Raw genomic sequence first — 115,343 nt, 5'->3', positions numbered from 1 at the left:
GGATATCAAGGTGGCGGACCTTGTCCACAGGCTTAAGGACAAGAGGATCACACTTGAGATCACTGATGGTGCAAAGCATTATCTTGGAGATGCGGGATACAGCGAGTCGTTCGGAGCACGACCGCTAAAACGTGTAATTCAGAACGAGGTAGAGACACCGGTTGCAAAACTGATCGTTGAAGGCAAAGCTCCCGAAGGATGCACAATAATTGTGGATGCGAATGAACGCGGCATAACTGTTGAAGTAGCCATTCAGGATGAAGAATAAGACATTAAAGGGGGTTTCCAGCCCCCATTTCTATTTTAGATTCCCACTTAAACCCCATTAGTCCTCGTAATACTTCCTTGGGATCCTCATTATAGGAGATTCAAGATAGAGTAATAGAAGCAGGAACATTGCTGTTGAGAATATTGAAAGATATGCAGGCAATACAATGTAAGATGCTATGGGCAAAATGAATACGATCGCTACAAAAGCCATTGCTTTTGCACCCCTTAACTTAGGATAAGGATACTCACTTACCATAAGGAAAGAGAGCAACAGCACAATTGCGATAACTCCGTAGAACTGGACATACCTGTCTGCCATGAGCATATAAGAGGCGATCACTACAGCAGATGCGGTTATAGGCAGACCTTCAAAATCAGGTATGCTTTTCTGTTTTGTGTTGAACCTTGCAAGGCGGATTATTCCACAGAACAGATAGAAACATGCCCCAATGGCCATTATGTAAGGATGAGAATAACCATAGATGAAATATAAGGCAGCTGCAGGCGCAACACCAAAGGAAATGGCATCTGCGAGGGAATCCAGATACTCACCGATAGCACTGTTAGGCATCCTGCGTGCCAGGAAACCATCCATGCCATCAGCAATAGCTGCAAAAAAGATGAATATAAAAGCAAGATCCGCATACCCGGAGCATGCACTGAATATAGCCATCATGCCAAAAAGGGCATTTCCAAGTGTTACAAGATCCGGGACCCGGAGGGCTTTGAACATCATTGTTTATTCCTCTTGAATCCCTTTTCTTTTGCGATCATGGTTTCCCCTGCATACACACGATCACCGACCTTGCACGATATCTCAAAATCAGAAGGAATGATCACATCGACCCGGGAACCGAAGCGTATCATCCCGATCTTTTGTCCGCTGGCTACGTTGTCGCCCACCTGCAAATATGACACTATCCTGCGTACAAGGACACCGGCGATCTGAGTTACTTCTACATCCCCGTGGCTGCTTTCAATAACTGTGATCGTACGCTCGTTACGTTCGGAATCCTTATTGAAAGCTGGCATGTGCCCGCCTTTTTTATGAGTTATGCTACGGATAGTTCCGGAGATCGGAGCACGGTTGACATGAACATTGTGAACGTTCATGAAAACGCAGACCTTGCCATTGGCCACGTCTATTACCTTACCATCAGCGGCAGAGAACAGGCAATGGTCACATATCTTTGTCTTCCTTTCGGGATCCCTGAAGAACCATATTATAAAGACAAAGAGAGCAAGACCAAAATATGATAGGTAACGAAGTAATGCAAGGTCTGTCAGAGAGGATGCTATTGTGCTTGCCAGAGCAAAAAAGCCCACAACAGCGATCCACGAGGTAGAATCTTTAGCTAACATTTCTGAAGTCCTTAGCCTTTCCTTACAATTTTCAGGATATGCTTAGTTGTCATTTGCCACAACCCATCGATCATGTCAAGAAGTTCAGGCAATATTCGCATCACAACGTAAGCGATCACAAAGAGTGCAATGGCTGAACCGATCTTTGCGATCACGTGATGAGCGATCTCAAAACTTTCAGGTCCGAACCACTGGTCCCCATAAGCTGCTATTACAAAGACATTCCTGACGATGTTAAGCATAAATATTACAGGCACAGAGACCATGAATGCCGACATTATTCTCTTGAAAGACCCATTGATGGAGATGATAAGTCCCGTGAACAGGGCAATACTTTCGATGGCAGTACAGGCAAGTATGATCTGCACAGTATAACCATTGTAGGTTATCTTATGCCATGTTGACTCTACATTATAACCCAGGAAGCCAAGCAAACCGGCTGTAGCATTGGTCACATTAGATATGATCCACTGGTTCAGGGAAGGAATGTTCGCGAAAGGGAAGTAGAACAATGAGCCTATTGCCGTTGCGCTCGTAACCATCAGAATGACATTGAGATCCTGACTCCGACCGGATGCCGAAGGTTCCCTGTACTCACGTATCATATTATGTGCCATAAAAAGGCAGAAAGCAGCAATTGCCAGGGTCAGTACTACATTGAAATAGTCACTGATCTCAATATAATGAAGCGGCTGGTATGCCCAATGAAGAGAAAAGAATATCCACCCTACCCCACCTACGAGGAACTTTATTCCTCTTGTTACAGGTATGATCGAGGATAATACCATCAGGGCAACTGCGATCCATAGTACGTTTTCTATCATTATCAAACACCTTTATCACAGGTATCATATATAGTATCTTGCTAATTGTATTAAGGTTTTGTTCAAATGACAGTTCCCACCACCCCCCTGCTCACAGTTGATGCCGTAATCATCTTAAATGGTAAGATTATACTGATAAAAAGAAAGAATCCCCCTTTCAAAAACGGATTTGCACTACCGGGTGGTTTCGTGGAGATAGGCGAGACTACCGAAGCTGCGGCAATTCGGGAAGCGTATGAAGAGACCGGACTATCTATCAATCTTGTTAAATTGATAGGAGTGTATTCAGAGCCTTCGCGTGATCCGAGAGGACATACCGTATCTGTATGTTACCTTGCTATAGGTCACGGCGAACCAAAGGCCGCCACTGACGCAGCTGAAGTAGCCCTATTCGACCTGAAGGAGCTACCAGATATAGCTTTCGACCACCGAAAAATGATTGAAGACGCAGGAGATGATATTAATGGAATTCTGTCCAAAATGTAAGAGCATGATGTTCCCCATCGAAGGCTCATTAAAATGCAAAAAATGTGGGTACACAAAAGATAAGGAAACAAACCCTGAACTTGTATCAAGATCGAACCGTGAAGAAAGAGAGGTCACTGTACTTGAAGGCGACATTGACGAAGGACTCCCCACAACTACAGCAAGGTGCCCTGAATGTGAGAACAACGTAGCATACTGGTGGTTAAGACAGCTCAGATCTGCTGATGAATCCGAGACCAGGTTCTTCAAGTGTACCAAATGCAGCTTCACATGGCGTGAATATGACTGAGGATATGTGTGCAAAGAACAGTGAAAGCATATATACTGTAAATGATATAAAGAAGTTGAAATCGAAACTATTTGGCGGAGAAACAACATGTTCAAGGCGACAATTGATGCATATCTTCTAAAAGATTCAATCGAAACACTATCTGTACTCGTGGATGAAGCAAGATTCAGGATCTCACCGGAAGGAATCGCGGTCCGGGCAGTAGATCCTGCAAACGTTGCAATGGTCAGTTTTGACCTGGCAACTGATGCTTTTGATGATTTTAGTGCAGATGACTGCGAATTGGGATTAGACCTGTCAAGAGTAAGTGACATACTTGCAGTTGCAGACAGGGACGACAAGGTCCAGATGGAACTTGATGAAGATACAAAGAAACTGAAGATACAGATCGGTGGTTTCTCATACACACTCTCACTACTTGACCCGTCAACCATCCGTGCAGAACCAAGGATCCCACAGCTCGAGCTCCCGGCCGAGATCGTTCTCAACGGAAAGGACCTCCAGAAGGCTGTCAAAGCTGCAGAGAAGATTAGTGACCACATGTTACTTGGTGTTGAAGGAGAAAATTTCTTCATGGAAGCTGAAGGCGATACTGACCGTGTAAAACTCACAATGTCACGCGACCAGCTGATCGATATCAAAGCAAATGATACACGTTCACTGTTCTCACTGGACTACCTGTCAGACATAATCAAACCCGCCTCTAAATCCAATGAAGTAACACTACACCTTGGAAAGGACTTCCCGATAAAGATCAACTTCTCCATTGCTAACGGAGCTGGTACTATCGGATATCTCCTGGCACCAAGGATCGAATCTGACTAAAATGGACAGCAGAGATCTCGCCTTATATCCTTTTGTATCCGAGGCATCCGAATATGTCGGTGGCCTCGGTTTTTCACCAGAGAAACTCCTATCCTCCCGCGCACTTGACTCTGCCCGCATGAGAGGAAAGGAGCGTGTAATACAATCATTATCAGGAGAGATCGAAAAACCATCACCTTCGGCTTCGGAAGAGGGAAAGATCCTCACCGAACTTTTGTCATACCCTTTTGCAAGGATACTGGTATCCTGTATCGATGACCAATTCCTGATAAGAAAATATGCACTTGCAGAAGCAAAAGCTGCATACAGGCTTCTTAAGACGCAGCAACCGGAATTCCTACAGGAACTTGGCCTTGATTTCCAGATCAATGCCGAAACCTACGAAAATATGGAATCCCACGATATCCTTTTTGATCTTCATTTTACTGATTACATCAAACTTGCAACTACCTTAAAGGACCTGAACTGGAAACTTGTCAACAGGAAAATGAAAGCAGGACATGTCAGGATCAGCAAGGAAGAGTTTGCACGCCTGCTGCAGGAAGCTATACGCTCACGCATACAGAATGCGCTTCCACTTTCAGTCCCTGAAGAGATCAGCCAGGCATGCACATCATACCTTGCAGAGATCAGCGAGATCCTTGAGGAGAAAAAATCCGATTTCGGCATTGGAGAGTTCCAGAAAGTGGAAAGTGAACTGTTCCCACCATGCGTCGTACAGGCCATAGCAAATGTCAGGGCAGGCGTGAACCTTGCCCATTCGATGAGATTTGCAATGACATCGTTCCTATTGAACATTGGAATGACCGTGGACGAGGTCGTCGCTATGTTCAATGTATCTCCGGACTTTGACGAGGAGAAAACAAGATACCAGATCCAGCATATTGCCGGCTCATCAGGAACATCTTATAAGCCACCATCATGCAATACGATGCGCACATACGGCAACTGCTACAATCCTGATGAGATCTGTAAAAACACAAAGCACCCTTTAGGCTATTACAGCAGAAGGATGTGGATCAAGAACAAAATGGAAAAAGAGAACGAAAAGAAGGCTTGAAGCCATTCTTTTGAACTTTTATAAGGTTCTACCGAGAACCATTTCCTACCATAGTAGCATTATATTCTGTTTTTCTTACGCCTTATTTTCGACTATATTTGCGGCACTGTTCCACAAAACTGTCCACAGGGAAAGAACCTGGATGTGCATGCATATAGCTTGCCAGTGAATTGTGCTCTGTGATACCATCCTTGCCGTTCATGATACCTTTTCCACGAGACATCTCGTAAACAAGTCTTGAATCACTGTCACATTCTGTGAGCGAGTAGTGGAACTCATGTCCCCTGACAGGTCCTTTTATGAACTTGCCCTTTGCAACACCTTCGGTGTATCCCAGTGCCTGAAGTCTCTTTGTAAGGATAGTCTCTGCAGGGAAAAGGTCTGCCATTTTGTAAACAACATCCTCGATCTCATAGGAACTGCAAAGGTATTGTAACCCTCCGCATTCACCATAGATCGGCATGCCATCTGCTGAGAAGTCTTTGAGCTTTTTGGTCGTCCTTGACTTTTCAAGCTCGGCAATGTTAAGTTCAGGATATCCGCCACCAAAGTACATACCATCCACTTCAGGGATATCACCATCAAGAGGACTGAAGAACTCGATCCTGGCACCACATTTACGGAACATATCGAACATTTCTTCATAATAGAAACAGAATGCATCATCACGGGCAACACCAATTGTGACCTCCGACATATTGCCAACACACCGGTCATCTTCGACCTCAGGTTTCTTTGGCTCGGAAGCAAGGGAGAGGATCTCATCGATGTCAACATTTTCTTCAATGAACTCTGCAAGCTTGCCAATATCATAATCCTGTTCTGAGGCCATGTGCAGGCCAAGATGCCTTGAAGGTACCTTTATGTCGTTGTTCCTTGGAACAGTTCCCACAACAGGAATGTCGGGAAGAACATCTTTGATCATCTGGGCATGCCGGGGGCTGCCCACCCTGTTCAGGATGACACCGGCAATGTTCACATCCTTGTCGAACTCGGTGAAGCCTTTAACGATGGCAGCTGCACTTCTGGACATGCCGTGCACGTTCACTACCAGAATAACAGGGATACAAAGAGACTTGGCAACATGGGCTGAACTGGCGATCTCCGTTGAGTTCATGCCATCGTAAAGACCCATTACGCCTTCGATGACAGAGATATCAGCATCCTTGTAGCTGTTAGCAACAGTCCTGCGAACACCATCAACGCCCATCATGAACGTATCAAGATTTCTTGAGGACCTGCCACAGATAGCAGTATGATGAGTAGGATCTATGTAATCAGGACCAACCTTGTAAGGCTGTACTTTCATATTCCTTTTCGTAAGGGCGGCCATAACACCCATTGCCACGGTGGTCTTGCCTACGCCGCTATGTGTTCCTGCAATTAGGACCGATCGTTTCATGCCACTAATTGAGTTGGTTTTATATATATCCATTACTATTCCTGTTCATAACTTAAGCCATTCTAGTGTATACGAGCATGAAAACTTCAAATGATCTTCTTACAGACAAGTTCGGCCGAACGGTCAAAAGTCTTCGGATATCACTTACCAACCGCTGCAACCTTGACTGCATCTATTGCCACAGTGAAGGAGATGAAGGCAGCAGAAATGAGATGACGGTTGAAATGATCTCCGACATAGTGACCACATCAGCAAAGTTCGGCGTCAATAAGGTCAAGTTCTCAGGCGGTGAACCTCTTGTCAGGAAAGATTTCGAGGAGATACTCAGGGCATTGCCGGAGCTTAAAGATGTCTCAGTGACAACTAACGGCGTTCTCCTGAAAGAACGGGCATACAGTCTTAAAGAAGCAGGTCTGGACCGCGCCAATGTCAGTCTTGACACCCTTGACCCGGAAAAATATGCCTACATCACACATGGAAAACCGGAAAACCTGAATGATGTCCTCGAAGGGATAAATGCAGCAATCGATGCTGGCCTGACCCCTGTGAAGATCAACATGGTCCTCCTCAAAGGCATAAATGAGGATGAGATAGATGATATGCTGGAGTTCGTTCGAAGTCACAAGGGAGACCTTGTGTTGCAAATTATACAGGTCATGGACTTCAGGGAAGGTGCTCAATACAACCTCGATGCTGAGGAGATCGAAAATGATCTTGAAAGGCGTGCCGATACGATCAGGATGCGCAAAATGCATCACCGTAAAAGCTATATTATCGACGGGGCAGAAGTTGAGTTCGTACGACCTATTGACAATGCGGAATTCTGTGCTAATTGCAACAGGCTCAGGATAACTGCGGATGGTAAGTTAAAACCCTGCCTTCTTGTCAATGATAATCTTATAGACTTCTCAAATGCTGATCCTGAAGACCTTCCTGAACTCCTGAGATCATCCATAGAACGTAGAATACCTTTCTACAGGGACTCGAAAGAAAGAAGGATCATTGACAAAAAAACAATCATTGGAGATCAATAAAATGGAAGTAGAGCTTACAGTTGACGGTAATGATATCGAGATCAACCATTTCGTACAGAAGATACTTGGAGCAATGGCAAGTTCTTCTGTGGAGACACTTCACGGTGTCGACCCGGACTGGAAGGACATCACCATCAAACTGAAAAAATAAATCTGGTAATTATCATCCGGCCAGAGGTATCACACAATCAGACCAGATGTTCTATATCTGAGAACTTTATCGGAGATGTCGCATCCAGCGAGATAGGTGTCACAGATATATGACCATTCTCAATGGCATTGACATCCGTACCATCTTCTGCTTCATGGATAAGGTCACCTGTGATCCAGTAATATGAAGTTCCCCGAGGATCATGACGCTCTTCCACATCAGTCTTGAAGAACTTGCGTGCAAGGCTTGTTATTTCCACCTCACAATTTTCTTCCGCAAAATGCGGGATGTTAATGTTCAAAAGGTCCACATTTTCAGGAAGACCATTCTTCAACACTTTTTTTGCCACCCGATTCACAAACTTCACACCTACATCAAAGTCATGCTGGAAATCCCTGAGATCATCGAACTTAAGACCTTCTTCCTTTACCTGTATGGAAGCTGCAATAGCAGGAACACCATAACTTGCACCTTCGAGTGCAGCACCGATGGTACCGGATGTTGTGATAGTATCAGTACTTATGTTCTCCCCGATATTGAAGCCTGAAAGGATAAGATCAGGCAATTCCTTCATGATAGTAAAAATTCCAAGTATTACGGAATCAGTAGGAGTCCCACCCACTGCATTTACTTCTATGCCGTCTATAACTGTACGATTAATGCGCAATGGCTCAAATATGGATATAGAGCGTCCCACACCACTTTGCTGCATAGCAGGTGCTGAAACAGTGACATTACCCAGATCGGATACACTCCTGTAGGCCGCCCTGATGCCGGCAGCGTAGACACCGTCATCATTGGTGAGCAGTATTCGTGTTGACATTGGTGCTTTCTTTGCTCTCTGTACTATTATAGTTAATGGGACAAAAAGAGAAAAAGGAGTTGTGGAATGTGAAATTAAAAACAGATCTAGACCAATGCCAATAGAAAGGTCTTATTCAAATAGAGGAATTAAAGTGGTAACTGTTCAGACCCTACTTCTGGCCTTACCTTGTTATAGGCAGCATTAAAGCCGTTACCAATGGACCCTGCAAACTGTCCGCCATTGACCTCAAGTTCCATATCAGGGATGGGTTCAACCGTCTCAGGATCATCAAGTATCGGGTCACAAAGGTATATCTGCAGATCCCCTGACCCATCCATAAAAACAGATGGTCGAACACCTGTATTATTGTACTCTTCTACTGCGCCCCTGAAGACCAATGACATATATTTGACTGCCTGCATTGTAATCATCTTTTCCTAACGTAACAATACATAGTTTTTATGGACATGCATATATCCAGTGTGTTCATGATTTTTGCATAAATGAAGGATATGTGGACATGCCAAAAAATGATGAAATAACATTTACTTCAAATAACAGCACCAATCGACACAATAAATCATTATGCAACAGGAAGTGACACATGTTTGCACTCAAAATGAGAAATTTATTTAAACTATTGAACGATACGTGGTAGAACACATTATACGTACTACATACATTGCATACAGCATGATTACAAAATAACACTTACAGTTGGAATCATTATGCTTGAAGATGAATATCAAATCGATTTTTTCTCTGATAACGGATTTATCAGAAAACAGTGTCCTAAATGTGGAAAATACTTCTGGACACGAGACCAGGATAGGTCGACATGTGGAGATGCACCATGCGACCCCTATTCATTCATAGGCAATCCCGTATTCAAGAAAAAAATGGAACTTGCAGACATGCGGGAATTCTACCTTAAATTTTTCGAGGAACAGGGCCATACCCGCATCGACAGATACCCGGTCATTGCCAGATGGAGAGACGACATTTACCTGACCATTGCATCAATTGCTGATTTCCAGCCATTTGTAACATCCGGACAGGTACCACCACCGGCAAACCCACTTACCATTTCCCAGCCATGCATCAGACTTTCTGATCTTGATGCTGTGGGAAGGAGTGGCAGGCACCTTACAACCTTTGAGATGATGGCACACCATGCCTTCAACAACCAGAAGAAGGAGATCTACTGGAAGGACCACACACTTGAACTGTGTGACGGACTTCTCAACTCTCTTGGTGCGGACCCGATGGCTGTTACATACAAGGAAGAGCCATGGGCAGGCGGAGGAAATGCCGGACCATGCGTGGAAACACTTATCGGTGGACTTGAGGTCGCAACACTTGTGTTCATGGACCTGAAGCAGGACAAGAAGGGAGACATAAACATCAAGGGAGACCAGTATTCCAAGATGGACAATTACATCGTGGATACCGGATACGGACTTGAGAGGTTCGTGTGGGCATCAAAGGGTTCACCTACAATATATGATGCAGTCTTCCCCAGCATTGTGAACGAACTCATGGGACTTGCAGGTATAGAGCATGAACTTGAGAACGAGGAGTATACTAATATCCTTTCACAGAATGCACGCCTGGCAGGACTTATGGACGTCAGCGAGAAAGCAAACCTGTTCGAATTGAGGAAGCAGGTCGCTTCCAGCATTGGGACTACCGTAGAAAAGCTCAGCTCGATAATGGAACCTGTGGAAAGCGTCTATGCTATCACAGATCACACAAGATGCCTGACATTTATGCTCGGTGACGGTGGCATACCATCAAATGTCAAGGCAGGATACCTTGCAAGGCTTGTTATACGCAGGACGCTCAGGATGATGAAAGACCTTGGAATCAAGACACCCATATCTGAGATCGTGCAGATGCACATCGAAAACCTGCCAGAGTATCCTGAGTTCCAGGAGAACTTTGATGTCATGGAGGACATCCTTGTCCATGAGGAACGCAAGTTTGCGGACACCCTTCAACGCGGCAGGAGAATGATGGAGAAATCCGCCAAGCACTACAAGAAGAGTGGAGAGAAGATCCCTCTTGAAACCATCATAGACATGTATGACAGTCAGGGCATCCCACCAGAGATCTCAAAGTCTGTTGCATCAGAGGTCGGCGTGGAAGTAGATCTTCCTGACAATTTCTATTCACTGGTAGCCGATAAGCACAGCAAGTCCGAAGAGAAGGAAGAAAAGGTAATTCCTTTTGCAGACAGGATCGCAAAGTTGCCAAAGACAAAGCGCCTGTTCTATGACGAGCCCAACAGGATGGAATTCGAAGGTGTTGTCCTTGACATATTTGAAAAACATATCGTACTTGACAATACGCTTCTTTACCCCGAGGGCGGCGGACAGCCAGCTGATCACGGCACATTGACCGTTGAGGATGTTGTACTTAATGTGGTGGACACCCAGATCTACAACGGCGTAGTGGTCCATACAATTGATCATATCGAGGACGAACTGCACATCAGAAAAGGTGACCTTGTGGTCGGCAGGGTTGATGAAGAGCGCCGTATGGCACATGCAAGACATCACACTGCAACCCACATCATCAATGATGCTGCAAGGGATGTCCTTGGAAGCCATATCTGGCAGGCAGGTGCCCAGAAGTTCAGAGACAGGGCGCGCCTTGACCTTTCACACTACAAGCGCATCACACAGGAAGAACTTGACCAGATAGAGCTGATCGCAAACCGTACGGTCATGGAGAACAAGCGGGTGCTGAGTGACTGGATGGACAGGACGGAGGCCGAACAGAAATATGGGTTCCGCCTTTACCAGGGTGGCGTACCTCCAGGAAAGATGATCCGTGTCATGCAGGTGGGTAATGACATTGAGGCATGTGCAGGCACTCACTGCACGAACACAGGCCTTGTGGGTCCGATCAAGATACTAAAGACCGAACGCATACAGGATGGTGTTGAGCGTCTGGAATATGCTGCCGGAGAAGCTGCTGTCAAAGCAATGCAGGATCTTGAGTCACTTGTGCGCGATTCATCAGAAACACTGCGCGTATCAGCAGAACAGTTGCCATCTACTATCGAGAGGTTCTTTGATGAATGGAAGGACCTTAAGAAAGAGAACACAAAGCTCAAAGACGAGCTTGCTCATGTGAGGGTAAGCCAGCTGATAACAGACGCTGAGACCATCAACGGCATCAGGGTGATCGCAAAGGCGGTTCCGCATGCAGACAGTGATGAACTCACAAAAACAGCCGGTGAACTGACACATGAGAGCGATGTTGTTGCTGTACTGATAAGTGAGCTGGATGGTGTTAAGATCGTAGCAGCTGCCGGAGATGAAGCTGTTAAGAACGGCGTCAACGTGGGCTCAATAGTCAAAGAGATGTCCGCAATTGTCGGCGGCGGTGGCGGAGGACGCCCTAACATGGCACGTGGTGGAGGAACTGACCCATCAAACATGACCGGCGCACTTGATCGCGGCATTGAGCTGTTAAAAGAACAACTCGAATGATCGGAAATTGAACTTAAACAAGGAGCTCTTTTGCGGCACTGCCAAAAGGAGCACCTTTTAATAATGTTCAGGTGCTGATCGAAGATTGCTATTGTAGCAGACATCATACTATTCTTTACTTTTTTGCTATATTTATTGTATTTGTTGCCCTTCAACTCGATAATATATCATGTGACCGGAAAATACATGCATAAACACATCAAAAAATACCAATTGATTTGAAAAGATTAATATTAGAAAAAAAACAATAGAATGTACTGAAATTGTGAGGGTAAGATGTCTGCAGAAGAAACTGATGAGATCATGGGCACGCTTTGTAAGGAACTAGCCACAAAGAATGCATTATTGTTAGCGCCGATCAATGTGTTCAGTGAGAGGATGATCTATTATTATACATATTCTGCAATGAAGTGTGATCCTTCCCGCAACGTTGTATGGCTTTGCCTGAAGACATCCAGGAAACATGTTCTTGAAAAATTTGAAGAATACGGCCTTGAAGTCGAAAATCTTATGGAAAGAATATGGTTCATTGACACAGAGGGACCTGGCAAGAACGACCCTAATACCCTTTATTGCAATTCTGTAACAGATTACATTAAGATCGGTTCACATACATCAAAATTATTTGGCCAAAACCCCGGATCGATCCTCGTCCTTGATGACCTTACAGTACTTTCCAAAGACAACCTGCAGATAGTAGAGAATTTTATTAAATTCCTTGAAAGAAACGTTCGTGAAAATCAGGGAAGCATAATCTCCATGCTGGGCAAAGGTGCCCTTCCGGCTGAGACCGAAGGCCTGATGCGCTCGTTCTTTGAGGTCATAATCGATATTACGGAACAGGGGAAGTTACATACCGACATCGGAATGAATATTCTTGATGCCCACTACACCATCGTTGATGGAAAGATAGACCTGACTTACAGTCAAAAAAAGATGCAAAAGGAAAGACTGAAGATCCTGGTCGTGGACGATGAACCGGACATTCCTGAACTGATCAGACTTTCACTTGCCACAGAACCCTACGATTTCCTGATAGCATACAGCGGAGAAGAAGCTGTAAAGAAAGCCATCGAAGAAGTTCCCGACCTGATACTACTGGACATCATGATGCCGGACATGGATGGATATGAGGTCGTAGAGAAGCTCAAGCAGAACAGCGATGCACAGGATATTGCAGTCATAATGGTCTCTGCAAAGACAGAGGTCGAGGACAAGCTCAAAGGTATGCAGCTTGGAATCGATGATTACATCTCAAAACCATTTGATAAAAGGGAGATCAATGCCCGTATCAAGATGGTCATGAAAAGATTTGGATGGGAACCCAAGGAAGCGGATTCCAATTAAAAACCTCTTTTTTTAACTTTTTTATACTAACTCAAAAACAGAGCGATAACATAGTTCCAACCAGATATTTTAAATAATCTAAAACCTCTCAATCTAACAAAATACACTATAACTGTTTAACTATCATCGGAGTGTTTTAATGGAGATTCCTAAAGAATACGATTCTAATGAAATAGAAGTAAAATGGCAGGACACATGGGATATGTCTATGTATCATTTTGACTGGAAGGATGAAAGCCGTCCACAGTACATAATCGATACACCACCTCCATATCCTACAGGAAATTTCCACATCGGGAATTCACTCAACTGGTGTTACATCGATTTCGTTGCACGATATAAGAGAATGCAGGGATTCAATGTAATGTTCCCACAGGGTTGGGACTGCCACGGCCTTCCTACCGAAGTAAAGGTAGAGGAGATCCACGGCATTACCAAGAACCAGATACCACGTACTGAGTTCAGAAAACTGTGCGAGGAAATGACCGTCGGCAACATTGAGAAGATGCGCGCCACAATGCTCCGTCTCGGGTTCTCCACGGACTGGAGTAATGAGTTCATCACAATGGACCCTGACTACTATGTCAAGACCCAGAGATCCTTTGTCAAGATGAAGGAAATGGGACGCTTATACCAGTCAGAGCATCCTGTGAACTGGTGTCCAAGATGTGAAACAGCTATTGCTTTTGCTGAAGTAGAATACGATGCAAGGGACACAAAACTGAACTTCCTGCACTTCGACAAACTGGAGATCGCAACCACAAGGCCTGAACTGCTTGCAGCATGTGTGGCAGTTGCCATCAATCCTGATGATGAAAGATATAATGAGAATATCGGACAGACCGTCAAGGTACCATTGTTCGGCCACGAGGTAAAGGTCATAGGGGACAAGGATGTGGACCCGGCATTCGGTACGGGGGTTGTCATGATCTGTACCTTTGGTGACAAGCAGGATGTAAGATGGTGGGCAGAGCATGATCTGCCACTAAGGAAAGCTATTGACAAGAACGGGCTCATCACAGAGATCGCAGGCAAGTATGCAGGCATGACTATCCCTGAATGCAAGGCAGCCATTATTGAGGATCTTAAAAAGGAAGGATACCTCTATGACCAGAAAACGCTCGACCAGAATGTCGGCATGTGCTGGAGGTGCAAAACCCCTATTGAGATCCTGTCTGAACGCCAGTGGTTCGTGAAGATCGACAATGAGGACATACTCAAAACTGCCGATGAGATCGAGTGGCTGCCTGAGTACATGAAGGTCAGGCTCCAGAACTGGACAGGAACAATGGAATGGGACTGGTGTATCTCACGCCAGAGGATATTTGCAACACCAATACCTGTCTGGTACTGTAAGAACTGTGGAGAGGTAATGGTAGCAGAAGAAGAATGGCTACCAATGGACCCTACACAGGAACAGCCACCTGTAGCATGCAAGTGTGGTTCCACTGACTTCGAAGCAGAAGAAGATGTGCTTGACACCTGGATGGACTCTTCCCTCACAGCCCTGCACGTTGCCGGTTGGTTAAGCGATAAGGAGATGAGAAACCCAACACAGCTGCGTCCACAGGGACACGACATCATACGCACATGGGCATTCTACAGCATACTGCGTTCAAAGGCACTCACCGGCAAGAGACCATGGGATTCCATACTCGTTAACGGAATGGTGCTCGGAGAGGATGGCCACAAGATGAGCAAGTCACTTGGAAACATCATCTCACCGGAAGAAGTAATCGCAAAATACAGTGCTGATTCATTCAGGCAGTGGGCTGCCGTAGGTGGCTCCACCGGATCAGATGTAATGTTCAGATGGAAGGACGTCGTATCAGCATCACGATTCTTTACAAAGATGTGGAGTATCTACCGGTTCTCCATGTCACACCTTGAGGATGATCTTTCAGACATTGTGAAAAACAAGCCAGAAGAGCTTGCGATCATTGACAGATGGTTGCTGAGCAATCTTAACAGGCTCATTATGTCAGTAACTGAAAGCCTTGATGCATACCAGTTCGATGAAGCATACAAGTCCATCAGGGGATTTGCATGGGAGACCCTCGCAGACAACTATATCGAGCTTGTCAAATCCAGACTATACGGAGATGACGAAGATGCCCGCAGGACAGCTCAGTACACGCTTTATCTGGCAATGGATGCACTCTCACGCATGCTTGCACCTTTCGCACCATTCTTTGCTGAAGAGATGTACTCAAGGATTGGAGAAGGCAGCGTACATGCGCAGGAGTGGCCGGAAGCTGACAAGTCGCTAATAAGTGAATCCGTAGAGAAGGACGGAGAGCTCATCAAGGAAATTGCAAGCAATGTCAGAAGATACAAATCCGAGTCAGGCATGGCACTAAATGCCCCTCTTGAGAAAATTGAGGTATACGGTACACTCGGAGACGCTTCCGATCTTATCGGTGTGACGAACTCAACCGTAGAGATCATCGAAGGCGAGCCTGACTTTGAGCATGTTCCAGTGAACATCAAGCCGAACATGGGCATCATTGGTCCAAAGTTCAGGAAGCAGGCAGGTGCCATCATCAAGACGCTTACATCAATGGACCCTGTGGAAGTTGCCAATATCGCTTCAAAGGGCAACATCAACATAACAGTTGATGGAGAGGACATTGAGCTTGCGCCTGAAAGTGTTGTCATTGAGAAAGAGGTCATCTCTGCCGGCAGGGCTGTGGATGTCCTTGATGTCAATGGTACTGTCGTAGTGATAGTCCGCTGACCAAAACAGTTATTTTTACCCCCGCTCTAGTTTTATATAACTAAAAGCGGGGGTTTTTTATGGTTAATAAAGAGTACAACAGGATACTGGTAGCTACCGACGGTTCAGAGAATGCAGAAAAGGCTGCAAGGTCAGGGGTGAAGATAGCAGCTTTGAGCGGTGCTAAAGTACTGGCACTTTATGTTGTTGAGATGGAGACCGTAGGTGTTACTCCTGAAGCCGTCCACAGGGACTACGTCGCATCAATGAAAATGGCGGTCACCGAACACATGACCCAGGAACAATGGCATGAATTTGCCCGGGTAGCAGATGAGATGTGGAAAACTGAAAGACACAAGCATCTGGAAGAGAAAGGTAATGCTGTTACTTCCTATGTGGAAGACCTTTGCAAAGAGCTTGGTGCCGAGGTCGAAACACGTGTAGAGGAAGGTCACCCTGCAAACGTTATTCTTGATATTGCAGAGAAAGAGAATGTGGACCTCCTGGTAATCGGCACACTTGGAAAGACCGCGGATGGCAGATTCAGGCTTGGCAGTGTTGCGGAAAAAGTGATAAGGAACTCACCGACAGAACTTCTGGTCGTCAGGTAAAAGATCAAGATGATCTTGGAAATAAATAGTATCTTAAAATGATCTTAATATAAGATGAAATTAAGAACAAAAATATTAAAAAAAAGAAGGAGACCTTAAGCCTCCAGAACTGCAAGACGGTCTGCGACCTCCAGGGCGATACTTGCAACTTCTATTGCATCTCTTCCCAGAACACGGACCATTGGTTCCTTACCCATGCCTCCGGCATCAGAGATAATGGCGGGAACCCTGCCATAAGAATCAATTGCATAGGTCACACCCCAGTCCATAGTGTGGGTGTGTTCCGGCTCTTCTGCACGGCTAAAAGATGACATTGTAAGTCCCATATCCTCACAGACAGCCAGCACGTTCCCTGAATAGCTTATGTTGACCGATGCACGAATTTCCGGATCGAACTCCATTGCCGCAAGAACGATCCTTGCAACGTGGCTGCTTGCACCAAAGCTGACACATCCTACTACCTTTGGCCTGCCCTGAAGCCTTACGATCCTGCCATTGACAGCAGCGACATCAGATACTTTCCTTGCGTGCGGCAGGGCCATTGCTATATTACAGCCGACCTCTGCGACAAGCCTGGAGAAATTGGGGCTGTCCTCAAGCATCTTAACGGCCTTTTCAGTGTTAGCAAGCACTTCATCCTTTGTTGCCATCATCTGGAGATAGCCCATCTGGTTCACAGGAGATACGCCCTTTCCAATATTTCTGCTCAGAAGGATGCCATATTCAACGAATTCCTTTGCAGCTGCGGCAGCATCTACAATGGGGTATCCTCTTGCAAGGTAGGACGTAAGTGCAGAAGAGTATGTGCAACCCGAGCCATGAGTACCACCTTCAATGAACCTTCCGGGCACCTCTGCGAAGAGATCACTTTCAGATTCATAGACCAGGTCCACAGCATCAGAATGACCTCCTGTGATCACTACGTTCTTTACCCCAAGTGCAGCAATGGCCTTTGCGGCTTCCTTAGCATCCTCACGCGAATTTATTGGGATGCCGGAAAGGACCTGTGCCTCACCTATGTTGGGGGTTGTGGCATAGCTAAGAGGCAGTAGCTCTTCTTTCAGGACGGAAACGGCATCTTCCTTCAGAAGATCTCCGCCGGCCTCTGCGGCCATCACAGGGTCCACGATGATATGAAGACCATATTCTTTCACACTTTTTGCCACTGCCCTGACAATATCAGCAGATGAAAGCATGCCCGACTTTGCCCACCTGACGTCCATATCAGTACAGACAGCTTCGATCTGGTCAGATACAACTGAAGGTGGCAGATCGTATGCAGCCTTCACACCTGTGGTGTTCTGTGACGTTACTGAGGTTATGGCACATGTCCCGTGCACATATAGTGACCCAAAGGTCTTGATGTCAGCCTCGATACCTGCCCCACCGCCTGAATCTGAGCCGGCGATGGTCAATACTACGGGAGTTATATCCATCTCATCCATGTTCCTGCCTTCTATTATCATGAAGTTTAAGATTGAACTTGTTAAATAAAAACCAAGTGGTTACATCGCAAGGATATGACGAGATTATTAAAGAGACACACTGACATAGGCCAATCTTCGACAGGTTTATATAGAGTATTTGCAACAATGGAGATTCTAATCAAGAACTAAATCAAGAACTAAAACCTTATTAAGTTCGAAAGTAACATAGCTTATCAAAATCATAATGCATTAGGGGCGATTAATAATGGGAAACAGACCTCTGGATATATTGAACGATGCTTTGAACACATCCGTCATTGTCAGGTTAAAGGGCACAAGAGAATTTAGAGGTGTACTTCAGGGATATGATGTACACATGAACCTTGTACTTGAAGAGGCAGAAGAATTAAGCGACGGCGAAGTCGTCCGCAAGATCGGTGGCGTTGTTATCAGAGGAGATAACGTTGTCTACGTGTCTCCGTAACCTATAAGAATAATAGGTGCATCAGGGATAAACCCACCAATATAATTACAGCTAACAGCAGTTGAGATATACTGGAACATATTACATTATAGATTTACAAAAGGTGATTAAGAGATGTCAAAAGGTACTCCATCAATGGGTAAGAGGCAAAAACGCACACACGCTAAATGCAGACGCTGTGGAAGCGTTTCACTCAACATCCATACAAAACAGTGCACATCATGCGGTTTCGGAAAAACATCACGCATGAGAAGCTACCAGTGGCAGAGAAAGTGCAAATACTAAAAAATACTTTTTCTCAATCGGAGTATAAATGAAAGAAGAATGCGGCGTTGTCGGCGTGTTGATGCATAATGCAGATGCACAGGCAAAACCAGCTTCACTTCAGATATACTATGCCCTCTATGCCTTGCAGCATAGGGGACAGGAATCTACCGGAATTACGGTCAAATGTGGAGAGACCGTCAAGTCCATCAAAGGCATGGGGCTTGTTCCGGAAGTTTATTCCAAAGAGGATCTTCTGAAGCTCAAAGGTAACATTGGTCTCGGACATGTCCGATACTCCACTACCGGCGATTCAAAGATCGAGAACTGCCAGCCACTAATGGTCAATTACAAGAGTGGTACCGTTGCAATTGCACACAACGGCAATCTTGTGAACGGTCAGGAACTTCGGGATGAACTGGAATCCGAAGGGCGCATTTTTATTACTAATTCTGATACAGAGGTCATCGCACATCTTCTTGTCAAGGAGATGCTAAAGCGTGATCACCTGGAATCCATCAAAGCAGTGATGTCAAGACTTAAGGGATCATATTCCCTTGCCCTGATGATCGATGATCGGCTTTTTGCTGCCCGCGACCCACTGGGATTCAAACCATTATGCATAGGAGAGATCAGCGGCGGATATGTTGTCGCATCAGAGAGTGTGGCTATTGACACGCTCAACGGTGAACTTACAAGGGATGTAAGACCCGGTGAAGTTGTAGAGATCACAGAAAATGGCTTTGAAAGCCACCAGATGTTCAACGAGAAGAACGCTGCACATTGTGTTTTTGAATATATTTATTTTGCAAGGCCTGATTCCATTATTGACGGACAGCTTGTTTACAAGGTTCGTGAAAAGATCGGAAGGGAACTTTCACACGAGCATCCGGTAGAAGCCGACATAGTGTCCCCGGTACCTGACTCAGGGATCACATCAGCTATAGGATATGCTGAAGAGTCCGGGATCAAATACCAGGAAGGGCTGATGAAGAACCGTTATATCGGACGCACATTTATCTTGCCCGGACAGGCAATGCGGGAAACAGCAGTACGTCTTAAGATGAACACCATCTCTGAGAACCTCAAGGATAAAAAGGTCGTTCTCATCGATGACAGCATCGTGCGTGGAACCACCTCCCGACGTATCATTGACATGGTACGCAAAGCAGGAGCTAAAGAGATTCACGCAAGGATCGGAAGTCCAGCGATCATTGCACCATGTTACCTTGGAATTGATATGGCCTCAAGGGATGAGCTTATAGCTGCCAAGAAACCCGTGGAAATGGTCAGGGATGCGATAACTGCAGACTCACTTGGATATCTTAGCATCGACGGCCTCGTCAGGTCTATCGGCATTGACAGAAATGAACTTTGTCTCGGATGCCTCACTGAACTTTACCCTGTAGAGATCCCTGGTGAAAAGTGCCACCGCAAGCAACTCAAACTCGATGAGTTCAAGGACAAGGATTAATCCGAATCCTCTCTTTTTTGTAAATATACATTTGTATAGAGTTCCATTCTTATCCAGAGGAACCCCATAACGACACCAAGAACAGCACCAGCTATCACATCTGATGGATAGTGGACCCCTGCAAAAACACGACTAAATGCCATTAATATAGCACCAGCCCACAAAAGAAATTTGATTTTTCCTGCTATCGGGTGCAGGAACATTGCTGTTGCAAATGCCATGCCAGAGTGAATACTTGGCATTGAATATCCTGATGTTTCTAGAACAAAGCGTACGTCCTCAGGCCTTGGGACCATTAGCCAGGATTTCAGAACGGTGGCCGCGATCCACACAGATAGTAGCATCAGACCAAAATACACTGCGGCTCTTTTTGAGCCAGAGAGGTAAAGATACGACCCTATTAATATCCACAAAGGACCCTCACCCACAACAGAAAGGAACACCATAAAAGGATCCAGTACAGGATAGGAGTTCAGCATCTGAACTATCTGGACCTCCATGGATGAGAACGACATAAATAATTGTAGGAACTGTATAGGATAAACATTTTTGCAATCGAGGTTCCCCAACATGTCCAATGATAAAAAATGGCATTTCTGGATCGACAGAGGCGGTACTTTCACCGATGTTGTCGCCATGAGACCGGATGGAAGCATTGTTACACAGAAATTGCTCTCAGAAGACCCTGAGCACTATGAGGATGCAGCCATACAGGGCATACGTCGATTGCTTGGGCTTTCAAAAGATGATGAACTCCCCAGACAGAAAATAGACTGCATTAAGATGGGAACCACCGTGGGAACGAATGCACTTCTGGAAAGGAAAGGGGAGGCATCTGCACTTGTTATAACCAAAGGCTTCAAGGATGCACTGCGGATCGGTTACCAGAACCGCCCGGATATTTTCGCACTTGAAATAGAACTGCCTGAAGTACTCTATGAAGAGGTACTCGAAGTGGAACAGAGACACAGTGCCAGAGGTGAAGAACTAATAGTGCCTGATGAAGAAAAGATCCGGAAAGACCTTGAAGTCGTCTATGCTAGCGGGATACGGTCACTTGCAGTTGTACTTATGCACTCATACCGCTACCCTGAGCATGAACTGGCCATTGAGAGAATAGCACAGGGCATTGGTTTTAACAACATATCACTTTCCCACAGGGTCAGTCCACTTATAAAGATCGTTGGTCGTGGGGAGACCACAATGGTCGATACTTATCTCTCCCCTGTCCTGCAGCGATATGTGAACAGGATACTGTCTGTCCTGCATGCGGATGGGAATAATACAAAGTTGCTGTTCATGCAATCCAATGGCGGATTGACCGATGCAATGTCCTTCAGGGGGAAGGACAGCATACTTTCGGGCCCCGCGGGAGGAATCGTCGGAGCTGCCAGAGTATCAGGAATGGCAGGATTCGAGAAGATCATCAGTTTTGATATGGGCGGAACATCCACCGACGTGGCACATTACAACGGGGAATATGAGCGCTCTTTTGAGAACGAGGTCGCAGGGATACACCTCTATTCACCAATGATGAACATCCATACCGTTGCAGCCGGAGGAGGTTCTATATTGCATTTTGATGATGGAAGATATCAGGTCGGTCCTGATTCTGCAGGCTCTGATCCCGGACCTTCCTGTTACAGACATGGAGGTCCGCTGACAGTTACAGATTGTAACGTGATGCTGTCAAGGATAATACCCGGGTTCTTCCCTAATGTTTTCGGGGAATCCGGAACATTGCCAATGGACTCTGATGTAGTAAGCTCTCGTTTTATCAAAATTGCAGGGAAAATATCTGCAGACACAGGAGAGAACACCACGCCTGGACAGGTTGCCGAAGGGTTCCTTACCGTTGCCGTAGAGAACATGGCAAATGCGATCAAGAAGATCTCAACGCAAAGAGGATACGACCTGAAAGATTACACATTGTGCTGTTTCGGAGGTGCAGGTGCCCAGCATGCATGCCTTGTTGCAGATTCTCTTGGGATGACAAGTGTGTTCATACACCCATATGCCGGCGTGCTATCAGCGTACGGAATGGGGCTTGCAGACCAGAGGATGATCCTTGAGAAATCTGTGGAAGAAGAACTTACCGATAAAGCGATCAATGATATTCATAAATTGTTCGAAGAACTGGAAAATCATGGATCTGCTGCCATGAAAAAGCAGGGAGTTACGGAAGAGAATATTGTGGTCGAACGTAAGGTACATGTGAGATATAGTGGCACCGACACATCCCTTGAGGTCTTCTTTGGGAAGTTCGAAGCGATCCTGGAAAGTTTCCTTGAAGCTCACAAAGAGCAATTTGGTTTTGTGATGGAAGAACGCAACCTTGTAATTTCCAGCATTTCACTGGAGATCATAGGACTAAATGAGATCCCGGAAGAGAGCATCAATAACGAGGTCGCGGAAGGCGAGTGCATGCATGAGACAAACGTTGAGATGTACACATGCGGAGAATACCACCACACACCAGTATTCATAAGAAAATGCCTGAAACCCGGTCATGTGGTGAAAGGACCTGCACTTATCATTGAAGATACGACCACGATCGTTGTGGAACCATCATGGGAAGCGGAGATCACGGCCCTGGACCATATTGTACTAACTCGCACGGAAGCACCGGCAGAACATGTTGCAATCGGTACTGATGCTGACCCGGTGATGCTCGAAGTGTTCAATAACCGTTTCATGTCCATTGCCGAGCAGATGGGATACCGTTTGCAGAACACCGCACATTCAGTCAACATAAAGGAACGCCTGGACTTTTCCTGTGCTATCTTCGACAACAACGGGAACCTCATAGCCAACGCACCCCACATCCCGGTCCATCTGGGATCCATGGAGGGATCGGTCAAGGCCATCATTCGATCAACGAACGGAAAAATGAGATCAGGGGATGCCTACATGCTCAATTCCCCATATTCAGGAGGTACTCACCTTCCGGACATCACGGTGATATCACCTGTTTTTTGCAGCACCGAAGAAGCAAAGTTCTATGTGGCATCCCGTGGTCACCATGCAGACATAGGAGGTGTAACGCCCGGCTCCATGCCACCAAAGAGCAGGAAGATATCCGAAGAGGGCATCCTGATAGAGAATTTCAAAATGAGGGATGGAGGCATATTTCAGGAAGCAGAGATCCTGAAGCTTCTGAGATCGAACGATCACCCGTCACGCAATCCCCAACAGAACATAGCAGACCTAAAAGCACAGATGGCTGCTAATGAGAAAGGGATACAACAACTTGAGAAGATGGTGGAGAAATATTCACTTGAAACCGTCAGTTCATACATGCAGCATATTCAGGACAACGCAGAGGAAGCAGTCCGAAGAGTTATCGAAGTACTTCATGATGGAAGTTTTACCTACATACTTGATGATGAAAGCCAGATATGTGTAAATATTACCATCGATCATGAGAAACGCTCTGCCTGCATCGATCTTACCGGCACCTCACCACAACAGGATAGCAACTTCAACGCACCTGCCTCAATTTGCAGGGCTGCCGTACTCTATGTTTTCCGCACCCTGGTAAAAGAGAACATCCCGCTGAATGCAGGATGCATGAAACCGCTTGAGATCATCATACCACAAGGGTGCCTTTTGAATCCATCCTGTCCTGCTGCAGTGGTGGCAGGGAATGTTGAGACCTCTCAGTACATCGTTGACTCTCTTTATGCTGCTTTAGGAGTAATGGCCGCATCGCAGGGAACAATGAACAATTTCACCTTCGGGAATCACGAATACCAGTATTATGAGACCATCTGCGGGGGTTCCGGTGCAGGAAATGACTTTAACGGGACCGATGCTGTGCAGACGCATATGACCAACTCCCGGATAACCGATCCGGAGGTACTTGAACTGCGCTTCCCGGTGCTGCTCGAGGAGTTCTCTATCCGAAAAGGAAGCGGAGGTCGGGGAAGACACGCCGGCGGGAACGGCGTTGTCCGCAAGGTTCGATTCCTTGAAAAGATGAAAGCAGCAATCCTTTCTTCACACAGGAAGTACCCTCCTTTCGGCATGAACGGTGGTGAGGGTGGGAAATGTGGCAGTAATATGGTCATAAGAAAGAGGGGGGAATGCGAGGAGATCGAAGGAACTGCTGAGATCGATATGGATGAAGGGGATCTATTAGTGATAGAAACACCTGGAGGCGGGGGTTTCGGAAAAGGTGAATGAAAGTTGAGTAAAAGCAAAAGGTCATTCAACGAAAAAGTTCCCTGAAATAACGCTCCCTCGCATTGAGGAAATCCTTTGTGATGTTGTAATGGTCCGTATCCTCATACTCAACTTCAGTTATGTGATCGCCATCAAAGTCAAGTATCCGGCAGTCCGGATATCCCATGAGTATGGGAGAATGTGTGGCAATTATGAACTGTGCCCTTCCACTTGATTCCATGTCATGGATTATCTTCAGCAGGGACAACTGCCTCAACGGAGAGAGGGCAGCTTCAGGCTCGTCAAGAAGATACAGGCCGTTCCTGAACCGGTTGTTGAAAAGGGAGAGGAACGACTCTCCGTGGGACTGCTCATGAAGGGACTTGCCACCATAGGCATCGTAGGCCCTGCCATCAACTTTTTGGAGTTCATCGATATGGGATGCAAAATCGTAGAAGGTTTCCGACCTCAGGAAAAAACCCTCTGAGACCTTTGGCATCCATGAGAAACGGAGATGTTCACCGAAAACAGAAGTAGACCTGTGGACCTCATACAGGTTATTGCGGCTCCCCCCGGCGGTATTGAAACCTGCCTGATGGGCTATGGCTTCCAGCATTGTGGATTTGCCGGAACCGTTCTCGCCGACAAAGAAGGTTACGTTGCCCGTCAGTTCGAGTTCTCGAAAGTTCCTGATAACAGGAATTGTGAAAGGGTAAGTGCTTTTATCAACGTCTTCTGAGTCCCTTAGTGAAATTGTCCTTAAGAACATTGGTCATTATTCCTTTTTTATTACTTAATACCAGCATCTACCACATAAGCTAAAAATAGTTATTAGAAGAAATCTGCCAGCGTTTTCTGCCCCTTGCTTTCCTGAAGGTTACCCACGCGCACACCTATGCGCCTGAGATTAAGCGTACTATTATCCAGCAGCTCGGTCATTATCTGGTAAGATGTCTCCCTGAGCATTGACTTATCTGAAACAGGGAGATTCAATGTGCGGCTCTTGGTAACTGTTTTAAAATTGGAATAAATGACAGTTACTGTAACAGACCTGAAAGATACACTTCGTGCCTGAACTTTTCCGAACACATCATCCACAAGCTCATCCAGCAGGGAAAGCACAAGGTCACTCTTGCGAGTATCGTGGGTCAGTGAAGCCATCCTGCCAATCTGGTCAGAAGCAGTCTTCTCTTTCACAGGACTGTCATCGATACCCGATGCAGCCATTTTGAGCCAGGTTCCCCGGGTCTTTCCGAAAGCGCCAATTAGCTCCTGCACATCCCATCCTGCAAGATCCTTCACCGTCTCAATGCCCATTTCAGCCAGTTTTCCTTCTGTGACATTTCCTATGCCCCAGAGCTTTGACACAGGCATTTCCATAAGGAAGCTCTCAACATCCTCAGGTCGAATGAGAGTAACACCATCCGGTTTCTGCCGGGAGGACGCCATCTTGGCAATGATCTTGTTAGGTCCGATACCTACCGAACAGGTAAGACCCTCCAGCTTTTTTACATCCTCTTTGATCTGTTTTGCGATCTCCTCTGCTGCATCGAAGTCACCGTCGGATCTGTGCGTGATCTCAATAAATGCCTCATCGATACCGATCTTTTCAAAAAGTTCACCATCACCATCACCATATGACCTGAGAATTTCCATTATACGGTCCGATACTTCAGTGTAGAACTCTTTCCTGACAGGCAAATAGACAGCATCAGGGTTTATGGATTTTGCAAGCCTGCATGGCATGGCAGAATGAATGCCATCTTCCCTCGCAATGTAGTTACAGGTGCTGACAGCCCCTCCCTCTTCACCCCTGTTGGAATACATGCAGACAACAACAGCTTTGCCCTTGATAGAAGGGTCCTCACGCTCTTCGATAGCAGCGTAGAAGTAATCCATATCAACATGGAGGATAACTCGTGACATTGTAAAGAGTTATTATGTATTAAGTTGGTTTTAAGGATTTGGCAAGTGAAGTGAAAGTGAGGTCAAGAGAAAGACCTGCATTCCACTAAGATACCCTGATTTTCCAAAATGAAAATATTCATAGGAAATTCTCAGGAATTATTGTTTATTACAACACTTGCATCCTTATCGAACGGATTTGTCCTCATCGCAAGTGAGAACAGGAACGGATAGTTGGCTTTCTGATACTGCATATACACCAGCCATTCGCGTGCCAGTAAACTGTAAACCCTTTTAATGTCACCTGAAAGATGAATCTTATCAGACTCCGGAAGAGCTGAAAGGTCTTCCCTGTAATCCAATTCCTCCGTCATATGGAATACAGCCCTGAGAAGCTCAGTGAATGGCTCATGCTCGAACATTATAGGGTTCTGTAACAGAGATGCCATGTACGCTCTTTTGCTGACCAGTGACGAAGAGAATGAGACCAGATCGATCTTTCTTGTATCGACCTTGTAATCATAGTTCTTAAGGAATAACTCAAGATTTGAGAAGTCGCTTTCAGACCATATATCCTTTATGACAAATTTCTCCCTTACCCTGTCAAGGTCCGGATCAGCATCAGAGATCACTGTAAGAAGGTTGGTACCAACCTCACTGAAAAAACTCCCGATTATCATGTTCAGTTTTTCCATCTGGTGCTTTTTCTCGATACGCTCAAGGAAGTGGTGGATGATCAAAGAGGCAAGCAGGACTTCCAGTGGCACAAAAGCAATTCTTCCCACAAGATAGATGGAAATGTGGTGCATATCATGGAATATGAGGTAATGTATCAGGTGGAGGATAGCCGATGCCAAAACAAGTCCAAATCCAAACATTAAATATTTTGAACGGATATTCATATTAATTGCTCCCGGAAATATTGCTCATTCGATACTTGACGGACACAATTCTGCAACCATGCATATACTGCACCTAGGTTTCTTCGCATCACAAACCCGACGTCCATGAAGGATAAGGGTCATTGAAAGGTCATCCCATTCCGCCTGTTCCGTAAGCTTCATCAGGTCCTTTTCGATCTTCTTCGGGTCTGTGTTCTCAGTAAGCCCTAACTTACCGGAAACCCTTTTCACATGAGTGTCCACGGCAATGCCTTCAACTTTCCCAAACCCTCTTGCAAGCACGATATTAGCAGTCTTCCTTGCAACCCCGGGAAGCGAGGTCAGATCCTCCATGGTATCCGGGACATTCCCACCAAAATCAGAGATTATCAACTGTGATGTCCTTTTGATGTTCTTTGATTTTGCACGATAGAATCCGGTAGAATATATCTCCTTTTCAAGATCATTGATATCAGCAGCAGCAAGTGATCCGACATCAGGATACTTGCTAAAAAGCTCAGATGTCACTTTGTTCACCTGTGTATCCGTACACTGTGCTGAAAGGATGGTCGCGATCAGAAGTTCGAACTCATTAGTGTAATCCAGCTCAGGTTGTGGATCAGGATATTCATTTTTCAGTATAGACCATATCTGGTTGAAATTTTCGGTATTGTCCATTGTGATCCTCACAGTTATTTTGTTAGCACAATACAAAACGTTTTCCTGAAATGGAGGGTAATTGGATCAACAATTGAGTTAGCCATTGAATTAAAGAGAGTATCCTGCAAAAGCCCCACAGGTAGTACCATTGAAATAAATATACTTTAAGAGCTTATAGAGAAGAATATGGATTTTCTTAACCTGTTCAATGCCGAAACTGATATTCTCAGTATTCTCAGGAACATCGATAGTTTTGTATGGGGGCCACCATTACTTCTCTTTCTTGTAGGAACAGGAGTCTACCTCACACTCAGCCTTGGTTTCATACAGGTTTTCAGACTCCCCCTGGCATTACGATATGTGATCAGGTCGGACCCTTCTGACAATAAAAATGCTGGAGACATCTCCAGCTTCGCAGCCCTGACAACAGCACTTGCAGCCACAATTGGCACCGGTAATATCGTAGGGGTTGCTACTGCTATCAAAGCCGGAGGACCAGGGGCTCTTTTCTGGATGTGGCTGGCAGCGTTCTTCGGAATGGCAACAAAATATGCCGAATGCATGCTTGCAGTGAAGTACAGAACCATCGATGAGAACGGGCATATGGCAGGCGGACCCATGCATTACATCACCAGAGGCCTGGCAGACAAGTCCTATAGCAAGCCACTTGCAACCTTCTTTGCCTTTAGTGGAGTCGGCGTCGCGTTCTTCGGGATCGGCATCTTCCCCCAGGTCAATGCCATCGCTGATTCAGCAGCTATAACATTCAATGTCCCTCCGTTCTATACAGCAGCAGCAATTACCATCTTGGTGGCCATGGTAACCATAGGCGGTATCAGAAGTATAGCGAAGGTAGCAGAAGTGGTGGTTCCTTTCATGGCTATAGCCTATGTACTTGGATGCCTACTCATAATAACCATAAATATCAGCTCACTGCCTTCAGCAATTTCAATTATCATAAGTTCCGCCTTTACCCCAACAGCCGCAGCAGGAGGTTTCCTTGGATCCACCATGATCCTCGCGATCCAGATGGGAATTGCAAGAGGAGTGTTCTCCAATGAATCAGGACTTGGAAGTGCACCAATCGCAGCAGCTGCAGCCAGGATAAAGGAGCCTGCAAAACAGGGACTCATTTCTATGACCGGGACATTCTTCGACACGATAATCCTCTGTACGATGACTGGGATCGTCCTTGTAATGACAGGATCATGGACCAGTGAATACGAAGGAGCTTACATGACAAGCTATGCATTTTCAACCGGCCTTGAAAGCATCGGGATCTATATTGTCGGAATAGGACTGATGTTCTTTGCATTTACGACCATACTTGGATGGAACTACTACGGTGAAAGATGTGTACATTTCCTTGTGGGTGTCCGGGGTATCATGCCTTACAGGGTGATCTACATAGCACTTGTAGGAGGCGGAGTTTACCTGACGCTGGACACCATCTGGATCCTTGCAGACATCGTCAACGGCCTTATGGTGATCCCGAACCTGATAGCTATTCTGGCATTACGCAAGATAATCATCCGGGAGACAAGGAAGTACTTTGATGGTCTTGAAGAGGAAAGCGATAGCTACTGAGATTAATAGCTGGAACGAAGATGATAAGGACAGAAAGAACCGGAAATAACAATTATACAAAATCAGGATCGGTAAAAAAAGAAAAAAAGAAATGAGATTCGGGTTTACTGTAACCCGAATTTCTCAATGTTCTTGTCAGCGAGCGCCTGGATCTGTTTTATGAAATCGTCTCCGCCTTCCTTTATGAAAAGGTGCTTGAAACGGCGCTGCATCTTGAGATAATCTTCGACTGGTTTTGGGTTCTTGATCTTCTTGACCTTGGTGACCTCACCATCTTCCATTTCATAGAGTGGCCAGAGGCATGTCTCTACTGCCATCTTTGCGACCTCTACGGTCTTGGAAGTATCAAATCCCCATCCTGTTGTACATGGTGAATGTGCGTGCACGTAGGTAGGACCTTCAACATCAATTGCTGCCTTTACCTTCCTGATCATATCCTTTGGATATCCGATGGAAGTTGTTGCAACATATGGTGAACCGTGTGCAGCTATGATAGCAGGCATGTTCTTCTTTGGACGGAGGTTACCGAAAGATACCTCACCTGATGGACTGGTTGTGGTAGATGCAGCAAATGGTGTTGCACCACTTCTCTGTACACCGGTGTTCATGTATGCTTCGTTGTCGATACAGACGAATGTGAAATCATGTCCACGCTCGAATGCACCGGATACGGAGCGCATACCGATATCAAGGGTTGCACCGTCACCGCCCATTGCAATGATCTTTGTATTGCCCATCTCGCCCTTTGCCTTAAGAGCAGCTTCGATTCCTGATGCTACTGCTGCATTGTTCTCGAAAAGGGAGTGGATAAATGGGACATCCCATGATGATTCAGGGTATGGGGTTGTCATAACTTCAAGGCATCCGGTAGGACTTACAACAATACAGTCCTCGCCAGCTGCCATGAGTGTGAACTTTGCAGCCATTGCGTCACAGCAACCTGCGCATCCCCTGTGTCCTGGTGCTAACAGTGATTTCATAACAACTCCTCCTTCAGGTCAGTGAACTGGCTTTCGACAGTGATACCTGAATCCATTACTTTCTTTGCCTCATCAATGATGTTATCTATAGTTCCCGTAGGAATATCTCGTCCACCATGACCGATCATGAAGCCGATCACAGGAACATTGATCTTAGTATTGTACAGACTTGACTTGGTCTCTGTCAACAGTGCACCTTCGTTAAGACCGATAGAGATGTTCTTATCGAGTGCAACAACTACCTTTGCATCCTTAACGACATTCTTGATAGCTTCAACAGGGAACGGACGGAAGGACCTGACCTTTAACAGACCTACCTTGACGCCTTTTGCCCTGAGCTTGTCAATGGAATCCTTGATGGTACCTACAATTGAACCCATTGCCATGAGGATGATATCTGCATCTTCTGTCTCATATGTGTCAATAAGACCACCATAATGCCTGCCAAAGAGGTCATAGAACTCATCTGCAGCATCTTCGATCGTCTTCAGTGCCTTGTCCATTGCCTGCTGCTGCAGGTACCTGAACTCGGTGTAAGAGTTTGGATCTGCGAATGCACCAAAGGTCTTTGGGTTTTTCGGGTCGAGCTTGAACTCAGGCTCGAATGGTGGCAGGTATTCTGCTACCATGTCATCATCAAGAAGTACGACCGGTTCATAAACGTGTGACAGGATGAAACCATCCATACAGGTCATTACCGGAAGCAGGATATCCGGATCCTCAGCGATCTTGAATGCCTGTGCGGTCATATCGGAAATTTCCTGCGTGTCCTCTGCATAGAGCTGGATCCAGCCGGTGTCTCTCTGGGAGATGGAATCCTGCTGGTCGTTCCAGATGTTGATCGGTGCACTTACTGCTCTGTTCGCAACGGTCATTACAACAGGTAATCTCATACCTGAAACGTTGAACAGTACCTCGTGCATAAGCTCAAGACCCTGGGAAGTTGTTGCAGAGTAGCTCCTTGCTCCTGCTGCGGATGAACCTACCAGTGCGGAAAGGGCAGAGAACTCGGATTCTACGTTGATATACTCACAATTTGGTATCGCACCGTCAGCCATCAACTGTGAAAGATCTTCCACAATATGGGTCTGCGGAGTGATAGGATATGCTGAGATAACATTTGGTCTGCAGGATTTCACAGCGCTTGCAACTGCATATGATCCCTCAACGACAACCATGTCCTTCTTGTCTTTCTCAAAATCACGCTTCATTATTTTTCCTCCAGAACCATTTCAATAGCGTCCTTTGGACATTCGTTAGCACAAATACCGCATCCTTTGCAGAAGTCATAGTTGAACTCAAAGAAACCATCGTCCCTTGGATCAACGGACATATCCGGACATAAGAGCTCACACAGCTTGCATTTGACGCATTTGTCATAATCGTAAACAGGTTTGAATGTTCTCCATCCTCCGGTCTTGTTAACAAGAGTGGAACCTGGAGCACAGACTCCTCCTGGTGGGATTGTCATAATTTAAGCCTCCATCATCATATCGTAGGCTTTCTGGATAGCCTCTGCGTTCTTCTCGCCGACCTTGCCGGGGAAGCGCTCCATGACAGCTTCCTTGATGGATGCCGGGTCGATAAGACCTGATGCACCTGCGAAAGCACCTAAGAGAACAGTGTTCACAATAGGCCTTCCAATAATATCAAGGGCGATCTTGGTAGCGTTGACCGTCATGATCTTAGCATTGGTGTCAAGGTCGAAGTGTTCCGGATCAAAATCACTGTTAATAAGAATGATTCCGTCGTCCTTTGCACCGCTTGCGATACTGACTACCTCAAGAAGCGTTGGGTCCTGGACGATAACATAGTCCGGCTCATAGACCTGAGCTCTGAGTCTGATAGGATCATCACTGATCCTTGTAAATGCCTGAACAGGTGCACCACGGCGTTCCACACCAAAAGCCGGGAATGCCTGGCTGAACTTACCATCAGCAAAAGCTGCAACAGCCAGCAGCTCGGCAGCAGTGACAGAACCCTGTCCGCCTCGACCGTGTATTCTTATTTCTTTCATGTGTATTCTCCGTAAGACAATAAGTGTATAATTATTCAATAATGAACAACTACCACATTCGTTTTTGGACAAGGTCCAATAGTATTTGGAATGTAGCGCCAAAAGGCATGAACCTTTAGGCCGCAGTTGTTTTTCACACACATTGACTGCCAAAAATATATATCGCAGTCTAAATGCAATGTTTAATTGTGTACAATCCTAATTACTATTTAGTCTTTCGGTAAATCAATGAAAAATATCAACAAGAAAATAGAAGAATAGGCTTAAAAAACGATATCAAAAGGCACATATTATATTTAATGCACATATGTACAAAATGTTATTTAGAATTATTCCCGCACATATTGCGAATGCATTCCACAAGAGAAACGTGAGAATCGGCATTACCCATCTCCATGCGCATACGCCTGCTATCTTTTAAGCCCCTGGTAAACCACTGCGAATGTGCCTTCATGTTCACATGTGACATCAGGTCGAACTTTTCAAGCAGTTCAATGTATTCAAGCAGATCATCCCTGCGCTGTCCACAGCAAGTTCCAATGAACTCATCATCCTCAAGGTAGCGGGATATTCGATAGAAAACATGAGGGTCACCCATAGCTGCCCTCCCGATCATCAGCCCGTCACAGCCAGTATATTCCAGAATACGTTTTGCAGACTCTCCATCCTTTACATCCCCATTGGCGATAACCGGAATAGATAATTCCTCTTTGATACGCTTTGCATAGCTATGATCTGCAAACCCCTGATACCCCTGTTCCCTTGTACGTCCATGAACAGTGATCGCACAAACACCAGCTTCTTCCAGCCGGTTGGCAATATCAAGAGTAGCATCCATGCTTTCGAGAATACGTATCTTTGCAGTTACCGGTGTGTTCACGTTCTCACAAAGATCCCCGAAGATCTCACTCACAATGTCAGGTGAGCGAAGTAATGCAGAACCACATCCGGCACTTGTAATAGCGGGAGACGGACATCCCAGGTTCACATCAATTACCATTGGCTCGAACATTCCCTCAATAACAAGTGCTGCAGATGTTATCGTTTCCGGACAGTGACCAAACAGCTGCACTCCAAATGGTCGCTCTTCTTCACAGGTCATCCCCCGAAGGAAAGTTTTCTCATTACCGTGTACAACAGCATCCGAGCTTATCATCTCAGTAAATGTAAGGGATGCGCCATATCTCTTGCACATAAGCCTGAAGGCCAGATTCGTTACATCCGCCATAGGTGCAAGCAAAAGGTTACCAGTAAGATCCACGCCGCCCAGTCTCATATTAAGCTCAACCCACACAAAGACATACTGATATATAAAATCAAAACCTTGATAATCCCGTTCACCATACTTATAATATACACTGATCGGTGTAATGAACATTATAATTTCAATTATTATTACTTAAACCACAACAGGGTCATAAAATATGAAGATCATAGCTTTTGTAGGAATGCCGGCAGCAGGCAAATCCGTAGCATCAGATGTTGTAAAGGAAGAGAATATCGATGTTGTAAACATGGGAGATGTTATACGCGACGAGGTCAAAGCAAGGGGACTCGAACCCACAGATGCCAACACCGGCGGCGTGGCAAACGACCTGCGAGATAAGGAAGGAATGGATGCTGTTGCAAAGCGTTGTGTTCCAAAGATAGAGGCTTTAGAAAAAGACCTTGTCGTTGTGGACGGAGTACGCGGAATAGCAGAGGTCACATTTTTCAAGGAACATTTCGGAGAAGATTTTACACTGGTCTTCATCGATGCACCTCTGGAGATACGTTTTGAAAGAGTAACGAACCGTGGCAGAAGCGATGATATGACCGATATCAAGGCACTGAAGGTAAGAGATGAACGAGAACTTGGATGGGGACTTGCAGAAGCCATCAAAGTGGCAGACATAACTGTCGATAACACCGACAGCATCGATGCATTCAGGAATACGATCAACGGAATACTGGAGAACGCATGATCGAAGTAAAAGTCAGCACTGCCGTCAATCCCACAGAAGATAAGGAACGAGTGGAGATGGCGGTCATGAACATGTTCCCACTAATAGATATAGGAACGGTAACTACCGACGAAGGTGATTTCCTCGAAGGTACCGGCGATATCGAGAGCCTCAGGAACATCCATGACCTGTTCAGGAGAGAACTGATCATTGATACTGCCCGCACCAGACTGGAAGCAGGCAGTTACAGGAACCCGACAAGAACCAGGTTCCTTATTAACAAACAGGTAGCAACGATCGGAAAACTGAACTTTCCTGCTATCGAAGAACCTCTTGGTTCCATACACGTTGATATAACAACGGATACCGCAGAAGATATGGAGATCCTCATCGAGTGGTTAACACCACCAACAGAGGAAGGAATTCCACTCTTTGAACCTGAAATGCCAAAGCTCTAAAACATCCGGAAGTGAGACAGCATGGACGTCAGCAGATCAAGTTTCTCATCAAATGCGGTCCTTGAGGAACCCTTTCCATGGGTCTATGAACTTGAGGACATCGGATTCACAGGTTGGGAGATGGTACAGGAAGGTACCCAGAGTCTCAGCGAAGAAAATCTGCCAAAGATAAGGGAAGTACTTGATACCACCAATCTTGTGCTTACTATGCACATGCCATTCTCTGACATGAACTTGGCAGGCCTCAACCCCGGCATACACGGAGAAGTGGTCAGGCAAATGAAGAACTGCCTCTCACTGGCATCCGGACTTGTGGAAGTTGCAGTCGTACACCCCGGATACCTTTCACCATACGGAAAGAAGTTACCTGAACGTGCATGGGATACGAACGTCCGTTCCATCCAGGAACTATGTGATACTGCTGAAGAATATGGCATCTCCATTGCTGTGGAGAACATGCCCGATTTCCCGATGATATTTGGCAGGGAACCTGATGAAATATTAAGGATGCTGGATGATGTTGACCGCGACAACGTCGGTATGACGCTGGATATAGGACACGCGAACACAACCGGATTCGTAGAAAGTTTCCTTGAAAAATGCAGTGACAGAATAATACATGTACATCTGCATGACAACATGGGAAAAAGGGACGAACATCTCCCGGCAGGAAGGGGTACCGTCAACTGGAAAGCTGTGAAAAAAGGATTGTCAAATTACAAAGGCAGGCTCGTCACAGAGATGAGCAATCCGGAAGAAGGAAGAGAAAGCCTTGAGTTCCTTAAAGGGCTTTGATCCGGAACCTAGCTTTTATTTATTTAGTTAGTTAGTTACTATTTTTGACCCTCAATTATTTCGACCTGAACAAACCCATATGAAAATACATCAGGGTCTATCCTGTTCGAGCCTTCCATGACGCCTGTCTATATCGTCCATCATATCAAGCATTTTGCGAATGGCCGTTCTGATAGCATCAGACTGGCTGACGAACTTCTTATCGTTCCCCACATGTTTGTTAAGATCGTCAAGTAATTCCTGTGGAATATCAACACTTACTTTTGGCATTGTTCTCACCTTAAGATGATAGATAATATGCAACATTTTACAATAGTATCAGTATGAACGATACATAACCCATACAGGTACATAAAAGTTATAGATTCACAGAAATTAAAGATACAGAAAAGATCACATGAATTGAAAGCGGGCCGGAAGGGATTTGAACCCTCGGCCGATGGATTAAGAGTCCATCGCTCTGCCTGACTAAGCTACCGGCCCAACGCATGTGTGAGTAGTTCCTCCCATACGTAGTACCCATATATATACGTATCGGAAGAGAGAGAACCAGTCCTCAAATCCCTTTTTCAGACATGCTTTACAACACACTTTGAAAGCCCTATGACCTCTACAACATCGCTGTTATCAGGACTTTGAATTATCATTTGTCCCTTCTTGAGATATGGGATACGCTTTTCATATTCCTTTTTGACCTTCATTGCACTTATTGCGGCATCATTGGAAAGATTAAGGATCACACGGCTGTTGACCTGCTTGAACACAGTTTCATCTATATCCTGAGGATCCTGCGTGATAAGGAACAGGCCCAGGCCTTCCTTACGCCCCTGACGGGCTGCATCTGCAAACTTGGAGATTATGCGCTTAGAGTGTTCTCCGGCACCCTTTGAAAGATACCTGTGTGCTTCATCCAGCACAAGGATGATAGGTGTTTCCTTGACAAGTGCATCGCCTGAAGTGTTCAATTTGTTGTCCACAACAACGGTCATCAGAGTCAGTGTGATAAGATCACGTATTCTGGTATTTGAGATGTACTCAGTAGGGAACACACAGATCTGCCCTGCTTTGAAGATATCAGCAAGCATTTCGGTAATGGGAATTGCAGGCTGGTCGAAGACCCTTCTGAAAGCCTGATTCCTTACTTTCCTTACGATCCCATCATAGGATGCTTCGTGGACCTTGCCATTATCAACATAGGTCCCTCTCACGCCTGCATCATCGATGTGCTCGATAAAGCCGTTATACGTATGTGTGCCGGGTCTTTTGAAGTAGTCCTCAAGCAGAAGTTCAAGAGCAATACCCTGAAGTTCAGTAAGTCCTGCTGCAGCGATCAACCAGAAATTGCTCCTGACCATCTCGAAAGGTATTGTGAATTCAGCCTGCTCGGCACGTGATCTGCCATTGTAGTTTTGCCCATCTACCTTTGCCACAAAGGTCTTTGTGGAAGGAACACCGCCAAACCTCACGTTCTCTGAGTTCATATTATGTTCATCAGAAGAGACAAGCTCAGGATTATCCTCCAGAAGCTGGGAATACTCGTCCTGAGGGTCCATTATCACAAGACACGGGTTCTTGTTCTTTTTTACACCATCACCATTGTCGCGCACCTGATACCTGTTGTCCTCGCTCATGAACTGGCGCAGGATGTTCTTTGTGAGGAAGGTCTTACCGGTACCGGTACTTCCACAGACCAGCATGTGCCTGAATATCAACGGATCGCCCATAGAGTAATCGTTCCTCAGATAGTAAGGCACGGTCGGTGGTGATGCATGTGTCCTCACCAGTTCGCCACCTACGCTCAGATGACCGAGGAAGATACCTTCACGAGGAATGTTCAGGCCGGTCTGGATCTTCAGTTTCTCAGTTACCGGTAATATCGGAGTGTTAGGTCGAGGAATCCGGTCAGCCATGCGACGCATAAGGGATGATACGTCCCCGGGCACATGCTCGTATAAAATGCATATAGGATCAAGGTAGGCAAGGAACTTGTAATCCAGCTCTGCGGTGGTGTTGCTCCTGAGCATCCTGCGTGAATGTATTTCGGTAGCATCATCCACTTCGAACTGCTGCTGGTACTGGAGTTTCCAGATACGTGCAAAGAGGTGTTCGTTCTCATAAGGTACTATAACATATGTGCCCAGCCGCACCTGTGACCTGTGATCCGTAGTTATGTAGCCTGCGATCCTTGAGCCGGATTCGGTGACCTCAAGGGGATCAAAGCCGGTTGTAATGATACCAAAGGCATTCTCTGCACCTTCGGCATTCAGGCCAACAGGATCTCCAACATCGTACTCCTCGAATTCAGAACCTTTTGCATTAGGCCTGCTTTCCGAAATTCCCTTCGTATCATTTGTATCGTCACTGAAATCGCTGTCTGAAGCATAAGCCAATAAGTCTGTATCATTGATCATCTATTGATTCACCCCATCTCACATCATTGTAAATAGTATCGATCTTCTGCCCTTTGAACATGCCTTTGATCAGCTTTTTTTCCGGGATCCTTATCTTCGCAAGGGAATCTGCTTTTGAAAGTGTTATAGGGATGCCGTTCACAGCAATATCATGCAGAACTTTCCTTGTGATAAGGTCCCGCATTTGCTCATCCTTTGTTATCCCGTAAGGGGATTCGATCTTGAAAAGAACATCAATGGAAGGAACAAAGATCATAAAAAATGTGATAGCATAGTCCTCTTTGGGAAACTCATGATTTAGATCCGGATCCAGCACAAGGGAAGTGCTATCCATGATATTCTCATAGAACTGATTGGGCTGCAGGAACCAGTTGGTGTAGGTTATCCACCTGCTACCTTTTCCTTCGTCCTTTCCCGGTGAGAGCACGTTCTTGAAGAACTGCGAATCCCTCAGCCAGGGAAGATCACCCATAGAATATTTTTTCCGGAGAGTTATCATTGTCTGCATGTCCTCCGGATTCTTCACAAAGCCAATTAGAGGTCTTCTGTTAGCAATGTGATGGTCCATTATGTCCACATAATTCTGCAGGATCCGTTTTGCATTGTCATCATCCCTTATCTGCACTTCATCGGATTCCACTACCATCCAGTACATCAACTGTTTCGGATAAATAGGGCCATCCATTATGAAAAATCCATCTTTATCGAACTTTTCCATGAGCCAGAGAATATGTTCTGATTCTGACAGGTACAATGCAATATTGTGCACCATCCGATCAACCCTTTTCTTAAGAAGTCCGGGCCTTATCTTTACGATGGATGCACGACCCTCATTTTCATCAAAGTAATCCCAGCCCCCTGTTGTATCGATGAACATGCCCGTCCCGGGAGAGTACGTTGACATTACCATGGTCCACTTTGAATGAAGATCGATATCCGTAGGTGTTGAAGCAATACTGCAATGGCAAAGGTCCACATACAGACCGCTGTTGAAAGATATCGGATTGGTACTTCCACTATCACAGGAATATGTCTTCTCAAAAGGGTCTTTTGCAAGAGACATGCAGTCGATGTCCACTTTTGCACGGAATAGTTTTCCGAGTGCCTTGAGAACGACCTTACCGTCATATTCCAGCTCACTGAGAAGTTCAAAAAGTTCAGGTGCCTTTTCCGGATCATCGTCCTCCGATAAACTATCTATGCGGGATACCATACTGGAAATGGCTTTAATGTGAACCGGCTCAAGGGTCATGTGAAACAAATGTACAGGAACATAGATATATTTGTTTATTTTTTATATCCAATTGCTTAATTTGCGAACCTGAAATAATCATTCTTCACACATCATAAGTTCCCATAAGTTCCGTAAACTTTAACTATAAACATTACATCTAAAGGGAACCTATAACATTGTATTTATCAGGTCACAAATATCCACATTTGTGCCAATTACAAATATAATAGATATCAGAGGCCATCAGGGCCTTAAAATTAATATTAACATAAAATCATAACGAGGATTGATAATGGGTAAAACAGGCAGCATTGAATGGGTAAAGGTCAAAGGAAGAAAGGGAAGGGTCATCAAAGTGCAGAAAGCTTTTGGAGCTAAGGCACACCCAGGACCTGCACAGAGATTCACCTCAGGCGGCGCAAAGAGGCGTTTCCTTAAGAGATCACCAAAGGCTATTGTCAACTAAGTATCTCTTTTTCAGGGCTGTAAGAGCAGTCCTTTATTAACAATGGTCTCTTTGAAAGGGACCGACTATCTTTTTTTGGATCGAATGAAGCATCATCACGTTAACCGGATAGCTGATGCTTTTTGTAGATGGAAAGAATTAGGTCACAAGCTTAATTAGAATCGCCTGGAAATTAGGTCAGGAAAAATCAGTTATCAGTAACTTATATATAGAACTACAAACATGTAAAAACGACCTGAGACACAGGTAGTTACATTGATCTATGTTTAATATAGGAGGTTAAAATATATGGCAGGACAGATGTCAGGACAGCCTATCTTCATTTTAAGAGAAGGTAGCCAGAGAACTAGAGGCAGGGATGCCCAGAGCAACAACATCATGGCAGCAAAGGCAGTTGCTGAAGCAGTAAGAACAACACTTGGTCCAAAAGGTATGGACAAGATGCTTGTAGACTCCCTTGGAGATGTAGTTATCACCAACGATGGTGCAACCATCCTCAAAGAGATGGACATTGAGCACCCAGCTGCAAAAATGATCGTCGAGGTCGCAAAGACACAGGACGATGAAGTTGGAGATGGTACAACATCTGCAGCTGTCGTTGCAGGCGAACTCCTCAAGAAAGCAGAAGAAATGATCGAGCAGGATGTCCACCCAACAATCATCGCAGCAGGTTACAGGATGGCCTCCACAAAAGCAGGAGAGATCCTCAAAACACTTTCAAAGCATGTCACATGCGACAACAAGGAAATGCTTACCAAGATCTCTGACACAGCAATGACCGGTAAAGGCGCAGAAGCATCAAAGGAAGTACTTTCCAAGATCGCTGTAGACGCAATCACAAGCATCGTCGACCAGGACGGCGGAAACAAGGTCGAGATCGAGAACGTAAAGATCGAGAAGAAGGTCGGCGGACGTATCGACGACTCCGAGCTCATTGAAGGTATGATCCTTGATAAGGAAAGGGTACACGCTAACATGCCAAAGAAGGTAGAAGGCGCAAAGATCGCACTCCTCAACACTGCTATCGAACTTAAGGAAACAGAAGTCGATGCAGAGATCTCCATCACATCCCCTGACCAGCTCCAGTCATTCCTTGACCAGGAAGAGGCAATGCTCAGAAACCTTGTGACCAGCATTACCGACAGTGGCGCAAACGTCGTATTCTGCCAGAAAGGTATCGATGACATGGCACAGCACTTCCTTGCAAAGGCAGGTCTCTTTGCAGTCAGGCGTGTCAAGAAGAGCGACATGGAAAAACTTGTCCGCTCCACAGGTGCAAAGCTTGTTACCAACATTGAAGAGATGAACGCAGACGATCTTGGACAGGCAGAACTTGTCGAAGAGAGAAAGATCGGTGGCGACAACATGGTATTCATTACCGGCTGTGTCAATCCAAAATCAGTTTCAATCCTTCTCCGTGGCGGTACAGAGCACGTTATCGACAACATCGAGAGAGCACTCGAAGATGCACTCCGTGTAGTCGCTGTAGCTATCGAAGATGAAGAGCTCGTCGCTGGTGGCGGAGCACCTGAAGTAGAGGTTGCACTCAGACTCAACGAGTATGCAGCAACACTCAGCGGAAGGGAACAGCTTGCAGTCAAAGCATTCGCAGAAGCACTCGAGATCATCCCAAGGACACTTGCAGAGAACGCAGGTCTTGACCCAATAGACATGCTTGTTGAACTGCGCTCACACCACGAGAAAGGCATAAAGACCGCTGGTCTTAACGTCTACACCGGCACTGTCATCGACATGTGGGAGAACGGCGTTGTTGAGCCACTCAGGGTAAAGACCCAGGCAATCAACTCAGCAGCTGAAGCATCAGTCATGATCCTCAGGATCGACGACATCATTGCATCAACCAGAGCACCACCAATGCCAGAAGGTGGCATGGGCGGAATGGGCGGCGGAATGCCTCCAATGATGTAAATTCAAAAAATAACAAACATAAGGGCGCATTATGCGCCCGACAATTCTTTTTAATAATTATAATTGATCACTTACTTTCTAACTGACTTTTTCACATACTATTTCTCTCAACATAAGTTCTTACATACTTTTGGATAGCAGAAGCTATACAGACCTGATTGTCACCAAATATATCAAAAAATTACTGACCGAGATCCAGCTCAATCCCGATAGGACAGTGGTCAGAACCCATAACATCCGGCAATATGTAAGCTGAAGTTATCCGATCTTTCAAGCTTTCGCTTGCAAAGAAGTAATCTATTCGCCAGCCAACATTACGGTCCCTTGCACGCGTCTTCTGGTCCCACCAGCTATATTGTCCTGTATCCTGATTGAACAGCCTGAAAGTATCAAGATAACCGTGGTCAAGGAAAGTATCTATCCATTCCCTCTCCTGAGGAAGGAAACCTGATGACTTCTCATTCTGTTTGGGTCGTGCAAGATCGATCTCTTTGTGAGCGGTGTTCACATCACCACAGACAACAACATTCCTGCCTTCATCCTTGAATCCGTCTGCACGTTCCATAAATGCATCATAGAAGTCCATCTTGTACTGGAGCCTTTCATCAGAAGCTTTCCCGTTAGGGAAATATATGTTGAAAAGAACGAAATCCTCAAATTCTGCGATCAAAGTCCTGCCTTCCGCATCAAAGCGCTTCTCTCCGAGACCATATTCAACATTTACCGGAGGAAGTTTCGTATAGACCGCAACACCGCTGTAACCTTTGCGTTCTGCTGAAAAGAAATGGGGCATGTAACTATCGATATGTCGCAGATTTGTGGGAAGCTGTCTTTCCTGTGCTTTTGTTTCCTGAAGACAGAGGATATCAGGCTGGGCTTCAGCCACCCATTCCAGAAAACCTTTCTTCACCATGGACCTTAAACCATTCACATTCCATGACATAATATTGATAGAAGTCATTTAATAGTCCTCACTTTCAGGCGGTACCCGGGAAGGTTTTGCCAGCATTACCTCAGTGGATTTGATGATGGCAAACAATTCGTCCCCTTCCTTTACATCGAGCCTGTCCACTGCTTCTGATGTTACGATGGACGTCAGGATCGCAGGATCCACTTCGATCTTTACCTTGGACACAATGTCACCTTTCTCAACTTCCACCACCCGTCCGATCAATTTGTTCCGGGCAGACAGTTTGAAGGCAATGTTCTCCCAGGAGGTGTCATCACCAACCGTTTCATCAATGTAGGTGCGACTTGCCTCGTATTCATCGATCAGTTGTTTACCATACTCGGTCAGGAAAGTACCCTGATCCTTTCCACCCCTGACAGTGTACACGATCTCCTGGTTTCCCCGCTCATTCATTTTCTTCAGGATAAGCCAGGCATGTTTGTAAGACATTCCGAGTTTTTTGCATGCTTTACTTAAAGAACGCTCTTCATCAATGGCTTTGAGCAAATTGACCTTACCAGCACCGATTATATGTTTTCCGTCCTCTGTCAGCCATACTTTGGTCCTTGTCTCCAACTTCCTACCCCCTTCATTCAAGGCATTTGAGAATATCTTCCGGCTGGTATCTTGGTTTCACGATACGAGTACGACCACGAGTTCCTTTGCCGGAAAAATCAGTGCTAACATAGCGTGCATCATTGAGTTTTTTGAGCATATCATAGAAACGAGTGTATCCAAGACCTGTCTGTTCATGGAAAAGCTTGTAGAGATCCCCAGTCTGACACTCCCTTTGCTTAGCGATAAGCTCCAAAAGTGTTCGCTCATCGGGTGTGAGGGACATAATACTCCTTCCAAGATGCAGTAAACGGGAGCTTTCATATGCACTTTCCACATCTTCAACAGATATTGTCTTACTGGCTCGTCTTTCGGCATTCAGGCCCGAGCGTTTCAGAAGATCGATACCCACTCGGAGGTCACCAGTCATATCAACATATTCCACAATAGCATCCTTTACTTCATCGGATACGACATTCGGAAAGAATGCAAGATCGATCCTTCTGCCAAGGATATCCTGGAGTTCATCATACGCATACCTTGGGAAAGCGACCTCTTCCGGCAGGAACACCGAGTTCACCTTCGGGTCGAACTGGTAAAGCTTTCCGGTATCACTCACAATAGCGATCACACCCACCTTTGCTCCCGGGAACTGTTCATGGGCCCTGAGCATGGAATACATGACATCGTCAGCATTTCCTTCATGGTAAAGATAATTGATATCATCAAGGCAGACAACCAGTGTCTTCTCATTTTCCACAAGGAAGTTCATTACCTTTTCAAAGAGTTTCCTGAATGCAACTCCTGATGCAGGAGGAGATACTTTGAAAAGTGCCTTGTAGATCCTTGCAATGACAGCGAACTTCGTGGAGTCCATCTGGCAGTTCACCTTTACGAAAACAACATTTTCCGAGTGTTTTTTCATCTCCCCGAAAACCTTCATGACCGTAGTTGTCTTTCCGGTACCGGGCGGACCACTGATGAGGCTGTTGAGAGGACGCATTCCCCGAAGAGCAGGGCGTAAACTGTACATAAGGGATTGCATCTGTGTTTCACGGTGCGAGAAATGATCAGGAAGATGATCCAGTTCAAGAACACTACCATCCCTGAACAGGGTCTCGTCCCACATCAGCATATCCTTATTCATATACAGCATCTCCTCAATAAATTCTAATACAATAATTGTGAAAATACATAATAGCCTTTTGCTTATGGGACCTACATTGTTATCTTTTTAGAAAAAAGTGGAGCCGGATATGTAATTAAAAAAGCGATTTTGAACACATGAGAATAAATATAAAAGCATTGTGGGAATTGCTTATATATAAGCTAACATATGAGGAGATACGATGTTATGACATGCAGAGGAAGACCAAAAAGCCCCAGAAGGGTGAAATGCAACCCGGAAGAATTCTATTTTAAGCCACGGGGAGTTGCGCTTTCGGAGCTTGAGGTAGTCTCCGTTGCAGTGGAAGAACTGGAAGCATTAAGACTTGTGGATTACGAAGGGCTCCAGCAGCAGGAAGCAGCCACGCAAATGGGGATCTCAAGGCGTGCATTCTGGGAAGATCTTAAGAGTGCAAGAAAGAAGATAGCCTTTGCATTGACCACAGGCAAAGCAATAGAGATCAAGGGCGGAAACTATGTCAGCATCAAAGACCAGAACGAAGAGAACTGACCTCTGGTAACTCAAAAATAATCACAGGAGATCTAAAATGGCATCCAATATCCAATCACCGGAAAGTCTGCTTAACGCAAAGCCAGAAGAACCAAAGCTCGTAACCAATCTTAGAGGTATAAAAAAGAAGATCATGGTCATGAGCGGAAAAGGTGGCGTGGGAAAAAGCACAGTCTCCGCCAACCTTGCTGCCACACTTGCAGACCGTGGATACAAAATAGGTCTTCTTGACAGCGATATACACGGCCCCACAATCCCAACTATGTTCGGAGTGGAAGGTCAGAGACCAATTGTAGGAGAAAAGGGTATTGTTCCTGTAAAGGTCAACGATAACCTGAAAGTGATGTCCGTAGGACTTCTCCTTGATAGCGATGATTCCCCGGTGATCTGGCGTGGTCCTGCAAAGATGGGAGCTATCAAGCAATTCCTGGAAGAAGTTGACTGGGGTGTGCTGGACTATCTGATCATCGACCTGCCACCTGGAACAGGAGATGAACCACTGAGCATTGCACAACTCATTGGAAACCTTGATGGTACTGTTGTGGTCACAACACCACAGGACGTTGCACTTACAAGTGTCAGGAAGTCACTCAACTTCGCAAAGATGATAGAAGTTCCTGTCATTGGAATGGTGGAGAACATGAGCGGCATTGTCTGCCCACACTGTGATGAGATGATTCACGTGTTCGGATCAGGCGGAGTATCAAAAGCAGCAGAGGACTTTGGAGTGAAAGTGCTTGGCACATTGCCCATAGAAACAGACGTTGCAGCTACAAGTGACAATGGAAAGGTACACGAGGACATCAAAGGCAATTCCGAGTGGTACAAGACCTTCAATAAGATCGTTGATGCTGTCGAAGAATTCGTAAAATAATAACCCGAGAGAAGGTATTTATGAGGGGGGTCCTTTGCCGTCCCGAACATGCCTTTATACACTTTTTTTACATAGTATAGTACCTTATCACATCTGATTCGACCTTATCATCAGATCCGATTCTACCTTTGTATTTTAACCTACTTTTCTTCAACCCTTCTGAATAGATATTTAAATCTTGACATTCAAACATTTAGTCATGAGTGGGAGTACAGGTAAAGATGAAATCGATCGTCTTGATTTTAAGGATACTGATGACCTGATAGATGATGTCCTGTATGACAAGAACTGGCTGATCAGGGAGAACGCAAACACTCGACTTAGCCCTTCTGTCATTGACATGCATATTTCATCCCAGCTCAAGAAAAGATACGCACTTGAAAAACTGTACTCGAAAGATGTTGCCAATGCACACATAAAAGGCACCATACACATACACGACCTGAGCGATCCTTTCAAGCCATACTGCAATGGAATAGATGGCAGGATATTCCTCATGGATGGACTGAAATTTACGGATTCCAGAAGTGCTCCTGCAAAACAGTTCAATGCTGCCATATTCCATGCGATGTCCTTTATGCTTCATTCCCAGCAGTTCTTTGCAGGAGCACAGGCAATCGATATGTTCAACTGGCTACTTGCACCGCACCTTCACTATTCGGACATAGATGAAGAGCAACTTCTCCAGATAGTACAGGGATTCATGTTCCAGATGAACCAGTCCAACCGCATAGGTGCACAAAGTGCATTCACCAACATCGGACTCCGTATCAATTGCCCTTCCTCCCTTGCAAATGAACCTGCGGTCTATGGAGGAAAGTTCATTGGCAGGAAATACTCACAATTTGAAAAAGAAGCACGTGCTATCTACGGTGCTTTTATGGAGATAGCAGCAAAGGGTGATGCTGACGGACTTCCATTCACATTCCCACTTATCACTACTGCCATAACAAAGGACATTGATATTGAAGATCCTTTATGGAAAAAAACGATGTATGCCACTTCTTCCACCGGGGCCCCATACTTCCTGAACCTGACCACAGATTATCTTGAAGAAAACACCGTGCAGGCAATGTGTTGCCGTCTTCTTGCAAGGCATTCCGGAGGCGTGTGGACAGCTGGAGGGATGGGAAGCGGTTCCAACAAGATAGTAACTGTGAACCTGCCCGGAGTTGCACTTGATTCAGACAGGACGGAAAGAACAGATGGGATCGAAAGGATAGAAAATATCGATCGGTTCTTTGAACGGCTGGATGAAGTACTGGAAATAACAAGGAAAGCCCTGCTCGAAGGTCAGGAGATCGTCAGGAGATCATTGTATGAATGGAAGATACTGCCCTGGCTTTTGCAGAGAACTGAAAATGACCTGCCGTATTTTGATCTTGATTCGCGACACCTGACCTTTGGAGTAGTCGGACTTAATGAATGCCTGCTGAACCTTACAGGAGAAGGTCTGATAGAGCAGCATGAGCTGGGAATGAAGATAATACGCCATATGCTTGCAAAGATAGAGACATATTCAAGAGAAGACGGAATTGAATATACGTTCGAACAGGCCCCTGCAGAGAGCACAGCGCACAGGCTTGCCATGCTTGACAGGTCTTCATTTGGTGAAAAAGCACACGTGCAGGGGACCAGTCACGATGCATATTACACTAATTCCACACATGTACCTTACAGCTCAAAGATATCCCTTGCAGACAAGATAAAGATTGAATCAGAATTCCATCCATATTTTACTGGAGGGACCATCAGTCACATATGGATGGGAGAAAGCTTCCCGGACCCGGAAGGCATGAGCGAACTGATACAGAAGCTCACCGAAACGGACCTTGCATACTTCTGCTTCTCGCCTGACTTCTCCGTATGTGAGAACAGGCATGTTTCACGTGGAATGAACCTTGAATGCCCCATTTGCAATAAACCTGCGATCGATCATGTATCAAGGGTCACAGGTTATTTTGGACACGTGAAACAATGGAATCCGGGAAAACAGAAAGAGTACGAAGAAAGACATCGATACAACCTTCAGAGTGAAAACACTAAATAACGATGTCGGTATCATCTATCTCATGGAAGATGCGATCGAAAGAGCATTTACATGGATAAACCAGCAGAATGCATCGACTGCAAAGGAACTGGCACGCCTTATAACTGCATGTGAACTCTGGAATGTTGAAAATGACCATTCTTCCCGACTGATACAGCTCAGGAATGAGGACAACTGGAACGATTCAGTCAGGGAAACAGCAAGAGCCTATTCCGCACTTGCATCATCGGACATTGATCTTGAAGATAGCTCACGGTGGCTGGCCGCCAGGCAGGAAAGCAACGGCTCATGGGAAAACGATGTTTATGACACCACTTATGCATTGATAGCTCTGGCAGACATGGGCATTCATGACCCTAAAGGCTGCAGTTGGCTCGTTGAGAACTATGGTGAGAAATGGGAACACGTAGGGACGACCTCACTTATCATTACTGCCCTGATCAAGCAGGGCCATCTCATTGAAGAAGATCCTTTTGCCGACCTCATCAAAGAACGTTCCGGATGGATATTATCAGAGAGGAACGAAGACGGTGGCTGGAGATTCATTTCCACAAGCAATCTCGTCATTCAGGCACTTTCTATTGCAGGATCCAAGGAAGAACTGGATGTGTCAGAAAAGTGGCTACGTTCCAGACAAAATCTCAATGGATCATGGGGTAAAGGTGAAGGAGACGTTACAGCAACTGCACTTTCACTTATCACACTGGGAATTTTGAAGACCAATAGAATATATTAACAAAAAGACAGATTAATAAAGCAGCTGATATTACATATGTTGCAGGACAGGACCGATACGCCTTTAAGATCATGGATGTGGAACATAAAATGGATAAATTTCTCAAATACCACGCAGATACAAATACTTACATTATTCGCAGGAAAGCATTTTTCGAAGATAGTGTCAGGCTCGATGGAAATGTGATCATCGGTTCAGGCGCGAACTTCTGGAAAGATCTTGAGGCAAGTGGTTCACTTGAACTTGGCAAGGCATCCCTTGTTAAAGGAAATGTCAAAGCATCTGATGCACTGATAAGCACACGCTGCGAGATAGGAGGAAATATTGATGTTACCTACAACCTCACAATGCTCGATAATGTAAAGGTAGCAGGTCATGCAATATGTGGTAATGAGATGTCCATCCGACCGGGGTGTGAGATCACTTTTGCAAAAGCAGATACTGCCCTTGAACTTATCGGAAAAGTAAACATAAAAGAGATAGAGTCGGCAACAAAGCTTATTGTTCGTTCCGACATGTAAGATAATAAGGTCTTATCAGCAAGACCTTATATTCGTAATGTGTATTTTCAGCATTAATCACGTCTTTCTTCTGCCAGCATCCGGAGAAGGCTATGGCGCAATTCGTTTGCTTCAGAACTTGTCCTGTCACGAGGTCGTGGAAGCTCCACATTTATGACCTTTTTGATCTTACCCGGCCTTGCGGTCATAACAACGATCTTGTCTGCAAGGAAGACGGCCTCATCCACACTGTGAGTAACAAACACAATGGTGATCTGATTTTTGGCCCATACATCGAGAAGTTCGTTCTGCAGGGTATTCCTGGTCTGTGCATCCAGTGCACCGAACGGCTCGTCCATGAGAAGTACCTTGGGCTCATTTGCAAGAGCACGTGCAATTGCAACTCTCTGACGCATTCCACCCGAGAGTTCATACGGATAACTGTTCCTAAACTGCTCAAGACCAACAAGTTTCAGGTATTTCTCCGCCCTCTCAAGAGATTCACCTTTGCTCATCCCCTGCATCTGGGGACCGAATGTGATGTTCTGGATAACAGTGTTCCATGGGAACAATGAATACTCCTGAAATACCATGCCCCTCTTGGAATCGGGGACTGTGATCCTTTCACCATCAAGGGTTATCTCACCGGAATCCGGCATTTCAAGTCCTGCAATAGACCTCAGAAGTGTTGTCTTTCCACAACCAGAGGGACCGATGAAACAAATGAATTCCTTGTCCTTGATCTCAAGATTAATATTATCCAGTGCAAGAGTGGATTCGCCATTTTCCTTTTCAAATGCCAGTGAAACATCCGATACTTTAACCTCACCCATTATACCACGACCCCTTCGCGCCATTTAAGCAGACGGCCATCCACATACCACCTGAATATCCTGTCGATCAGAAGACCAAGGAAACCGAGGATCAGCATGTAAACGAGTACAAAGTCCATCTGGTGCAGATAATAGTGCCACCAGATCTTGTAACCGAGACCACTGCTGCTAACTCCGAACATTTCCGCAGCTACAAGACACATCCATCCAACTCCCATTGCTATGCGAATACCGGCTGCAATTGAAGGCAATGCTGATGGGAAAGCGACATGTCGGATAAGAGATCCGCTTTTCATACAGCCAAGGACTTTTGCAGCTTCTACATAGACCTTTGGAACGCTTTTGAAACCATCAAATGTATTGATGATTATCGGGAAAACAGCACCTACAAATACCACAAATCCTGCAGAGGCATGTGTAAGCCCGAACCATATGATAGCAAACGGTATCCATGCAAGAGGTGGAATAGGCCTTATTATTTCAATGATGGGATCTAAAGCACGATTCGCGGTCTGAAACCAGCCCATTGATATGCCAATTGGAATTCCTATCACTAAACCTGAAATGATACCGATCCCGAAATGCAACAGGCTTATAGAAAGATCAGTAAATAGTGCCCCATTCTCAATGATCTTAAAAAAAGCGAACAGAACATCAGTAAAGCTTGGCAGCTTGAATTTATCAGCAACTATGTAATCCGCTACTAATTGCCAGACAATGATAGCAGTAGTAAGGGAAATTATTTCAATACCCCTACCTGAAATTCCTTTTGTGCTGTCTTTGCTCATGTTGCCTCCGGACAATTGAGGGAATTATCCCTCAGGTCCGGCAATATATATTCTGTTCATTAATGTATGTTTCTATTTATTCTTCAGACACAGCTTCATAGAAGCTCACATCAAACATGTCTTCTGCTGTAAGCTCCGTATTAATGAATCCAAGCTCGTACTGTATATTTGCATATTCTACTGTTGAATTCACAAGCGGACGTGGATCAGCAGACCATACACCATCCCATCCCTCAAGAGACTCAAGGACGATTGCCGAATCAGCAGTAAGCTTGACACCATATGTTTCAGCAGCCTCTTCGATGTTTGCAGAATCATAGTCAACAGCCTTTATGTGTGTTCTTACGATCTGTTCGACCATTTCCGGGTTGTTCCTGATAAGGTCACCACTTACCACCAATACACAGCATGGGTGATCTGCCATGATCGCACCTGATGCAAGGACAGTACGCCCATTTCCTTCTGCTTCAATGAAAGTTGGAGAAGGATGTGGAAGGAATACACCATCGACCTGACCTGCTGCAATAGCTGCTTTGGCATCCCCAGGACCCATGGCTTTTATATCCAGATCGTTTTCAGGATCAATACCATTCTCAATAAGCCAGTTCCTGAAAAGTGTGTCCTGAATGGTTCCCGGAGGGAATGTTGCGATCTTCAGTCCTTTGAGGTCTTCAGGACTTTCATAAGGCACTTCAGGTCTCAACACAAGATCGGATCCCTGTGTGTTTACAGCTGCAATGATCTTAGCATCGAGGCCTGCAGCCAGTGCAGAGATAACAGGAGCAGCACCTACGTAAGCTACGTCAAGGTCACCTGAAAGCATTGCCTGCATCTCAGGAGCACCGGTTGGGAACTCGAATTCGTTCACGGTCTCAATTCCGAATGGTGCAAGGTCTTCAGCCCACCAGCCCTTCTCCATAGCTGTCATGTAAGAGATCTGGTGTGTGCTTGGCTGATAGCCGATGTTGATCTCTGTGATCGCGGCATCTTCTTCAGGTGCAGAAGTACATCCTGAGAGGAATACTGCTGCAACCAGTATAATAGAAATGAATGCAATTGTTGTGATTTTCACATAAAAACCTCCTGACGAATTATAATATTAATCTTATTAACATTGTATTTCGTCTAAATGTTCTATTTATATCTTACCACATATGCCCTCATTATGTCCTAAAAGTATTAATACGAAGCGAAATATATCCTTTATGGAAATAGGAGTGTAGTGGAGGAGTTAATATTAGCGTTGCGAATAAGGTTATTGATGCTGCTTTTGAATCGGACGAGGCATTTCAGAACACACTTTTGAAAGTCATAAAAGAAGATCTTGAGCTCACAGCAATAGAGTTCTCAGAATATGCAAATATTCCCCCAAGCACTCTATATAAGCTGATGTCAGGGAACAGGGAACCGAACATGAGGACACTTCGCCAGATAGTGAAGACCATCCGGACGATCGAGGGTTCCGAAAAAGGTGATTTCATTGCAGTCATAGCTGCACGCCCTGTTCTGGACAACATAAATGAAACAAAGAGAAAGATCTCAGGCACCCTTTGCACGATCAGGGAGTACTCCGCCACATCGATGGAAGAGGCCATCATCGCTGCCGTGCGTGCCGAGAGGGAAGGTGCCAAAGCGCTTGTGTGTGCACCAATTGTCAGCTCCACCGTAGAAAAGATAATTCGCATACCTGTTGCAACCATTATGCCAAAGAACAGTCTTGTAGAGGCTATTGAAACAGTAGCACGTAAGATCGAATGATCGGTCTTTCACTATTTATATTTTAATTACAGATTCTCGAGAATTTTACCATGCGACCAACCATAGGTTTGTAAATATAGAATAAATACAGCACATGCATAGTGAAACGATAGTAAAAGAAAAAAGAAGCTGCCAGCCGACATACTGCTGGCAGCTTACCGGACCAGCCGGTCCAGATTCAATTATTCCTTACCTCTTGAAAGCATATTGGATATCTTCTCAGAAAGTGCAGCCATTGCCTCACTTGCCTTTGGGCCTGCAGTCTCAACTGTCCAGCCACCGGCTGTGAAAAGGTATGCTGCGCCACCAAGAACTGCTACCGCCAAACCTCCAAGCAGGTAAACTATTGTACTCACACCTTCAACTACTTCGAGGGTTGCAGTCATTCCTCCAACTTTGACAAGATAGCTACCCGGCTCTCCTGAAGTGTATTCGAAAGTTACCTCTGTGGTTTCGTTGATACCAAGTGATATTTCCTGGAAATCTGACACATTGTCGTTAACCATCAGTTCAAGTGAGTAAGTGCCTTCAGCATTACCATTGTTCACAGCATTCAATGTGATCTCAACATCCTTGCCGGACCTGACCTCGATCGGATCAAGTACAAGATCACTGAACTCGAACTTTGCCTGCATTTCCTTGACCTCGATGTTCAGTTCAGCATTCAGGAAACCATCCTTTTCAGCGATCAGCTTGTGCATTCCGGTCTCTGTAAGGACATCTGTCACAATACCATCACTGCCGGTTTGCCCGATGGTCTTACCATCAAGGGAAAGTCTCACATCATCCATTGGATCGCCACCGATTGCTTTCACAATGGTGAATGTCACAAGGTTGCCCTCATGAATGACCTCAGGAGAAACTTCGATGCTCATCTTTCTGCTCAAGTCATCAGGAGAAATAACCTCGAGTTCAGCAGTTCCGGTAGCATAACCATCTTTCTCAGCAGTTATATCGTAGGTGCCATCAGAGGAGAACTTGTATTCTACTACACCTTCATTATCTGTGGTACCAAGGATGAGACTGCCTGCTTTGACTGTTGCGTCGTTGATCAGGGAACCACGTGATGTTACGGTTACAACTACCTCATCGCCTTCTACGACTATTTTAGGATCAAGTTCAACATCAAGAGCTTCGTCCGGTTCAACGGTTACTTCGACGAAAGGATAGTAACGAAGAGTACTGGAGTCTGCAACCTTGAACTGAATATCACCCATAATTTCGATCTCATCACCATCAGAAAGTGTGATTTCATCTTCGTTTTCCATTTCGATGATATCATCCTCAATCTTAGAAACTTCCATTTCACCAAAGTCATCACCCTCTTCGATCTCAAGATAATCTTCGGAGATCTGGAAGATACCTTCGACAAAGACAGCTGTTGACTCACGGCCACTGAAGATCTCATCGAAATTGATGACAAGTATAGGCACATCTTCGGCATCTCCCAGATCCTTGTCATAAATGTAAGGAGTTCCGGAAGATAGAATCGTGGAGTCTACACGGTCACCATCCTTATTGAGTTCTACAAAGACCTTTTCGCCGTTTATATCGACCTCAAGAATGTCCAGTGAATAACCCTCATCAAGAATTAAAGATGATCCACCATACACGGATTTTTTATCATCGTCATCGATCAGGACCTTGGAAAGCATACCTTCTTCCATCAGGCTAACTTCATCAAAGCCAGATTCAAAGGCATCATCAGGATAACCGGCAAAGTATTTCTCTGCCATGAAACCAATTACCTCATATTCACCCCATGAACCATATTCAAATGAAACATTGTCCGGTCTTGTTGTATAGGTCAGGTTGCCTTCCTCAATATCGTTTCCGTTAAGACCAAGCACTTCAAGTGATTCGGTGCCTATACCTTCATCGATATTGTAGTAGAAACCTTCAAAGTTCATAGGAGTCCATTTGAAAACGTCTTCCTCTACAACAGTACCCCTGAGTTCATAGGTTCCAGGTTCAGACATGTCCACAAATGGTGCAAATCTCAAAGTACCACTATCTGCAACAATGAACTTCAATTTACCCATAATGTCAACAGTGTCACCTTTACCAAGGGAAATGTCCCTATCATTCTCCATTGTAATAGAATTAGGTCCAATGTCATCTATTGTCATATCTCCAAAATCATCGCCTTCATCGACCTCCAGATATTCATCGGAGATCTGGAAGATACCTTCAACAAAAACAGCATTGGTTTCAATACCACTGAAGATCTCCTTGAAATAAACAGCAATTATAGGGACATCATCAACATCACCAAGATCTTTCTCATAGAGGTATGTGGAACCTGAAGAAAGGATACCCTCATCGATCTCATCGCCATCCTTTGATAACTTGACGTATACCCTATCACCGTTTATGTCGACTTCTACAATATTCAGTACATATCCATCTTCAAGTACAAGCCCTGCACCTGTAAAGACTGATTTCTTGTCATCATCATCGATCAGGACCTTTGAAAGCATTCCCTCAGACATCAGGTTAACTTCATCAAACCCAACTCCAAAGGCTTCGTCAGGATAACCGGCGAAATACTTCTCTGCCATAAAACCGATGACCTCATATTTATTCCATCTGTTACTCTCAAATTCTGTTTCGAAAGCACTTGTTTCATATGTGAGATCGCCATCGTCAATCTTTCTGCCAATGTCCTTCATGGTCATTGATTCAGAACCATCACCAGTATCAAGATCGTAATAGAAACCGGAATAGCTCAGATAATTCCATGTATACTCATCATCAGACTGGATATCTTCTTCCCATATACGGTCGCCTAAGAAATATGTTAATGAGACTGTCGTTGCAGTATCGCTTACATTAGTACCCTCATTGTCACTGGTATCAACTGTTTTTACTGTGATTTCATACTCAGTATTGGGACTTAGATCTGTAGCAGTATATGAGCTTGTGTCTTTATCCAATAGTTCGACATATGCATCATCCAGATAGATAAGCGTATGATTAAAGTCTGAATCTGAAGGATTATCCCAGGTCCATTTGATCGATGTTGACCCGATGTCAGAAGCCTCTAAAGAAGTTACACTGCCGGGATCTGTAGTATCTGTATCAGTTGTTACAATATCAGTAATCAAAGTACTGTTCTCATTACCAGATGTATCTACCGTACGGGTTCCAATTTCATAGGGGGTGTCGGGATCAAGACCTGAAGCCAGATAAGAAGTGCCACTTACATCTTCCTTAAAAGTACCATTAATATATACTTTCACATAGTCAAAATCACTATCCGAAGGGTTGGTCCACTCCCATTGGATGGAATGCTCATCAACTGAAGTATCACTAAGACCAGTAACGCTTGCAGGTGGAGTTGTATCAGGCGGACTATTTGTAGAAACAGTCAGATTCTCCCAAGTGGAGACATTTCCTAAACCATCGGAGACTCGGGTGCTGATATTATAAGAAGTACTTGGAGTTAAACCAGTGTCATTGTAAGAGTCAGCAGTTGTATTTAACTCAAAGGTGTCATTGATATAAATCTCAACATGATCAAAATCAGCTGATGGATTAGTCCAGCTCCATAAAATCCAATCTTCTCCAGCCGTTCCATCAAGGTCTGTCACACTATCAGGCGTAGCAGCCATCGCCACCCCACAGCTCATCCCAACAATGAGCAAACTCATTAGTAATAATTTTAAACCTTTATTCATAGTTAGTTCTCCGAATATTATATGATTATATGTTATCAAATCTTCCTAAATGCACATAACCTTTTCGATATATCGAAACTTCTGCATCCCCTCTGTTTATCATAGTTATTAAAGTATCATCAGTAACTTCGCCTACAACATTTAAATAACAAACGGATTTCGCGTCTTCCAGCATCGAAGGTGATACCGTGAAAAGCAACTCGAAATCTCCGCCGGTGTAAAGAGCAAGTTCAAGGGCATCATCTTCGCCGACAAGAGAACGGACCTCATCAGATATCGGCAACTGATCCTCATATATCCTGAAGCCGGTGCCATTGGCATCCATTAGATCATAAAGGGACATTGCAAGTCCATCGCTAGTATCCATCATAGAAGTTACCGCACCGGTCTTTGCAAGCTTTTGCCCCTCATCCGTCCGGGGAATCGGCTCAAGTAATGTATTCAGCAGATAATCGCTGACGTCCAGATCGTGCTGGATCGCCAGTAGTGCAGCACCTGCAGAACCGGCATTGCCTGTCACACAGACAAGATCACCCGGCTTTGCCCCGGTCCTTCTTAAAAGATGCTCCTTTTTCACAATCCCAAGAGCAGTTCCTGTTATGGTCAGCTCATCGTGAAGATCGATGTCACCACCGATGACCGAGGTGTCACAGAACTTTGCACAGGCATCCATGCCACGGGAAATATCCTCGGCATCTCCCAACTGCATATCTTCCGTGACCCCCAGAGCGGAAAGAAAACCCACCGGTTTTGCTCCCATGGATGCCACATCGCTCAGGTTTACAGCAGCAGACATCCAACCGATCTGCCAGGGGGTCATAACAGCAGGAAAATCGGTTTTCCGGTGCAGCATGTCCGTGGTAATGACCATGCAATCCTCATCAGACACATCCAGAACAGCACAGTCATCCTTGCCTGCACCCGCCATTATGGATTCATCTTCCTGATGCCTGAAAATACCACATAGTCTGGAAACAAGTTCGCGTTCAGCTATGCCGGAAATAAGATCAGACCTATCCATGGAATACCTTATAGTTTTAATATTTATTAGCAGTGTGGTTAAAAAGAAGGGTTATCTCCATACCCTTCTCTTAACGAATATAACCACACTTCCAACAACTGTCAGGAATATCACTATTGGAAGGGCAACTCCGATGAATACGATAATTCCATTGACGCTGGCTATGAAACCACGCACTGAATCAGACAAAGCGTCTCGAAGTCCCCATGAATGGGTTATGTTGCGGGGTTCAGAGACACTGACTGTGATAGTGGAAAAGTCGATCCTGTCATTAAGGTAATTGAGCCTTCCTGTGAGGCTTTCGACCTCACCGCGAACACGACTAAGTTCCTTTTCAACTTCAAGGACATCTTCCACAGTGGTTGCCATTTCCAGGATCTCCTGAAGACGCTGTTCCTGCTTTTCCAGGTTCGAAAGGCGTGCCTCCACATCGATATATTCCTCGGTCACATCGACACCGCTGGTGCTCTTAGAGGTCACTTTCCCGAGAGCTTCGATCCTGTCAATTACGGTATCATGTTCAGCAGCCGGAACACGTATGGAGATGTATCCGGACATGCTCTCACTGTCACCATAGTAAGTATCATACACAGAGGATGAAGAAACATAACCATCGTATTCAGATGCTATAGCACCAATTGAATCAACGGCTTCCGGAGCATTCTTTACCTCAAGGGAAACATCAGAAGTGGTTATCACCTTGCGTGTTATACTGCTTCCTGTGGCTTCGCCACTATCAGCCACATTGGAAGGGGCATCATACAGAAAATCCCGGTCTTCATCAAAGGCCATATCGGCCATCTTGTTCCCAAAAGAAAAGCTTTCTTCCTGCGGCGCATAGGACTGACCATTTTCCGTTGACAGGCATCCTGCTGCAATAACACAAGTAAGCAGAAAAATAAATAGTAATGGATATGTTCGCTTCATGTTGATACGCCCCTTATAAGTATAAGAAGAGTTACACCGCGAACATATAAAGTTTTTACTTAAACTTCAAATTGATTCGAAGTTAACCTGCTCGTTGCCACCTTCTTTTGTCCTGATCCATACATCCTCAACAAATTCATGAGCACGTTTAGCAAGTTCAAGCATCTCATCACGAGAGAAAGGCGAAATATCTCGCAGGTCTTCCCTCATGGAATGAGCAGGCTGACCCTGCTGGATAACATAAGGAGCATTTGAGACAGAAATATACGGGACAATAGACCTTGCGATCGCTGCAATGTCATCAGGATCCCCTACAAAACCACGTATTGCAGTGGTACGCAGCTCATATTCCACTTCCCTGTCCGTAACAATAGATATTGTCCGTTTTACATTCTCCACGACACCTTCAGGTTCAGGAACAATTGGATCATCACCATATCCGATGGCCTTGCCATACATCACAGGATCGTCCAGAGAAGCCTTGACGTCAATGAAGAACTTGTCCACAAGACCGCCATCGATCAGCTCTTCCACTACTTCCGGATAGTAGCCGTTCGTATGGATCCCCACAAGTAAGCCCTTTTTCTTCGCATAAGCAGCGAGGTGCATTACAGCTTTTCTCTGCACCAGCGGCTCACCGCCTGAGAACACAACACTGCTCACAAAAAGCGAGGAAGAATCGATCTTTTTCTCAAGTTCCTTTGCATCCAGCATATCAGAACCTGTAAGGATCTCATAGTTCTGGCAATAGGGACACCTGTAAGGACAGTTACGTAAAAAAAGAACGACTGACGCTTTACCGTGCCAGTCAACAGTAGAAATGGGGATGATCTCCCCAAAATTCACCTTCATCAGATACCAGACATCCGGATATCAAATCATATCAGCTGAAGCGTAACGCTTACGGTCTTCCAGTTCCTGCTTCTTTGCAGCATTCCAGCCACCGACAGCCTGAATGTATCCGGTAACCCTTGAAAGCTGTTCAACGTGATCGGAACCACAGTTCTCACAGACATCTTTGAGACCAGCCATCGTATGATAATCATCCATACAGACGGTCATGTCCTTTGTGAATGCAAAATACCCTACCTGAGTGTTCCTTGCAATATTCATCGCAAACTCCTTCAGGCCCTTTGCATCAGGTGAACCCTCACCCATCCAGATGTGCATGATATCTCCGCCGTCAACGATCGGGAAGAACACATGTTCGATGTTGATCCTTTCTATCAGGGATATATCTGCCCCAGGTGGTACGTGAGTACCATTGGTATAATAGACAGGCAGGTCGTGAGTTTTCTTTATACCCTCTACTGCTGCATTTACATCACCTTTTGCAACGGAAAGTACCTTTTCACTGTATTCCTCATGCAGCATATCAGAGACTGCGAACCTCTGGCCGGTCGTCTCTGCAGGAGTCCTTGCAAGAGCGATCTCCATACCATATTTCTCGGAAAGTTCCCTTCCATACATCTCCATCTCGGTCATTGCACGAATAGCAACCTTGAAAGCTGCCTTTGATTGATGCATCTGGGAACCTGTGTGATACTGGACCATCTCATTAAGACCTACAACACCAATGGTGAACACAAGGGAATCGATATCCACAGCAATTGCGCCTTTCTTACCGTTTATCGGATCCTTTGGCTGTTGCGTTGCAAATGGCATTCTTCCATTATCGATGATAGGTGTCACCCATTTGACCTTGGTCTGGAACACTTCCATTGCCTCATCCATAAGGTGCTTCAGGTGAGCGAACAGCTTCTGGTCATCACCGTCTGCCTCATATGCAGCTCTTGGGCAGTTCAATGAAACTACCTGCCAGGAACCCATTGAGAAATGTTTTCCTTCCTTGAAGTACATCTTATCCTCGAACTCAGCATCATCTTCCGGAGTCGCTGAGAACTGGTATGCACAGCACTGGTAACAGGATATGCCCTCTCCGGCTCCCCTGTATTCAGGAAGCTGGTTGTCAAAGTATGGTGTTCCGTATTTTGCGGTCAGTTCAAAGGTCATGGTGTAAAGTTCATCATAGGTTGGAAGGTCCGGATTTGCACGGTTGAACATCTCATCCTCTTCCATGAAATCAGGCTCGATGGATATCTCCGGCTTAGGGAAGTTGAACGGCTTGCCCCAGTAGTCGCCTTCCAGCATGACGTTCATAAGTGCCTTGAATCCCAGCCTCACCTCACGCTCATAGTCACCATAGACACGCCTGTCGGTATCATTGCTACCATTCCAGACACGTCCCTTGTAAACCACAGGTTTGTCCTTCCACATCTTCGGGACACCGGGGGACAACTGCACTGAAGAGAACACGAGCTGACCGCCACGTGCCACCATCATCTGTGTCATCTCATAGACGAACATCTGCATGAGCTGCTCGATCTCTTTGTATGACTTGCCTTCGAAATATGGAGCACAGAAGGTAAGGAAATTGTAGAATCCCTGTCCGCCTGCAAAGTTGGTCTGGGCACTTCCAAGAGCCTTGACCGCATGTAGCATAGCAACTTCTGCTTTCATGGAAGGTCCTGCAACGCTTGCCTTTGCACCTGATCCATCGGGCATCAATCCATAGTAGAAGAAATACCTGAGATCCCAGTCCTGACAGAAAGCACGAGTACCAAAGTACTCAAGGTCGTGGATATGCAGGTCACCATTCAAGTGAAGATCTGCTATCTTTGGTGGAAGCAACAGCAGGTACTGTTCCTTTGATATCTTATCAGCTTTCTTCTTGTGGGAAGTTTCAGCGTTTTCCTGCAGGTTGGCATTCTCATTGGCCTCAAAACCTGAACCCTGGTCGATCTCACATGCATCGAAAACAGGAGAACCTACCCTTGTTGAAACATTACGCCATTCAAGGTGTCCGCGCTCCAGAAGGATCATATTGACAAGTTCCCTGATAAGCGGACCTGAGAGGAATTTGATGTTCATGCTGCGGATACGACTCTCTGTCTCCCTGGCAATATCATGAGCTTCCTCTTTTGTGATGGAATCGATCCCATGGTACCACTCGCTCAGTGCAGTTTCCTTCAGTAACTGGTTCACTACAATAGTGCGGTCCCAGTTCACCATATGACCATCGGTTGTTCGAACCTTTGGCATTGTTGAGATCAGCTGACCGTCAAGTGTCTGCTGCATGGACTGCGGCTCAGTGGGAGGCATCATCCCAGCTTCCTGCTTATCTGCACCATGTGTCTTTTCCTTTGTACCCACTTCTATTTCCCCTTCGGGATCATCGATAAGCTTTGTATTAGATAGCAAATGATCACTTCCCTCATAATATATCTTTTAGTGAATCGAGATTCACGCCTTCGCTGTTAAAGAGCTCTTCATATGTTAGAAAATCATCATCTATCTGTAGTACCGGAGCTGTGACAGTGAATACTCCGTTGACCCGCAACTCTGTCAATGATTCAGGAGTTGACATGTCCGCCTCAGTGAAAGCCACGTCGTTCGCTTTTAATACCTTCTTCAGCTGCACACATTTCGGGCATGTTTCCGTTGTATAGATAATAACACCAGGCATATTTCTTCCATCCATTTGATCTTTAAACATAAGCAAGAGACCCATCACACAAACCCCCCACAGCAACTGAAAGACAATAATCGCATTCAGTAACCCCGGCACAATGCGAGAAAGACCTCTACATGAGTAAACCAATAGTATGGAGTTCTCAGTTAATAATGCTTTTCACACCTACAACTGAATACAATGTAGCATATAAGGTAACAGATATGGTAACAAATGCACAAATCCATCATCATTATAATGAGATAAATAATACCATGATTGTTACCAATATGATTACCAATGAGACAAGTTCAACCAGAAAGATCCCCTTTGCCAAAAGATGTATATCATAAATTCCATAATACCAGATACATCCCACAAGCAGAGGTGTAAAAAATAAACAAACAGCTAGCATCAGGCTGCCAGCCCATAGATGAACTTCTGGGAGGCGGATTCGAAGCAGGAGTGGTTACCCAGATATTCGGAGAAGCGGGTAGTGGAAAAACTAACATATGCCTCCAGCTTGCTGTTGAATGTGTTAAGAACGGTAAGAAGGCTATCTTCATTGACACCGAAGGGATCTCTGCCGACAGGTTCAGGCAAATAGCCGGAGAGAATGCCAAAGAGATCGCACAGGACATAATCATCTTCGAACCCCATTCTTTTGAAGAGCAATATTCTGCAGTAAGGGAAACTGAAAAGATAAGCACCGAGAATGTCGGTCTTATAATAGTGGATTCTGCCACCGCATACTACCGGTTCGAACTGGACGATGAAGATTCAAGCATAAGGACAAGAAGGGAGCTCTCGAACCAGATCGGATTCCTTCACAGCCTTGCGCGCAAAAGGGGTCTTGTAGTCCTAATAACCAACCAGGTATACTCAGATATCAATACCAATACGCTCAAACCCATAGGCGGCAGTGGTCTTGAACACATTTCCAAGACGATCGTCCAGCTTGAAAAAACTGGCACCGGCACACGCCGCGCCAAGCTCTGGAAACATCGATCACGCCCCGAAGGATCCACCTGCGAATTCACAATAACCGCAGATGGTGTCAGGTAAATTCTTTTTTAAAATCCCTACCGCAGTTACATCCGGGCAATGGTAATGTAACCGGTATGTCCGACCCTTGAAGTAGAAGGACGTGTGCCGCGGTCTGAAAAGGACATGGCACGCTCAATACATTCAATTGTCCTTACCTCAAAGAAATCAGCTTCATCTATCGCTTTTCTTATCTGCGCGGTCTGCTCAAGGAATGGGGAATAAGTAACAAGGAAACCACCCGGAGCCAGTATCGAAGGAACGTGAGGTACAACGCTTGCCGAATCAATGGTATCAAGGACCACTGCATTGAACTTCTCGTCAAGGCCTCCCACCTCATCAACAATATTACCACAGCGAACTTCCACATTGTCCAGTCCTGCACGACGGATATTCTCACGGGCCACATCAACGAAATCCTCCCGTATCTCAAAGCTCAGGACCCTCTTTGCAATAGAACCCAGATACATGGCAAGGATACCTGACCCGGTCCCTGCATCAAGCACAACATCGTTCTTGTTGATGCCGGTGTAGCCCAGTATCATACCGATATCCTTGGGCATTATAGGTGCGCCGGTGCGCTTTGCATGCCTGAAGAAATCCGGCATCCTTGGCAACTGAATAACGAACTCCTGACCCATATGGGATACCACGGTGTCTCCGGCCTCTTTTTCCAGAAGCTCTGACATCTCGATCATACCAAAGTCCGTGTGGAACCTGTCATCAGATACTGATGTAATGAATTCCCTGGTCTTTCCTCTGTGGCTGGTCTTTAACAGCACTACTTCACCTAACTTCATCTATTTGCACCTGATGTCCTTTTTTTCCTGTCCCTTTGGTACCTTGCCAGAGGAATTGTTACAATATCACGAGGTATTGAATGTTTGTTCATTGTAAGATGCTCGGTTATCATCCCGAACTCACGGCCATAGGAATCCACAATTGAAGCAGCATACTGAATACCTGCATCTGTGAACGCATACTCATAACGCTGCCTGAAACGTCCGTCTTTCTCAAAATAGCGCAGATCTTCGTCCACGATACCCATGGCGACCAGCAGCTGAATGTCCTCATAGACCTTGTTGCTGTAAGGGAAACCGTATCTTGTGTGGAAATCATAGTCGAACAGGTATTTTAACCTGCTGTCCTCCCTGAAAAGCGCCACATTCCGATATAGCCAGGTAATGTTCCTGATACGCGGAAGTGAGATGAAACCATCCTTTTCAACCTCGAAAAGCTTGTGTGTAGCATAAAGAAGAAGAATAAGACCTTCAACTGGAAGGTACTGGTCACCCCTTATAAAATTCAGCAGCCTCGGGGAAAGATCATCAACAAGATCACGCATCTTCTGGTGTGCAGAAGCCAGTTCAGAATTTATTGCTGCATCCGGATGAGTGAAAGCCGTAAGGGATATTTGCCGGGATATAGCACGCACCAGACCATTGGCAAGAGCAGATTCATCATAGAAGAAATTCTCATGACCACCTGCGATCACCATGGCACTCTTTGGAATACCTGTTGCAATGCTCAGGTCCACAAGCACATCACCCAGTTCCTTCTCAAGCCCCTTCTCCAGCATCTTTGTTGCCACACCGTGATGTGCGATAGTTGAAAGTGCCATCCTTGTCTCGGGGGAGAGCGTCTTCTGATTGAACCTTGCCACAGGAACATATATCCTGCCATCACGAATATCACCCAACAGCTTCCTTGCGGCCTCATCGCCATTCATGCTGATGAGGTTGAGCAGGTCAGCATCATTATAACTTGTAAAGAAGTCTGCCACCATTTCAGACACTGCTTCGTCACCCATTTGACCCCTCAGTTTTAATAAAGTGCTTTCCAGTGCATTCAGGAGCATAACCCTCACAGACTGGGTAAGGGGATGGTGTACGATAGCAGTGTAGTGATGGGAGCGGGCAATAAGCATGGATTCTGCTGCTGCAAGTGTCAGTTCCTCACCGAAACTTCCGGCCTCAGGGTCACCAAGGACCACATTATCACCCCTGATGCAAAGACATTGTATGATCTGGTCGAGATCAATGAGCCCCAGAGATACACCTGTGTGATATGAATCCCTGAGCAAAAAGTCGATCCGGTCTGCATCGATATCACCGGACATCAATTGTGAAAGGTACGGTTTTTCAATGGAAATATCACCAGTGGCGATCTTTGATATCTCGGAAAAAAAGTCATACGGGTCCTGACCAAGCTCATCACTTACCCATCGGGAAATAACAGACATTCCAGGCAGAACCTCTGAAACAATGTGTTTTGTGAAAGCCTCATGTGTAAGTAAGCCTTTACCGTTCACTTTCGGCCTTATCTCAGGGTCTCTTTTGAGAATACTTTCCACCGCATGAGAAAAGGCAGAATGCCCAACATCATGGAGAAGACCTGCAATCCTTAGTTTCAGTACAGACTCATCCTCAAGTTCAAGATAATTACCTAAAAGAGATGCTGTGTGCATAGTACCAACGCTGTGTTCAAAGCGTGTATGATTTGCACCGGGAAATACGACATCTACAAGACCTAGTTGCTGTATGCCGCGAAGCCTCTGGAACTGTGGGGTATCTATTAGAAGCTGTTCAAGTTCGGATAGTATAATAGTTCCGTGAACAGGGTCATGGACCACCCTGGGTTTTGTCATCAGACAATAATATGGAAAGACAATATATAAAAAGAATGACAGGATGATGACACAAAATATGACCACATTAATTGGCAGGTTACCGGAAGAACAGATTGAATACTTTTTTATCCGGAAGTGCCATTAGAGTTCATGAAGTGGTCCACATGAGAACAATAGACTGGAATGATGAAACCAAAAATATCACACTGGTAGACCAGACGTACCTGCCAAAAGAGCTCAAGATCATTGAATGCGATAACCTTGCCTCAATTTGTGAAGCTATCAGGTCACTAAGGGTAAGGGGTGCTCCTGCCCTCGCAGCAGCCGGCGGGTTTGGAATGGCACTTGCGGTAACTCTCAGCAGTGCAACATCCATGGAAATGTTGCTCAAGGACCTGAAGGTCGCCGGTGACACCCTCAAGGCAACACGACCTACCGCTGTGAACCTTGGATGGGCTGTGAACAGGGTACTGAAAGCAACAGAAGATGCCTATGACCTTGACAGCATCCAGGACATTGTGATATCCGAGGCGATCAGAATTGCAGATGAGGATGTGAAGGTCAACAAGGCGATCGGCAAGCACGGCCACAAGCTGCTTGAAGATGGTGACAGAGTGATGACACACTGCAATGCCGGCAGGATGGCATGTGTGGACTGGGGCACAGCACTTGGGGTGATCCGATCTGCAGTTGAAAAGGGAAAGGAGATAGAGGTCATTGCCTGCGAGACACGGCCTTTGAACCAGGGAAGCCGTATCACCACATGGGAACTTATGCAGGACAACATCCCGGTCACACTTATCACAGACTCCATGTCCGGTCATGTGATGAAGAACGGCATGGTTGACAAGATCATCGTGGGTGCCGACAGGATCACACAGGACGTTGTTTTCAACAAGATAGGGACTTACACACATTCAGTGCTTGCAAGGGAGCATGAGATCCCATTCTTTGTTGCCGCACCAGTCTCCACATTCGACCCGAACGGATGGGAAGAGACAGTCAAGATCGAAGAGAGGGATGCTGATGAACTTCGCTATATTGGCAGTGAACAGATAGCACCTGCGAACGTCAGGGTATACAATCCTGCATTTGATGCAACCCCAATGGAGAACATCACCGCGATAGTTACTGAAAAAGGGATATTTCAGCCACCATTCCTGCTGGATGAAGTAATAATGTAAGCTAAATAACAGCCACAAAGTTTAAAAATTTAAAAAACATTCGGAGAGATTATGGCTAAACAAAAATCTAGCGGAAATGGACTTATGTCATCCGCAGGTCTCATGAGATATTATGATGCAGATAAAAGAGCAATTCACCTGCAACCAAAGTCAGTTATGATCTTTGGAGCAGTCTGTGGAATTGTTATTCTTGCATTAAGTGCAGGTTTTGGCCTCTGGCCATAACCTAATTAATACTTTTTTAGTTTGAGTTTTTTCATTTCGGACCAGGACTGCCCCTATGACAGCTTTCTTGCCCTTGGTCTTAGCATTCACAGTTCACTTAGTTTAAGTTCACTTAGTTTAGATCTAATTAATTTGAGAATTAATAAAATAAATGTCGGATAAAGATGATCCGACTTCAGCCGCCACGTGCTTCTTTAATTGCTTTTGCGATCTTTCTCGCAACCATGGTCTTTGGTTCTTCATTATCAACCAGGATACGCCCGCTTCCTTCCCACCATGAACGAGGATATTTTTTATCAGCTTCTACCTCAGGGTTCAGGTTCAACTTCTCAGCAGCTTTAGAGAGTTCCCTGAGATCGGGTTTCTCCACAGAGCTTTTCCTGGAGATGATCCTGCCACCCTTTCTGGACCTGGACCTGTCCAGGTTTGCCGGCCAGATAACCAGTTTCCCTTTGTCACGCATCATCATGTGGCATAGATTAGAACTCATATAATTTAAACTTGGTCAAATGTCACACCTCAAAAATATAAAATAGTGTCAGAACCCATATGCAAGCAATTGTAAAAAGGAGATATCAAATGGCATTTTTCGGTACAAACGGAGTAAGGGGCATTGCCAATGAATACATCACACCACAGCTTGCAATAGATGTTGCAAAAAGCCTTGGGACCTATATGGGCTCAAAGGGAATTATCGCTGTCGGACGTGACACAAGAATATCCGGAGAGATGCTTAAGTCTGCAGCTATCGCAGGAGCACTTTCCACAGGAGTGACAGTCATCGACATAGGCACCGCACCAATACCTGCAATACAGTACTATGTAAGGGACCATGCTGATGCAGGTATCGGAGTTACCGCATCCCACAATCCCAGAGAATACAATGGGATAAAGCTGGTTGCAGGAGATGGAAGCGAATTCTCACGCGAAGGGGAGAAAGTTGTCGAAAATATATACATGTCAAAGGAGTTCTCCACCGCAAACTGGGACAGGACAGGCAACTTTCACATAGACAACAATGCCAACGAATACTACATGAACGGCATAATAAATTCAGTGAATGCTGAAAATATAAGGGAAAAGAAGTTCAAGATCGTTGTGGATACCGGCTGCGGCGCAGGATCCCTCACACTACCATTCCTGCTCAGGAGACTTGGATGTGAGGTCATCACGCTTAATGCGCAGATCGATGGGACGTTCCCATGGCGCAACCCTGAACCTACACCCGATGTCCTGACAGAGCTTGCAGACATTGTGAAGAGCAGAGGTGCAGACATGGGTGTCGCACAGGATGGGGATGCTGACAGAGCAGTTTTCTTCGATGAGAACGGGGATTTCATTGATGAGGAGATCCTCCTTTCCATGATGGCAAAATATATCCTGGAAAATAACAAAGGCCCTATCGTTACACCTGTAAGCTCATCCCAGCGTATGCTTGACGTTGCTGAAGAAGCAGAGGTCGAGCTTCACTGGACAGCCGTCGGTTCCATCAATGTGGCAAGAAAGATGATGGAAACCGGTGCGGTCTTTGGAGGAGAAGGTAATGGCGGACTTATCTTCCCGGAGCACCAGTATTGCCGTGACGGCGCCATGGCGGCTGCAAAGCTACTTGAGATAATGGCATCCGGAAAAACGTTATCATCCCTTGTGAAAAGCGTTCCTGAATACTTCAATTCCAAGACAAAGATCCGCTGCAGTGAACTTCAGGCAGCCATGGAGAGCATAAAGGAACACGTCATAGGTGGAAAATACGAAGTTGATACAACCGATGGTGTAAAGGTCTGGCACGAGGACGGCTGGTTGCTTATCAGGCCATCCGGAACCGAACCGATCATTCGCATATTTGCGGAAGCAAAATCAAAGGAAAGAGCTGAAGAGCTCATGAACGAAGGTGTGGAACTGGTAGAAAAATGTAAGGCCTGATGATCAGGCCTTTCCCCTTGACTCGCCACAAACAATGCCTGTGGCGATCATGTGAGCAATACGCAGTGGTTCGGGAATGTTACCCCTAGTAGAAGACAGCCGGACTACCTCACATGCCAGGCAGGGTTCAATGCCTGCACACTGAATGAAGACAGGATTTGAGGTTTCCTTTGATATTGTCCTGATGACCCGACCTGCGCGCATCATCATCTGTAACCGCTTATCGGCATCCGGCAGATGATGCAGTGCCCTTTTTATTTTTTCAAGATCCGGGACCTCACGCATAAGAACAATAACAGGAATACCAGTTTTCTCGTTCAACTTTACAATGTCCACCGGATTAAAACCGCCGTAGGTTACACCGTCCAGCATAATGATCCTTATCTGATCATAGTGCTTGCTGGAAGTGACCATTTCCACTATCCTGTCGGTAGCATCCAGACCATCCCGGGTGACCTCGGAACGCATCACTCCGTCCAGCCATTGCCCGCCCCGGAAAAAAGCCCCGACTATCAGTATGTTGTCACGTATCAGCGCAGAATCATCGATGCCGAGTATCCTTATCTCCGGTTTGATATGAAAAGCCAAGCTCACACGACCGATCTGAAAGTGTTATGAGAACATCTGCAATGACTGGTCAGTTATGACATCAGGTGATGACATGACCTTTTCCACAGCTTCAACCAGGTTAGACATACTGATACTGTCATTGTTCTGGCGAACCGCGAACATGCCACCCTCCATGACAATAGCACCTATATCCGCACCACTTGCACCTTCGGTAAGTTTGGCCAGTTTCGCATGATCAACATTTCCATCGATCGAAAGCCGGTCAGTATGAATGCGGAATATCGCCTCACGCCCTACCTGATCAGGAAGAGGAATTTCGATCACACGATCGAACCTTCCCGGGCGGACTATTGCCGGATCAAGCACATCCGGACGATTGGTTGCAGCTATAATACGAACATCTCCCCTGTTATCAAAGCCATCCATCTCAGCAAGCAGTTGCATAAGAGTTCGCTGCACCTCGCGGTCCGCACCATTGGTATCATTCAAACGTGTAGCAGCAATGGCATCCAGTTCATCGATAAATATGATCGCAGGTGCTTTCTTTCTTGCCATCTCGAAGATGTCACGTACAAGTTTTGCACCATCACCGATGTATTTCTGTACAAGTTCAGAACCGACCACCCTTATGAAAGTAGCATGCGTCCTGTGCGCCACCGCTTTGGCAAGCAGCGTTTTCCCGGTTCCGGGAGGACCATAAAGCATTACCCCTTTAGGCGGGGAGATGCCTATGCGCACAAAGGATTCCGGCCTTGTGAGAGGAAGCTCCACCGATTCACTGATCTCCCTTATCTGGTCATCAAGTCCACCTATCTGAGAATAATCTACTTCCTGAGAGTCGATCACTTCCATAGCAGATACAACAGGTTCATCGGATTCGGGAATAACCTCAACAACAGCTAATGTCTGCTGGTTCAAAGCTACCCTGATACCAGGAACCAGAACGTCCTTATCAAGTTCCAGAGAAGCCTTTACAAGAAATTGCGGACCGGTACTGCTTCTGATCAGAACCTTTTCATCATCAAAAACATCAACCACATTTGCAACTACCAGAGGCACGGATTTCAACTGATCCAGCTCCGTCTGGAGTCGGTGAGATTCACGTTCATACTTGAGCTTTTGGGATTCCATAAAGCGCTTTTCAGACTCCATCTGCCCACATTGGTCTTTAAGAAGCGTGTTGCGAGACTCCAGCTGTTTCATTCGGTCCAGCAGATATTTAGAAAAGTCCTCGTCGCTTCCGGAAACGAAATCTCCGGCATTATTACCAATACTATGAAAGCCGTAGTTATCGTTTCTTGGTTCATCATCTATTGTTTCACTCATAGTCCCGAATAATATTTAAGTAGAGACGATATATAGCCCTTTCGTAAAGAGCAATGCAAAGAGCCTTTAAGAGATGATACCAGATGCAATGCGAAATATGTGGCACAGAGATCAAAGGACAGGCAGTAGAAGTTACAATTGATGGAAGCCAGCTTAAAGTGTGCAGCAAATGCTCACAGTATGGAACTGCAGTAAAAGCCCGCTCACCCGTATCCAGGAAGATATCACCAGTATCTCCCCAAATAAGAAGAGATGTCCCAAAAAAGACCGGACAAAGACGCGATCCTTTTGCAGAACTTAACGATGAACTTGTTGATGAATATGACAAGATCATACGCGATGCCCGTGAAAAACGAGGATGGAGCCAGGAAGTGCTTGCCACAAAAGTAAAGGAAAAGGCATCACTTATCAAGAAGATAGAACGAGCAGAGATCATACCTGAAGATTCTGTCAGGAAGAAGATCGAAAAAACACTCAATCTCCACCTTACAGAACGCCTTGGCGAAGGGGAATGGAATGCTGATCGCCTTAACAAAGGTACGACACTTGGCGATATTGTGACCATCAAGAAAAAATAAGAAAGCATATCAGGGTCATTTATTAAATGACCTTTTTTTATATAAACGGACTAAGCATCAAATATTTCTAATCAGGAAAAGGAAAAAATATGCACCTTACAGACAAGAAGATCGGATTCATAGGCACAGGAAAAATGGGAGAATCCCTAATAAGAGGTATCCTTGGAGCACACAGTGATATCAGCATCTATGCAAGTGATGTCTACGAACCTGCCTTGAAAAAACTTAACAATGAACTTGGCATCAGCGTCTCCACAGATAACGCCCACACCATCGCGAACTCCGATATTGTTGTTCTTGCAATTAAACCACAGATACTTAAAGACATACTTGCACGGATAAAAGATGACATCACATCAGACAAACTCGTAATATCAATTGCTGCAGGTGTCCCTCTTGCTGCTATTGAAGATGAGTTGAACAGTGATGCAAGGGTCATACGAGTAATGCCAAATATCGCTGCAACAGTTGCTGAAGCTGCATCTGCCATATGCACCGGAAGCAATGCAACCAGAGAAGATGCAGAGATCGCACTCGAGGTATTCAGATCCCTTGGAAGTGCTATCGAAGTCCCGGAAAAGCTCATGGACGCCGTCACAGGACTTTCAGGCAGTGGGCCTGCATACATATTCCCTGTTATCGAAGCAATGGCAGACGGTGCAGTCTATGAAGGGCTTGACCGTGCAAGCGCTATAACACTTGCCGCACAGACAGTTCTTGGTGCTGCAAAGATGGTCCTTGAGACAGGAATGCACCCAGGAGAGCTTAAAGATATGGTAACATCCCCTGCAGGAACCACGATCCGAGGAATACACACCCTCGAAGAGAGTGGGATCAGGGCTGCTTTCATGAATGCAGTAATTGAATCCTCCACAAGATCAAAGGAGCTAGGCAAGTAAAGATTACTTTTCTTTGAAGTTATAAAATAATAAAATAGAGAACAATATCCAAAGATTGATATATCTTTATGACTCTATATATTTTATTAAACTTCAATAAAGTTTATGTGGGGACAAAAAATGAAATCTTTTGCGGTGATTCGGGCAGAGGACCCGAACAAAATTAAAATAGCTTTGCACGATCTTGAACACTATGGGAGTATGAAGTTTGGATCAAATCCAAAAAGGATCGAACCATCATATGCAGATCAGCTTCTAGTAAGCGTTTCAGGGGTACCACTAAAAGCAAAATGCAATTCTGCTGCTTTAGTGGAACTTGATACCAATGCAGGTGCTGCGATCAGCAAATTAAGGAAGATACATCCTCCGGCACATGTTGTTATCGTTAGTCCAAGACATGATGCTTTTGAGGAACTCGCAGATAATTCCGAGCTTTACCCTGAATTTGACAGGGCATTCGAAATATAATAGCGGTCATCACCGCCGCATTGTTTCTTTTTTTAGATTTGTTTTCACATAATTAGTATTGGCAATTTCCAGTACGCTTTTGAAACTGTAAAATACAGAAGTAGCTAAAGCACTGTACTGAGAAATTTACAATAAATAGTCAAGAGTTAAAATGTTAGCATGAAGAGGGTACTGATCTATATGAACAAAGATCAAGATAAATTGTGAGACGATCATAGGATAGATTTTAGGATAACTTATGATAATTTATAAGGATTTTATAAATAGATCATAAGACGAATTGAAAGATAACAATTCTAAGAATAGTAAAAGGAATGGGGCCGGGACCGAGAGTCGAACTCGGATCGTAGCCTCCACAGGGCTACAGGATAACCGCTACCCTACCCCGGCATGGTAATAGGGTGCTTCACAGCGAAGCACCTTATACTAGTACTTTTGTTAGATAAGCTTTTTCCTCAAAATGAAGGTCGAGGTCTTATTTGAGCCTTTCAATAATAAGCTCAGCTACTTGTTTACCGGAAAGAAGCATACCACCGAACACCGGACCCATGCGTGGTGCACCAGCTACAGCATTAGCTGCCATTCCGTCAACATAAAGGTTTGGATATACCTCCTTTGTTGTCTCCAGAAGCATGCGCTCCCCAACATCTGCCCACATTGGCTTCTCACCGACGACACCAAGATCCCCCAGCTTTGCACCAGGAACCTTGCGCTGTACAGTGTTACAAACAGCTGCCTCATGACCGGTACCATCGACCACGACCCTGGCACGTATTGCCAGAGGGTCAACGTGAAGTCTTCCGATCTCCACAGCAGTCCAGTTGATAACAAGGCCACATACCTCGTCATTGTCCCGGATCATGACATCCTCAACATTAACAAGGTTGAAGATCTCAGCACCTGCAGTCGTTGCACCGCTTATGAGCTTGCCAACAGACTCAACTGAATTGGAAATGTAATAACCTTCCTCGTATTCATGATAAGAAATACCGAAATCGTCCAGAATATGGCATGCATCCTCCTGAACAACGATACGTGGGAACATCATTCCCCCAGCCCACATGCCGCCACCAACGGATAATTTCTTCTCATAGATCACCGTTTTTAGGCCTGCTTCTGCAAGATATTTTGCAGCTACAAGATTTGCAGGACCTCCACCTACAAGTGCAACATCAACTTCTGTATAATCAAGGAATACTTTAGAGAACTCGTCTATAATCGCTCTTGAAATTGTGACCTCATCAAGTTTCATATTACTGCCTCATGATAATTAAAATCCAAATGGTCATTGGATACATATATCTTAAAGTTGTTGGAACCCTTAGTAACGCTATACAAAAGGGACAAAAATTAACGAAACATCAATATTTAAAAAGAGTAGATGAACAGGATCATGGCTTTTTCAAAGTAACCCAGAACATGCTTCCTTTTTCGTTCGGATTATCAGCAACACCCACATTACCACCATGTAGCTCAACTATCCTCCTCACAATAGCAAGACCTAGTCCGGTGCCTTTGATATTGCCTTTATCCAGTCTCTTAAAACGTTCAAAGACCAGTTTCTTATCCTCATCGGGGATACCAAAACCCTGGTCTATAACCTTGACCTTCCACCCCATACCAACATCTTCAATTTCCACAGTAATACAGGTATCCTGAGGGCTGTATTTTATTGCATTTGAAAGAAGATTCACAAATACCTGCTCGATCATCGGATTGACAAGTGCAGGATATGACCCTTCAAAGAACATCTTCAACTCGATCCTGTTCTCATTCAGTTGCGGTTCAAGGGATTGTATAACATTGCCCAAGATCTCACCAAGGTTCATGACCTTGAGCCTTACTTCAGAAACAGAATCGACTTTTGCAAAAGTAGCGGCACTCTCGATCATTGTGATCAGTTTATTGTTCGTACGCTTTATCGATTGAAGCATACGCAGATCCCCGTCTTCAAGCCTACCCCTCTTAAGGAGGAGATCGGTAAAGCCTTTTACAGCACCGGCAGGATTCATCATATCGTGCCTGATGATGTCTATAAAGAGGTCCTTCAATTCGTTGGAATGCTCCAATTCCTTCGCATACTCTTTCAATGCAGCTTCTGCTTTTGTGCTTTCTGTGATATCTTCACCGGAACTTAAGATACCTGAAACATTACCAGTTTCATCCGTAAGAATTGAATTATGCCAGCGTATTAACCGTTCTTCACCTTCAGCAGTGATTATGGAATTCTCAGCGTATTCAAATTCACTTACTTCACCATTAAGCAAGCTGGAAAAGATCTTTTTGGAGTATTCGACATTCTCAGGTAGCATGAATGAATCGAACCAATTCTTCCCGAGGATCTCATCTTCATTTCTCCCAAGGATCTCGCAACCTTTCCTGTTAACCAGAGATATATTCTGGTCTTTATCCAATGCCAGAAGAATAACACCTGCAACATCAAGATAGTTCTGTGCCTGGTCACGCTGAGCTATGAGACTGGTATGCAATTGTCTGATCTTTAGGAGGGATCTTACCCTTGTTTCAAGCTCAAGCCTATCAACTGGTTTTGAAAGAAAATCGTCCGCACCTGACTCAATACTTTTAATCTTATCATCTTTACCTGAAAGAGCAGTTACCATAATAACAGGCAGGAACTGATAAAGAGGATCCTCCTTCAGGATCCTGCAAACCTCAAAACCGCTTAGCTCCGGCATCATAACATCGAGAAGGATAAGATCAATACCTCCAGCCCTCACCTTTTCAAGACATTCTGCTCCACTATAAGCAGGTATCACATGATAATCACCGGAGAGATAGACATCCATTAGCTCCACATTCAAGGGCTCATCATCGACGACCAGTATTTTTGGAACAGAACTGTCATTCATTGTTACACCAAACACAAGGCAATTAAGCAGACCCTTTCAGGTATGCAGCTATCTGGTCCCTGAATTCAGGAACATTAATGGGTTTAGAAATGTACCCCGTACATCCGGCATTCAGGAACTTGCTTCCATCCCCAGTCATTGAATGGGCTGTAAGGGCTACCACAGGTATGCCCGCAGTTTCCAAATCATTCTTAAGATGCTCAAGTACCTCAAGCCCATCCATGCGAGGAAGCTGCATATCCAGCAAAATAAGGTTATAATTGCCCTCTTTAACTTCATTAAGAGCTTGCGCACCATCTTCTGCCTGCCCAACCTTATAGCCCCATGACTCCAGCAGAATCACAGTTAGTTCCATATTCATGGGATTATCTTCCACAACCAAAATTTGCTCCATAATTATCACTTTTGAACGATCATTATTAAAATTTGACAGATCTTATTTTAAGTCAATCAGGCGGACCTATGTACCATCATACTAAGGAATGCACACTGACAAGCCAGAGATAGTGCACACATTCTGGTACAAGACAAAACATATTTACAGAACTATCATTTTTTTATATAATATATCACAAGTCAATATATAATAATTATCCCGTTAAGGTCATATACAGAAATGTAATTAGTTCACTCATTCTAAGATTAGTATTATATCTATTATTAGAGCTCCAGATAATATATCGAGGAGGAGCTGTCAGGAAATAGATTAAATCCGATCTTTTACTAATACTCCATTGTAAGACGAAAAAGAGTTGATAAAATAGTCAGATCTGCCCAGAAGACAACACAAAAAAGGAATCGGGAAGAGACCATCGAACCATCTGATTCTACTGCAGACATAGTAATACTGAAGCCTCGGGGTTACCCGCTTAGCAGTATGCTCGATGAATATCCCGAAATAGAGGATCCTGAAGTTTTCGAACATTACGCAAGAAAACAGTGGAATGGATTTGTGGCACGTAAAGGAGAATACCTTTTTGATCACAGAATGTACCCTGACTTTGCTTACAAGATACTCGATGTGGAACCACCCGAATCGGCCATCGGAATGGAAACCACCATCGTCGTCAATGAGGAAGAAAATATTCCAATAATACCGGAATTTGCCACCAGGATAACATTTGAAGAGGTTATCGGACAGAAAACCGCCCGCCAGAAATGTAAGCTTATCGAACGTTTCCTAGAAGAACCGGAAAAATTTGGAAAATGGGCACCCCGAAATGTACTGTTCTTTGGCCCATCCGGAACCGGCAAGACAATGCTCGCAAAAGCCCTTGCCAACAAAACAGAAGTACCACTGTTGCCTATAAAAGCTACACAGCTTATTGGGGAATTTGTAGGAGAAGGTGCCCGCCAGATACACCAGCTATATGATAAAGCTGAAGAGATGCAGCCATGCATAATCTTCATTGACGAACTGGATGCTATCGCACTGGACAGGAAATTCCAGGAACTAAGAGGAGATGTTGCAGAGATAGTGAACGCACTTCTTACCGAGATGGATGGAATTGTAGAACGTAATGGAGTCTGCACCATCGGTGCAACTAACCGTGTCGATAGCCTTGATTCTGCAGTAAGGAGCAGATTCGAGGAAGAGATAGAGTTCATATTGCCAGATGAGCAGGACCGACATACTATAATCGAACAGAACATAAGCACATTCCCCATCCCTGCCAGAGACATTGACCTGCAAAAGATCGCAAAGCTTACAGCAGGGCTTTCAGGAAGGGACATTGTGGAAAAAGTTCTCAAGAATGCATTGCACCAGGCGATCATCGATGACAGTGAAGAGGTCGGACAGGAACTTTTTGAGAATGCAATTTCCAAACTGGTAAAAAAAGAAGATACAGGTGCTTTGAATAGACTTTATATATGAAAAATGGAAGCTTAATCCTAATAAGTTAAATGTGATATTATGACCACCATCAAAGAAAATGACAGGTTCGAATGCAAAGTAGTGAACATTATTGACAACCTGAAGCAGTGGAAAGGAGTTACCGTCGAAGATGTAAGTTCCGGAGGCAGAGTGTACTTTGCGAAGGTCAGGGCAGAAGGTTTCAACGTAAACATCGGGGATTCACTCTTCATAGGTGTAAAGGAGCTACCTTATGGATTAGAAGAGATGTCCATGGAAGTTCACCTATACGATGAAAATGATAATGAACTTGACTGGACTATGATATGATCATACTCCAGCACCCTACTTTTTTATTTGTTGACTAAGTTGTAATTTAATTTATTGCTAAATCTGTTGCTTAATTCATTCGCCTTCCACGAACTCTCATACACCTAATGAACCATTATTCATCGATCCATTCGATCTTATAACTGTAACTAAGACCTTTTTCGCCAGGAATCTCAATTTCAGCAACATTGTGACCTATTAATAGATCCACACACCTCTGGTCAAACAGATCGACAGGACCTGACCACTCCCTGCGTATTGAATCCATATCAAAAAAGCGGACTATATTGACCACCCCCACTGTTGTACCATATTCCGAATTTGAAGGCAACATCTCGGGCATCAGATCGAAGAGAGGTTCAGTACTAAGCTCGAACCATTCATGATTAATAATAATATTCCACTGTTCTGCGGAATTCTCCTGTGCATATAATGCTTCTATTGCATAATTGATATTGATGCCCAGTTTCTTTCCCTCAGGAACTTTACGAGGTACAAAGTCCTTTTTACGAGTCTGGTCATAACGAAAGGTCTCAGGGTACCGGAACATCTGACCGAGGTTCATCTTTTCAGAGATAATCCTGTTAATATCATGCTCTACTTGCTCTGACCTTGCGAAATTCAGCGCTATGGCCTGATCAATACGATTTAAGGGCATTTCATGATCATCCTGTGCAAGCCGTATTGCAGTATTACAGACCTTTGTTGTAATTTTATCGATGCCCCTGGAGATCTGTAGATCCTTGTCCTTCAGGGAAGCTATCTTCACTATCACATCATTGAACTCACTTATGTGATAGGGATCAATGACTTCTTTTCCATTAGAATCATGAAACTTGCAAGTATGTTTTCCATCCAACATGGCACCACCAACCATTACAATTAATAGTTTAGGTGCCTGAACTTAAAAAAGTTGCGTGATGCAGAAAATGACATCTTAAAAGTTCATTCATCCCTTAAAGGGACTTCAATAGACATCAGGTCTTCTGCAATTATAACATCCCCGAATATTGCTGTTGCATCTTTCAGCAAAGGAGAAACATCATCCGAATACCTTGAACTGATATGCGTCAGCACTAATTTCTTAACACCCGCCTTCTTTGCAAGTGCTGCAGCTTCACCTGCGGTTGAATGTTTTGCTTCCTTTGCCCATTCGAGTTTTTCATCAGCAAGGGTTCCGTCATGTATCAAAAGGTCAGCATTCTCACTCGCTTCCAGAATATCCCTGCATGGTCTCGTATCACCGCTGTAGACAATAGTCCGTCCAGGACGGGATTTTCCCACCACATCTTCAGAACTTATAACCCTGCCATCAACTTCCACATCCTCCCCTTTATGAAGTTTTGAAAAGAGCGGACCTATCGGAACACCAAATTCCATAGCTTTTTTCCGGTCGAACTTTCCCGGTCGCGGATCTTCTACCAGAGCATACCCAATGCTACGTACATTGTGATCTGTCTGTAAAGCAACTACCGAATAACCATCCCGCTTTACAACGTCACCGCGCTCCATTTTGACAGCCTTTATCTCGAACTTCAACTTGTAGTAGCCAAGGGCTGAAAGTAATTTTACGAATTCTTCTACCCATTCAGGACCATATATGGTGAGTGGGTCGGTCCTTCCCTGGAAGGACATGGTCTGTACAAGACCGGGTATGCCAAGAATATGATCTGCATGGAAATGCGTGACAAATATAGATGAGAGGTTCATCATCCCTGTCTTTGCACGCATCATCTGCTGCTGAGCACCTTCTCCGCAGTCGAACATGATAAGTTCCCCGTCCCGGTTGACCATGATCGCGGAAGGATTGCGGTTCTTGGTGGGTAAAGAACCACCGGTACCTAAAAATGTTACAAGAAGCATGTACTAATTGTTATGCGATAAAATTATTTATCTGTTATCACATTTGCATTCATTAATGGATACTTGCGGCAAATCTGAGCGGCTCGAAAAGTTCATATAGAATCCTATTAGTAAAGGAAGTCCATTAACCGATTATATATGATAGAAATTCATATCACTATTAATTAATAAGAGGATAAATTCATGCAATTTCAGGGAAGATCAAAAAGGAAATACACAGGAGCAAAGATCAAATCATCACGCGGCAAGAGGAAATATGAACTCGGACGTGAACCTGCAGAAACACATGTTGCTGATACAAAGAGAAAGAACATCTCAACACGTGGTGGAAACAGGAAAGTAAGGCTCCTACAAGCTAACATTGCAAACGTCACAAACCCTTCAGACGGCAAGACAGTTGTTTCAGCTATCGAAACAGTTGTTGACAATGCTGCAAACGAGCACTACATCAGGCGTAACACCATCACAAAGGGCTCAGTAATCAAGACCGCAGCTGGCAATGCTATTGTCACAAGCCGCCCTGGACAGGATGGCGTGGTCAACGCAGTATTGATCGAGTAAATATTTACTTGATCATCTTTTTTTAACCCCGGGATGTTTCAGGTATGGATGAGCAAACACGCAACATACTGGAGATCCTTGAAGAAGACGCAAGGACCGTACCAGAAGAGATCGCAACACTCACCGGCATGACCGTTGAGGAAGTGAACCAGAAGATCGAATATCTTGAGAAAGCGAAGATAATTCGCAAATACAAGACCATCGTCGACTGGGAACTGGCAGGCGAGAACTACGTATATGCCATAATTGAACTTAAGGTTCACCTAGAACGTAAACTGGGATACCAGGCAATTGCCGAGAGGCTTTACAAGTTCCCGGAAGTACGCTCAGTAAGGTTACTTTCCGGAGAGCATGATATTTCTATAACGGTGCGCGGCAATTCCATGAAACAGGTCGCCTTCTTCGTAGCGGAGAAGATCGCGACACTGGACCAGGTCCAGAGCACTGCAACCCACTTTGTTCTGAAGACCTACAAGGAAAATGGGCTGATCCTGGATGAGCCAGATCAGGTCAAGAGACTGGCAGTCTCCCCATAATACCTTTTTCTTCTAATCTGCTTTCACCATTCATAATGGAGGCATCTATCTTGAGAACACAATGTAACCCCTCCCGATTTATATCGAACAGTATGCAAAAAGTACCCCCATCAGGCATTCGGAAGTTCTTTGATATGGCGTCCGACAGTGAGGATGTCATCTCCCTCGGAGTTGGAGAGCCTGATTATGTGACACCATGGCATATCCGGGAGGCGTGCATACACTCAATTGAACACGGGGAAACATCATATACCTCTAACTATGGGCTCATGGAGCTTCGTGAAGAGATCTCAAGGTCATACACAAAACGACACAACGTCTACTACGATCCAACAGATGAGATACTGGTAACCACAGGCGTCAGTGAAGCACTTGACCTTGCAATACGGGCCATAGTGAACCCCGGCGACGAGATCATCGTTGTACAGCCCTCATATGTAGCCTACGTACCTTCCATAATATTCGCAGGCGGAGTTCCTGTTACCATTGGTGCAAAAGGAGAGAATGATTTCAGGATCACAGCCGGAGAGATCGAGGCCGCCATCACGAAAAAAACAAAAGCGGTCATCATAAACTATCCCAACAATCCTACCGGCGCCACAATGGACAGAGATGAACTGGAAGCAATTGCAGACGTCATCGTAGAACATGACATCATGATGATATCCGATGATGTTTATGAGAGGCTTACCTATGAGGGGAAACACACATGTTTTTCAGCCCTTGAAGGAATGCGTGATCGAACCATCATGTTGAACGGATTCTCAAAGGCATATGCAATGACAGGATTCAGGATGGCATATGCAATAGCAGCCCCCGAGATAATTAATTCGATGATGCTCATCCACCAGTATTCCATGCTCTGCGCTCCGATAACTGCCCAGGTCGGTGCCATCGAGGCACTCCGCAATGGCGAGGAAGAAGTTAGCAAGATGGTGCGAGAATACGACCGTCGCAGGAAGCTCATCGTCGGCGGATTGAACGATATCGGACTGGATTGCTTTAATCCGAAAGGTGCATTCTATGCATTCCCATCCATCAAGAGCACAGGGCTGACATCTGACGAATTTGCAGAAAGGCTGCTTCAGGAGCAGAACGTTGTCACAATTCCGGGAGATATCTTCGGCGATACAGGAGCAGGATTCCTTCGCTGTGCTTATGCAGCATCAAGAGAAGATATCAAGGAAGCTCTTGACAGGATAGGTACATTTGTTGACGGATTATGAGAAAAAACTCATTATCCTTCTTTTTTTAAAATATCAAGTACAATACCGAATATTATCAGTTTTTGTAAGAACCGGTTAGTTCCCAAGGAGTTCTTCATCGATATTCTCGATCAGGCCGCTGACCTTCTCATACCACTGTTCGACATTTTCCTTGAGCATTTCCTTGACCCTCTTAGGATCAACAGCCACATATTCATAAAAGTAGCCACCAATATCGATGGTCTTGGTCTCACGATAGACAAGTCCGCATGAGATAAGGTTCTGTAATGAGCGGTATGCAGTACTTCGCTCCCTGTTAAGATGTTCTCCCAGACTTTCAGCGGTCATGGGTCCATTGGCAAGCAAGCATTTGTATGCATCCATATCAAGTGCCTTTAAACCTAAGATACACTTTGCCACATCGTCACATTCACAGTTAGCCCTTAACATTTCCCGAATTGATGCTGTCATTATTCACCACTTATTATTTACTGATACTTAGAAAGCACTCTTGTACAGTTTATACAAAACCATAATATTCACGTCGTTAATTATATATATAGTTTATCAGAATCCTCACATCTTGACAACTATAATTCCTGAAGATGAACGTTCAAGTGAACCGCTGGACACAGAACGCCTGATATACCACCCAGACATGATACGTGCAAATGAATGGGTACTTTCCGAATACCAGCCCCCTACACGGGATTTTTGTATCTTTGTACCCTGTGCCATGAGGAAACCATATCATACCAGCCCCTCACACAAGATGTATGACCGCATTATCTTCGGCATACTCGAACAAGAGGATGCACATGTTGTAGTATTTGGCACCTGTGGGATCACACCGCGCGAGATCGACACAGAGTACCCTTTTACTGATTATAAGTTCATGATGGGAAAGTGCAATGTCGCTAAAATAAAGCGTGACTTTATTAAAATGGAAAGCGAGAGGCTTGCAAAGTATCTGGAAAGAACACGCGATAATTACAAGCACCGAATAGCATATTGTATCGGCGATTTCAGGACAGCCATGGAGAAAGCAGTTGAAATTACCAACATTGACGTTGTCATTGTTCCTGACAGGAAGACTATGGAAGAGGTCGCGAACCCAAATAAGCGTTTTAAGTACGGAAGTCTCAGTCAGCGCCAGTATCTTCAGGATTTTTCAGACTCCATCACAGATACACTGGATATTCCGGAACGTACCGTGGGAGTTCATGATGACCACTCAACTAACGATATGGACTGGTATCTTTTGTAATTACTTCTGACAAATAGAGCAGATCACATATTGGATAATTAAATAAAAATCGAATAAGTGCGACTGCGAACAAAAAACAAACGAAGTATAATTAAAAGTAAAAAAGGAAGGTACCTGAAAGGCACCTTTTCATTTATACGTTAATATTATTTTTCAAGATATGGTGACTGAGCAAGCACAGCCATACCACTGTCAGAAATATTGAGCACCCTAACCTCGTTGATGGTGCCTGAACCTCTGAGCTTCATTACATAGATGGTACGCTGAAGGTTGCTTCCTATGATCTCGCGACCCAGTTTGACAACAGCATCTGCACCATATTCCACCATCTCATCCAGTCCGAACATAACACCAACGGTTACGAGAGCTGTAACATCACGTTTCCTGAAGATACCAAAGATATCATCGATCAATGTGCGCAGCTTGTAGTTGGACTCAATTGCGAGGAACATTGCTTCAATGGAATCGATGAATACACGATCAGGTTTTGTTTCCTCGATCTTGCTTTCCACCAGTTTCTTGAAGCTCTTGATAAGCTCTGTCGGAGCGATCTCCACACTCTTCTGGAGACGAAGGCTTGGGTCTGTGATGTCTACAAATACCAGCTTGCCTTCTGCGACCATGGAATCGAGATCCCATCCGAATGATGCTTGCATTTCACGTACAAGAGACTTGGATTCCTCGGATGTGATGATGCACATCACAGTTTCGCCTTTTTCAATACCTTCCAGCAGGAATTGGGTTCCAAAGATAGTTTTTCCGGTACCGGACTTTCCTGAGACAACATTAGCAGTCCCTTTGAAGAAGCCCCCACGTAACATTTCATCCAATCCACGAATTCCCGTGCTAACCCTTTCTTGAGTTACTTCATCAGCCATCTTTACACCTGATAATATAGTTAGATCATGTAGATATTTTTAAAATAGAATCTTGAGATTCTGACAGAACATAATGAATACTTCTTCCCACTACTCATATAGACAAGCACCCATTGGTATCTGTGTTATCTATACCAGTATGCCTTGTTATGATATAAAAAATGATTTATTTTCCACACCGATGATCAGAATTAAACTATCAATTCGACCATCTTTCGCCCATCAATTCAGCCCTCAATACTGACATCCTCTTCCCTTACGACCTCAAGGAAAATATCACGATACATCAACTTCTCTATCGTTCGGGAAACATATCCACGATGCTGATGTTTCTGGATATCCTCATTAAGGCGCATATCCGAATCGACCTGCACCCTTATAAGACATAATCTGAACTGCTCTGCATCCTTGATCTCCATCATATAGAACTTCTCCAGAAGGAAAGGGAGAAGGTACGGATCATCTATTGCCTCACACAGAAGAAGCTGCTCTTCCGGAATATTATGAATGTCAGTACCAGCAGCATTATCGCCCGTAACTATCCTTACTGTTTGCATGGAATATTTTTTATCACCCAGAATTGCAAATTCAACCATATTTAAGCTCCTTGAATATTAGAAGTATCATCTCTTTTCGAGGATGTCTTTGCAGCGTTTCAGATCTTCCGCTGTATTTATGTTCAACGCTATCTCAGGGTCTTCAAGCATGTAATTATGATAATCCTGCTCCTCATTGATGTGCTTCCCATCAAGAATATTGATGCCAGCAGGTACAATTAGTTTTCCGCTCCAATTGAAGACTGTGTCGGGTCTTATACCAACCTCACTGCAAAGAGAAAGCGGGATGAAGACCGACATGGAAGCCTTTCCACACGATTCATAAGCATCAATGATAGAATCCAGAAGTTCCGGCGTCACAAGAGGAAGATCAGACATTATGATCATCACAGGGCCATCTATACCGGAACTCTCCACAGCATAGACCATATCCCCAACATAGTTATCACCTGCTGTATTGACAGCCTGTATGGGGTCACCATACTGCTCCCTTACAAGCTCTTCAGTAGCGGGCGTTGAAGGAGACACTGCTACGAATATGCGTTCGATGTGCGAAGCCTTTTCCAGAGAATCGATCACGTAACTTATGAGAGGTTTGCCAAGAAGTTCGACGCATGGTTTCTCACCCATACCAAGTCGAAGTCCCTGACCACCTGCCATTATAACAACGTCCAAAACAATCCTCCATTTCCATTATTGATAGCGATCACCATAAGAGTTATTGCGATCAGTACAATGACACGTGCGATCTCGTTGGCAGTTCCGATACAATCCCCGTTCACACCTTTGAAATGACGGTTTGAGATGTTAATAATAACAAATGCAGTCATTATGGCCGCCAGGTATCCAATAACACCGATAGAACCGAAAGCCAGTACACTTGCTACAAGACCAAGTATGAACGACACCACATATCTCGGGAAGGTCGTACTGTTGATTATCATGGAACCAAGACCTTCGTGGATGGGTTTCCCAAATGCAGCAACCGTAAGCATAGCCTGCTTGGCACCGATCTCCGCGACAAGCAGTGAGACTGCAAGCATTAACGCAGCATTGTCAGAGAAGAATATGAGTTCAGCCTGAAGAGCAGAAATTGATGCATACAGAGCAAGCAATGCAAGAACTGTATAACCCACCCCCCCGATACCAAGGGCAACATCCTTGAGCGCTTTTATCTTCTTTTCAAGTGAACCATGAGCAGTAGCCCCATCACCAAAATCACCCAGTCCATCGAGATGGTTCAGCCCTGTAAGATAGTAGATAAATACCATAATAAGAACTGCACTGATCTGGTCCGGCATCACGGTCTCAGTAATAAAAGCAAAGGCCCCGATCATAAGACCAAGGACCACACCTGCAATTGTCTGTAGATAGCTACGCTTTACCAGCTCATCCAATCCTTCCATTGTAATACCCACAGGTATAGTGGAAAGGAATCCAAAACTTGTCTTAAGAGCGAGCAAAAAATTGTTCATGCTGCTATCACACCACTTACATCTTTATTTTTACGTGACTTTTTTTCAGTTTCAGCAGCTTCAGCCATACCCCTTGTATACATGTTAGCTGAAACCCCACCGATAAGACCACCGATGACATCGTCCATGAATGGACCTAACTTAGAGAGGATACCGGGTTTTTGTTTATCGAACCTCACAAACTCGAACATGCCTTTATCACCACTGATATACTTGGCAATGCTCATTCCGATGACCTCATCAGCGATGATGAATGTAAGATCTTTCTCATAAGAACTTCTACTGATATTTGGCAGCTTACCTTTCTCGCCATCCCTTTCCAGAAGGATGCCGGAATAGATCAAAAGGCAAAGGTTGGCATCAGATACAGCGATATCAAGCTCCTTCCTGAAACGCTCTTCTGCAATCTCCCGGGTCTCCAGACCGGGATGCGGAGCATAAAGCTCAAGAGCAGTATCCACAAGCATATCCACGGTTATACCTTCTTCCTCCAGTATGTCAATGATATCGTAGTTGATATCACCATCCAGTTCTTTTGGCTGGTCCTTTTTCAGGTCCTGAGAGTCTATATCTGAAAGTTTCATAATGATCACTCACATGGTATGATTATATGTAGTTGATTATAACTGAAATTAGATAGATTAAAACTGCAAACGAGATCACTGCAAGTATCGAGGCTGCAGCAATTACCACCGATGCTTGTTTTATATCTTCTGCTACAGGCATTGAGAAGTCCTTGCCGATCACATAGGTATTCGGTTTCTCCAGGCGCACACCAAGCACACCGGCCATAGAAGCCATGGGATAACCTGAATTTGGTGATGAGCAGGAGCGGCAGTCGCTGGTAGCACACCTGATCGCACCGCCATGGTCAAGTTTCTTTTCTTTTGAGATCATTCCTGCAAGGACAGATCCAAGAGTAATGTAAATAACACAAATACGTGCAGGTATCCAGTTGAGGACATCGTCGGTCTTTGCTGAGAAGTACCCAAGGTCCCTGTGTTTCTCATCCATGTAGCCCACCATTGAATCGAGGGTGCTCACTGCCTTGAACACGTATGCACCTATTAGTCCATAAGGGCCGAGGATTGCATAATAGAACAGCGGACTCAAGATACCATCCACAAAGTTCTCAGAGCAGGTCTCGATCACAGATGAGGATACCTGACCTTCGCTTAACTGTGAAGTATCTCTGCTTACATACATGGACAACTTCTTGCGTGCAGAAGGCAGATCACCTTTTACCAGTTCAGTATTGACCTCGATGCCAGCCTCTATAAGGCGGCGTATGGCAAAGGTGGACTTGAGGAAATAAGCTTCGACAAGAAGTACCACAAAACCAGGTAGTATCGAGAGGTTTGCAACCAATAGTACAGCGTAGCCGATAGATGATGCGAAGAGTATAACGACAAGGGCGAACACCACACCATAGAGCTTTCTGTGTGTAGCAGGTGCTGATCTTTTGAAGAAGCCGATCAGATTGCCTATCCAGACCACCGGATGCAGAGCTGTTGGAGGTTCCCCTATCAACAGGTCAAATACAGTTGCAAGAAGAAGTACCGATATTAGATGGTCAGTACCCGGAAGGAACGGTTCTATCATAGGAGAGGCTCCACGACCTTAGTCCATGCTTTTTTCAATTTGTCATCCATATTGCCTTTGTATGAGAGCTCATTGAGTACCTGTTCCACCACGTCCTTCTGGTGTACTACTACACAGTCCTCACAGCTCCATACCTTACCACCACTTGAACGGTCCACCCATTTGCCACCGGTTCGTTCATCCTCACATTTATAGAACGGACAGAAACAGAATGTACAGTCCTGTCCGGGGAAATGATGACACGGATAGTATGAACAATCGGTGTTAGGACCATGTGGTTTTGCATCTCCGCCCTCAAGCATACAGATAAGATCAGATCTTGCATTCTCCCGTGCTTTTTCAACTACAACCTTTCCTATTGCACGTGAAAGCCGGTCAGTCTCCTCCTTAGGTCTGACAGCTACCCTGACATAATCAGTTCCCATAAAAGGGAATGAACTGCAGTTCCTGATAAGCACTCCATGTGAAGCAAGACGTTCGGTCAGTTCGGTCGAATCAAATGCCGAATCGCGTATGTCTACAAGAATGAAATTGACCTTTGTGTCTATCGGGACGAACTTGCGTATCCTTGAGATACGTTCTATGAGATATTCCCTGTCCTTCTTTATGGCTTCACGGGACTGAACAAGATAAGGACTGTCACATCCACCTTCCATGTTCATCAATGCTACACCGATCTCCTCGGGGATAGAACCAAGGTTCCATGAAAGTCTTGCAGTATTAAATGCTTCTGCCATTCTTTTTGAAGCCACACCAAAACCAATACGTACCCCTGGAATTGCAAAATCCTTGGTCAGCGAGCGAAGTATGAACAGATGATCATTATTTTCAACCATATCAGCAATGCTCTGGGACGGATCATCGGCAAGTTCAATGAAAGCTTCGTCGACGAACAGAAGTGTGTGATTCAATTCGCACCTTTTCGCAAGGTCCAGAAGATCATCCCTATTGCGCAATTCACCGGACGGGTTGTTTGGGTTGCATACAAAAAGCAGCTTTGCACTTTCAAGGACAGTATCCGAAAGCCCCATGACGTCTTCCTGTTTTATGTAGCGTACATCTGCCCCGGCAACTTTGCATTGCTGCTCATACTCTGCGAAAGTGGGGTGGGGTATGAGAACAATATCATCATGGTCCAGCACTGCTTCTGCTACGAGCCTTATGATCTCGCAGGAACCATTGCCTGGAACAATATTATCAGCAGAAAGTCCGTTTCCAAGTAAATTAACCGCTGCAGAACGATATTCAAGATAGCGATTATCCGGATACTGGGTAAATCTTTGCGCTGCCCGTTCCATGACATCATCAAGGTCAAGGCCGCCTGAAGGATGATCAAAAGGGCTCCCCAGAGGATTAAGGCTGGCGCTCAGGTCCAGCATATCCGATTCAGGAATGCCATAACGGTCAGCCATCTCACGAATAAGGCCACCGTGAGCAGGACAGGCTAGTTCTACAACATGATCTTTAAGAGGGATTTGTTTTTTGTGCGACACGCTTATCGAATAATGTAAAGAACAGCAAATATATTAAGTTATTCAATTTAGGTTTCTTTAAGGGAATATGAGATTGAATTAAAACCGATGCTGTAACCAACAAATTTCGGAAGTAAAACAAGGGAAAAATAAAGAGAAGCTAATCAGTTTGGTTTGATTCAACCACAACAAGCATTCATCTCAACAACATTTCTTCACATTTGTGAAGACTTTCCACGGAATCGACACTGATCGCAATTTCAGGAATATCAACAAGGTAATCAGTATCTTCCTGTTCCACATCTATAGTTACTGAATCAAGGATATTGATCCCCACAGGAACAAGCATTTCACCTTTTTTGTTGAAAACGGTACCCGGCCTTAACCCAAGTTCACGATACAGACCAATGGGAGCGTAGACGGACATGGCAGGGAAGCCAAATTCATCATAGGCTTTTACCATCATATCTATATGCTCCGATGTGACCAGTGGGAGATCCGGCATCAACACCATCACAGGACCGGTGCTCCCGGAATCCTTTACGGCATTTACCATATCACCTACATAATTGTCTCCCGAGGTCCTGAGAATTGAAACCCTGCCCTGGAAGGAATTTTTCACACATTGTTCAGTATCCGGAGAATACGGAGACACCTGAACGAATACCCGGTCAATATGCATTGCACCAAGAAGGGAATCAAGAAGATAATTGATGAGTGGCCTATCCATGAGCATGACACATGCTTTCTCCTCCATACCTAACCTCTGCGCCAGGCCACCTGCCATAATGATAGCATCCATTTCAATTCTCCATATTACAGGCGATCGGAAAACACGCTCTTTTAAGAGAGCATGAACAACCAATCAAAGATTGGGAACCATTACTTTTTCCCAGGCTACTTTCAGGTTATCCTCTGTCTCAATATCACGCATGAGAATCTTCAGAACGTCCTGCACAACTTCTTTCCGGTGCATTATAGTGCAACCCTCACAGCTCCAGACCTTACCACCAGTAGTACTGTCTATCCACCGCCCTCCTGTGCGGAGATTCTCGCAAGGGTAAAATGGACAGAAGCAGAAAGTGCAGTCCTGCCCCTGGAAGTGACATGGATAATACTCACAGGTATTTCGGGATGCAGGTTCACCGGATGCCGCACACTCTATAGTCTGCTTTAATTTCTCCTCGGCATAATCCTTTCCTGACTCGGTCAGAACATCTCCAATAGCCCGGATCAGACGATCGGTCTCATCCCGGGAGCGAACTGCGATCCTGATGAAATCATTGTCCAGCAAATAGAAAGAACTGCAATCCCTTACAAGGATACCATGGGATGCAAGCCGTTCTGTGAGTTCAACAGAGTCCATCAAAAGTTGACTTATGTCAACAAGAACATAGTTCACAGTGCTTGGAAGGGGTTTAAAACCATAGATCCCCGAAAGACGCTCTACAAGGTAGTCCCTCTCCTGTTCAATAAAACTGCGAGATCTTTCAAGGTATTTACTGTAACATCCGCCTTCCATCTCCAGAAGGGCCGTACCCACAACATCAGGAACTGAACCAAGGTTCCATGAAAGTCTTGCAGTATTCAATGCAAGCGCCATCTTCTCAGATGCAACACCAAATCCCAGACGGATGCCAGGTATTGCAAAGTTCTTGGTCAGGGAACGAAGTACAAAAATATGATCATTTGTCGCAGCTACATCCGCCACGCTTTGTGAAGGGTCAGCAAGTTCGATGAAAGCTTCGTCGACGAACAGAAGAGTACCGTTTGCCTCACAACGCTTAGCAAGGTCAAGGATATCGTCCCGAGAGATCAATTTACCAGTAGGATTGTTAGGATTACAGACAAAGAGGATCTTTACTTCATGCAATGCCTCATCTGAAATATCCATCAGGCCTTCATGCTCAAAGTAACGGATGTTCGCACCCATTATCCTGCACTGCTGCTCATACTCATCAAAAGTTGGCTGTGGTATGCCTACAATATCATCTGTATCAAGCATACACTCTGCAACAAGACGTATGGTTTCGCAGGAACCATTTCCGGGAACTATGTTCGCGGCACATATCCCACCATCCAAAAAAGATGCGGCAGCTTCTTTGTACTTAAGATAACGGTTATCAGGATAGTGATACATTCCCGGCTTCGAAGCGGCAAAGAGAGAAGACAGGTCAAGACCGTATTCCGGATGATCGAATGGGCTGCCTAAAGGGTTCAGGCTTGCGCTCATATCTATGATATCCGACTCAGATACCCCGTATTCCTGTGATGCTTTTCGCACAAGACCACCATGTGATGCGGGCACAAGACCTACGATATGTTTTTTGAGAGGCAAGCTTCTTTCATCTTCCAGATTCATCGTCACGTTAATCGTCCTATGATAGGAACAAAAGCTATATTAATTTATGTAAACTTTTCTTTAGGAACTTCGACCTTGTATTTTCGAGCAGTTTATTTTCCGAAGAGAAACGGCATCTATAGCAAACATACCATACCATTACTAAAATTGACCAACTGCAAGTATTCACAGATATGAATTGCAGAAAAAACAATTAATCCGAAATTGTTAAATATGGAACCCAGCAATGAGAGTGTATCAGTGGTGTCATTAGGTATTATATCCACCAGATGTTCACCACGAATATGTAAGGAAAGCCAGAGTATCCATAAACATTTGTCATACACAACATGGAGACTTGATCATGTAGATCGAACGGACTCTAAATCCGTTCAGCCGGGTTAGATTCCCGGAGTTTCCGCCAGATGGACATGGCTTTCCATTAAAACATATTAGCACCTCGATGTGAAAAGCATCGGTGTAAGTAAAGGATGATGATAATATGAAGTACTTCGCAATAGGAGCATAGGCCTATGGAAAAGCAATTACTGGATGTTCTGGTCGGGCTCAACGGAGTCTGGCTATCGCGAAGCGGATTACTTCATGGGATAAGAGACTTTGATATCACAAGGAATCACATTCATATTGAAACCGAGTGTGGGGCACGGTTTACAGTAAGAAATTCCAGATCCAGCCGTTCTGCAAGATCACTCCGGAACAATAAGTACCGCAAGCCTTGCAAACGCTGTCGTCCAAGTGACGAACAGATCAATCGTTTTGTCAAAAAGACCTTCAAAGAGAGAGGACAGACCGTTAGTGTGTTCTCCACAAAGAAGCCGACTCCCAGGAAGCCAAAACAAGCTGTTGTTAAATCCGTTTCAGTTTCTACACCAACTCCGACAACCTCAAGTGAAGCAGCCCCTGCTAAACCTGAGAACAATGGAGCAAAAGAAAACAACAAGCCGGAAGTGAAATATTCACCTTCCCAGATCGAGAGGCTGAAGACATTGATGGCACCTGGTGACAAGATACCGGTCCAAGGCGAATTACCAGAATTCAGGGAACTGGAAAAGGAACTGATCCAAAGACGCCGTCAAGACCTCATATCGATGTATGAAGAGGACAGGGAAGATCGTCTTGGTAAACTTGAAAGGACGATAACCGAGTTCTTCGTGGAAAGAGGCTTCCTTGAGATCAAGTCCCCGATAATGATACCATTTGAGTATGTTGAAAGAATGGGAATCGATAAGGACGATCACCTCTACAAGCAGATATTCCGTGTGGGAGACAACATGTGCCTGCGACCAATGCTGGCACCCTGCCTGTACAATTACCTGCGAAAGCTGGACAAAGTACTCCCTGACCCCATAAGGATATTCGAGATTGGACCCTGCTACCGCAAGGAATCCGATGGCAGCAGGCACCTGGAAGAGTTCACGATGTTGAACTTCTGCCAGATGGGATCCAACTGCACAAGGGAAAACCTTGAAGGTACCATCAGCGAATTCCTCGAGTACCTGGGCATAGAATATCAGATAGAAGCAGATGACTGCATGGTCTATGGAGACACCATAGACATTATGCATGGTGACCTGGAACTTTCCTCAGCAGTTGTCGGACCTATTCCGCTTGACAGGGAATGGGGAGTTGACAAACCATGGATCGGAGCAGGTTTCGGATTGGAAAGATTGCTTAAGGTAAAGCATGACTACACCAACATACGCCGTGCAAGCAGGTCTGAATTGTACTACAACGGGATCAATACTAATCTGTGAGGTGAACATCTTGTTTAATAACATGGATAATGAAGACCTTGACAACTATGCAGAGCAGATCATAGACGGGTCACAGTTGTCCGATGACGACATCAGGAGACTTCTTGAAACTGAAAGCCCTGGTGAAATTGAAAAGCTGCACTATGTTGCACGACACATCAGGGACCATTTCTTCGGAAATAAGGTGTTCATGTACAGCTTTGTCTACTTTTCTACATACTGCAAGAACAAATGCACATTCTGTTACTATAGGAATGCAAATGATATTGAGAGGTACCGTCTTAGCACGGAGGACATCAGGAAGATCTGCCAGGTGATCAAGACCGAAGATGTACACATGGTCGACCTCACAATGGGAGAAGACCCATACTTCCACAACAAACCTGAACGACTGGCAGAATTTGTCAGGACCGTAAAGGAAGAGGTGGGAAAACCCATCATGGTCTCCCCGGGAGTTGTTGACAACGATACCCTTGAAATGCTCAGGGACAACGGTGCCAACTTCCTTGCCCTGTATCAGGAAACCTATGACATGGAACTGTACAAGCAACTAAGGGTCGAGCAATCATTTGAAGGCAGGATCAATTCAAGGAATCATGCTAAAAGGATCGGCTATTGTGTTGAAGATGGCATCCTGACAGAAGTCGAGCCGGATATTGAATCCACGATCATATCATTAAGAGGATTAGCAACATCCAATCCGGATATGGTACGTGTGATGACATTCCTCCCACAGCAGGGAACACCACTGGAAGGAAAGGAAATAAAGGACAGTTCATCGGAGCTCAAGATCATCTCAATACTCCGCCTCCTCTACCCGGACAAGCTTATTCCGGCATCACTTGACCTTGAAGGGATCGATGGAATGGTCCACAGGCTCAATGCAGGAGCAAACGTTGTCACTTCCATAATATCTTCTAACTCATCCCTTGAAGGTGTCGTTAACTACGACAGGGAACATGCCGAGAGGGACAGGGACGTTAAGAGCGTTATCGCCAGACTGAAAACAATGGGTATGGAGCCCGCAGAACAAAGCGAGTTCGAGAAGTTGTTGGGGCGATAGGATGACGACGATCTGTCTAATAGGAGGCAAGCTTCAGGGATTCGAAGTGAGCTATCTTGCCAGGAAAGCGGGGATGAATGTTGTTCTGATAGACCGGAACGAGAAACCCCTTATCCGCAATGTTGTTGACGATTTCTTCTGTTTTGACATAATTCAGGAACCGGAAAGGTTTATCGACATTTCAAGGGATGTCGATGCCATAATACCGGTCAATGAGAACCTTAATACACTGAACTTCATAAGGGATATCAGCAGCAAGCTGGATTGTCCCGTTCTTTTTGATTTTGATGCATACCACATCAGCATGAACAAAAACAGGTCAAAGGAATATTTTGTATCCATAGGAGTACCAACTCCGGATGATAAACCATCCCAGCCACCATATTTTGTAAAACCGCCATGCGAAAGCAGCAGCATTGGAACTAAGATAATCTACGATAACAGCGAGCTTGAAGGCCTCGACCCTTCCATGATGATCGAGGAATATCTGGAAGGTGATGTCGTATCACTTGAGATCATCGGTGATGGCAGCCATTTTGCAGTGGTGAAGGAAACAAAGGTACATATCGATGACACATACGATTGTCATATGATAACGCCTATCGACCATGACCCTGAATTCAGGCAGATATCATACCAGCTTGCAGCGAACCTCAACCTGAAGGGTATCATGGATGTGGAAGCAATCGCTTCTGACAGGGGCCTGAAGGTCCTTGAGATCGATGCCCGTTTCCCAAGCCAGACACCAACGGCAGTATACCATTCAAGTGGTATCAACCTTGTAGAGATGCTGATGCAGGCTTACACTGATGGTGTAACTGAGATTGATAAGGCACCTGAAAAAGGATACTGCATCTTTGAGCACTTATTACTGAAAGATGGAGAACTTGTGCCCGTGGGAGAACACATCCTTTCCATGGGAGACAGCTATGACAGGTTCCATGAGGAGAACGGACTTGAAATATTCAGGTCTGATGGGAAGAACACTGTGTTCACTTTCATCTCAAGGGGTATCAGTGAAGATGCAGCACAGATCGCACGTAACAGAGGAATTGCATATATCGGACATAATTATGGATTATAAGAGGTAATCACTATGGCACTATTGACACCTGAAGACCTGGAAGACCTGTTGAACAAACTCAACATGAACAATAACATTATTAAAGAAGCTACTGGGATGGACATCGCACAGATATGTAAGGGCGTCTATGACACAAACCCGGATTCCCAGAAGGTAGGTATCGTACCCATAACTTCAGGCAACGGCATAATCGGAAATTTCTCAGCATCCTTGCTTGCAATAACCGAATATTTCGGACTTGAAGGTTTTATTACTGAGCATCCTGACATAACAGGATACCATCAGGCAGTGGCAGGTGGTGCGGACATAATACTGATGGCAGATGACCACATATTCATTGCCCACAACCTGAGGAACGGTAAGATAGCAACCAACCATGTATGCACCGGTGTGATCTATTCAGAGATAGCTTCAAGATATAAGCACACCGATTCAAAGGATGTACTGGTCATAGGTCTTGGACGTGTAGGTTATGCCGGTGCATCACACCTTGTAGAAAAAGGATTCAATGTATATGCATGCGATCCGAACACCGATTTCATGAACAAGGCAATAGAAGAACTTGGTGTGAAGGCCTTTGATATTGAGAGACAAAGGAAGTTCTCGATGGTCTTTGAGGCAACACCAAATGCAAATACCATCTCAGAAGGAATGATCGCAGAACGTTGTCTTGTATCAACGCCCGGCATCCCATGCGCCCTGCCAGATGAGCTTGTCGAGAAGTACGATATTGACCTTGTTATGGAACCACTGGTTATTGGAGTAGCAGCAATGCTTTACTCAGTTTTTTAATAGTAGAGTAAAAAAAGAGACTGTGTTTATGCAGAAAGAAATACCTGCTAAAAACATGCCAAAAATTACTAAAATAAATCCATAATACTTGTCCAATGCGACTATTGCAATTGATTTTCATCAAACAAAAAGGTATATATATGGCAAATACATAGCGTATGTACCTTTTTAGCGATTATAAAGGATTTAAATTAAGGAGAATGTAAATGTCCGAATACACACAGAAGGAAAGATTAATTCGCGTACTGAATGGTGAGAAAGTTGACAGGATGCCAGCTGTCTGTGTCACACAGACCGGAACAGTAGACCAGATGGAAGCAATCAACGTTTTCTGGCCAGAAGCAAATTATGATGCTGCACAGCTTGCTGCACTCGCAGAAGCAGGTCACACAGAGATCGGTTTCGAAGCAATCCGTGTCCCATTCGACATCACCGCAGAAGCAGAGTTCTTCGGCAGTGGAATCAAGGACGGTACAAAGGTACAGCAGCCATCCGTCATCAGCCACGTTGTAAACAACATCGACGACCTCAAGCAGTTCGAAGGATACGATGTTACAGACACAAGCAAGAGAACCTCCATTGTCCTCGAATCAATCAAGATCCTCGCTGACAAGTATGGAGAAGAAGTCCCAATCATCGGAAGTATGATCGGTCCTTTCTCACTTGCACAGCACATCACCGGTGACTCCTGGTTCATGGACATCATGACAAAAGAAGCATACGGTCTTGAGATCATGGAGTTCACAACCGACTTTGCAATCAAATACGCACTCGCACAGGTAGAGAGCGGAGCAAGTGTATTCTCCATCATTGACCCAACCGCAAGCTACTCACTTATCGGTGCAGACTTCTACGCAAAGTTCGTAGTACCATTCCACCAGAAGCTTATTGACGCACTCCACGAGAAGGGCGTACCAGCTGTACTCCACATCTGTGGTGACACAACAGAAGGTCTTGCACTCATGGAGACCTGCGGTGTAGACGCAATCAGTGTCGACCAGAACGTTAACGCAGCAACAGCAGTCAGCAAGGTAGAGAAAGCACTCATCGTCGGTAACCTCGACCCAGTCAACTGCCTCTGGAACCAGAGCGTAGATTTCGTCAAAGAAGAGTCCGCAAGAGTACTCAAAGAGCTCGATGGCAAGGGACTTCTCTCACCTGGCTGTGGTATTGTAAGCCAGACCCCAACCGAGAACCTCCAGGCAATGATCGAAGCAGCAAAGAACTGGACTTACTAAGTCCAATTCTTTTTTCTTTAATTTCTTTTTTTAATTCATTTAATATCTGAACTTCATCCAGTCCTAACTTATTCTGATTGGAGTCAAGTCCGTACTGATTTTATTCAGTTCAGAACTTCACCCTGAGCTTGTCCAGTATTCATTCAATTTTGATCTGTAGTATTCAAAATCAAAAAAGACTATCTTCAGCATCCAACCTTATCCAAATAACTTAAATGCGCCAGATCAAAGGAAATTTTGTTGGCTTCCTATTGAACCTCTCAAAGATTAAAATGCACAAACGAGAGTAAATATATCAAGGTTTCCCATTAACTTTAAATACTTCATCGTATATGAGCATAATAAATCAAAATCAAAGATATACGAGAGGTAAAAAGATGAAAGTATGCGTACCTTCTGCAAAAAATGGCGGATTAGAAGATAATGTCGGACAGCACTTTGGAATGGTTCCTGTCTATACTGTACTTGATACAGAGACTGATGAGGTTCAGATCGTAGAGAACACGAGCGAGCACAACGGAGGCGTTGGACTGCCACCTGAGCTACTATCGAAAGCAGGTGTCAATGTAATGCTTTGCGGCGGACTTGGAACAAAAGCTGTTACCATGTTCTCTAACTATGGGATAGAGGTATTCGTTGGAGCACAGGGAACGATAGAAAAAGCCATATCCGACTGGAAAGAAGGCAACCTTGCAAGTCCAAACAGTGAGAACGTCTGTCAGGGACACGATCACGACCATGATCACCAACACTGAATGATATCATGAAGATCGCAATAGCAAGCGGAAAAGGAGGGACCGGCAAGACCACCATCGCTGTGAACCTTGCCCTTTCACTTCAGGATGTACAGCTTTTCGACTGCGATGTTGAAGAACCGAACTGCAATCTGTTCCTCAATAAGGAACTGGAGCAGCTCACAGAAGTAACATCCATGATCCCCGAAATTGTGGAAGAGAACTGCACATATTGTAAGAAATGTTCTGACTCCTGTCGTTTCAACGCGATCGCAACCCTTCCGAACAAGATCCTGACATTCCCAACATTATGCCACAGCTGCGGAGGATGCATGATGGTCTGTCCTGAAGGAGCCATACAGGAACACGAGATCGTCACAGGGATCATCCGGAAAAGTTCCAGAGGAGATAAGAAAGGACCTGAACTCTACGAAGGATTACTGGATATCGGCCAGACCATGGCATCACCCGTGATCAGTGAGCTCAAGAAGAACATCGACCTGGGTAGGACAGCCATCATTGACGCACCACCAGGTACTGCGTGCCCGGTCCTGACAACACTTGAGGATGTTGACTACTGCGTCCTTGTTACAGAACCCACCCCTTTTGGATTGCATGACCTGAAGCTGGCGGTGGAAGTAGTCCGAACACTTGGGATCCCACACGGGATCATCATCAACCGAAGTGGTAGCGGTGATGATAGTGTTGAAGAATATTGCATGAAGGAAAATATCGAGATACTTATGAAGGTACCCAATGACACAAAGATCGCGCAATTGTATTCAGAAGGGATACCATTTGTGCAGGAAATGGGACATTGGAAAGAGAAGTTCATAAGACTCTACAGCTCGATCCAGAACAGATATGGCAGGGAGATAGAAGCATGAAGCAACTTGTCATCATCAGCGGAAAAGGCGGAACAGGGAAGACTACTATCACCGCTGCAATTGCATCAATGGCAGAGAAGGCCATAATCGCAGACTGTGATGTTGATGCCCCGAACCTGCATCTGGTCCTGGGGCCTGAGATAATAGAGACCTCCGACTTTTACGGAATGGACATTGCACATATCGATACTGAAAAATGTATCGGATGCAACATATGTATCGAGAATTGCAATTTCGATGCTATATATACAGACCATACCATAAACAATTGCAAATGCGAAGGTTGTGGGGTATGTGAATATATTTGCCCTGAAAATGCCATCAAAATGATAAATAACCCCTCTGGAAGTGTCTTTGATTCCATGACCAGATATGGTCCAATGGTACATGCAGAGCTCATGATCGGAGAAGAAGCAAGTGGCAAATTGGTCACTGCAGTAAAAGAACATGCAGCATCACTTGCCAATGAAAATGGAGCCGAGCTAATAATATGTGACGGACCCCCAGGAACCGGATGCCCCGTAATAGCAGCCATTACAGGTGCAGACCTTGCCCTCATTGTAACAGAACCAAGCTTGTCCGGAATACACGATCTCGAAAGGATCATACAGGTAACTGACCACTTCAGGATACCGGCAATCGTCTGTATTAATAAATATAACATCAATGAAGGGAACACAAAGCAGATCGAAAGTTCCTGCAAGGAGAATGGCATAGTGGTAGCAGGAAAGCTTCCATATGACACGATCCCGAACAAAGCGATGATCGGAAAAAAGACTGTCATTGAATATGCAGACAATGGGTTCTCAAAAAATCTCAGGGAAATCTGGAAAATTGTGAGGACAGAGCTCTGTGAAGATCCGGGATCCGGAAAATAAATTAACGTTTAAGAGGTGAACAGGTCATGAAATGTGCATCCTGTGATACAAGAAGATGCAGGCAGGGAAAAGATTGTACTCCAAGAGAAGTACAACCGGAATATACTTCAGAAGACCTCGAGATGATGAAGGCCGCTTCAAAGATAGAGGCGAACTTCTACATGCAAAAGACAAGGCTTGAAGAGCTGGTCCTTTTTGCAAAGGAACTGGGATACCGAAAGCTAGGTGTCGCTTTTTGTGTGGGCCTTGAGAATGAGGCAAGGACCTTTTGTAAGATACTTGAGAAAGACTTTATCGTAGAGTCCGTATGCTGCAAGATATGTGGCGTAGACAAGGAAAAATACGGACTGGATAAGATAAGGGACGGAAGGGAAACTACCTGCAACCCCATTGCACAGGCAATGATGCTCAACAGAGCAGGTACCGAACTTAACATCATAGTCGGGCTCTGCATGGGCCATGACATAATGTTCAACAAGTATTCAGAAGCACCTGTTACTACATTCATTGTGAAGGACAGGGTACTAACACATAATCCTGCAGGAGCACTTTATTCCGGATATTACCTGAAGAACCGTTTCGGCGTGGAGAAGATGTGATGGAAATTACCATCGTCTATGACAATGAAGCAAAACCTGGTCTCAAAAAGGGCTGGGGATTTTCCTGTTATATCAAAACTGAAGACAGGAAAATACTGTTTGACACCGGGTGGGACGGTTGTGCATTACAGAGCAATCTTTCAGCACTTAACATCCCGGTCGAGGATATCGATATTCTTGTACTTTCCCACCAGCACTGGGACCATATCGGCGGAATTCCGGAAATACTGAATGCTAACAGTGATATTGATGTCTACATCCCTGCATCATTTTCCGAGAAACTTAAAAATGAAATAGCATCTCATTCTACTTTGCACGAGATCACCGAAAGATCCAGAATATGCAACAACGTCTTTTCTACAGGTGAACTCGGGAATAGCCCGAAAGAGCAGTCACTAATGCTCAAAACAGACACCGGGATATATGTTATTACAGGCTGTGCACATCCGGGGTTGGAAGCCATTATAGGAGCAGCAGCAGCCGAAGGGAATGTTCGTGGAATCATCGGAGGATTGCATGATAGCCAGGAATATGATCTGCTGAACGGACTGGAATTCATAGGTGCCGGACATTGCACATCGAATATTGCCACCATCAGAACAAGATTCCCAAACTCTTTTGTACCTATTGAAGCAGGATCACGTTTCAAGCTCTGAATTGTCCGATCGTACACTTTCCGGATGACTGAAAATGTACACAATGCAGAAGTATATCAAACAATGAGAACATATTCTTCCAGAGAAAAGGTGAGAATATGAAAATTGCTATACCCAGCACGGAAAAAGGCGGATTGGATGATGACATCGAACTCCATTTCGGAAAGGCTGCAACATACACGATCTACGACAGTGAAACAGAAGAAGTTGAGATCATTGAGAATACAAGTGTCCATGTGGGAGGGAAAGGTCTTCCACATGAACTTCTTGTAAAATCTGGAGCAGATGTTGTCCTATGTTCAGGGGTCGGACAGAAGATCGTTGACCTGCTGAACGAAAATGATATTGAGATCTTTGTAGGCGCTGATGGCACGGTACAGGATGCCATTAACTCCTGGAAAGCAGGGGATCTCTACCGACCGAAGAGCATAAACCTGAGCAAGGATCACGGATTCGGATTGACACAGCATAGCCTTTGAAAAGAAAGGGCGATGTTATTTCAGAAGAAGTAATATATAAATATCATTGAATTATAGTCATAAGCAGCAGCACATATCCCTTCTTCCAACAATCATAGATAATCAGGACAGGTCTTTATGCAATTTGTTAGAATGATTACACTCACAATATTATTGTTTTGTATAGCAAATGTTTCAATTGCTGCATCTTCAGATAATAATTCACTTTTAATAAATGAAACTATAGATCAGGATCTATATCTAGCCCCTCTTAATCCGGAATTCGTTGAGTATGTGGAGAAGATGGAAGTAAATATGGATTCGTATGACAATGTTCGATCATCCTCACTAAACGCAGGTGGATCAATAAGGGACAAATATGACATAAATGGCATAATTCCATCCCCGGTCGACAATTCACATATTGATAAAAGCCATACATACAGTGCAAATGAAATTGGTCTATTCTCTGAATCTGCGGAAACCCTGCCCACATACTACGATCTTCGCGATGAGAACAACGTAACTCCGGTCCGGGACCAGGGAACATCAGGCAGTTGCTGGGCACATGCAACATATGCATCTCTTGAATCATGCATGATACCTGATGAAGGTGTTTATGACTTTTCTGAAAATCATATGAAGAATATATTGTCTGAGAATTATTCCGAAGGATTTGACCGGGATGCCAATGGTGGAGGAAATTATAAGATATCGCTTGCCTACCTGTCCCGATGGACCGGGCCGGTCAATGAATCTGATGAACCCTATAACGACACATCAATTTATTCTGATACCAGCATACCTGAGAGAAGACATGTCCAGGAAGCTATTTTTCTTCCACAAAGGGATGCTGTAACTCCTCATGCTGATGATTTTATAAAAGAAGCGATCATGGAACATGGTGCAGTATATTCTCGTTTTGATGTCGATTGGGATGGATTTGATGACAAATATCTGACCTACTATTATAATGGAAATTATGATGATGGCGGACATGCAGTTGCTTTAGTGGGCTGGAATGATTCATATCCAAAGGAAAATTTTGAGATCACCCCCCTGGGAGATGGAGCGTTTATTTGTAAAAACAGTTGGGGCACCGGTCCCGGAGATGAAGGATATTTCTATATCTCCTACTATGAAGAATCATTTGAACCCCAGGCAGTCTTTGTAGGTTCAGAAGATGTGGATAATTATGATAACATATACCAATATGACCCATTGGGATATACAAGTAGTACCGGATATCCTAACGATACCACCAATGTTTCATGGGCAGCTAACATCTTTACACCAGATTCAGATGAATATCTGAATGCTGTCAGCTTTTACACTCCTGATGAGATGACGGATTATGAACTGTATATCTATAAAGATCCAGATCAAGGACCTATTAACTCCTCAGGACATGAATATTTCACATCCGGTACCTTTGAGTACGCAGGATACCATACGATCGATCTAAGCAGCCCCATAAAACTTGAACATGATCAGGATTTTTCCGTTGTAATTAAGTTCAGTGACCCGGATTATGCGTACCTTGTTCCAGTGGAGTATCCAATTGCCGGTTACAGCAGCAAAGCAACCGCAAATTCAGGTGAAGGTTACATCAGTCCAAATGGAAACTCATGGACCGATATAACAACCTATTCTGAAAATAGGAGCATCTGCATCAAGGCATTTACTGAGGATTCATATGTTGCAGCGATAATACCGGATCCGTTAAATGAAACGACCTATGAAGGAGAAACTCTGCAATTCAGCAATCAGATACTTGACCAGTACAATAATCCAATGTATGTTAATGTTACTTGGAACTCACAGAATCAGACAGTCGGCACCATCGATGCAATCTCTGGACTGTTCACTGCAAATACTACAGGAAACACCACAATAACGGTGACAAATGGAAGTATTACAAACTCAACTACCGTTAATGTCCTTAACAGACCTATATTCAGCATAACGATGGATGAACCAGAGGAAGGCCACAATTACAGTACGAGTACGATCTTCCTGAACGTGTCTGCAAATCTGGAAGTCGATACATGGATGTACAATATCAATGCAACCGGCAACCATACATTTACTCCAAACATCACACTACCCCTTCCTGATGGTAGCCATAACATAACGGTTTTTGCCAATGACACAAATGGTAATATGACATCATTGATGGCAAACTTCACAATTGACACGACACCGCCTAGTGTGACCATCGAAAGTCCTCAGAACAAAGCATACGATACAAATACCGTTAACCTGAATGTATCTGCTGATGAGGATGTGATGGTCTGGATGTACAATCTCAATGGAGAAGGGAACAAAACATTTACTCCAAACACTACACTTAGCAGCCTGCCTGAAGGAGAATATGACATAACAGTGTTCGCCAATGATACAATTGGTAATATCGGATCAGCTGCGATCAGTTTCAGTATCGATACGATAACACCGACTGTAACTATCGAAAGTCCGCAGAACACAACATATGATACAAGTACTGTAAGCCTCAATGTATTTGCCGATGAGGATGTTGCAATCTGGATGTACAATCTCAATGGAGAAGGGAACAACACATTTACTCCAAACACTACACTTAGCAGCCTGTCTGATGGAGAACACAATGTAACTGTCTTCGCAAGCGATTCAGCAGGAAATACGGGTTTATCGATGGTTAATTTCACAATTGAAGTATCTCTGGCCCCCAGTACCCCGAGTAAGAGCGGTTCATCTTCATCCGGAGGAGGTTCCGGTAATACAGGAGAAGCTTTCGAGAACATTATACTGAAAGAAGTAAAGACCATATATATAAACAAAGATTCTGAGATCAACTTCCAATTCGAAGAGGAAGGGGACAAGATCGAGTATATCGGATTCTATGCATTGAAGAACTCAGGAAAGATATCAACAACTGTTGAAGTCCTTAAAGAAAAATCAGCACTTGTTAAAGAGAATCCTCCCGGAATAGCCTATCAACACATGAACATTTGGGTTGGAAAAGCAGGTTTTGCAACTGAGAACAATATTGCAGAACCGGTTATTGGATTCAGGGTCAGTAAATCGTGGATTGCTGAGAATAATATTGATGAAACGACAATAACATTATGCAGAAACCATGGTGAAAAATGGACACAGCTTTCTACCACTATCCTCAGTGAGGACACGGAATACATTTACTTTGAGAGCAAAACACCTGGATTTTCACCATTTGCTATTGTAGGCTTTCCACAAACGGCAGAAGTTACAGACAGAAGTTCGGAATTGATCGATATAGACATAAGCAACGATACATTGGGATCAAATGTAGAAGAAACGTCTGAAAGCACGTCCCTCCCAATGCTATCAAGTTCCATATTGATGATAATATTCGGATGTGCTTATCTGGTATTGAGAAAGAGAAGCTGATACTTTACTTTCTCTTCATCCCCGAATCCTGAAATTGTGGCCGTGAACCCCCATAAATAGTGATCAGCTATCCTTCCTGACCTTCCCTGAAGGTAGCCACGGAAGTGCACACAACGGACAGTCAGGGCCGAACCCTGCAGCATTGTAACCGGTCATCCCGCCGGAAACATTGTGGACATCGCTGAAGCCTTTCTGTTGCAGTATGCTTGCACCCATGCTTGAGCGCTGTCCGCTTCCGCAAATGACAACTGTCTTTGCGTCGGGATCAAGTTCATTATACGAATCCCTGAGCTCGTGTACCGGGATGTTGATCGCATTTTGTATATGCCCTCCGTTGAACTCGGAAACTGCCCTTACATCCACAAGAATAAAATCCTCATCATCCCTGACCATGTTATCGAGTTCAAGGCTCGAAATCTGACAGAGATGTTCTGTTGGAAGACCTTTCATGGACCATGAGTGCATTCCCCCATCAAGAAATCCGACTATCCTGTCAAGACCAACCCTGTGCAACCAGACCACAGCTTCCGATGCATTCGTCTGAGTGTCGGTCACCAACAGTATGTCCTTATCAGAAGGGAGTAACCAACCTGAGAATGTAGCAAAGTTGCTGTTAAGGTCAATGCTATATGCACCCGGTATGTGACGGCCACCGAATGCCTCATAACAACATATCAAGGACTATATTTTCAGGATCATCCAGCAGCCCCAGAAACTCCTCCGAAGGTATGGCCTTTAGTGGAAGGAGATCTTCGACCAATTCCGGTCCGATCCTGTTCACTTCGCTACACCTGCTGAAATGGTCCGGAGTTGCAGGCATATTTTCCGTAAGTGAACGGATGAAATTTTCCCGGTTACCTATGTTCAACGCATAATTGTAAAGCCTTTCATAACCGATGGTCGTGCTACGCTTTGCAGCCATGGCCCTGCCACAAAGGGAACCTGCGCCATGTGCAGGATATACCTCACAAAAATCAGGCAGTTCCAGCAGTTTCCCGTGAAGACTATCATATAATTTTGAAGCCAGTTCTTCTGCTTTACCCGGGAACAGGTCAGGCCTGCCAACATCACCTACAAAAAGGGTATCTCCACAAAAGACACATACAGGAACCTCAGCGCGTGAACTGTCAGTCACCACGTAGGAGACATGTTCAGGTGTATGCCCCGGAGTTTCAAGAACCTCTATTATCATATCCTCGATCTCAAACGAATCCCCTTCTGAGACCGCCATTGCATCGAATTTGCAATTTGCAGAACGTGGAACTACTAATGATGCACCTGTCCTTTCCAGAAGTTCCATGTGACCGGAAATGAAATCTGCATGCAGATGGGTTTCAAGTACATGGGTTATCCCCCAGCCCATCTGAGCCGCAGCATCCATATAAATATCAATATCGCGACCGGGATCGATCACTGCACAAGTATTATTTCCACCAAGAATGTATGAACTATGAGCTATTCCACTTGCAAATATTTGCTGAACGATCAAATTAAGGACCTCCCACCTTGTTTGAGCCATCTATTAAGCAAATTGTTATGCCAATGCCAGATATTGAATTCTGAATGCAAAAAGTGATGGCAATATCGTAAAGACTTCAAAAATACTATAAGGGGTCATGAGATATATATTATTAATATAAGTAATCTAAAATAAGATCCTTTTAACACTTCCGGGAGCTGCTTTGTGCTAACATTTGACCTTGGACTGGACCCTGTATTATACGACTTTCTGACAAAAGCTATCCTGTCTCTACTGATAGGGATACTGATAGGTATAGAGAGGGAACATCACCGCAAGGATCAGGAAGTCTTCGCCGGCGTACGCACATTTGCAATAGTATGCCTTGTCGGCATGCTTGCAACCTATGTTGCAGAGGTGATGGATATCGCCATACTGCAGATCACCACGGCACTGGTTGCAGCTTCCTGTTTTGTGCTTGTGTACAGGATATACACGACCATTGGGAAGCTTGGGATGACAAGTTCCATAGCATTATTCTCAACTTACCTGCTTGGTGTGCTGGTAGCTACAGGACGGTACCTCTTTGCAATAATCATAGCTGTGCTCATTACTTTGCTGCTAATTGAGAAAAAACCACTTCATTCATTTGCACAACATCTCTCAGATGATGAGATACTCAATGCAGTTCAGTTCCTTGTTGTGGCTTTCATCCTATATCCGCTGATGCCTGAAGAACCTGTAATGGGAGTTCTGAACCTTAAATCAGCCATACTTATCGTGGTACTGGTAATGTTCATCGGTTTTGTCAGTTATATATCCCTCAAAAGATTCGGAACCCGCGGAGGAATAACATATTCAGGCCTTTTTGGAGGGTTTATAAGCAGTGAGGCAACCACAGGGGCACTTGCGACCATGTCAAAGAACAGATCCAGTCTGATGGATGCACTGTACATCGGGATATTGATGTCAAACATTTCAATGATAATCAGCAATACCCTGATCGCATTGATCGTGGATCCCACTGCAAGTACTATGATATTGATGCTCCCTCCACAGCTAGCAATGCTCATACTGACAATTGGGATAGTTATAATAAGGAGAAAAGAAAATGACGTTATGACCGAGCCACTGGAGATCGGTTCACCATTTGCACTAAAACCTGCATTCAGGTTCGGTGCGATCTTCACGATCCTTCTTGTCATTACTAGCATTTCAAGCGAATTCCTTGGTACTGCCGGAGTCTATGCATCGGCACTTGGAGGACTTGTCAGCAGTTCAGCAGTCACAGCCTCGGTTGCAGCACTGGCTTTCAGCGGGAATGTCTCATATACTGTGGCTGCTCAGACAGCAGTAATAGCAGGGATCATCAGTACGCTCAACAAGCTGGTCCTTGTAAGGATATCCGGATCAAAGGAACTCTACTGCCGCTCGAGGAATACCATGTTACTGATAGCTATCGTAGGGATATCCACATTATACCTGTGGAGCAGCTACGCCAATCATATCGGATTCTAAAGATAAGCAAAGACTATATGAATTGGATGTGAACACCTTTCAAAACGTCCCCCATGAAGTGATATCAATGAATACACAGTACCGACCTTCTTTTGCAACCGAAGAACTGGTATTCCATGGCGATGAGAACAATACAGGCGGAAAAGCGCTCTATTTCCCCGTGCATCAGAGAAAGATATTGGTAGATGCTGAAAGTCAGCCTGACGACTATTTTTCATGCTATCCAAAAAAGCATATCGTCTACAACACTGAAATTATCTATATCGGAACACTCGGTGATATTCCATGTTACTGTTTTGAACTGGAGGAAGAGCTTGTTGAAGGCAATATGCAGTACTTTGACCTTCATGACCTGTATGGTACAATTGATGAGGAAATGCTTGGTATTGCTTCCAGGGCAGTTCAAATGGCTGATTTTTATCGCACTCACCGATACTGCGGATTATGTGGAGGAACTACCCACTACGTTCCGGAGGAAACCGGAATGCAATGTCACAATTGCGAGCATCTCGCTTACCCGCGGATAAGCCCGGCTGTTATAATATTGATAGAAAAGGAAGAGAACCTTCTTATGGCACGATCAAAGCATTTTCCGGATGGTGTCTATGGGCTTGTGGCAGGCTTTGTGGAAGCCGGAGAAACCATAGAGCATGCGGCCCACAGGGAAATAAAGGAAGAGGTCGGCATTTCCGTAAAGGACCTGAATTATTTTGCAAGCCAGCCATGGCCTTTCCCGTCCTCGCTGATGTTAGGATTTACAGCGAACTTTGCAGAAGGGGAGATCGACGTCGACGTAAATGAGATAGAAGAAGCCTGCTGGTTCCATGTGGATGAAATCCCAAAGCTTCCGGGAAAAAAGAGCATCTCACGTGCCCTCATCGACCATTTCATAGACAAACACGAAAGTTGCAAATAATGCAGGTAGATCTTTGGTACCCACGCAAATTTTAAATAAATCTGTGTATAATCCTCCATATGGACGATATAACAGGATTGGAACTTTCGCCAAGGAAGATCGAATACCTGAAATACCTTTTTGAAAGGGGCGACAATGTACGCACCACCGAGATATCCAACCACATGAACGTGGACCCTTCCACCATCACCAAAGCTATCAATGAGCTTGCTTCATCAGGATATGTGAACCATGTTCCATACAGAGGTTTCAGCCTTACGGAAAAAGGAAAGGATTATGCACACTTCCTGTTGAGAAGGCACAGGATACTGAGCCTGATGCTTAATCATTACGGGCTCACTGCGGAAGAATCATGTGCAGAGGTTGCAAGGTTTGAAGGTTATGTGTCAAAAAAAGCCATAAATGCCATTTGCGATTCAATGGGACATCCAACCATAGGAGTTTGTGGCAGGATCGAACATGACAGTTGTAACCTTAACCATGAAAACCACGAAGAAAATGAGGAATAAGCTTCATTCCCCTGTTTCCATTATTTTTTTTACCGTCTGAAGCACCAATACTGCATCTTCCCTTTTTACATCTGAGGCATTGTTCCTGCAATATTCCAGCAATGGATCCCTGTCCTCCAGAAGTCCTTCATCAACTGCTTTTTTAATTACCCCAAGGTAACTTCTTTGAGGATAGTGGATGCTCTTTGTTATCCTGATAAGCCCTTCGAAGGTCTCACCATCAATAATGCCTTTCGCAACTGCTTCCCTGAAAGTCTCCCTTATGTTAACAAGCGGTGTCGATACCTGTTCAAAGGTCTCGGGATTGGTTGTCACTGCAACCTCATCATCCGCTTCGATGATACCATCCCTGTACCAGCCATAGACCTTGCCTACGCCGATCATGCCATGACTATCAAGTTCAGAAGCACGCAACGCACCCATACTGCATCCGCCAACTACCCTGATGCCTTTTTTCATCGCACGGATTATTTCCTTGTGGGCTACTGCAGCCCTGTCAAAGAAAACACCATCGATGATACCAATTACATCATAGCCCTGACCGGCGACCTTATCGACGTCGCCTCTTGCCACAGGTGGCAGGTAAACTGCATCGAGGATCTCCCTTGAATCCTCGTGGCTGATACTCGTACCTGCAAAGATAACTGCCCTCATTGGATCACTTTTGTTTGCCGAACCTTCTTTTCCAGGGTTTCTCGGCAGATGCTGATTGTTTGCGTCCTTGTCTCACACGATGGCCAACGCGTTCACGGTCAAGCGTATACTGCTCGAATCCTGGAATTATTACCCTTACAACAGGGACACCTACGCTCTTGCGGGAAAGGTCGACCACAATGACACTGTCCGTGATCTTGCGCAGTTCATCTAGCACAGCATCGATGTTCTCTGCAGGAGTTGACCTGGAAATATCATTCAATTCTCCGATCGTGACAGTCTCTGCCCCTTCATACCAGAAATTGTTCATCCTCTTCATACGCTCATAACCAATCTGCCTGACAAAGGATTCACGGTCAGTGTCCTCACGGGCACCGTGTATCTGCACCACCCTTGACTGGGCAGCCTCGGTGATGGCCCTTCTTATTGCGATCTCAGGTTTCAGGTGGGAACCTGCACCCATTACAAGCAGAGCAGGATCTTTCAGGTCCAGGTCATCTGTTGCTGCCACAACAGAGGTTATGCCTGTATCATGTGGAAGCAGCCATAGTTTGAGCTGCACCCCATTCGATTCAAATTTCTTCATCAGCTCATAATTGGTACCTTCCTCTTCGGTAAGGACAATCTCCCTGCCCGGATTCCTGTTGAATTCGGCAATGCTTAGTGCATCACGCTCGATGACCTCCAGCAAACCGTGCAATATTGCTTCCTCTATGACATTTCCCGATGCAAGGCCGTTGGTATTGCTTCTGAAAAGCCTTGCGGACATGCCAGGGGAATCATATGGATGATATACTGCATTTGAAGGGACATAGATCTCCTTCTCGCGTAAAAGGTCCCAGCCCTGAGTCCATTCGACAAGGTTTTCCAGAGGCAACGGCTCGGACAGGAGAAGGCTATGCGGATCAAGAAGTTCATAGTCCTTCGCGGCATTTTCAACAGACTCAATGAACTCTTCGGCGACCACATCCTCAACAATATCAGCATTTACGCCTACACGCTCCGCAAGACATCTCTCAAAGCTCTCCATCATGGCTGAGATTCGTGCCTGGGTCTCGCTTGCCCCTTTACCGGAGTAAATGGAAATAGCGCCTTCTGCAGCTGATGGCCTGATGGCAGAGAATACCGGAATGCCTAAACGGTCCAAATCGGTGATACTGGCTATCCTTGTGACTCCTATCTCTTTCAGGTGGGGTTTGGTGTTACCAAGAGTGGCCTCCTCGTCAAGAACTCGCTGCGTACCATCCATATACTGTAATGATCGATCGATTGAGATATGGGACATGTTAATCGGAACTCTTTTGCAACTTATATTTCTTGCGACAAAACCGAGAAAGATGTTAGTCGAAAGGATTATATATTATAAACACATGATATTATGTTTAAGCCATTTAGACAGGCTAAATTTTTAAGAACTCAATTGAAGAGACAGGAGGAAATATATGATGAGAAAGATCACGAAAATAAGTGATGAATGTCGACGATGTGAAGAAGACAGGACATACCATTCAGTTGTAAGTGGCCAGACCACTGAAAATCTGGATGCTGAAGAACTGGAACTTTACAAGTTCATTCTCGGCGGAATGCTGGCAAAATAACGCCTGCAAAACATATTTTTAGCTATCTTGCGTAAGGAAGTGTATGTATGACATTCATTCCGTACGCAAAGACTTTCCCGTCCTTGATGAAGTGATCTATCTGGACAATGGCGCTACAACCCAGACGCCTGTCCCGGCAGTCAATGCCATGAACGATTACTTCTTCAAATACGCAGCAAATCATGGTCGTGGAGCTCACAGGCTAGCCCGGCAAACTACCGACAACTACGAGGATGCTAGAGACAGGATCGCAGAGTTTTTGAACACCACACCTGAGAGCACTATCCTGACCAAAAATGCAAGTGAAAGCATCAACATGGTCGCCCTTGGTATTCAATGGGAAGCAGGCGATCACGTTGTGACAACTCTTGTGGAGCATCACTCAAATCTCCTGCCCTGGATGAGATTAAGGGAAAAAGGCGTAGAGGTCACCATCGTGGGATCAGACAGAGAAGGATGTGTGGACCCGAAAGATATTGATGCTGCAATTACTGACAGAACAAGACTTGTTTCTGTTAACCACGTCTCTAACGTATTCGGTTCCATAAGAGATGTTGAGAAAATAACACATATCGCACAGAAAAATGGTGCAATGGTGCTAGTGGACGGATCCCAGTCAGCAGGACATATGCCTGTGGACATCAAAAAGATAGGTTGCGACTTCTTTGCCACCCCCGGACACAAAGGACTACTCGGCCCACAGGGAACAGGGATACTCTGCATCAAAGAACCGGATGCCCTTGAACCTACATACGTTGGCGGAGGCACCGTCCATGCTGTTACCACAGAAAGCTATGAGCTGGAACCGTCCCCTTCAAAGTTCGAAGCAGGTACCCCGAACATTCCGGGAGTTATAGGCCTTGGTCGTGCTGTTGAATATGTACAGGAGATCGGCGTGGAACATATCGAGAAACACGAGAAGGAACTTACCACAGATGCTGCAAAGCGTCTTGCAGAGATAGAAGGCGTAGAGATCTACGGGCCAAAGGACAGGAACGGTGTCGTCCCGTTCAATGTGGAAGGTATGAACCCGCATGATGTTGCTATGATACTGGACGAGACCCGGAAGATCTGTGTACGCAGCGGTTACCACTGTGCAATGCCATCGGTCGACATGCTGGGAGTTGAGGGAACTGTACGAGCATCCTTTGCATTATATAATACGGAAGAAGAAGTTGACTCACTGATAGAAGGTGTTGAGCAGATAACAATGCTCGCATGATCTTTTTATTTATCCCATTACTTTGGGCCGGACCAACTTTCCCTTTCGAATGGTAAGGAGACTGTAAAAGTACTGCCGCCCCCTTCATTACTTTCCACCTGTACAGAACCACCATGAAGTTCTACAAACTTCTTTACAAGAGCAAGACCAAGACCTGCCCCTCCAGCCTCCCTGGTAGTCGATGAATCGATCTGGACAAATGGCATAAACAATCTATCGAGATCTTCCTGAGCAATACCAATGCCAGTATCTTTCACAAAAAAATCAAGATAGGCGCCTGATTTTTTTGCACCAAGTATTATGTTCCCGTTATCCGGTGTGAACTTAACAGCATTGCTCGCAAGGTTATTGAGAATCTGGATGAGCTTCTCCCTATCAGCATTGATAGAAACGTCTTCCGGATCGACGGTCACAATAACAGAAATGTTCTTTCTAGTTGCAAGTGGATCTATGAGATTCCTTATATTACCTATAACTTCAGATGCAACAACTCTTTCATATGACAAATATATTTTTCCGGCTTCTACTTTTGATATGTTAAGGAGATTATTGACGATCAAAAGAAGATGACTACCACTATCATAAATATTCCTCACATATTTTTTCTGTTTTTCGTTCAATTCACCAAAAGTACCGTTCAACATGATATCTGAAAAGCTAAGAACTGAATTTAAGGGAGTGCGTAACTCATGACTAATGTTAGTCAGGAACTCGGACTTTGTACGGCTTGCAGCTTCTGCTTCTAGTTTTGCCTGTATAAGAGCATGTTCTGCAGCTTTGCGATGTGAATTATCCGTAATTATTGCAAGCACATCATCTTCACCGTATGTCAGGATCCTTGATTCAAGATTAACCATCCGATCACCGACAGAGATGTTGTATTCTGCAACTCCAACGTCCTTAGACCTGACGACATCCCGTATCCTCCTACTCGCAAGCTTTGCAGCATCATCAGGGAGAATATCATAGATATTATTAATATCCAGAGAGGAAAGGAGAGACAGATCACCATTCAGTGGATAATTGCGGTGTAGGATAGTGCCATCAGGCTTCATGCGGATAATCATAGCTGGTATAGCTTTCAGGATAGCACTGTCCTTGGCTTTGTGCATCAGTATATCTTTGTGAGCTCCTTCAAGCTGTTGAAGCATCGAGTTTATGGAATCAGATAAACAGGAAAGTTCATCATTGCCCTCCACCTGCAGACGAGAAGAGAGATCCTTACGTATTCCAATGGATTGTACATCCTCACTAATCATTGATATACGCCTAAGCACGGTGAAATCCAAAAAGAACATAAGAAAAAATCCAAATGCAACACCTACAAAGAGAAGTGAAATAATAAAATAATACAGTGTTTCATTCCCTTGTTTTGTTATCAAACGGGGAGTTGTGGTTTTGGCAACCATTGCAGGATTCCCAAAAATATCAGGTATGGAATAATAACCTGCAAGCAGATCATCATCAACAGTTTCTATGAAAAAATCAGAAGAATCCTCATTCCAAATTCCCATAGGCAATTGCGGATCATTTGGAGGTAGCAGCTCTATTGAAATACCGGAATCTTCTGAAAGATAGTTTATTTCATCGGAGTCTAAGAAGCGCCCCATTATCAAAGCACCTCGAACCGGGCCATCACCATCACTTTTCGTTATTGGATGTGAGGAGATGAGCAACAGACCATCCGACAAATTGATGAAACCGGATTTGCTACAATTTGCACCTTCAGGATGGGTCAGACAATTTGAAAATAACAGGAACTCCAGCATATCACCAGATAGTGGCTTAAGTTCCTGATTTTGTTCATCAAAAGTTGACCCGTAAACGACCTCCCCGGAAGAATCGAGATAAATAACAAGATCAAGCCTAACAATCTCAAAAGTATCTACGACCATATTGGATCGGAGATATTCTTCATCATGGGATAAAATAAATTCATAAGAATCATCCCACATAGCATAATCAAGATTTACCGCCTCTAATGACTTCAGATCAGACTCAATGACCCCTCGCATCCCGTAAGCATCTTTAATTGCCTGCTGTTGTTCCAATTCAATATAGCTTCCCTTTACAATGAATTGTGAAACCCCGGTAATAGCAAAGATCATAAAAATAAACATAATCCCTACCAAAAGCAATGTTTTATGGCGAAGAAGCATAATGGCACCTATCAGAGAAAAGAATGACAGTCCAATTATAAATATTTTGTTATATTAAAAACTGACAAAACATGTAAAAAATATGACAGACAGAATGCATTTGCACAAAAAGACTCAAACTTAAAAAGATAATAAAAAATAAAGAGAAAGAAGATAATGGAATTTATTCCATCATCAATTTTGTGAGACTTGCTCTTGCTTCAGCTATCTCTTTCATGGAAAGGAAAATATCAAACTCCCTTCCTTTGATATGTAAGTCATCGCCACCAACAGTACCGATGACGGAATATTGGAGATCACCAAGCATTTCAACAACCTTATCTTTCTCAGAGGTTACAAGGATAGCCCTTGCATGGGATTCTGAGAACAGGACGTCATCAGGTCTTAGATCTTCACCAACATCTGAGATGTCGATATTTGCACCTGTTTCATTGCACATCTCACTAAGAGTCACGGC

115 protein-coding genes and 2 tRNA genes (2 of these 117 only partly in view) are annotated in these 115,343 nt (G+C 44.8%); 57 read left to right on the top strand and 60 right to left on the bottom strand.

The window, feature by feature from the left end; all coding sequences use genetic code 11:
* Window positions 1-268: the end of an ATP-dependent chaperone ClpB gene (clpB, locus tag E7X57_RS04390; RefSeq protein WP_135610929.1), read on the top strand. It extends 2,339 nt beyond the left edge of the window; only the last 268 of its 2,607 coding nucleotides appear in the window; its start codon lies off the left edge, out of view; its stop codon occupies window positions 266-268.
* Window positions 269-325: 57 nt separating this feature from the next.
* On the opposite strand, the gene E7X57_RS04385 is transcribed toward clpB, so the two are convergent.
* Genes E7X57_RS04385 through artA form a run of 3 tightly spaced genes read right to left on the bottom strand, consistent with a single transcriptional unit; the run spans window position 326 to window position 2,456 of the window.
* Entirely contained in the window at window positions 326-1,006 is a 681-nt protein-coding gene (locus E7X57_RS04385; RefSeq protein WP_135610927.1) for an archaetidylserine synthase, read from the bottom strand.
* Window positions 1,003-1,632: a phosphatidylserine decarboxylase gene (locus E7X57_RS04380; protein WP_135610926.1), complete on the bottom strand. Its 630-nt coding sequence runs from the start codon at window positions 1,630-1,632 to the stop codon at window positions 1,003-1,005. Before E7X57_RS04380 ends, E7X57_RS04385 begins: the two co-directional genes overlap by 4 nt.
* An 11-nt stretch (window positions 1,633-1,643) precedes the next feature.
* Window positions 1,644-2,456, bottom strand: coding sequence for an archaeosortase A (artA, locus tag E7X57_RS04375; protein WP_135610924.1), 813 nt, complete (start codon window positions 2,454-2,456; stop codon window positions 1,644-1,646).
* Window positions 2,457-2,522: 66 nt separating this feature from the next.
* Between artA and E7X57_RS04370 the strand changes: the two genes are divergently transcribed.
* The 4 genes from E7X57_RS04370 to priL all read left to right on the top strand — a co-directional run bounded on the left by E7X57_RS04370 (window position 2,523) and on the right by priL (window position 5,116).
* On the top strand, window positions 2,523-2,942 hold the full coding sequence (locus tag E7X57_RS04370) for an NUDIX hydrolase (RefSeq protein WP_135610922.1): 420 nt from the start codon (window positions 2,523-2,525) through the stop codon (window positions 2,940-2,942).
* The gene (locus tag E7X57_RS04365; protein WP_135610920.1) at window positions 2,920-3,231 is read left to right on the top strand and encodes a transcription factor S; all 312 of its coding nucleotides are present in this window, start codon (window positions 2,920-2,922) and stop codon (window positions 3,229-3,231) included. Before E7X57_RS04370 ends, E7X57_RS04365 begins: the two co-directional genes overlap by 23 nt.
* An 87-nt stretch (window positions 3,232-3,318) precedes the next feature.
* Window positions 3,319-4,056, top strand: coding sequence for a proliferating cell nuclear antigen (pcna) (pcn, locus tag E7X57_RS04360; protein WP_135610917.1), 738 nt, complete (start codon window positions 3,319-3,321; stop codon window positions 4,054-4,056).
* A 1-nt stretch (window position 4,057) separates the two neighbouring features.
* A complete protein-coding gene (gene priL, locus E7X57_RS04355) occupies window positions 4,058-5,116 on the top strand; it encodes a DNA primase regulatory subunit PriL (RefSeq protein ID WP_135610916.1) in 1,059 nt (352 codons plus the stop codon).
* Window positions 5,117-5,198: 82 nt separating this feature from the next.
* Here the strand turns inward: priL and E7X57_RS04350 are convergent, their stop codons facing one another.
* A complete protein-coding gene (locus E7X57_RS04350) occupies window positions 5,199-6,518 on the bottom strand; it encodes a cobyrinate a,c-diamide synthase (RefSeq protein ID WP_135610914.1) in 1,320 nt (439 codons plus the stop codon).
* Window positions 6,519-6,595: 77 nt separating this feature from the next.
* Here E7X57_RS04350 and moaA point away from each other — a divergent pair, with 77 nt between their 5' ends.
* Complete coding sequence (gene moaA, locus E7X57_RS04345) at window positions 6,596-7,552, top strand: GTP 3',8-cyclase MoaA (protein WP_135610912.1); 957 nt, start codon at window positions 6,596-6,598, stop codon at window positions 7,550-7,552.
* Window position 7,553: 1 nt separating this feature from the next.
* Window positions 7,554-7,703, top strand: a complete 150-nt coding sequence (locus E7X57_RS04340; RefSeq protein ID WP_167880885.1) for a hypothetical protein — start codon at window positions 7,554-7,556, stop codon at window positions 7,701-7,703.
* Window positions 7,704-7,740: 37 nt separating this feature from the next.
* On the opposite strand, the gene surE is transcribed toward E7X57_RS04340, so the two are convergent.
* Window positions 7,741-8,526: a 5'/3'-nucleotidase SurE gene (gene surE / locus E7X57_RS04335; protein ID WP_135610908.1), complete on the bottom strand. Its 786-nt coding sequence runs from the start codon at window positions 8,524-8,526 to the stop codon at window positions 7,741-7,743.
* Window positions 8,527-8,654: 128 nt separating this feature from the next.
* The gene (locus E7X57_RS04330; protein WP_135610906.1) at window positions 8,655-8,930 is read right to left on the bottom strand and encodes a hypothetical protein; all 276 of its coding nucleotides are present in this window, start codon (window positions 8,928-8,930) and stop codon (window positions 8,655-8,657) included.
* Window positions 8,931-9,236: 306 nt separating this feature from the next.
* On the opposite strand from E7X57_RS04330, the gene alaS reads away from it, so the two are divergent.
* From alaS to E7X57_RS04310, 4 genes are all read left to right on the top strand, one after another.
* Entirely contained in the window at window positions 9,237-12,008 is a 2,772-nt protein-coding gene (alaS, locus tag E7X57_RS04325; protein ID WP_135610904.1) for an alanine--tRNA ligase, read from the top strand.
* Window positions 12,009-12,284: 276 nt separating this feature from the next.
* Window positions 12,285-13,355, top strand: a complete 1,071-nt coding sequence (locus E7X57_RS04320) for a response regulator transcription factor (RefSeq protein WP_135610902.1) — start codon at window positions 12,285-12,287, stop codon at window positions 13,353-13,355.
* A 139-nt stretch (window positions 13,356-13,494) separates the two neighbouring features.
* Window positions 13,495-16,092: a valine--tRNA ligase gene (locus E7X57_RS04315; RefSeq protein ID WP_135610900.1), complete on the top strand. Its 2,598-nt coding sequence runs from the start codon at window positions 13,495-13,497 to the stop codon at window positions 16,090-16,092.
* 59 nt (window positions 16,093-16,151) lie between these two features.
* Entirely contained in the window at window positions 16,152-16,682 is a 531-nt protein-coding gene (locus E7X57_RS04310; RefSeq protein WP_135610898.1) for a universal stress protein, read from the top strand.
* Window positions 16,683-16,777: 95 nt separating this feature from the next.
* Here E7X57_RS04310 and thiD read toward each other — a convergent pair whose 3' ends face one another.
* Window positions 16,778-18,148: a bifunctional hydroxymethylpyrimidine kinase/phosphomethylpyrimidine kinase gene (gene thiD / locus E7X57_RS04305; RefSeq protein ID WP_135610896.1), complete on the bottom strand. Its 1,371-nt coding sequence runs from the start codon at window positions 18,146-18,148 to the stop codon at window positions 16,778-16,780.
* A gap of 226 nt (window positions 18,149-18,374) precedes the next feature.
* On the opposite strand from thiD, the gene E7X57_RS04300 reads away from it, so the two are divergent.
* The 3 genes from E7X57_RS04300 to purF all read left to right on the top strand — a co-directional run bounded on the left by E7X57_RS04300 (window position 18,375) and on the right by purF (window position 20,331).
* Window positions 18,375-18,593, top strand: coding sequence for an LSm family protein (locus tag E7X57_RS04300; RefSeq protein ID WP_048193690.1), 219 nt, complete (start codon window positions 18,375-18,377; stop codon window positions 18,591-18,593).
* 114 nt (window positions 18,594-18,707) lie between these two features.
* Entirely contained in the window at window positions 18,708-18,878 is a 171-nt protein-coding gene (locus E7X57_RS04295) for a 50S ribosomal protein L37e (protein ID WP_081955726.1), read from the top strand.
* Window positions 18,879-18,906: 28 nt separating this feature from the next.
* Window positions 18,907-20,331: an amidophosphoribosyltransferase gene (gene purF, locus E7X57_RS04290; protein WP_135610894.1), complete on the top strand. Its 1,425-nt coding sequence runs from the start codon at window positions 18,907-18,909 to the stop codon at window positions 20,329-20,331.
* Here the strand turns inward: purF and E7X57_RS04285 are convergent.
* Window positions 20,328-20,846 (bottom strand): phosphatase PAP2 family protein, encoded by a 519-nt coding sequence (locus tag E7X57_RS04285; protein WP_167880884.1) that lies wholly within the window; start codon window positions 20,844-20,846, stop codon window positions 20,328-20,330. The genes purF and E7X57_RS04285 overlap by 4 nt on opposite strands.
* Window positions 20,847-20,901: 55 nt before the next feature.
* On the opposite strand from E7X57_RS04285, the gene E7X57_RS04280 reads away from it, so the two are divergent.
* Window positions 20,902-24,516, top strand: coding sequence for a hydantoinase B/oxoprolinase family protein (locus E7X57_RS04280; RefSeq protein ID WP_135610890.1), 3,615 nt, complete (start codon window positions 20,902-20,904; stop codon window positions 24,514-24,516).
* A 25-nt stretch (window positions 24,517-24,541) separates the two neighbouring features.
* On the opposite strand, the gene E7X57_RS04275 is transcribed toward E7X57_RS04280, so the two are convergent.
* The 4 genes from E7X57_RS04275 to nth form a co-directional block, all read right to left on the bottom strand.
* The gene (locus tag E7X57_RS04275) at window positions 24,542-25,264 is read right to left on the bottom strand and encodes an AAA family ATPase (protein ID WP_135610888.1); all 723 of its coding nucleotides are present in this window, start codon (window positions 25,262-25,264) and stop codon (window positions 24,542-24,544) included.
* A 62-nt stretch (window positions 25,265-25,326) separates the two neighbouring features.
* Complete coding sequence (dinB, locus tag E7X57_RS04270; protein ID WP_135610885.1) at window positions 25,327-26,421, bottom strand: DNA polymerase IV; 1,095 nt, start codon at window positions 26,419-26,421, stop codon at window positions 25,327-25,329.
* 131 nt (window positions 26,422-26,552) lie between these two features.
* On the bottom strand, window positions 26,553-27,302 hold the full coding sequence (locus E7X57_RS04265) for a hypothetical protein (protein ID WP_135610883.1): 750 nt from the start codon (window positions 27,300-27,302) through the stop codon (window positions 26,553-26,555).
* A gap of 24 nt (window positions 27,303-27,326) precedes the next feature.
* Complete coding sequence (gene nth, locus E7X57_RS04260; RefSeq protein WP_135610880.1) at window positions 27,327-27,959, bottom strand: endonuclease III; 633 nt, start codon at window positions 27,957-27,959, stop codon at window positions 27,327-27,329.
* A 168-nt stretch (window positions 27,960-28,127) separates the two neighbouring features.
* On the opposite strand from nth, the gene E7X57_RS04255 reads away from it, so the two are divergent.
* On the top strand, window positions 28,128-29,528 hold the full coding sequence (locus tag E7X57_RS04255) for a sodium:alanine symporter family protein (protein WP_135610878.1): 1,401 nt from the start codon (window positions 28,128-28,130) through the stop codon (window positions 29,526-29,528).
* 104 nt (window positions 29,529-29,632) lie between these two features.
* Here E7X57_RS04255 and E7X57_RS04250 read toward each other — a convergent pair whose 3' ends face one another.
* The 5 genes from E7X57_RS04250 to E7X57_RS04230 form a co-directional block, all read right to left on the bottom strand.
* The gene (locus E7X57_RS04250) at window positions 29,633-30,508 is read right to left on the bottom strand and encodes a thiamine pyrophosphate-dependent enzyme (protein ID WP_135610876.1); all 876 of its coding nucleotides are present in this window, start codon (window positions 30,506-30,508) and stop codon (window positions 29,633-29,635) included.
* Complete coding sequence (porA, locus tag E7X57_RS04245) at window positions 30,505-31,719, bottom strand: pyruvate synthase subunit PorA (RefSeq protein WP_135610874.1); 1,215 nt, start codon at window positions 31,717-31,719, stop codon at window positions 30,505-30,507. The genes E7X57_RS04250 and porA overlap by 4 nt, the downstream gene beginning before the upstream one ends.
* Window positions 31,719-31,979: a pyruvate synthase subunit PorD gene (porD, locus tag E7X57_RS04240; protein ID WP_135610872.1), complete on the bottom strand. Its 261-nt coding sequence runs from the start codon at window positions 31,977-31,979 to the stop codon at window positions 31,719-31,721. Before porD ends, porA begins: the two co-directional genes overlap by 1 nt.
* 3 nt (window positions 31,980-31,982) lie before the next feature.
* Window positions 31,983-32,525 (bottom strand): pyruvate ferredoxin oxidoreductase subunit gamma, encoded by a 543-nt coding sequence (locus tag E7X57_RS04235; protein ID WP_048193678.1) that lies wholly within the window; start codon window positions 32,523-32,525, stop codon window positions 31,983-31,985.
* A 319-nt stretch (window positions 32,526-32,844) separates the two neighbouring features.
* Window positions 32,845-33,801, bottom strand: coding sequence for a tRNA-dihydrouridine synthase (locus E7X57_RS04230; protein ID WP_135610870.1), 957 nt, complete (start codon window positions 33,799-33,801; stop codon window positions 32,845-32,847).
* 148 nt (window positions 33,802-33,949) lie between these two features.
* Here E7X57_RS04230 and E7X57_RS04225 point away from each other — a divergent pair, with 148 nt between their 5' ends.
* Genes E7X57_RS04225 through E7X57_RS04215 form a run of 3 tightly spaced genes read left to right on the top strand, consistent with a single transcriptional unit; the run spans window position 33,950 to window position 35,721 of the window.
* Window positions 33,950-34,489 (top strand): dephospho-CoA kinase, encoded by a 540-nt coding sequence (locus E7X57_RS04225; protein ID WP_135610868.1) that lies wholly within the window; start codon window positions 33,950-33,952, stop codon window positions 34,487-34,489.
* A complete protein-coding gene (locus tag E7X57_RS04220) occupies window positions 34,486-34,926 on the top strand; it encodes an RNA-binding domain-containing protein (RefSeq protein ID WP_135610866.1) in 441 nt (146 codons plus the stop codon). Before E7X57_RS04225 ends, E7X57_RS04220 begins: the two co-directional genes overlap by 4 nt.
* A 21-nt stretch (window positions 34,927-34,947) precedes the next feature.
* Window positions 34,948-35,721, top strand: a complete 774-nt coding sequence (locus E7X57_RS04215; RefSeq protein ID WP_135610864.1) for a sugar phosphate isomerase/epimerase — start codon at window positions 34,948-34,950, stop codon at window positions 35,719-35,721.
* A 90-nt stretch (window positions 35,722-35,811) separates the two neighbouring features.
* On the opposite strand, the gene E7X57_RS04210 is transcribed toward E7X57_RS04215, so the two are convergent.
* The 4 genes from E7X57_RS04210 to E7X57_RS04195 form a co-directional block, all read right to left on the bottom strand.
* The gene (locus E7X57_RS04210; RefSeq protein ID WP_135610862.1) at window positions 35,812-35,991 is read right to left on the bottom strand and encodes a type II toxin-antitoxin system ParD family antitoxin; all 180 of its coding nucleotides are present in this window, start codon (window positions 35,989-35,991) and stop codon (window positions 35,812-35,814) included.
* Window positions 35,992-36,130: 139 nt separating this feature from the next.
* A tRNA-Lys gene (locus E7X57_RS04205) sits at window positions 36,131-36,204 on the bottom strand.
* Between the two features lie 86 nt (window positions 36,205-36,290).
* Entirely contained in the window at window positions 36,291-38,132 is a 1,842-nt protein-coding gene (locus E7X57_RS04200) for an ATP-binding protein (protein WP_135610860.1), read from the bottom strand.
* Entirely contained in the window at window positions 38,122-39,384 is a 1,263-nt protein-coding gene (locus tag E7X57_RS04195; RefSeq protein ID WP_135610858.1) for a DNA double-strand break repair nuclease NurA, read from the bottom strand. Before E7X57_RS04195 ends, E7X57_RS04200 begins: the two co-directional genes overlap by 11 nt.
* Before the next feature lie 274 nt (window positions 39,385-39,658).
* Between E7X57_RS04195 and E7X57_RS12380 the strand changes: the two genes are divergently transcribed.
* Together E7X57_RS12380 and thsA are read left to right on the top strand one after the other, a co-directional pair.
* Window positions 39,659-39,832, top strand: coding sequence for a DUF5350 domain-containing protein (locus tag E7X57_RS12380; RefSeq protein WP_167880883.1), 174 nt, complete (start codon window positions 39,659-39,661; stop codon window positions 39,830-39,832).
* Between the two features lie 288 nt (window positions 39,833-40,120).
* On the top strand, window positions 40,121-41,761 hold the full coding sequence (thsA, locus tag E7X57_RS04190) for a thermosome subunit alpha (protein ID WP_210409024.1): 1,641 nt from the start codon (window positions 40,121-40,123) through the stop codon (window positions 41,759-41,761).
* 181 nt (window positions 41,762-41,942) lie between these two features.
* On the opposite strand, the gene E7X57_RS04185 is transcribed toward thsA, so the two are convergent.
* From E7X57_RS04185 to E7X57_RS04175, 3 genes are read right to left on the bottom strand one after another with little or no spacing between them, the layout of a single operon-like run.
* Window positions 41,943-42,722, bottom strand: a complete 780-nt coding sequence (locus tag E7X57_RS04185) for an exodeoxyribonuclease III (RefSeq protein ID WP_135610857.1) — start codon at window positions 42,720-42,722, stop codon at window positions 41,943-41,945.
* Complete coding sequence (locus E7X57_RS04180; RefSeq protein ID WP_135610855.1) at window positions 42,723-43,286, bottom strand: molybdenum-dependent transcriptional regulator; 564 nt, start codon at window positions 43,284-43,286, stop codon at window positions 42,723-42,725.
* A gap of 13 nt (window positions 43,287-43,299) precedes the next feature.
* Window positions 43,300-44,412, bottom strand: coding sequence for an ORC1-type DNA replication protein (locus E7X57_RS04175; RefSeq protein WP_135610854.1), 1,113 nt, complete (start codon window positions 44,410-44,412; stop codon window positions 43,300-43,302).
* Between the two features lie 207 nt (window positions 44,413-44,619).
* Here E7X57_RS04175 and E7X57_RS04170 point away from each other — a divergent pair, with 207 nt between their 5' ends.
* The 5 genes from E7X57_RS04170 (at window position 44,620) to E7X57_RS04150 (ending at window position 49,124) form a co-directional block, all read left to right on the top strand.
* Window positions 44,620-44,943 (top strand): DUF134 domain-containing protein, encoded by a 324-nt coding sequence (locus E7X57_RS04170; protein WP_371413158.1) that lies wholly within the window; start codon window positions 44,620-44,622, stop codon window positions 44,941-44,943.
* Between the two features lie 37 nt (window positions 44,944-44,980).
* Window positions 44,981-45,817, top strand: coding sequence for an Mrp/NBP35 family ATP-binding protein (locus tag E7X57_RS04165; protein WP_135610851.1), 837 nt, complete (start codon window positions 44,981-44,983; stop codon window positions 45,815-45,817).
* Window positions 45,818-46,016: 199 nt separating this feature from the next.
* Window positions 46,017-47,867 (top strand): anaerobic ribonucleoside-triphosphate reductase, encoded by a 1,851-nt coding sequence (gene nrdD, locus E7X57_RS04160; RefSeq protein ID WP_135610849.1) that lies wholly within the window; start codon window positions 46,017-46,019, stop codon window positions 47,865-47,867.
* Window positions 47,851-48,603, top strand: a complete 753-nt coding sequence (locus E7X57_RS04155) for a prenyltransferase/squalene oxidase repeat-containing protein (RefSeq protein ID WP_244603589.1) — start codon at window positions 47,851-47,853, stop codon at window positions 48,601-48,603. The genes nrdD (E7X57_RS04160) and E7X57_RS04155 overlap by 17 nt, the downstream gene beginning before the upstream one ends.
* 89 nt (window positions 48,604-48,692) lie before the next feature.
* The gene (locus E7X57_RS04150) at window positions 48,693-49,124 is read left to right on the top strand and encodes a polymer-forming cytoskeletal protein (RefSeq protein ID WP_244603588.1); all 432 of its coding nucleotides are present in this window, start codon (window positions 48,693-48,695) and stop codon (window positions 49,122-49,124) included.
* Between the two features lie 53 nt (window positions 49,125-49,177).
* On the opposite strand, the gene E7X57_RS04145 is transcribed toward E7X57_RS04150, so the two are convergent.
* From E7X57_RS04145 to E7X57_RS04135, 3 genes are all read right to left on the bottom strand, one after another.
* A complete protein-coding gene (locus E7X57_RS04145) occupies window positions 49,178-49,936 on the bottom strand; it encodes an ABC transporter ATP-binding protein (protein ID WP_135611249.1) in 759 nt (252 codons plus the stop codon).
* Window positions 49,936-50,724 (bottom strand): ABC transporter permease, encoded by a 789-nt coding sequence (locus E7X57_RS04140; RefSeq protein ID WP_135610846.1) that lies wholly within the window; start codon window positions 50,722-50,724, stop codon window positions 49,936-49,938. Before E7X57_RS04140 ends, E7X57_RS04145 begins: the two co-directional genes overlap by 1 nt.
* A gap of 76 nt (window positions 50,725-50,800) precedes the next feature.
* Window positions 50,801-51,796, bottom strand: a complete 996-nt coding sequence (locus E7X57_RS04135; RefSeq protein WP_167880882.1) for an ABC transporter substrate-binding protein — start codon at window positions 51,794-51,796, stop codon at window positions 50,801-50,803.
* Window positions 51,797-51,960: 164 nt separating this feature from the next.
* Here E7X57_RS04135 and E7X57_RS04130 point away from each other — a divergent pair, with 164 nt between their 5' ends.
* Window positions 51,961-52,482 (top strand): helix-turn-helix domain-containing protein, encoded by a 522-nt coding sequence (locus E7X57_RS04130; protein WP_135610845.1) that lies wholly within the window; start codon window positions 51,961-51,963, stop codon window positions 52,480-52,482.
* A 182-nt stretch (window positions 52,483-52,664) separates the two neighbouring features.
* Here E7X57_RS04130 and E7X57_RS04125 read toward each other — a convergent pair whose 3' ends face one another.
* The 6 genes from E7X57_RS04125 to E7X57_RS04100 form a co-directional block, all read right to left on the bottom strand.
* Window positions 52,665-56,096 carry an S-layer protein domain-containing protein gene (locus E7X57_RS04125; protein ID WP_244603587.1) on the bottom strand — a complete coding sequence of 1,144 codons (3,432 nt, stop codon included), beginning with the start codon at window positions 56,094-56,096 and terminating at the stop codon, window positions 52,665-52,667.
* Between the two features lie 91 nt (window positions 56,097-56,187).
* Window positions 56,188-57,183 (bottom strand): thiamine-phosphate kinase, encoded by a 996-nt coding sequence (gene thiL, locus E7X57_RS04120; protein ID WP_135610842.1) that lies wholly within the window; start codon window positions 57,181-57,183, stop codon window positions 56,188-56,190.
* A gap of 51 nt (window positions 57,184-57,234) precedes the next feature.
* Entirely contained in the window at window positions 57,235-58,110 is an 876-nt protein-coding gene (locus tag E7X57_RS04115; RefSeq protein WP_135610840.1) for a DUF4349 domain-containing protein, read from the bottom strand.
* Window positions 58,111-58,176: 66 nt separating this feature from the next.
* Window positions 58,177-58,962: an anaerobic ribonucleoside-triphosphate reductase activating protein gene (locus tag E7X57_RS04110; protein ID WP_135610838.1), complete on the bottom strand. Its 786-nt coding sequence runs from the start codon at window positions 58,960-58,962 to the stop codon at window positions 58,177-58,179.
* 21 nt (window positions 58,963-58,983) lie between these two features.
* Complete coding sequence (gene nrdD, locus E7X57_RS04105; protein WP_135611245.1) at window positions 58,984-61,275, bottom strand: anaerobic ribonucleoside-triphosphate reductase; 2,292 nt, start codon at window positions 61,273-61,275, stop codon at window positions 58,984-58,986.
* Window positions 61,276-61,384: 109 nt separating this feature from the next.
* Window positions 61,385-61,636 carry a glutaredoxin domain-containing protein gene (locus E7X57_RS04100; protein ID WP_135611243.1) on the bottom strand — a complete coding sequence of 84 codons (252 nt, stop codon included), beginning with the start codon at window positions 61,634-61,636 and terminating at the stop codon, window positions 61,385-61,387.
* 381 nt (window positions 61,637-62,017) lie between these two features.
* Here E7X57_RS04100 and radB point away from each other — a divergent pair, with 381 nt between their 5' ends.
* The gene (gene radB / locus E7X57_RS04095; protein WP_135610836.1) at window positions 62,018-62,686 is read left to right on the top strand and encodes a DNA repair and recombination protein RadB; all 669 of its coding nucleotides are present in this window, start codon (window positions 62,018-62,020) and stop codon (window positions 62,684-62,686) included.
* A 26-nt stretch (window positions 62,687-62,712) separates the two neighbouring features.
* Here the strand turns inward: radB and E7X57_RS04090 are convergent, their stop codons facing one another.
* Together E7X57_RS04090 and E7X57_RS04085 are read right to left on the bottom strand one after the other, a co-directional pair.
* The gene (locus E7X57_RS04090) at window positions 62,713-63,465 is read right to left on the bottom strand and encodes a tRNA (adenine-N1)-methyltransferase (RefSeq protein ID WP_135610834.1); all 753 of its coding nucleotides are present in this window, start codon (window positions 63,463-63,465) and stop codon (window positions 62,713-62,715) included.
* Window positions 63,462-65,312: an HD domain-containing protein gene (locus E7X57_RS04085; protein WP_135610832.1), complete on the bottom strand. Its 1,851-nt coding sequence runs from the start codon at window positions 65,310-65,312 to the stop codon at window positions 63,462-63,464. The genes E7X57_RS04090 and E7X57_RS04085 overlap by 4 nt, the downstream gene beginning before the upstream one ends.
* A gap of 146 nt (window positions 65,313-65,458) precedes the next feature.
* Here E7X57_RS04085 and E7X57_RS04080 point away from each other — a divergent pair, with 146 nt between their 5' ends.
* Window positions 65,459-66,478, top strand: a complete 1,020-nt coding sequence (locus tag E7X57_RS04080; RefSeq protein WP_135610830.1) for an S-methyl-5-thioribose-1-phosphate isomerase — start codon at window positions 65,459-65,461, stop codon at window positions 66,476-66,478.
* A gap of 51 nt (window positions 66,479-66,529) precedes the next feature.
* A complete protein-coding gene (locus E7X57_RS04075) occupies window positions 66,530-66,703 on the top strand; it encodes a preprotein translocase subunit Sec61beta (protein ID WP_135610828.1) in 174 nt (57 codons plus the stop codon).
* A gap of 175 nt (window positions 66,704-66,878) precedes the next feature.
* Here the strand turns inward: E7X57_RS04075 and E7X57_RS04070 are convergent, their stop codons facing one another.
* A complete protein-coding gene (locus E7X57_RS04070) occupies window positions 66,879-67,193 on the bottom strand; it encodes a signal recognition particle protein Srp19 (RefSeq protein ID WP_244603586.1) in 315 nt (104 codons plus the stop codon).
* An 89-nt stretch (window positions 67,194-67,282) separates the two neighbouring features.
* Between E7X57_RS04070 and glmM the strand changes: the two genes are divergently transcribed.
* Window positions 67,283-68,626 (top strand): phosphoglucosamine mutase, encoded by a 1,344-nt coding sequence (gene glmM / locus E7X57_RS04065; RefSeq protein WP_135610826.1) that lies wholly within the window; start codon window positions 67,283-67,285, stop codon window positions 68,624-68,626.
* Window positions 68,627-68,629: 3 nt separating this feature from the next.
* Here the strand turns inward: glmM and E7X57_RS04060 are convergent, their stop codons facing one another.
* Both E7X57_RS04060 and E7X57_RS04055 read right to left on the bottom strand, forming a co-directional pair.
* Window positions 68,630-69,220 carry a DUF99 family protein gene (locus tag E7X57_RS04060; RefSeq protein WP_135610824.1) on the bottom strand — a complete coding sequence of 197 codons (591 nt, stop codon included), beginning with the start codon at window positions 69,218-69,220 and terminating at the stop codon, window positions 68,630-68,632.
* Between the two features lie 18 nt (window positions 69,221-69,238).
* On the bottom strand, window positions 69,239-70,522 hold the full coding sequence (locus E7X57_RS04055) for a proteasome-activating nucleotidase (RefSeq protein ID WP_135610822.1): 1,284 nt from the start codon (window positions 70,520-70,522) through the stop codon (window positions 69,239-69,241).
* A gap of 83 nt (window positions 70,523-70,605) precedes the next feature.
* On the opposite strand from E7X57_RS04055, the gene E7X57_RS04050 reads away from it, so the two are divergent.
* From E7X57_RS04050 to E7X57_RS04040, 3 genes are all read left to right on the top strand, one after another.
* Window positions 70,606-71,100 carry a multiprotein bridging factor aMBF1 gene (locus tag E7X57_RS04050; protein ID WP_135610820.1) on the top strand — a complete coding sequence of 165 codons (495 nt, stop codon included), beginning with the start codon at window positions 70,606-70,608 and terminating at the stop codon, window positions 71,098-71,100.
* 89 nt (window positions 71,101-71,189) lie between these two features.
* Window positions 71,190-71,999, top strand: coding sequence for a pyrroline-5-carboxylate reductase (gene proC, locus E7X57_RS04045; RefSeq protein WP_135610818.1), 810 nt, complete (start codon window positions 71,190-71,192; stop codon window positions 71,997-71,999).
* Between the two features lie 120 nt (window positions 72,000-72,119).
* Window positions 72,120-72,467, top strand: coding sequence for a DUF356 domain-containing protein (locus E7X57_RS04040; RefSeq protein ID WP_135610816.1), 348 nt, complete (start codon window positions 72,120-72,122; stop codon window positions 72,465-72,467).
* A gap of 315 nt (window positions 72,468-72,782) precedes the next feature.
* On the opposite strand, the gene E7X57_RS04035 is transcribed toward E7X57_RS04040, so the two are convergent.
* From E7X57_RS04035 to E7X57_RS04020, 4 genes are all read right to left on the bottom strand, one after another.
* Window positions 72,783-72,857 (bottom strand) — tRNA-His (locus E7X57_RS04035).
* An 85-nt stretch (window positions 72,858-72,942) separates the two neighbouring features.
* On the bottom strand, window positions 72,943-73,719 hold the full coding sequence (locus tag E7X57_RS04030) for a sulfide-dependent adenosine diphosphate thiazole synthase (protein ID WP_135610814.1): 777 nt from the start codon (window positions 73,717-73,719) through the stop codon (window positions 72,943-72,945).
* Window positions 73,720-73,858: 139 nt separating this feature from the next.
* On the bottom strand, window positions 73,859-75,337 hold the full coding sequence (locus E7X57_RS04025) for a response regulator (RefSeq protein WP_135610812.1): 1,479 nt from the start codon (window positions 75,335-75,337) through the stop codon (window positions 73,859-73,861).
* Window positions 75,338-75,359: 22 nt separating this feature from the next.
* Entirely contained in the window at window positions 75,360-75,731 is a 372-nt protein-coding gene (locus E7X57_RS04020; RefSeq protein WP_135610810.1) for a response regulator, read from the bottom strand.
* A 366-nt stretch (window positions 75,732-76,097) separates the two neighbouring features.
* Here E7X57_RS04020 and E7X57_RS04015 point away from each other — a divergent pair, with 366 nt between their 5' ends.
* Both E7X57_RS04015 and E7X57_RS04010 read left to right on the top strand, forming a co-directional pair.
* Complete coding sequence (locus E7X57_RS04015; protein ID WP_210409030.1) at window positions 76,098-77,213, top strand: AAA family ATPase; 1,116 nt, start codon at window positions 76,098-76,100, stop codon at window positions 77,211-77,213.
* A 39-nt stretch (window positions 77,214-77,252) separates the two neighbouring features.
* Complete coding sequence (locus tag E7X57_RS04010; protein ID WP_135610806.1) at window positions 77,253-77,522, top strand: hypothetical protein; 270 nt, start codon at window positions 77,253-77,255, stop codon at window positions 77,520-77,522.
* A 115-nt stretch (window positions 77,523-77,637) separates the two neighbouring features.
* On the opposite strand, the gene E7X57_RS04005 is transcribed toward E7X57_RS04010, so the two are convergent.
* Window positions 77,638-78,381 carry a hypothetical protein gene (locus E7X57_RS04005; protein ID WP_135610804.1) on the bottom strand — a complete coding sequence of 248 codons (744 nt, stop codon included), beginning with the start codon at window positions 78,379-78,381 and terminating at the stop codon, window positions 77,638-77,640.
* An 86-nt stretch (window positions 78,382-78,467) separates the two neighbouring features.
* Window positions 78,468-79,385, bottom strand: coding sequence for a ribonuclease Z (gene rnz / locus E7X57_RS04000; protein WP_135610802.1), 918 nt, complete (start codon window positions 79,383-79,385; stop codon window positions 78,468-78,470).
* A gap of 183 nt (window positions 79,386-79,568) precedes the next feature.
* Between rnz and E7X57_RS03995 the strand changes: the two genes are divergently transcribed.
* Genes E7X57_RS03995 through E7X57_RS03985 form a run of 3 tightly spaced genes read left to right on the top strand, consistent with a single transcriptional unit; the run spans window position 79,569 to window position 81,708 of the window.
* Complete coding sequence (locus tag E7X57_RS03995; RefSeq protein WP_135610799.1) at window positions 79,569-79,946, top strand: 30S ribosomal protein S8e; 378 nt, start codon at window positions 79,569-79,571, stop codon at window positions 79,944-79,946.
* A 44-nt stretch (window positions 79,947-79,990) separates the two neighbouring features.
* Complete coding sequence (locus E7X57_RS03990; protein WP_135610797.1) at window positions 79,991-80,482, top strand: Lrp/AsnC family transcriptional regulator; 492 nt, start codon at window positions 79,991-79,993, stop codon at window positions 80,480-80,482.
* 50 nt (window positions 80,483-80,532) lie between these two features.
* Entirely contained in the window at window positions 80,533-81,708 is a 1,176-nt protein-coding gene (locus E7X57_RS03985) for an aminotransferase class I/II-fold pyridoxal phosphate-dependent enzyme (protein ID WP_135611238.1), read from the top strand.
* A 75-nt stretch (window positions 81,709-81,783) separates the two neighbouring features.
* Here the strand turns inward: E7X57_RS03985 and E7X57_RS03980 are convergent, their stop codons facing one another.
* Window positions 81,784-82,158 (bottom strand): helix-turn-helix domain-containing protein, encoded by a 375-nt coding sequence (locus tag E7X57_RS03980; protein ID WP_135610795.1) that lies wholly within the window; start codon window positions 82,156-82,158, stop codon window positions 81,784-81,786.
* A gap of 112 nt (window positions 82,159-82,270) precedes the next feature.
* Between E7X57_RS03980 and E7X57_RS03975 the strand changes: the two genes are divergently transcribed.
* Window positions 82,271-82,954 (top strand): DUF5591 domain-containing protein, encoded by a 684-nt coding sequence (locus E7X57_RS03975; RefSeq protein ID WP_135610792.1) that lies wholly within the window; start codon window positions 82,271-82,273, stop codon window positions 82,952-82,954.
* Window positions 82,955-83,100: 146 nt separating this feature from the next.
* On the opposite strand, the gene E7X57_RS03970 is transcribed toward E7X57_RS03975, so the two are convergent.
* The 9 genes from E7X57_RS03970 to cobD (E7X57_RS03930) all read right to left on the bottom strand — a co-directional run bounded on the left by E7X57_RS03970 (window position 83,101) and on the right by cobD (E7X57_RS03930) (window position 91,300).
* On the bottom strand, window positions 83,101-83,832 hold the full coding sequence (locus E7X57_RS03970; protein WP_135610790.1) for an ATPase domain-containing protein: 732 nt from the start codon (window positions 83,830-83,832) through the stop codon (window positions 83,101-83,103).
* Between the two features lie 227 nt (window positions 83,833-84,059).
* Entirely contained in the window at window positions 84,060-84,428 is a 369-nt protein-coding gene (locus tag E7X57_RS03965) for a hypothetical protein (protein WP_135610788.1), read from the bottom strand.
* A 27-nt stretch (window positions 84,429-84,455) separates the two neighbouring features.
* A complete protein-coding gene (locus E7X57_RS03960; RefSeq protein WP_135610786.1) occupies window positions 84,456-85,064 on the bottom strand; it encodes an NTP transferase domain-containing protein in 609 nt (202 codons plus the stop codon).
* On the bottom strand, window positions 85,049-85,864 hold the full coding sequence (cobS, locus tag E7X57_RS03955) for an adenosylcobinamide-GDP ribazoletransferase (RefSeq protein ID WP_135610784.1): 816 nt from the start codon (window positions 85,862-85,864) through the stop codon (window positions 85,049-85,051). Before cobS ends, E7X57_RS03960 begins: the two co-directional genes overlap by 16 nt.
* Window positions 85,861-86,448: an alpha-ribazole phosphatase CobZ gene (cobZ, locus tag E7X57_RS03950; RefSeq protein ID WP_135610781.1), complete on the bottom strand. Its 588-nt coding sequence runs from the start codon at window positions 86,446-86,448 to the stop codon at window positions 85,861-85,863. Before cobZ ends, cobS begins: the two co-directional genes overlap by 4 nt.
* Before the next feature lie 22 nt (window positions 86,449-86,470).
* A complete protein-coding gene (locus E7X57_RS03945) occupies window positions 86,471-87,466 on the bottom strand; it encodes a cobalamin biosynthesis protein (protein ID WP_135610779.1) in 996 nt (331 codons plus the stop codon).
* Complete coding sequence (gene cobD, locus E7X57_RS03940) at window positions 87,463-88,959, bottom strand: threonine-phosphate decarboxylase CobD (RefSeq protein WP_135610777.1); 1,497 nt, start codon at window positions 88,957-88,959, stop codon at window positions 87,463-87,465. Before cobD (E7X57_RS03940) ends, E7X57_RS03945 begins: the two co-directional genes overlap by 4 nt.
* Before the next feature lie 175 nt (window positions 88,960-89,134).
* Window positions 89,135-89,740, bottom strand: coding sequence for an NTP transferase domain-containing protein (locus tag E7X57_RS03935; protein WP_135610775.1), 606 nt, complete (start codon window positions 89,738-89,740; stop codon window positions 89,135-89,137).
* 63 nt (window positions 89,741-89,803) lie between these two features.
* Entirely contained in the window at window positions 89,804-91,300 is a 1,497-nt protein-coding gene (gene cobD, locus E7X57_RS03930; protein WP_210409029.1) for a threonine-phosphate decarboxylase CobD, read from the bottom strand.
* Window positions 91,301-91,812: 512 nt separating this feature from the next.
* On the opposite strand from cobD (E7X57_RS03930), the gene pylS reads away from it, so the two are divergent.
* The 12 genes from pylS to E7X57_RS03870 all read left to right on the top strand — a co-directional run bounded on the left by pylS (window position 91,813) and on the right by E7X57_RS03870 (window position 104,851).
* Complete coding sequence (gene pylS / locus E7X57_RS03925; protein WP_135610773.1) at window positions 91,813-93,054, top strand: pyrrolysine--tRNA(Pyl) ligase; 1,242 nt, start codon at window positions 91,813-91,815, stop codon at window positions 93,052-93,054.
* Between the two features lie 10 nt (window positions 93,055-93,064).
* Window positions 93,065-94,117: a methylornithine synthase PylB gene (gene pylB, locus E7X57_RS03920; protein WP_371413157.1), complete on the top strand. Its 1,053-nt coding sequence runs from the start codon at window positions 93,065-93,067 to the stop codon at window positions 94,115-94,117.
* Window position 94,118: 1 nt separating this feature from the next.
* The gene (gene pylC, locus E7X57_RS03915) at window positions 94,119-95,201 is read left to right on the top strand and encodes a 3-methylornithine--L-lysine ligase PylC (RefSeq protein ID WP_135610771.1); all 1,083 of its coding nucleotides are present in this window, start codon (window positions 94,119-94,121) and stop codon (window positions 95,199-95,201) included.
* A gap of 12 nt (window positions 95,202-95,213) precedes the next feature.
* Complete coding sequence (gene pylD, locus E7X57_RS03910) at window positions 95,214-95,993, top strand: 3-methylornithyl-N6-L-lysine dehydrogenase PylD (protein ID WP_135610769.1); 780 nt, start codon at window positions 95,214-95,216, stop codon at window positions 95,991-95,993.
* Between the two features lie 206 nt (window positions 95,994-96,199).
* Window positions 96,200-97,231 (top strand): methylcobamide:CoM methyltransferase MtbA, encoded by a 1,032-nt coding sequence (mtbA, locus tag E7X57_RS03905; protein WP_135610767.1) that lies wholly within the window; start codon window positions 96,200-96,202, stop codon window positions 97,229-97,231.
* Between the two features lie 377 nt (window positions 97,232-97,608).
* Complete coding sequence (locus E7X57_RS03900; protein ID WP_135610765.1) at window positions 97,609-97,986, top strand: NifB/NifX family molybdenum-iron cluster-binding protein; 378 nt, start codon at window positions 97,609-97,611, stop codon at window positions 97,984-97,986.
* Window positions 97,987-97,994: 8 nt separating this feature from the next.
* Complete coding sequence (locus E7X57_RS03895) at window positions 97,995-98,852, top strand: ATP-binding protein (RefSeq protein ID WP_135610763.1); 858 nt, start codon at window positions 97,995-97,997, stop codon at window positions 98,850-98,852.
* Window positions 98,849-99,730, top strand: a complete 882-nt coding sequence (locus tag E7X57_RS03890; RefSeq protein ID WP_135610761.1) for an ATP-binding protein — start codon at window positions 98,849-98,851, stop codon at window positions 99,728-99,730. Before E7X57_RS03895 ends, E7X57_RS03890 begins: the two co-directional genes overlap by 4 nt.
* Window positions 99,731-99,756: 26 nt before the next feature.
* Window positions 99,757-100,329 (top strand): DUF1847 domain-containing protein, encoded by a 573-nt coding sequence (locus E7X57_RS03885; protein WP_135610759.1) that lies wholly within the window; start codon window positions 99,757-99,759, stop codon window positions 100,327-100,329.
* On the top strand, window positions 100,329-100,985 hold the full coding sequence (locus E7X57_RS03880; RefSeq protein WP_135610757.1) for an MBL fold metallo-hydrolase: 657 nt from the start codon (window positions 100,329-100,331) through the stop codon (window positions 100,983-100,985). The genes E7X57_RS03885 and E7X57_RS03880 overlap by 1 nt, the downstream gene beginning before the upstream one ends.
* Window positions 100,986-101,083: 98 nt before the next feature.
* The gene (locus E7X57_RS03875) at window positions 101,084-101,464 is read left to right on the top strand and encodes a NifB/NifX family molybdenum-iron cluster-binding protein (protein WP_135610755.1); all 381 of its coding nucleotides are present in this window, start codon (window positions 101,084-101,086) and stop codon (window positions 101,462-101,464) included.
* A 282-nt stretch (window positions 101,465-101,746) separates the two neighbouring features.
* Window positions 101,747-104,851, top strand: a complete 3,105-nt coding sequence (locus E7X57_RS03870) for a PGF-pre-PGF domain-containing protein (protein ID WP_167880881.1) — start codon at window positions 101,747-101,749, stop codon at window positions 104,849-104,851.
* Between the two features lie 63 nt (window positions 104,852-104,914).
* On the opposite strand, the gene E7X57_RS12710 is transcribed toward E7X57_RS03870, so the two are convergent.
* Window positions 104,915-105,529 (bottom strand): rhodanese-like domain-containing protein, encoded by a 615-nt coding sequence (locus E7X57_RS12710; RefSeq protein ID WP_244603584.1) that lies wholly within the window; start codon window positions 105,527-105,529, stop codon window positions 104,915-104,917.
* Window positions 105,513-106,370 carry an MBL fold metallo-hydrolase gene (locus E7X57_RS12705; RefSeq protein ID WP_244603583.1) on the bottom strand — a complete coding sequence of 286 codons (858 nt, stop codon included), beginning with the start codon at window positions 106,368-106,370 and terminating at the stop codon, window positions 105,513-105,515. Before E7X57_RS12705 ends, E7X57_RS12710 begins: the two co-directional genes overlap by 17 nt.
* A 165-nt stretch (window positions 106,371-106,535) precedes the next feature.
* On the opposite strand from E7X57_RS12705, the gene E7X57_RS03860 reads away from it, so the two are divergent.
* The 3 genes from E7X57_RS03860 to E7X57_RS03850 all read left to right on the top strand — a co-directional run bounded on the left by E7X57_RS03860 (window position 106,536) and on the right by E7X57_RS03850 (window position 109,253).
* Window positions 106,536-107,828 carry an MgtC/SapB family protein gene (locus E7X57_RS03860; RefSeq protein WP_135610751.1) on the top strand — a complete coding sequence of 431 codons (1,293 nt, stop codon included), beginning with the start codon at window positions 106,536-106,538 and terminating at the stop codon, window positions 107,826-107,828.
* 67 nt (window positions 107,829-107,895) lie between these two features.
* Window positions 107,896-108,744 (top strand): NAD(+) diphosphatase, encoded by an 849-nt coding sequence (nudC, locus tag E7X57_RS03855; RefSeq protein ID WP_135610749.1) that lies wholly within the window; start codon window positions 107,896-107,898, stop codon window positions 108,742-108,744.
* A 59-nt stretch (window positions 108,745-108,803) separates the two neighbouring features.
* Window positions 108,804-109,253 carry a metal-dependent transcriptional regulator gene (locus E7X57_RS03850; RefSeq protein WP_135610747.1) on the top strand — a complete coding sequence of 150 codons (450 nt, stop codon included), beginning with the start codon at window positions 108,804-108,806 and terminating at the stop codon, window positions 109,251-109,253.
* A 3-nt stretch (window positions 109,254-109,256) separates the two neighbouring features.
* On the opposite strand, the gene E7X57_RS03845 is transcribed toward E7X57_RS03850, so the two are convergent.
* The gene (locus tag E7X57_RS03845) at window positions 109,257-109,907 is read right to left on the bottom strand and encodes a TfuA-related McrA-glycine thioamidation protein (RefSeq protein WP_135610745.1); all 651 of its coding nucleotides are present in this window, start codon (window positions 109,905-109,907) and stop codon (window positions 109,257-109,259) included.
* Window positions 109,908-109,911: 4 nt separating this feature from the next.
* Window positions 109,912-111,192, bottom strand: a complete 1,281-nt coding sequence (locus E7X57_RS03840; RefSeq protein ID WP_135610743.1) for a YcaO-related McrA-glycine thioamidation protein — start codon at window positions 111,190-111,192, stop codon at window positions 109,912-109,914.
* 157 nt (window positions 111,193-111,349) lie between these two features.
* Here E7X57_RS03840 and E7X57_RS12375 point away from each other — a divergent pair, with 157 nt between their 5' ends.
* Window positions 111,350-111,505, top strand: coding sequence for a hypothetical protein (locus tag E7X57_RS12375; RefSeq protein ID WP_167880880.1), 156 nt, complete (start codon window positions 111,350-111,352; stop codon window positions 111,503-111,505).
* A gap of 43 nt (window positions 111,506-111,548) precedes the next feature.
* Window positions 111,549-112,727 carry a cysteine desulfurase gene (locus E7X57_RS03835; protein WP_135610741.1) on the top strand — a complete coding sequence of 393 codons (1,179 nt, stop codon included), beginning with the start codon at window positions 111,549-111,551 and terminating at the stop codon, window positions 112,725-112,727.
* A gap of 17 nt (window positions 112,728-112,744) precedes the next feature.
* Here E7X57_RS03835 and E7X57_RS03830 read toward each other — a convergent pair whose 3' ends face one another.
* Both E7X57_RS03830 and purL read right to left on the bottom strand, forming a co-directional pair.
* Window positions 112,745-114,835 carry a CHASE4 domain-containing protein gene (locus tag E7X57_RS03830; protein ID WP_167880879.1) on the bottom strand — a complete coding sequence of 697 codons (2,091 nt, stop codon included), beginning with the start codon at window positions 114,833-114,835 and terminating at the stop codon, window positions 112,745-112,747.
* Window positions 114,836-115,049: 214 nt separating this feature from the next.
* Window positions 115,050-115,343, bottom strand: partial view of a phosphoribosylformylglycinamidine synthase subunit PurL gene (gene purL / locus E7X57_RS03825; RefSeq protein ID WP_135610737.1) — the 3' portion only. Its footprint extends 1,854 nt past the window's final position; the window shows 294 of its 2,148 coding nt (coding positions 1,855-2,148); its start codon lies beyond the right edge, outside the window — the gene reads right to left on this strand; its stop codon occupies window positions 115,050-115,052.

Origin of the sequence: Methanococcoides sp. AM1 (assembly GCF_900774055.1) — an archaeon.
Taxonomy (GTDB): domain Archaea; phylum Halobacteriota; class Methanosarcinia; order Methanosarcinales; family Methanosarcinaceae; genus Methanococcoides.
Note: the sequence above shows the minus strand (reverse complement) of the source record. Positions and strands in the feature narration are given on the sequence as shown.

Coding starts and splice junctions, on each gene's coding strand:
- purF (WP_135610894.1), top strand. CDS start 18,907: ATGAAAGAAGAATGCGGCGTTGTCGGCGTGTTGATGCATAATGCAGAT.
- E7X57_RS04265 (WP_135610883.1), bottom strand. CDS start 27,302: ATGAATATCCGTTCAAAATATTTAATGTTTGGATTTGGACTTGTTTTG.
- porD (WP_135610872.1), bottom strand. CDS start 31,979: ATGACAATCCCACCAGGAGGAGTCTGTGCTCCAGGTTCCACTCTTGTT.
- surE (WP_135610908.1), bottom strand. CDS start 8,526: ATGTCAACACGAATACTGCTCACCAATGATGACGGTGTCTACGCTGCC.
- E7X57_RS04280 (WP_135610890.1), top strand. CDS start 20,902: ATGTCCAATGATAAAAAATGGCATTTCTGGATCGACAGAGGCGGTACT.
- E7X57_RS04185 (WP_135610857.1), bottom strand. CDS start 42,722: ATGACTTCTATCAATATTATGTCATGGAATGTGAATGGTTTAAGGTCC.
- E7X57_RS04235 (WP_048193678.1), bottom strand. CDS start 32,525: ATGAAAGAAATAAGAATACACGGTCGAGGCGGACAGGGTTCTGTCACT.
- E7X57_RS12380 (WP_167880883.1), top strand. CDS start 39,659: ATGGGTAAAACAGGCAGCATTGAATGGGTAAAGGTCAAAGGAAGAAAG.
- E7X57_RS03835 (WP_135610741.1), top strand. CDS start 111,549: ATGTATGACATTCATTCCGTACGCAAAGACTTTCCCGTCCTTGATGAA.
- pylD (WP_135610769.1), top strand. CDS start 95,214: ATGGCACTATTGACACCTGAAGACCTGGAAGACCTGTTGAACAAACTC.
- E7X57_RS04255 (WP_135610878.1), top strand. CDS start 28,128: ATGGATTTTCTTAACCTGTTCAATGCCGAAACTGATATTCTCAGTATT.
- E7X57_RS04350 (WP_135610914.1), bottom strand. CDS start 6,518: ATGAAACGATCGGTCCTAATTGCAGGAACACATAGCGGCGTAGGCAAG.
- E7X57_RS04285 (WP_167880884.1), bottom strand. CDS start 20,846: ATGTCGTTCTCATCCATGGAGGTCCAGATAGTTCAGATGCTGAACTCC.
- E7X57_RS04230 (WP_135610870.1), bottom strand. CDS start 33,801: ATGAGACTGGGCGGCGTGGATCTTACTGGTAACCTTTTGCTTGCACCT.
- thsA (WP_210409024.1), top strand. CDS start 40,121: ATGGCAGGACAGATGTCAGGACAGCCTATCTTCATTTTAAGAGAAGGT.
- artA (WP_135610924.1), bottom strand. CDS start 2,456: ATGATAGAAAACGTACTATGGATCGCAGTTGCCCTGATGGTATTATCC.
- E7X57_RS04320 (WP_135610902.1), top strand. CDS start 12,285: ATGTCTGCAGAAGAAACTGATGAGATCATGGGCACGCTTTGTAAGGAA.
- E7X57_RS04100 (WP_135611243.1), bottom strand. CDS start 61,636: ATGCCTGGTGTTATTATCTATACAACGGAAACATGCCCGAAATGTGTG.
- moaA (WP_135610912.1), top strand. CDS start 6,596: ATGAAAACTTCAAATGATCTTCTTACAGACAAGTTCGGCCGAACGGTC.
- E7X57_RS04140 (WP_135610846.1), bottom strand. CDS start 50,724: ATGAGCAAAGACAGCACAAAAGGAATTTCAGGTAGGGGTATTGAAATA.
- E7X57_RS04200 (WP_135610860.1), bottom strand. CDS start 38,132: ATGATCAATGATACAGACTTATTGGCTTATGCTTCAGACAGCGATTTC.
- E7X57_RS04365 (WP_135610920.1), top strand. CDS start 2,920: ATGGAATTCTGTCCAAAATGTAAGAGCATGATGTTCCCCATCGAAGGC.
- E7X57_RS04315 (WP_135610900.1), top strand. CDS start 13,495: ATGGAGATTCCTAAAGAATACGATTCTAATGAAATAGAAGTAAAATGG.
- E7X57_RS03935 (WP_135610775.1), bottom strand. CDS start 89,740: ATGGATGCTATCATTATGGCAGGTGGCCTGGCGCAGAGGTTAGGTATG.
- E7X57_RS04125 (WP_244603587.1), bottom strand. CDS start 56,096: ATGGCTGCTACGCCTGATAGTGTGACAGACCTTGATGGAACGGCTGGA.
- E7X57_RS04340 (WP_167880885.1), top strand. CDS start 7,554: ATGGAAGTAGAGCTTACAGTTGACGGTAATGATATCGAGATCAACCAT.
- E7X57_RS04080 (WP_135610830.1), top strand. CDS start 65,459: ATGAGAACAATAGACTGGAATGATGAAACCAAAAATATCACACTGGTA.
- E7X57_RS04145 (WP_135611249.1), bottom strand. CDS start 49,936: ATGGGTGAGGTTAAAGTATCGGATGTTTCACTGGCATTTGAAAAGGAA.
- rnz (WP_135610802.1), bottom strand. CDS start 79,385: ATGCTTCTTGTAACATTTTTAGGTACCGGTGGTTCTTTACCCACCAAG.
- E7X57_RS04310 (WP_135610898.1), top strand. CDS start 16,152: ATGGTTAATAAAGAGTACAACAGGATACTGGTAGCTACCGACGGTTCA.
- mtbA (WP_135610767.1), top strand. CDS start 96,200: ATGTCCGAATACACACAGAAGGAAAGATTAATTCGCGTACTGAATGGT.
- porA (WP_135610874.1), bottom strand. CDS start 31,719: ATGAAGCGTGATTTTGAGAAAGACAAGAAGGACATGGTTGTCGTTGAG.
- E7X57_RS03945 (WP_135610779.1), bottom strand. CDS start 87,466: ATGATAGAACCGTTCCTTCCGGGTACTGACCATCTAATATCGGTACTT.
- E7X57_RS03885 (WP_135610759.1), top strand. CDS start 99,757: ATGAAATGTGCATCCTGTGATACAAGAAGATGCAGGCAGGGAAAAGAT.
- cobS (WP_135610784.1), bottom strand. CDS start 85,864: ATGAACAATTTTTTGCTCGCTCTTAAGACAAGTTTTGGATTCCTTTCC.
- thiD (WP_135610896.1), bottom strand. CDS start 18,148: ATGATAATAGAAGGCAGGAACATGGATGAGATGGATATAACTCCCGTA.
- dinB (WP_135610885.1), bottom strand. CDS start 26,421: ATGTCACGAGTTATCCTCCATGTTGATATGGATTACTTCTACGCTGCT.
- nrdD (WP_135610849.1), top strand. CDS start 46,017: ATGAGTGGGAGTACAGGTAAAGATGAAATCGATCGTCTTGATTTTAAG.
- E7X57_RS04275 (WP_135610888.1), bottom strand. CDS start 25,264: ATGTTCTTAAGGACAATTTCACTAAGGGACTCAGAAGACGTTGATAAA.
- E7X57_RS04030 (WP_135610814.1), bottom strand. CDS start 73,719: ATGAAACTTGATGAGGTCACAATTTCAAGAGCGATTATAGACGAGTTC.
- cobZ (WP_135610781.1), bottom strand. CDS start 86,448: ATGAAACTTTCAGATATAGACTCTCAGGACCTGAAAAAGGACCAGCCA.
- E7X57_RS04110 (WP_135610838.1), bottom strand. CDS start 58,962: ATGAAGGTGAATTTTGGGGAGATCATCCCCATTTCTACTGTTGACTGG.
- E7X57_RS03845 (WP_135610745.1), bottom strand. CDS start 109,907: ATGAGGGCAGTTATCTTTGCAGGTACGAGTATCAGCCACGAGGATTCA.
- E7X57_RS04115 (WP_135610840.1), bottom strand. CDS start 58,110: ATGAAGCGAACATATCCATTACTATTTATTTTTCTGCTTACTTGTGTT.
- E7X57_RS04330 (WP_135610906.1), bottom strand. CDS start 8,930: ATGCAGGCAGTCAAATATATGTCATTGGTCTTCAGGGGCGCAGTAGAA.
- E7X57_RS04210 (WP_135610862.1), bottom strand. CDS start 35,991: ATGCCAAAAGTAAGTGTTGATATTCCACAGGAATTACTTGACGATCTT.
- proC (WP_135610818.1), top strand. CDS start 71,190: ATGCACCTTACAGACAAGAAGATCGGATTCATAGGCACAGGAAAAATG.
- E7X57_RS03840 (WP_135610743.1), bottom strand. CDS start 111,192: ATGTCCCATATCTCAATCGATCGATCATTACAGTATATGGATGGTACG.
- E7X57_RS04175 (WP_135610854.1), bottom strand. CDS start 44,412: ATGAATAAGGATATGCTGATGTGGGACGAGACCCTGTTCAGGGATGGT.
- E7X57_RS04220 (WP_135610866.1), top strand. CDS start 34,486: ATGATCGAAGTAAAAGTCAGCACTGCCGTCAATCCCACAGAAGATAAG.
- E7X57_RS03990 (WP_135610797.1), top strand. CDS start 79,991: ATGGATGAGCAAACACGCAACATACTGGAGATCCTTGAAGAAGACGCA.
- pylC (WP_135610771.1), top strand. CDS start 94,119: ATGACGACGATCTGTCTAATAGGAGGCAAGCTTCAGGGATTCGAAGTG.
- E7X57_RS04295 (WP_081955726.1), top strand. CDS start 18,708: ATGTCAAAAGGTACTCCATCAATGGGTAAGAGGCAAAAACGCACACAC.
- E7X57_RS04050 (WP_135610820.1), top strand. CDS start 70,606: ATGCAATGCGAAATATGTGGCACAGAGATCAAAGGACAGGCAGTAGAA.
- E7X57_RS04055 (WP_135610822.1), bottom strand. CDS start 70,522: ATGAGTGAAACAATAGATGATGAACCAAGAAACGATAACTACGGCTTT.
- E7X57_RS03880 (WP_135610757.1), top strand. CDS start 100,329: ATGGAAATTACCATCGTCTATGACAATGAAGCAAAACCTGGTCTCAAA.
- E7X57_RS04040 (WP_135610816.1), top strand. CDS start 72,120: ATGAAATCTTTTGCGGTGATTCGGGCAGAGGACCCGAACAAAATTAAA.
- E7X57_RS03900 (WP_135610765.1), top strand. CDS start 97,609: ATGAAAGTATGCGTACCTTCTGCAAAAAATGGCGGATTAGAAGATAAT.
- E7X57_RS04010 (WP_135610806.1), top strand. CDS start 77,253: ATGACCACCATCAAAGAAAATGACAGGTTCGAATGCAAAGTAGTGAAC.
- cobD (WP_210409029.1), bottom strand. CDS start 91,300: ATGAATCTGGAAGATGAAAGAAGCTTGCCTCTCAAAAAACATATCGTA.
- E7X57_RS04300 (WP_048193690.1), top strand. CDS start 18,375: ATGGGAAACAGACCTCTGGATATATTGAACGATGCTTTGAACACATCC.
- nth (WP_135610880.1), bottom strand. CDS start 27,959: ATGGACAATACCGAAAATTTCAACCAGATATGGTCTATACTGAAAAAT.
- nrdD (WP_135611245.1), bottom strand. CDS start 61,275: ATGATGCCTCCCACTGAGCCGCAGTCCATGCAGCAGACACTTGACGGT.
- E7X57_RS04070 (WP_244603586.1), bottom strand. CDS start 67,193: ATGAGTTCTAATCTATGCCACATGATGATGCGTGACAAAGGGAAACTG.
- E7X57_RS04250 (WP_135610876.1), bottom strand. CDS start 30,508: ATGAAATCACTGTTAGCACCAGGACACAGGGGATGCGCAGGTTGCTGT.
- thiL (WP_135610842.1), bottom strand. CDS start 57,183: ATGGATAGGTCTGATCTTATTTCCGGCATAGCTGAACGCGAACTTGTT.
- E7X57_RS04170 (WP_371413158.1), top strand. CDS start 44,620: ATGACATGCAGAGGAAGACCAAAAAGCCCCAGAAGGGTGAAATGCAAC.
- E7X57_RS04385 (WP_135610927.1), bottom strand. CDS start 1,006: ATGATGTTCAAAGCCCTCCGGGTCCCGGATCTTGTAACACTTGGAAAT.
- E7X57_RS03870 (WP_167880881.1), top strand. CDS start 101,747: ATGGAAGTAAATATGGATTCGTATGACAATGTTCGATCATCCTCACTA.
- E7X57_RS04225 (WP_135610868.1), top strand. CDS start 33,950: ATGAAGATCATAGCTTTTGTAGGAATGCCGGCAGCAGGCAAATCCGTA.
- E7X57_RS04150 (WP_244603588.1), top strand. CDS start 48,693: ATGGATAAATTTCTCAAATACCACGCAGATACAAATACTTACATTATT.
- E7X57_RS03895 (WP_135610763.1), top strand. CDS start 97,995: ATGAAGATCGCAATAGCAAGCGGAAAAGGAGGGACCGGCAAGACCACC.
- priL (WP_135610916.1), top strand. CDS start 4,058: ATGGACAGCAGAGATCTCGCCTTATATCCTTTTGTATCCGAGGCATCC.
- E7X57_RS04380 (WP_135610926.1), bottom strand. CDS start 1,632: ATGTTAGCTAAAGATTCTACCTCGTGGATCGCTGTTGTGGGCTTTTTT.
- E7X57_RS04085 (WP_135610832.1), bottom strand. CDS start 65,312: ATGACAAAACCCAGGGTGGTCCATGACCCTGTTCACGGAACTATTATA.
- E7X57_RS04215 (WP_135610864.1), top strand. CDS start 34,948: ATGGACGTCAGCAGATCAAGTTTCTCATCAAATGCGGTCCTTGAGGAA.
- E7X57_RS03995 (WP_135610799.1), top strand. CDS start 79,569: ATGCAATTTCAGGGAAGATCAAAAAGGAAATACACAGGAGCAAAGATC.
- E7X57_RS04090 (WP_135610834.1), bottom strand. CDS start 63,465: ATGAAGTTAGGTGAAGTAGTGCTGTTAAAGACCAGCCACAGAGGAAAG.
- E7X57_RS03980 (WP_135610795.1), bottom strand. CDS start 82,158: ATGACAGCATCAATTCGGGAAATGTTAAGGGCTAACTGTGAATGTGAC.
- E7X57_RS12705 (WP_244603583.1), bottom strand. CDS start 106,370: ATGGCTCAAACAAGGTGGGAGGTCCTTAATTTGATCGTTCAGCAAATA.
- E7X57_RS04195 (WP_135610858.1), bottom strand. CDS start 39,384: ATGACCCTTGAGCCGGTTCACATTAAAGCCATTTCCAGTATGGTATCC.
- E7X57_RS04165 (WP_135610851.1), top strand. CDS start 44,981: ATGGCATCCAATATCCAATCACCGGAAAGTCTGCTTAACGCAAAGCCA.
- alaS (WP_135610904.1), top strand. CDS start 9,237: ATGCTTGAAGATGAATATCAAATCGATTTTTTCTCTGATAACGGATTT.
- nudC (WP_135610749.1), top strand. CDS start 107,896: ATGAATACACAGTACCGACCTTCTTTTGCAACCGAAGAACTGGTATTC.
- E7X57_RS04075 (WP_135610828.1), top strand. CDS start 66,530: ATGGCTAAACAAAAATCTAGCGGAAATGGACTTATGTCATCCGCAGGT.
- pcn (WP_135610917.1), top strand. CDS start 3,319: ATGTTCAAGGCGACAATTGATGCATATCTTCTAAAAGATTCAATCGAA.
- E7X57_RS03875 (WP_135610755.1), top strand. CDS start 101,084: ATGAAAATTGCTATACCCAGCACGGAAAAAGGCGGATTGGATGATGAC.
- E7X57_RS12375 (WP_167880880.1), top strand. CDS start 111,350: ATGATGAGAAAGATCACGAAAATAAGTGATGAATGTCGACGATGTGAA.
- glmM (WP_135610826.1), top strand. CDS start 67,283: ATGGCATTTTTCGGTACAAACGGAGTAAGGGGCATTGCCAATGAATAC.
- E7X57_RS03850 (WP_135610747.1), top strand. CDS start 108,804: ATGGACGATATAACAGGATTGGAACTTTCGCCAAGGAAGATCGAATAC.
- E7X57_RS03830 (WP_167880879.1), bottom strand. CDS start 114,835: ATGATCTTTGCTATTACCGGGGTTTCACAATTCATTGTAAAGGGAAGC.
- E7X57_RS03890 (WP_135610761.1), top strand. CDS start 98,849: ATGAAGCAACTTGTCATCATCAGCGGAAAAGGCGGAACAGGGAAGACT.
- E7X57_RS04025 (WP_135610812.1), bottom strand. CDS start 75,337: ATGAATGACAGTTCTGTTCCAAAAATACTGGTCGTCGATGATGAGCCC.
- E7X57_RS03970 (WP_135610790.1), bottom strand. CDS start 83,832: ATGGCTGATGAAGTAACTCAAGAAAGGGTTAGCACGGGAATTCGTGGA.
- E7X57_RS03965 (WP_135610788.1), bottom strand. CDS start 84,428: ATGGTTGAATTTGCAATTCTGGGTGATAAAAAATATTCCATGCAAACA.
- E7X57_RS04370 (WP_135610922.1), top strand. CDS start 2,523: ATGACAGTTCCCACCACCCCCCTGCTCACAGTTGATGCCGTAATCATC.
- pylS (WP_135610773.1), top strand. CDS start 91,813: ATGGAAAAGCAATTACTGGATGTTCTGGTCGGGCTCAACGGAGTCTGG.
- E7X57_RS04020 (WP_135610810.1), bottom strand. CDS start 75,731: ATGGAGCAAATTTTGGTTGTGGAAGATAATCCCATGAATATGGAACTA.